Source organism: Candidatus Spongiihabitans sp. (assembly GCF_965237845.1).
Taxonomy (GTDB): domain Bacteria; phylum Pseudomonadota; class Gammaproteobacteria; order Arenicellales; family Poriferihabitantaceae; genus Spongiihabitans.
This window is the reverse complement of record NZ_OZ250154.1, coordinates 2418608-2532965: the sequence shown is the minus strand read 5'-3', so window position 1 is coordinate 2532965 and position 114358 is coordinate 2418608. Positions and strand designations below refer to the sequence as shown.

118 protein-coding genes, 2 tRNA genes and 3 pseudogenes (2 of these 123 cut by a window edge) are annotated in these 114358 nt (G+C 48.0%); 70 read left to right on the top strand and 53 right to left on the bottom strand.

The features are described from left to right. Nucleotides 1-583 carry the 3' portion of a peptidoglycan DD-metalloendopeptidase family protein gene (locus ACPXXB_RS12140; protein WP_423907758.1) on the top strand. Its footprint begins 200 nt before the window's first position, so only the last 583 of its 783 coding nucleotides appear in the window; its start codon lies beyond the left edge, outside the window; it ends in the stop codon at nt 581-583. 72 nt (nt 584-655) lie between these two features. Then, the gene (gene trpD / locus ACPXXB_RS12135; protein ID WP_423911174.1) at nt 656-1687 is read left to right on the top strand and encodes an anthranilate phosphoribosyltransferase; all 1032 of its coding nucleotides are present in this window, start codon (nt 656-658) and stop codon (nt 1685-1687) included. 45 nt (nt 1688-1732) lie between these two features. Here the strand turns inward: trpD and ACPXXB_RS12130 are convergent, their stop codons facing one another. Continuing rightward, nucleotides 1733-2629, bottom strand: coding sequence for a DMT family transporter (locus ACPXXB_RS12130; protein ID WP_423907756.1), 897 nt, complete (start codon nt 2627-2629; stop codon nt 1733-1735). An 88-nt stretch (nt 2630-2717) separates the two neighbouring features. Between ACPXXB_RS12130 and ACPXXB_RS12125 the strand changes: the two genes are divergently transcribed. Together ACPXXB_RS12125 and aroC are read left to right on the top strand one after the other, a co-directional pair. Continuing rightward, nucleotides 2718-3461: an N-formylglutamate amidohydrolase gene (locus tag ACPXXB_RS12125; protein WP_423907755.1), complete on the top strand. Its 744-nt coding sequence runs from the start codon at nt 2718-2720 to the stop codon at nt 3459-3461. Nucleotides 3462-3518: 57 nt separating this feature from the next. Next, entirely contained in the window at nt 3519-4622 is a 1104-nt protein-coding gene (gene aroC, locus ACPXXB_RS12120; protein ID WP_423907753.1) for a chorismate synthase, read from the top strand. A gap of 50 nt (nt 4623-4672) precedes the next feature. Here the strand turns inward: aroC and ACPXXB_RS12115 are convergent, their stop codons facing one another. The 7 genes from ACPXXB_RS12115 to rpe all read right to left on the bottom strand — a co-directional run bounded on the left by ACPXXB_RS12115 (nt 4673) and on the right by rpe (nt 10388). Then, on the bottom strand, nt 4673-4990 hold the full coding sequence (locus tag ACPXXB_RS12115; RefSeq protein WP_423907752.1) for a putative signal transducing protein: 318 nt from the start codon (nt 4988-4990) through the stop codon (nt 4673-4675). A 33-nt stretch (nt 4991-5023) separates the two neighbouring features. After that, nucleotides 5024-6103, bottom strand: a complete 1080-nt coding sequence (locus ACPXXB_RS12110) for an AI-2E family transporter (protein ID WP_423907750.1) — start codon at nt 6101-6103, stop codon at nt 5024-5026. A gap of 53 nt (nt 6104-6156) precedes the next feature. Further along, on the bottom strand, nt 6157-6573 hold the full coding sequence (locus tag ACPXXB_RS12105; RefSeq protein WP_423907748.1) for an OsmC family protein: 417 nt from the start codon (nt 6571-6573) through the stop codon (nt 6157-6159). Between the two features lie 4 nt (nt 6574-6577). Then, nucleotides 6578-7366, bottom strand: coding sequence for an indole-3-glycerol phosphate synthase TrpC (gene trpC / locus ACPXXB_RS12100; protein WP_423907746.1), 789 nt, complete (start codon nt 7364-7366; stop codon nt 6578-6580). Between the two features lie 14 nt (nt 7367-7380). Beyond that, a complete protein-coding gene (locus ACPXXB_RS12095) occupies nt 7381-7947 on the bottom strand; it encodes an aminodeoxychorismate/anthranilate synthase component II (RefSeq protein WP_423907744.1) in 567 nt (188 codons plus the stop codon). Nucleotides 7948-7950: 3 nt separating this feature from the next. Further along, nucleotides 7951-9465: an anthranilate synthase component I gene (gene trpE / locus ACPXXB_RS12090; protein ID WP_423907742.1), complete on the bottom strand. Its 1515-nt coding sequence runs from the start codon at nt 9463-9465 to the stop codon at nt 7951-7953. A gap of 224 nt (nt 9466-9689) precedes the next feature. Further along, nucleotides 9690-10388, bottom strand: coding sequence for a ribulose-phosphate 3-epimerase (rpe, locus tag ACPXXB_RS12085; protein ID WP_423907741.1), 699 nt, complete (start codon nt 10386-10388; stop codon nt 9690-9692). 471 nt (nt 10389-10859) lie between these two features. On the opposite strand from rpe, the gene ACPXXB_RS12080 reads away from it, so the two are divergent. From ACPXXB_RS12080 to ACPXXB_RS12045, 8 genes are all read left to right on the top strand, one after another. Continuing rightward, nucleotides 10860-10934 (top strand) — tRNA-Glu (locus ACPXXB_RS12080). Between the two features lie 158 nt (nt 10935-11092). Beyond that, nucleotides 11093-12496 (top strand): Si-specific NAD(P)(+) transhydrogenase, encoded by a 1404-nt coding sequence (sthA, locus tag ACPXXB_RS12075; protein WP_423907739.1) that lies wholly within the window; start codon nt 11093-11095, stop codon nt 12494-12496. Then, entirely contained in the window at nt 12493-12798 is a 306-nt protein-coding gene (locus ACPXXB_RS12070; protein WP_423907737.1) for an HlyU family transcriptional regulator, read from the top strand. Before sthA ends, ACPXXB_RS12070 begins: the two co-directional genes overlap by 4 nt. Before the next feature lie 86 nt (nt 12799-12884). Then, on the top strand, nt 12885-14075 hold the full coding sequence (locus tag ACPXXB_RS12065) for a mandelate racemase/muconate lactonizing enzyme family protein (protein WP_423907735.1): 1191 nt from the start codon (nt 12885-12887) through the stop codon (nt 14073-14075). Further along, nucleotides 14072-14998, top strand: a complete 927-nt coding sequence (locus ACPXXB_RS12060) for an MlaA family lipoprotein (protein WP_423907733.1) — start codon at nt 14072-14074, stop codon at nt 14996-14998. The genes ACPXXB_RS12065 and ACPXXB_RS12060 overlap by 4 nt, the downstream gene beginning before the upstream one ends. Before the next feature lie 6 nt (nt 14999-15004). Then, entirely contained in the window at nt 15005-15346 is a 342-nt protein-coding gene (locus ACPXXB_RS12055; RefSeq protein WP_423907731.1) for a metallophosphoesterase, read from the top strand. Beyond that, on the top strand, nt 15325-15819 hold the full coding sequence (locus ACPXXB_RS12050) for a symmetrical bis(5'-nucleosyl)-tetraphosphatase (RefSeq protein WP_423911171.1): 495 nt from the start codon (nt 15325-15327) through the stop codon (nt 15817-15819). Before ACPXXB_RS12055 ends, ACPXXB_RS12050 begins: the two co-directional genes overlap by 22 nt. A 49-nt stretch (nt 15820-15868) precedes the next feature. After that, nucleotides 15869-17227, top strand: coding sequence for a M18 family aminopeptidase (locus ACPXXB_RS12045; protein ID WP_423907730.1), 1359 nt, complete (start codon nt 15869-15871; stop codon nt 17225-17227). Between the two features lie 75 nt (nt 17228-17302). Here the strand turns inward: ACPXXB_RS12045 and ACPXXB_RS12040 are convergent, their stop codons facing one another. The 8 genes from ACPXXB_RS12040 to ACPXXB_RS12005 form a co-directional block, all read right to left on the bottom strand. Continuing rightward, nucleotides 17303-17635 (bottom strand): c-type cytochrome, encoded by a 333-nt coding sequence (locus ACPXXB_RS12040; protein WP_423907728.1) that lies wholly within the window; start codon nt 17633-17635, stop codon nt 17303-17305. Between the two features lie 64 nt (nt 17636-17699). Then, on the bottom strand, nt 17700-18050 hold the full coding sequence (locus ACPXXB_RS12035; protein WP_423907727.1) for a hypothetical protein: 351 nt from the start codon (nt 18048-18050) through the stop codon (nt 17700-17702). 30 nt (nt 18051-18080) lie between these two features. Further along, entirely contained in the window at nt 18081-18152 is a 72-nt protein-coding gene (locus ACPXXB_RS12030; RefSeq protein WP_423911168.1) for a 23S rRNA (pseudouridine(1915)-N(3))-methyltransferase RlmH, read from the bottom strand. Nucleotides 18153-18199: 47 nt separating this feature from the next. Beyond that, nucleotides 18200-18529, bottom strand: a complete 330-nt coding sequence (locus tag ACPXXB_RS12025) for a 23S rRNA (pseudouridine(1915)-N(3))-methyltransferase RlmH (RefSeq protein WP_423907725.1) — start codon at nt 18527-18529, stop codon at nt 18200-18202. A gap of 28 nt (nt 18530-18557) precedes the next feature. After that, entirely contained in the window at nt 18558-18944 is a 387-nt protein-coding gene (gene rsfS / locus ACPXXB_RS12020) for a ribosome silencing factor (RefSeq protein WP_423907723.1), read from the bottom strand. 90 nt (nt 18945-19034) lie between these two features. Then, nucleotides 19035-19670, bottom strand: coding sequence for a nicotinate-nucleotide adenylyltransferase (gene nadD / locus ACPXXB_RS12015; RefSeq protein ID WP_423907721.1), 636 nt, complete (start codon nt 19668-19670; stop codon nt 19035-19037). A gap of 717 nt (nt 19671-20387) precedes the next feature. Beyond that, on the bottom strand, nt 20388-20855 hold the full coding sequence (locus ACPXXB_RS12010) for a CopD family protein (RefSeq protein WP_423907719.1): 468 nt from the start codon (nt 20853-20855) through the stop codon (nt 20388-20390). Between the two features lie 38 nt (nt 20856-20893). Beyond that, a complete protein-coding gene (locus tag ACPXXB_RS12005) occupies nt 20894-21373 on the bottom strand; it encodes a hypothetical protein (RefSeq protein ID WP_423907717.1) in 480 nt (159 codons plus the stop codon). 519 nt (nt 21374-21892) lie between these two features. On the opposite strand from ACPXXB_RS12005, the gene ACPXXB_RS12000 reads away from it, so the two are divergent. The 6 genes from ACPXXB_RS12000 to ACPXXB_RS11975 all read left to right on the top strand — a co-directional run bounded on the left by ACPXXB_RS12000 (nt 21893) and on the right by ACPXXB_RS11975 (nt 28415). Continuing rightward, on the top strand, nt 21893-22825 hold the full coding sequence (locus ACPXXB_RS12000; protein WP_423907716.1) for a flavin reductase: 933 nt from the start codon (nt 21893-21895) through the stop codon (nt 22823-22825). A 95-nt stretch (nt 22826-22920) separates the two neighbouring features. Next, nucleotides 22921-23958: an LLM class flavin-dependent oxidoreductase gene (locus tag ACPXXB_RS11995; RefSeq protein ID WP_423907714.1), complete on the top strand. Its 1038-nt coding sequence runs from the start codon at nt 22921-22923 to the stop codon at nt 23956-23958. A 27-nt stretch (nt 23959-23985) separates the two neighbouring features. After that, nucleotides 23986-24786, top strand: coding sequence for an alpha/beta fold hydrolase (locus ACPXXB_RS11990; RefSeq protein ID WP_423907713.1), 801 nt, complete (start codon nt 23986-23988; stop codon nt 24784-24786). A gap of 21 nt (nt 24787-24807) precedes the next feature. Continuing rightward, nucleotides 24808-26295, top strand: a complete 1488-nt coding sequence (locus ACPXXB_RS11985; RefSeq protein ID WP_423907711.1) for an aldehyde dehydrogenase — start codon at nt 24808-24810, stop codon at nt 26293-26295. A 110-nt stretch (nt 26296-26405) separates the two neighbouring features. Next, a complete protein-coding gene (locus tag ACPXXB_RS11980) occupies nt 26406-26837 on the top strand; it encodes an MmcQ/YjbR family DNA-binding protein (RefSeq protein WP_423907709.1) in 432 nt (143 codons plus the stop codon). Between the two features lie 63 nt (nt 26838-26900). Further along, on the top strand, nt 26901-28415 hold the full coding sequence (locus ACPXXB_RS11975) for a trimethylamine methyltransferase family protein (protein ID WP_423907707.1): 1515 nt from the start codon (nt 26901-26903) through the stop codon (nt 28413-28415). Nucleotides 28416-28718: 303 nt separating this feature from the next. On the opposite strand, the gene metG is transcribed toward ACPXXB_RS11975, so the two are convergent. From metG to ACPXXB_RS11960, 3 genes are all read right to left on the bottom strand, one after another. After that, entirely contained in the window at nt 28719-30779 is a 2061-nt protein-coding gene (metG, locus tag ACPXXB_RS11970; RefSeq protein ID WP_423907705.1) for a methionine--tRNA ligase, read from the bottom strand. A 94-nt stretch (nt 30780-30873) separates the two neighbouring features. Next, on the bottom strand, nt 30874-31296 hold the full coding sequence (locus tag ACPXXB_RS11965; protein WP_423907703.1) for a hypothetical protein: 423 nt from the start codon (nt 31294-31296) through the stop codon (nt 30874-30876). Between the two features lie 452 nt (nt 31297-31748). After that, nucleotides 31749-32099: a hypothetical protein gene (locus ACPXXB_RS11960; protein ID WP_423907702.1), complete on the bottom strand. Its 351-nt coding sequence runs from the start codon at nt 32097-32099 to the stop codon at nt 31749-31751. 186 nt (nt 32100-32285) lie between these two features. Between ACPXXB_RS11960 and ACPXXB_RS11955 the strand changes: the two genes are divergently transcribed. The 7 genes from ACPXXB_RS11955 (at nt 32286) to ACPXXB_RS11925 (ending at nt 38214) form a co-directional block, all read left to right on the top strand. Then, the gene (locus ACPXXB_RS11955) at nt 32286-33431 is read left to right on the top strand and encodes a DNA adenine methylase (RefSeq protein WP_423907700.1); all 1146 of its coding nucleotides are present in this window, start codon (nt 32286-32288) and stop codon (nt 33429-33431) included. 54 nt (nt 33432-33485) lie between these two features. Next, nucleotides 33486-34574, top strand: coding sequence for an iron-sulfur cluster carrier protein ApbC (apbC, locus tag ACPXXB_RS11950; protein WP_423907698.1), 1089 nt, complete (start codon nt 33486-33488; stop codon nt 34572-34574). Nucleotides 34575-34608: 34 nt separating this feature from the next. After that, nucleotides 34609-35175 (top strand): dCTP deaminase, encoded by a 567-nt coding sequence (dcd, locus tag ACPXXB_RS11945; protein ID WP_423907696.1) that lies wholly within the window; start codon nt 34609-34611, stop codon nt 35173-35175. Nucleotides 35176-35228: 53 nt separating this feature from the next. Then, complete coding sequence (locus ACPXXB_RS11940) at nt 35229-35543, top strand: hypothetical protein (RefSeq protein ID WP_423907694.1); 315 nt, start codon at nt 35229-35231, stop codon at nt 35541-35543. 70 nt (nt 35544-35613) lie between these two features. Then, nucleotides 35614-36495 (top strand): HalD/BesD family halogenase, encoded by an 882-nt coding sequence (locus ACPXXB_RS11935; RefSeq protein ID WP_423907692.1) that lies wholly within the window; start codon nt 35614-35616, stop codon nt 36493-36495. 277 nt (nt 36496-36772) lie between these two features. Further along, nucleotides 36773-37957, top strand: coding sequence for an ectoine hydrolase DoeA (doeA, locus tag ACPXXB_RS11930; RefSeq protein ID WP_423907691.1), 1185 nt, complete (start codon nt 36773-36775; stop codon nt 37955-37957). Then, nucleotides 37954-38214, top strand: coding sequence for a GIY-YIG nuclease family protein (locus tag ACPXXB_RS11925; protein WP_423907689.1), 261 nt, complete (start codon nt 37954-37956; stop codon nt 38212-38214). Before doeA ends, ACPXXB_RS11925 begins: the two co-directional genes overlap by 4 nt. Nucleotides 38215-38375: 161 nt before the next feature. On the opposite strand, the gene ACPXXB_RS11920 is transcribed toward ACPXXB_RS11925, so the two are convergent. Then, entirely contained in the window at nt 38376-38882 is a 507-nt protein-coding gene (locus ACPXXB_RS11920; protein ID WP_423907688.1) for a universal stress protein, read from the bottom strand. A gap of 438 nt (nt 38883-39320) precedes the next feature. On the opposite strand from ACPXXB_RS11920, the gene ACPXXB_RS11915 reads away from it, so the two are divergent. Both ACPXXB_RS11915 and ACPXXB_RS11910 read left to right on the top strand, forming a co-directional pair. Then, complete coding sequence (locus tag ACPXXB_RS11915) at nt 39321-40190, top strand: sterol desaturase family protein (RefSeq protein WP_423907687.1); 870 nt, start codon at nt 39321-39323, stop codon at nt 40188-40190. A gap of 101 nt (nt 40191-40291) precedes the next feature. Continuing rightward, entirely contained in the window at nt 40292-43285 is a 2994-nt protein-coding gene (locus ACPXXB_RS11910; RefSeq protein WP_423907685.1) for a type ISP restriction/modification enzyme, read from the top strand. A gap of 15 nt (nt 43286-43300) precedes the next feature. Here ACPXXB_RS11910 and ACPXXB_RS11905 read toward each other — a convergent pair whose 3' ends face one another. From ACPXXB_RS11905 to ACPXXB_RS11890, 4 genes are all read right to left on the bottom strand, one after another. Next, on the bottom strand, nt 43301-43453 hold the full coding sequence (locus ACPXXB_RS11905) for a hypothetical protein (RefSeq protein ID WP_423907683.1): 153 nt from the start codon (nt 43451-43453) through the stop codon (nt 43301-43303). 97 nt (nt 43454-43550) lie between these two features. Beyond that, nucleotides 43551-43925, bottom strand: a complete 375-nt coding sequence (locus tag ACPXXB_RS11900; RefSeq protein WP_423907681.1) for a type II toxin-antitoxin system HicB family antitoxin — start codon at nt 43923-43925, stop codon at nt 43551-43553. A 66-nt stretch (nt 43926-43991) separates the two neighbouring features. Further along, the gene (locus ACPXXB_RS11895) at nt 43992-44414 is read right to left on the bottom strand and encodes a SufE family protein (protein WP_423907679.1); all 423 of its coding nucleotides are present in this window, start codon (nt 44412-44414) and stop codon (nt 43992-43994) included. Nucleotides 44415-44453: 39 nt separating this feature from the next. Then, nucleotides 44454-45695: an aminotransferase class V-fold PLP-dependent enzyme gene (locus ACPXXB_RS11890; RefSeq protein ID WP_423907678.1), complete on the bottom strand. Its 1242-nt coding sequence runs from the start codon at nt 45693-45695 to the stop codon at nt 44454-44456. Nucleotides 45696-46089: 394 nt separating this feature from the next. On the opposite strand from ACPXXB_RS11890, the pseudogene ACPXXB_RS11885 reads away from it, so the two are divergent. From ACPXXB_RS11885 to ACPXXB_RS11865, 5 genes and pseudogenes are all read left to right on the top strand, one after another. Continuing rightward, nucleotides 46090-47745: pseudogene (locus ACPXXB_RS11885) on the top strand (thiamine pyrophosphate-dependent enzyme); the annotation flags it as partial. Between the two features lie 30 nt (nt 47746-47775). After that, nucleotides 47776-48618 carry an SDR family NAD(P)-dependent oxidoreductase gene (locus ACPXXB_RS11880; RefSeq protein WP_423907676.1) on the top strand — a complete coding sequence of 281 codons (843 nt, stop codon included), beginning with the start codon at nt 47776-47778 and terminating at the stop codon, nt 48616-48618. Nucleotides 48619-48635: 17 nt separating this feature from the next. Then, entirely contained in the window at nt 48636-49796 is a 1161-nt protein-coding gene (locus ACPXXB_RS11875; RefSeq protein ID WP_423907675.1) for an acyl-CoA dehydrogenase family protein, read from the top strand. Continuing rightward, on the top strand, nt 49796-50947 hold the full coding sequence (locus tag ACPXXB_RS11870; RefSeq protein WP_423907673.1) for a CaiB/BaiF CoA transferase family protein: 1152 nt from the start codon (nt 49796-49798) through the stop codon (nt 50945-50947). The genes ACPXXB_RS11875 and ACPXXB_RS11870 overlap by 1 nt, the downstream gene beginning before the upstream one ends. A 14-nt stretch (nt 50948-50961) precedes the next feature. After that, nucleotides 50962-51891 (top strand): FAS1-like dehydratase domain-containing protein, encoded by a 930-nt coding sequence (locus tag ACPXXB_RS11865; protein WP_423907671.1) that lies wholly within the window; start codon nt 50962-50964, stop codon nt 51889-51891. Between the two features lie 47 nt (nt 51892-51938). Here ACPXXB_RS11865 and ACPXXB_RS11860 read toward each other — a convergent pair whose 3' ends face one another. The 3 genes from ACPXXB_RS11860 to ybgF all read right to left on the bottom strand — a co-directional run bounded on the left by ACPXXB_RS11860 (nt 51939) and on the right by ybgF (nt 53859). After that, entirely contained in the window at nt 51939-52652 is a 714-nt protein-coding gene (locus ACPXXB_RS11860) for a type 1 glutamine amidotransferase (RefSeq protein WP_423907669.1), read from the bottom strand. A gap of 148 nt (nt 52653-52800) precedes the next feature. Continuing rightward, nucleotides 52801-52876: transfer RNA gene (locus tag ACPXXB_RS11855), tRNA-Lys, on the bottom strand. 164 nt (nt 52877-53040) lie between these two features. Further along, nucleotides 53041-53859, bottom strand: a complete 819-nt coding sequence (ybgF, locus tag ACPXXB_RS11850; protein WP_423907667.1) for a tol-pal system protein YbgF — start codon at nt 53857-53859, stop codon at nt 53041-53043. Between ybgF and ACPXXB_RS11845 the strand changes: the two genes are divergently transcribed. Beyond that, a complete protein-coding gene (locus tag ACPXXB_RS11845) occupies nt 53850-53990 on the top strand; it encodes a hypothetical protein (protein WP_423907666.1) in 141 nt (46 codons plus the stop codon). The genes ybgF and ACPXXB_RS11845 overlap by 10 nt on opposite strands. A gap of 159 nt (nt 53991-54149) precedes the next feature. On the opposite strand, the gene pal is transcribed toward ACPXXB_RS11845, so the two are convergent. From pal to ACPXXB_RS11780, 13 genes are all read right to left on the bottom strand, one after another. Beyond that, complete coding sequence (gene pal / locus ACPXXB_RS11840; protein WP_423907664.1) at nt 54150-54713, bottom strand: peptidoglycan-associated lipoprotein Pal; 564 nt, start codon at nt 54711-54713, stop codon at nt 54150-54152. An 11-nt stretch (nt 54714-54724) separates the two neighbouring features. Beyond that, nucleotides 54725-56038, bottom strand: a complete 1314-nt coding sequence (tolB, locus tag ACPXXB_RS11835; protein ID WP_423907663.1) for a Tol-Pal system beta propeller repeat protein TolB — start codon at nt 56036-56038, stop codon at nt 54725-54727. A 1-nt stretch (nt 56039) separates the two neighbouring features. Next, the gene (gene tolA, locus ACPXXB_RS11830; protein ID WP_423907662.1) at nt 56040-56972 is read right to left on the bottom strand and encodes a cell envelope integrity protein TolA; all 933 of its coding nucleotides are present in this window, start codon (nt 56970-56972) and stop codon (nt 56040-56042) included. A 20-nt stretch (nt 56973-56992) separates the two neighbouring features. Further along, nucleotides 56993-57418: a protein TolR gene (tolR, locus tag ACPXXB_RS11825; RefSeq protein ID WP_423907660.1), complete on the bottom strand. Its 426-nt coding sequence runs from the start codon at nt 57416-57418 to the stop codon at nt 56993-56995. Next, entirely contained in the window at nt 57415-58116 is a 702-nt protein-coding gene (gene tolQ / locus ACPXXB_RS11820) for a protein TolQ (protein ID WP_423907658.1), read from the bottom strand. Before tolQ ends, tolR begins: the two co-directional genes overlap by 4 nt. 185 nt (nt 58117-58301) lie before the next feature. Then, the gene (gene ruvB / locus ACPXXB_RS11815; protein ID WP_423911166.1) at nt 58302-59369 is read right to left on the bottom strand and encodes a Holliday junction branch migration DNA helicase RuvB; all 1068 of its coding nucleotides are present in this window, start codon (nt 59367-59369) and stop codon (nt 58302-58304) included. Between the two features lie 10 nt (nt 59370-59379). Then, nucleotides 59380-59994, bottom strand: coding sequence for a Holliday junction branch migration protein RuvA (gene ruvA / locus ACPXXB_RS11810; RefSeq protein ID WP_423907656.1), 615 nt, complete (start codon nt 59992-59994; stop codon nt 59380-59382). Between the two features lie 73 nt (nt 59995-60067). Next, nucleotides 60068-60559: a crossover junction endodeoxyribonuclease RuvC gene (gene ruvC / locus ACPXXB_RS11805; RefSeq protein WP_423907654.1), complete on the bottom strand. Its 492-nt coding sequence runs from the start codon at nt 60557-60559 to the stop codon at nt 60068-60070. Further along, the gene (locus ACPXXB_RS11800; RefSeq protein ID WP_423907652.1) at nt 60559-61287 is read right to left on the bottom strand and encodes a YebC/PmpR family DNA-binding transcriptional regulator; all 729 of its coding nucleotides are present in this window, start codon (nt 61285-61287) and stop codon (nt 60559-60561) included. The genes ruvC and ACPXXB_RS11800 overlap by 1 nt, the downstream gene beginning before the upstream one ends. Before the next feature lie 174 nt (nt 61288-61461). Beyond that, nucleotides 61462-63240 carry an aspartate--tRNA ligase gene (gene aspS / locus ACPXXB_RS11795; protein ID WP_423907650.1) on the bottom strand — a complete coding sequence of 593 codons (1779 nt, stop codon included), beginning with the start codon at nt 63238-63240 and terminating at the stop codon, nt 61462-61464. A 51-nt stretch (nt 63241-63291) separates the two neighbouring features. Beyond that, nucleotides 63292-63657, bottom strand: coding sequence for an FmdB family zinc ribbon protein (locus tag ACPXXB_RS11790; protein WP_423907649.1), 366 nt, complete (start codon nt 63655-63657; stop codon nt 63292-63294). A 75-nt stretch (nt 63658-63732) separates the two neighbouring features. Further along, entirely contained in the window at nt 63733-64851 is a 1119-nt protein-coding gene (locus ACPXXB_RS11785) for a sugar phosphate nucleotidyltransferase (protein ID WP_423907647.1), read from the bottom strand. Nucleotides 64852-65083: 232 nt separating this feature from the next. Further along, nucleotides 65084-65755, bottom strand: a complete 672-nt coding sequence (locus ACPXXB_RS11780) for a Bax inhibitor-1/YccA family protein (RefSeq protein ID WP_423907646.1) — start codon at nt 65753-65755, stop codon at nt 65084-65086. A 431-nt stretch (nt 65756-66186) separates the two neighbouring features. Between ACPXXB_RS11780 and ACPXXB_RS11775 the strand changes: the two genes are divergently transcribed. The 6 genes from ACPXXB_RS11775 to ACPXXB_RS11750 all read left to right on the top strand — a co-directional run bounded on the left by ACPXXB_RS11775 (nt 66187) and on the right by ACPXXB_RS11750 (nt 69580). After that, a complete protein-coding gene (locus tag ACPXXB_RS11775; RefSeq protein ID WP_423911163.1) occupies nt 66187-67104 on the top strand; it encodes a LysR family transcriptional regulator in 918 nt (305 codons plus the stop codon). A 122-nt stretch (nt 67105-67226) separates the two neighbouring features. Continuing rightward, nucleotides 67227-67736, top strand: a complete 510-nt coding sequence (locus ACPXXB_RS11770; protein WP_423907644.1) for an RNA pyrophosphohydrolase — start codon at nt 67227-67229, stop codon at nt 67734-67736. Between the two features lie 108 nt (nt 67737-67844). Further along, entirely contained in the window at nt 67845-68225 is a 381-nt protein-coding gene (locus ACPXXB_RS11765) for a DNA methyltransferase (RefSeq protein WP_423907642.1), read from the top strand. Beyond that, a complete protein-coding gene (locus ACPXXB_RS11760) occupies nt 68150-68737 on the top strand; it encodes a DNA methyltransferase (protein WP_423907640.1) in 588 nt (195 codons plus the stop codon). The genes ACPXXB_RS11765 and ACPXXB_RS11760 overlap by 76 nt, the downstream gene beginning before the upstream one ends. Further along, entirely contained in the window at nt 68709-69314 is a 606-nt protein-coding gene (locus ACPXXB_RS11755; protein WP_423907638.1) for a hypothetical protein, read from the top strand. The genes ACPXXB_RS11760 and ACPXXB_RS11755 overlap by 29 nt, the downstream gene beginning before the upstream one ends. A 44-nt stretch (nt 69315-69358) precedes the next feature. Next, nucleotides 69359-69580: a hypothetical protein gene (locus ACPXXB_RS11750; RefSeq protein ID WP_423907636.1), complete on the top strand. Its 222-nt coding sequence runs from the start codon at nt 69359-69361 to the stop codon at nt 69578-69580. Between the two features lie 166 nt (nt 69581-69746). Here ACPXXB_RS11750 and pmbA read toward each other — a convergent pair whose 3' ends face one another. The 9 genes and pseudogenes from pmbA to ACPXXB_RS11705 form a co-directional block, all read right to left on the bottom strand. Continuing rightward, a complete protein-coding gene (gene pmbA, locus ACPXXB_RS11745) occupies nt 69747-71126 on the bottom strand; it encodes a metalloprotease PmbA (protein ID WP_423907635.1) in 1380 nt (459 codons plus the stop codon). Continuing rightward, nucleotides 71113-72585, bottom strand: a complete 1473-nt coding sequence (gene tldD, locus ACPXXB_RS11740) for a metalloprotease TldD (protein ID WP_423907633.1) — start codon at nt 72583-72585, stop codon at nt 71113-71115. The genes pmbA and tldD overlap by 14 nt, the downstream gene beginning before the upstream one ends. 33 nt (nt 72586-72618) lie before the next feature. After that, on the bottom strand, nt 72619-73434 hold the full coding sequence (locus ACPXXB_RS11735) for a carbon-nitrogen hydrolase family protein (RefSeq protein ID WP_423907631.1): 816 nt from the start codon (nt 73432-73434) through the stop codon (nt 72619-72621). Between the two features lie 184 nt (nt 73435-73618). Continuing rightward, nucleotides 73619-74122, bottom strand: a complete 504-nt coding sequence (locus tag ACPXXB_RS11730) for a cell wall hydrolase (protein ID WP_423907629.1) — start codon at nt 74120-74122, stop codon at nt 73619-73621. 293 nt (nt 74123-74415) lie between these two features. Continuing rightward, a complete protein-coding gene (locus ACPXXB_RS11725) occupies nt 74416-75093 on the bottom strand; it encodes a TetR/AcrR family transcriptional regulator (protein ID WP_423907627.1) in 678 nt (225 codons plus the stop codon). A 28-nt stretch (nt 75094-75121) separates the two neighbouring features. Beyond that, a pseudogene (gene preA / locus ACPXXB_RS11720) lies at nt 75122-76252 on the bottom strand (NAD-dependent dihydropyrimidine dehydrogenase subunit PreA); the annotation flags it as partial. Between the two features lie 107 nt (nt 76253-76359). Then, nucleotides 76360-76936: pseudogene (locus tag ACPXXB_RS11715) on the bottom strand (IS1595 family transposase). Between the two features lie 34 nt (nt 76937-76970). Continuing rightward, nucleotides 76971-77222: a transposase gene (locus ACPXXB_RS11710; RefSeq protein WP_423911160.1), complete on the bottom strand. Its 252-nt coding sequence runs from the start codon at nt 77220-77222 to the stop codon at nt 76971-76973. Nucleotides 77223-77492: 270 nt separating this feature from the next. Continuing rightward, nucleotides 77493-77678: a hypothetical protein gene (locus ACPXXB_RS11705; RefSeq protein WP_423907625.1), complete on the bottom strand. Its 186-nt coding sequence runs from the start codon at nt 77676-77678 to the stop codon at nt 77493-77495. Between ACPXXB_RS11705 and ACPXXB_RS11700 the strand changes: the two genes are divergently transcribed. The 6 genes from ACPXXB_RS11700 to ACPXXB_RS11675 all read left to right on the top strand — a co-directional run bounded on the left by ACPXXB_RS11700 (nt 77677) and on the right by ACPXXB_RS11675 (nt 83294). Then, on the top strand, nt 77677-78450 hold the full coding sequence (locus ACPXXB_RS11700; RefSeq protein WP_423907623.1) for a ferredoxin--NADP reductase: 774 nt from the start codon (nt 77677-77679) through the stop codon (nt 78448-78450). The two genes, ACPXXB_RS11705 and ACPXXB_RS11700, sit on opposite strands and share 2 nt — an antisense overlap. A 418-nt stretch (nt 78451-78868) precedes the next feature. Further along, a complete protein-coding gene (locus ACPXXB_RS11695) occupies nt 78869-79867 on the top strand; it encodes a PQQ-dependent catabolism-associated beta-propeller protein (protein WP_423907621.1) in 999 nt (332 codons plus the stop codon). Beyond that, nucleotides 79831-80718, top strand: coding sequence for an ATP-binding cassette domain-containing protein (locus tag ACPXXB_RS11690; RefSeq protein ID WP_423907620.1), 888 nt, complete (start codon nt 79831-79833; stop codon nt 80716-80718). The genes ACPXXB_RS11695 and ACPXXB_RS11690 overlap by 37 nt, the downstream gene beginning before the upstream one ends. Continuing rightward, nucleotides 80715-81518: an ABC transporter permease gene (locus ACPXXB_RS11685; RefSeq protein WP_423907618.1), complete on the top strand. Its 804-nt coding sequence runs from the start codon at nt 80715-80717 to the stop codon at nt 81516-81518. Before ACPXXB_RS11690 ends, ACPXXB_RS11685 begins: the two co-directional genes overlap by 4 nt. Nucleotides 81519-81651: 133 nt before the next feature. Next, nucleotides 81652-82272: a hypothetical protein gene (locus tag ACPXXB_RS11680; RefSeq protein WP_423907617.1), complete on the top strand. Its 621-nt coding sequence runs from the start codon at nt 81652-81654 to the stop codon at nt 82270-82272. A gap of 182 nt (nt 82273-82454) precedes the next feature. Beyond that, nucleotides 82455-83294 carry a quinoprotein dehydrogenase-associated SoxYZ-like carrier gene (locus ACPXXB_RS11675; protein WP_423907615.1) on the top strand — a complete coding sequence of 280 codons (840 nt, stop codon included), beginning with the start codon at nt 82455-82457 and terminating at the stop codon, nt 83292-83294. A 219-nt stretch (nt 83295-83513) separates the two neighbouring features. On the opposite strand, the gene ACPXXB_RS11670 is transcribed toward ACPXXB_RS11675, so the two are convergent. Continuing rightward, nucleotides 83514-83972, bottom strand: a complete 459-nt coding sequence (locus ACPXXB_RS11670) for a hypothetical protein (protein WP_423907613.1) — start codon at nt 83970-83972, stop codon at nt 83514-83516. Nucleotides 83973-84691: 719 nt separating this feature from the next. Between ACPXXB_RS11670 and ACPXXB_RS11665 the strand changes: the two genes are divergently transcribed. The 5 genes from ACPXXB_RS11665 to ACPXXB_RS11645 all read left to right on the top strand — a co-directional run bounded on the left by ACPXXB_RS11665 (nt 84692) and on the right by ACPXXB_RS11645 (nt 87587). Continuing rightward, a complete protein-coding gene (locus ACPXXB_RS11665; protein ID WP_423907611.1) occupies nt 84692-85549 on the top strand; it encodes an MBL fold metallo-hydrolase in 858 nt (285 codons plus the stop codon). Between the two features lie 201 nt (nt 85550-85750). Continuing rightward, nucleotides 85751-86008: a transporter substrate-binding domain-containing protein gene (locus ACPXXB_RS11660; protein WP_423907609.1), complete on the top strand. Its 258-nt coding sequence runs from the start codon at nt 85751-85753 to the stop codon at nt 86006-86008. Further along, nucleotides 85974-86384 carry a hypothetical protein gene (locus tag ACPXXB_RS11655; RefSeq protein WP_423907608.1) on the top strand — a complete coding sequence of 137 codons (411 nt, stop codon included), beginning with the start codon at nt 85974-85976 and terminating at the stop codon, nt 86382-86384. The genes ACPXXB_RS11660 and ACPXXB_RS11655 overlap by 35 nt, the downstream gene beginning before the upstream one ends. A gap of 88 nt (nt 86385-86472) precedes the next feature. Beyond that, complete coding sequence (locus ACPXXB_RS11650) at nt 86473-86640, top strand: hypothetical protein (RefSeq protein ID WP_423907606.1); 168 nt, start codon at nt 86473-86475, stop codon at nt 86638-86640. Between the two features lie 5 nt (nt 86641-86645). Next, nucleotides 86646-87587, top strand: coding sequence for an alcohol dehydrogenase catalytic domain-containing protein (locus ACPXXB_RS11645; RefSeq protein ID WP_423907605.1), 942 nt, complete (start codon nt 86646-86648; stop codon nt 87585-87587). A gap of 64 nt (nt 87588-87651) precedes the next feature. Here ACPXXB_RS11645 and hemW read toward each other — a convergent pair whose 3' ends face one another. Next, nucleotides 87652-88824: a radical SAM family heme chaperone HemW gene (gene hemW, locus ACPXXB_RS11640; RefSeq protein WP_423907603.1), complete on the bottom strand. Its 1173-nt coding sequence runs from the start codon at nt 88822-88824 to the stop codon at nt 87652-87654. Then, nucleotides 88824-89792 (bottom strand): D-2-hydroxyacid dehydrogenase, encoded by a 969-nt coding sequence (locus ACPXXB_RS11635; RefSeq protein ID WP_423907601.1) that lies wholly within the window; start codon nt 89790-89792, stop codon nt 88824-88826. Before ACPXXB_RS11635 ends, hemW begins: the two co-directional genes overlap by 1 nt. Before the next feature lie 184 nt (nt 89793-89976). Between ACPXXB_RS11635 and ACPXXB_RS11630 the strand changes: the two genes are divergently transcribed. From ACPXXB_RS11630 to lpxC, 18 genes are all read left to right on the top strand, one after another. Continuing rightward, the gene (locus tag ACPXXB_RS11630; protein WP_423907599.1) at nt 89977-90669 is read left to right on the top strand and encodes a Crp/Fnr family transcriptional regulator; all 693 of its coding nucleotides are present in this window, start codon (nt 89977-89979) and stop codon (nt 90667-90669) included. 45 nt (nt 90670-90714) lie between these two features. After that, nucleotides 90715-91275 carry an NUDIX hydrolase gene (locus tag ACPXXB_RS11625; protein ID WP_423907597.1) on the top strand — a complete coding sequence of 187 codons (561 nt, stop codon included), beginning with the start codon at nt 90715-90717 and terminating at the stop codon, nt 91273-91275. Between the two features lie 417 nt (nt 91276-91692). After that, the gene (gene mraZ / locus ACPXXB_RS11620; protein ID WP_423907595.1) at nt 91693-92151 is read left to right on the top strand and encodes a division/cell wall cluster transcriptional repressor MraZ; all 459 of its coding nucleotides are present in this window, start codon (nt 91693-91695) and stop codon (nt 92149-92151) included. Nucleotides 92152-92168: 17 nt separating this feature from the next. Beyond that, complete coding sequence (gene rsmH, locus ACPXXB_RS11615; protein WP_423907594.1) at nt 92169-93125, top strand: 16S rRNA (cytosine(1402)-N(4))-methyltransferase RsmH; 957 nt, start codon at nt 92169-92171, stop codon at nt 93123-93125. Nucleotides 93126-93149: 24 nt separating this feature from the next. Continuing rightward, on the top strand, nt 93150-93497 hold the full coding sequence (gene ftsL, locus ACPXXB_RS11610) for a cell division protein FtsL (protein WP_423907592.1): 348 nt from the start codon (nt 93150-93152) through the stop codon (nt 93495-93497). A 151-nt stretch (nt 93498-93648) separates the two neighbouring features. After that, nucleotides 93649-95337, top strand: a complete 1689-nt coding sequence (locus tag ACPXXB_RS11605; protein WP_423907590.1) for a peptidoglycan D,D-transpeptidase FtsI family protein — start codon at nt 93649-93651, stop codon at nt 95335-95337. A 22-nt stretch (nt 95338-95359) separates the two neighbouring features. Next, nucleotides 95360-96952, top strand: a complete 1593-nt coding sequence (locus ACPXXB_RS11600; protein WP_423907588.1) for a UDP-N-acetylmuramoyl-L-alanyl-D-glutamate--2,6-diaminopimelate ligase — start codon at nt 95360-95362, stop codon at nt 96950-96952. Further along, nucleotides 96949-98547: a UDP-N-acetylmuramoyl-tripeptide--D-alanyl-D-alanine ligase gene (locus ACPXXB_RS11595; protein WP_423907586.1), complete on the top strand. Its 1599-nt coding sequence runs from the start codon at nt 96949-96951 to the stop codon at nt 98545-98547. The genes ACPXXB_RS11600 and ACPXXB_RS11595 overlap by 4 nt, the downstream gene beginning before the upstream one ends. Next, on the top strand, nt 98541-99623 hold the full coding sequence (gene mraY / locus ACPXXB_RS11590; protein ID WP_423907584.1) for a phospho-N-acetylmuramoyl-pentapeptide-transferase: 1083 nt from the start codon (nt 98541-98543) through the stop codon (nt 99621-99623). The genes ACPXXB_RS11595 and mraY overlap by 7 nt, the downstream gene beginning before the upstream one ends. Nucleotides 99624-99641: 18 nt before the next feature. Next, nucleotides 99642-101009, top strand: a complete 1368-nt coding sequence (gene murD, locus ACPXXB_RS11585) for a UDP-N-acetylmuramoyl-L-alanine--D-glutamate ligase (RefSeq protein WP_423907582.1) — start codon at nt 99642-99644, stop codon at nt 101007-101009. A 126-nt stretch (nt 101010-101135) separates the two neighbouring features. Beyond that, nucleotides 101136-102368 carry a putative lipid II flippase FtsW gene (ftsW, locus tag ACPXXB_RS11580; protein WP_423907581.1) on the top strand — a complete coding sequence of 411 codons (1233 nt, stop codon included), beginning with the start codon at nt 101136-101138 and terminating at the stop codon, nt 102366-102368. A 17-nt stretch (nt 102369-102385) separates the two neighbouring features. Continuing rightward, nucleotides 102386-103471, top strand: coding sequence for an undecaprenyldiphospho-muramoylpentapeptide beta-N-acetylglucosaminyltransferase (gene murG / locus ACPXXB_RS11575; protein WP_423907579.1), 1086 nt, complete (start codon nt 102386-102388; stop codon nt 103469-103471). Continuing rightward, a complete protein-coding gene (gene murC, locus ACPXXB_RS11570) occupies nt 103464-104897 on the top strand; it encodes a UDP-N-acetylmuramate--L-alanine ligase (RefSeq protein ID WP_423907577.1) in 1434 nt (477 codons plus the stop codon). Before murG ends, murC begins: the two co-directional genes overlap by 8 nt. 49 nt (nt 104898-104946) lie before the next feature. Next, on the top strand, nt 104947-105831 hold the full coding sequence (murB, locus tag ACPXXB_RS11565) for a UDP-N-acetylmuramate dehydrogenase (protein ID WP_423911157.1): 885 nt from the start codon (nt 104947-104949) through the stop codon (nt 105829-105831). Beyond that, entirely contained in the window at nt 105828-106721 is an 894-nt protein-coding gene (locus ACPXXB_RS11560) for a cell division protein FtsQ/DivIB (protein ID WP_423907575.1), read from the top strand. The genes murB and ACPXXB_RS11560 overlap by 4 nt, the downstream gene beginning before the upstream one ends. An 85-nt stretch (nt 106722-106806) precedes the next feature. Next, nucleotides 106807-108042, top strand: a complete 1236-nt coding sequence (gene ftsA, locus ACPXXB_RS11555; protein WP_423907573.1) for a cell division protein FtsA — start codon at nt 106807-106809, stop codon at nt 108040-108042. Between the two features lie 207 nt (nt 108043-108249). Next, complete coding sequence (gene ftsZ / locus ACPXXB_RS11550; RefSeq protein WP_423907571.1) at nt 108250-109398, top strand: cell division protein FtsZ; 1149 nt, start codon at nt 108250-108252, stop codon at nt 109396-109398. Between the two features lie 205 nt (nt 109399-109603). Continuing rightward, entirely contained in the window at nt 109604-110515 is a 912-nt protein-coding gene (gene lpxC / locus ACPXXB_RS11545) for a UDP-3-O-acyl-N-acetylglucosamine deacetylase (protein ID WP_423907570.1), read from the top strand. A 43-nt stretch (nt 110516-110558) separates the two neighbouring features. Here lpxC and ACPXXB_RS11540 read toward each other — a convergent pair whose 3' ends face one another. Next, nucleotides 110559-111023, bottom strand: coding sequence for a DciA family protein (locus ACPXXB_RS11540; protein WP_423907568.1), 465 nt, complete (start codon nt 111021-111023; stop codon nt 110559-110561). Nucleotides 111024-111129: 106 nt separating this feature from the next. On the opposite strand from ACPXXB_RS11540, the gene secA reads away from it, so the two are divergent. Together secA and ACPXXB_RS11530 are read left to right on the top strand one after the other, a co-directional pair. Then, nucleotides 111130-113874 (top strand): preprotein translocase subunit SecA, encoded by a 2745-nt coding sequence (gene secA, locus ACPXXB_RS11535; protein WP_423907567.1) that lies wholly within the window; start codon nt 111130-111132, stop codon nt 113872-113874. A gap of 113 nt (nt 113875-113987) precedes the next feature. Next, nucleotides 113988-114358, top strand: the 5' end (the start) of a protein-coding gene (locus tag ACPXXB_RS11530; protein ID WP_423907565.1) for a dienelactone hydrolase family protein. 502 nt of this gene lie beyond the right edge of the window; only the first 371 of its 873 coding nucleotides appear in the window; the start codon lies at nt 113988-113990; the stop codon falls past the right edge of the window.

The window sequence follows — 114358 nt, the reverse complement described above, 5'->3', positions numbered from 1 at the left end:
TCTAAAGCCGCCATATGCCATCAAGCTCGGACAGGTCATCAGATTACGCCAGCAAACGGTTAAAACAGCTTCGTCTAACTCGGCGTCGAGCCCGGCTTCCCCCCAGGTTAAGCAATTAGTTGTTGCGACCATATTACCGGCTAAACAACCGACTCCGACGGTGACCGATACCGCTGTCGGCGATACTTCAGCTGCACCGGCAGTCGCCTTTTCCAAAGCGCCCGGCAAGTGGAATTGGCCCGCGCAAGGAAAGTTGACCGGCAAGTATTCGCCAGCAAAAGGCAGTAATGGCATACAAATCACCGGCGCCGCGGGAAGTGCCATAAAAGCCACCGCAGCAGGGGATGTGGTTTATGTGGGCGAGGGTTTACGGGGCTATGGCAAGTTAATTATTGTCAAGCATTCCCCCCGATTTTTGAGCGCCTATGCGCACAACCGCGATATCCTGGTTAAGGAAGGGCAAACCATAGAGTCCGGTCAACAAATTGCGCGCATGGGAAACAGCGGCACGCAAACCACTATGCTGCATTTTGAAATTCGTGAAGACGGCAAGCCAGTCGATCCCTTGAAGTATTTAAAGTGACAAATACTATGTCCATAAACCACAGAATAATTGGAGAATAATATGGGCCTGCATAATATAGACCAGCATAATATAAATCTGCAATCGGCAAATCGTCGGCTTGTTGCTGGCAAGGATCTAAGCCGAGAAGAAATGCAATCGGTGATGACTTTGATTATGTCCGGGCAGGCCACCGATGCGCAGATTGGTGCATTCCTGACTGCGCTAATGGTCAAAGGCGAGTCGGTGGATGAAATTGTCGGTGCGGCCACGATAATGCGCGAGTTGTCGGCGAAAGTGACTACGCGCTCGGACAAAATTGTGGACAGCGTGGGCACCGGCGGCGATGCCGCCAAACTGTTCAATGTTTCAACCGCCAGCGCGTTAGTCGCGGCCGCGGCCGGAGCGAGCGTGGGCAAACATGGCAACCGCGCGGCAACGGGCAACTCGGGAAGCGCGGATGTGCTGGAAGCCGCGGGCGTGAACATCGCCATCACCCCGCAACAAGTGGGCCAGTGTATCGATCAATGCGGGGTCGGTTTTATGTTTGCGCCGGCCCATCATTCGGCAATGCGTCACGCCATCGGCCCAAGAAAAGAAATCGGCATACGCACGATATTCAATCTGCTCGGGCCATTAACCAATCCTGCTGAAGCCAAATTCCAGTTGGTCGGCGTGTTTAGCCAGCATTGGGTTCGACCTATCGCCGAAGTTTTTGCCGAGCTCGGCAGTGAGCATACTGTGGTGGTGTGTTCCGATGATGGGCTGGATGAAATTTCCATCGCTGCTGATACCAGAGTTGCAGAATACAATAACGGCACATTCTCTGAATACCGGATTAGTCCTGAGCAATTTGGGATGGCGAAATCGAATCTCGAATCCATTGTTGTTGCCGATGCCAACCAGAGTTTAGGTGTGATTAAAAAAGCCCTGGCAGGTGAAGCCGGTCAGGCCCATGATATGATCGCATTCAATGCGGGAGCGACCATCTATGCCGGCGATTTGGCCGACTCCATTGAACAAGGCGTGCAACTTGCCCATGAAATCTTAAATAGCGGCAAAGGTCTGGAGAAGCTGGATCACCTGAAGGAGGTTTCAAACTCATTTCAGGACGCATTTTCGTAAGGCGCAGATTCGAGCGTTTGCAACTCGCCTGATACATCAAAAAAGTCAGCCTCCGGATTTTGATTGGGCGCCAGATTTTGATTGAATAAAATAAATACCGCACAGCACCAGGAACATTGCAATGAATGTGTTCCAGTCAAGTATTTCACCGAGCGCTAATACGCCCCAAATGCTGCCCAATACTGGAATCACATAGTTAATTTGGGAAAATGTGGTTGCCCCGAGGTTTTTGATCACGCGGAAATATATTAGAGACGCGATTGCTGTCGGGAGGATGGCTAAAACGAGGATCGCCCACAAACTTTCCGAAGAAGGGGTTGCCTCAAAAGGAGATTCAAACAGGAAAGCCAATGGTATGCTTACCATTGCTGCAACGATATTTACACCGGCAGCCATTTTATAACCCGTGAAGGTCGGTTGCAGGCGTACAAATATGGTGGCGAATGAATAACCTAGCGCGCCCCCGAGAACCGAAATCTGCCCCAGGATATGGTCGCCCAGGCCCAATAATGCAGGCAGCCCAACCAGCGTTATCAATCCACAAAACCCAAAGAAAACACCCGCGGCCTTTCGCCGAGTCATTGATTCTGTTGAGACAAAGTAGTGTGCCAGCACGAAAGTGCTGATCGGCATTATCCCCATCAATATAGCAGTAAGCGAACTGCTGATATAAATTTCGCCCCAACTTATCAGCACAAATGGCAGGCTGTTGCCGACTACGCCGGATACAAAATAGAGCAGCAAGGCTCGTGGATGCATAGGAATCCATTGCCCTTTGATTGCCAGATAGATACAGAATATTAACGCAGCGATGGTGAGTCTGCTGGCGGTCAGGATAAATGGCGGAACTGTTTCGACCCCGACCTTGATGAGCAGGAATGAAGTGCTCCAGATTACCGCCAGCAATAGCAAAAGTGCGTAGTCTGTAATACTATTCCGCATTGGTTTTTTGGTGCCTTAAATTCTGAATCAACAACAAAGAAAAAACAAAAAACAACTTTCCACTCTAATAAAATTAGCGGTATAAAACGTGATTAACAATCAAATTCACCCTTTTGAGGTGATTAACGCCAAGGGTTCATCTGCTTTGTTAATTGCTTGCGATCATGCGGAGAATCTAATCCCCGATTCTCTGTCGGGTCTTGGATTGAATCCAGATTATCTGAGGCGGCATATTGCCTATGATATTGGCGCTAAGCAAGTGGCAATCAGGCTGGCAGAATTTTTTGATGCGCCTTTGCTATTGGCCAAGTACTCCCGTTTAGTCATCGATTTAAATCGTCATCTCCATGATCCATCGCTGATTGCCGAATACTCCGATGGCGTTGAAATCCCCGGCAATTTAAATCTGACCGATGAGATGCGAACCCACCGCATCAATAACTATTTCCATCCTTACCACAATCAGTATCAGGATATGGTAAATAACCTTATTTCAAAACACAACAGGCCGATTATTTTAGCGGTGCATAGTTTTACGCCAACTATGAATGGCATGGTTCGCCCGTGGGAAATGGGCGTTCTCTGGGATCAGGATGAAGTTTTGGCGAAACAACTGATCGGAAACCTGTCAAAAGTGACTGGTTTTAACATCGGCGATAACAAACCGTACCACGCCACAGACCCGCATGGGTATGCCCAGGCAATACACTCGCATGAGCGCGGTGTGGAATTAGCGCTGCTGGAGATCCGACAGGACTTGATTAGCGATAGTGCCGGTCAAGTCAAAATCACTGAATTGGTTTGCCATGCGGTCTCTCCAATCCTGAACTAACCCATTTATTTGCCCATAAGTTACAATTAGGCACTTTAATTCTTACCGTTTTTAAAAGTGTCTGGAAACAGTTTCGGAAAATTATTTACCCTGACTACTTTCGGTGAAAGTCACGGTGCCGCCCTCGGCGGTATTGTTGATGGATGCCCACCGGGATTGACGCTGTGCGAAGAGGATTTGCAGGTTGATCTGGATCGTAGAAAGCCGGGCAAATCAAAATATACCAGCCAGCGAAAGGAAGGCGACCAAATCGAAATTCTCTCTGGTGTTTTTGAAGGCAAGACCACCGGCACACCGATCGGATTATTGATTCGAAACCAGGATCAACGAGCGCGCGATTACGACAGAATCAAGGATAGATTTCGTCCCGGTCACGCGGATTTCACCTATACCAAAAAATATGGATTTCGTGACTACCGTGGTGGAGGGCGTTCTTCTGCGCGCGAGACGACTATGCGGGTTGCGGCCGGCGGAATTGCAAAAAAGTATTTGAGCGTTCACTATGGTGTGGAGATTCGAGGTTGTGTTTACCAAATCGGTGGCATAAAAATTGATCTTAAAAACTGGGATGAGGTAAACCAAAACCCATTTTTTGTGGCCGACAACGGGGTGGTTGGTCAACTGGAGACGTTAATCATGCAAACCCGAAAAGCAGGGGATTCTATTGGTGCGGGTATATTGGTCGAAGCGTCGGGATTACCGGTTGGCTGGGGAGAGCCGGTGTTTGATCGACTGGATGCTGATATCGCTAAAGCGATGATCAGTATTAACGCGGCCAAGGGTGTGGAAATTGGAGCGGGATTTGATGCCATCGCCCAGCGCGGATCTGAACATCGAGACGAAATCACCACGCATGGATTTAAGTCCAATAATGCTGGTGGCGTGCTCGGTGGAATTTCCAGTGGACAGGATATTCAGGTCAAAGTTGCTTTTAAGCCGACCTCGAGTATTCAGGTGCCTGGAGACACGGTCAACCTGAACAATGAACCTGTTGATGTGGTAACCAGCGGACGGCACGACCCCTGTGTCGGCATTCGTGCTGTACCGATCGCTGAGGCGATGCTGGCATTGGTGTTGATGGACCACGCTTTGAGGGATCGCGCTCAGAATCTGCGCGGCCTCAAAAATACGCCAAGCGATTTCCCGCTACCCCGAAATTAGTGGTGCATACCGGTCATTGCTGTTTGTGGTGGCTTTCGTTTTCCAGTTAATTAATCAGCAGCACGCACTACCAGCGGGGTAAGGCACTGCCAACAAATTTCAAAAGTAGCGGGATTGGATTCACCGCATTGACGGCAAAGTTGATCGCTTGCCGGAAGGGGCATGCTTACAAACCGGTTAATAACGTGAAGGGCTTTTTCTAAATCCATATCTCGCTTTATCCAAACCTCGGGATAGGTTACAGGTAAATCACCCAGCCCACCCGAGGCATTTTGGTGAAACAACGCTGAGGGGATGCCCGCTTCACTTAAGTGGTCGATTATCAGCTGACCGTCGACCAAAGATTCAGCGATATAGACTCTTTGCATCTGACACCAACCAGCAAGCAGAAAAAATCCTGATTAAGCGCCTTGTTTTTCCTTGGCCTGATCCTCACCGGGTGGTTTCGGCCAGGCAAGAAGTATCGCCTGCACCAGCGTAGCCAGAGGAATCGCGAAAAACACACCCCAAATCCCCCACAGACCCCCAAACAACAATACCGCGACGATGATTGCAACAGGATGAATATTGACGACCTCGGAAAATAACAGCGGCACAAGCAAATTCCCATCTAAGGCTTGGATAACCAGATATGCGATCACCAGAGTTATAAAGTCACTGTTCCAGCCCCATTGAAACCAGGCAATAAGAACCACAGGAATGGTAACCATAGCGGCACCCACATAGGGTATCAATACCGATACGCCAACCAAAACCGACAGCAACATCGAATACTGTATTCCAAGATATGAAAATGTCGCGAAGGTTACAAACCAAACTATCAAGATTTCCCAGAACTTACCCCGTATATAATTTCCTATTTGAAAATCTACATCGCCCCAGACACGAATCGCCAATTCATTGTCTCTGGGCAAAAAACGCACAAGCCATTTCAATAAGGTGGTTTTATCTTTCAAGAAAAAGAAAATCAGAATCGGCAACAAAACAACGTAAATCACTACCGTTATAATGCTTGCCGCACCCGAGATCGAACTGGTAACTAAATTTTGCCCAAAATCAGTAAGTTGGGTGCGTAAACTGGCGATAATTTCTTGCACCTGAGCAATTGAAAACAGTTCTGGGTAGCGTTCCGGCAAGGTCATTAATGCCGCCTGACCTTTGGTCAACATGCTTGGAATTTGTTGTACAACCTCGGTGAACTGGTTATACAAAACTGGCAATAATCCAAAAATAATACTGGCCAGAAAAAGTACAAACACCAGAAAAACCAGCCAAACGGACAAAATTCGAGGCACTTTTACCTGGGTTAGTCGGCCAATTACGCCTTCGAGCAAATAAGCTAAAACAATACCCGCTATGACCGGCGCCAGCATGTCACCGGTGAAAGAAAGCACCAGCAGGATGCCCAGCAGCACGATTGTCAGGTTGACAACCTGAGGATTTGACAGGTGTTGTTTAAACCATTGGACGATTCTATCCATAAATTATATATATCAGTTTTGCGATTAAACCACTACTTTAATTTTGAATCATTTCAGGCTTGAATAATTTCAAAGGCAAAAGACATCGCTGCGGTCTTCTCCAGCATTTTAGTGACCGAACAATATTTTTCCATTGACAGCGAAATCGCCCGCGCAACTTTCTTGCGGTCGAGTTGTTTTCCGCTTACCCGATAAAACAAATGAATTTTGGTAAACACCTTTGGGAGGGTATCGGCGCGCTCAGCGGTAATTACAATTTCACAATTACTCACGTCCTGGCGCGATTTATTCAGGATCAGCATAACGTCTATGGCGCTGCATCCTCCCAGGCCGGCAAGCACTACTTCCATTGGACGGGCGCCTTTGTTTCGGCCGCCAACTTCAGCGGCGCCATCCATGGCAATTTCGTGTCCGCTTTCGGTTAGCGCGGTAAAATTTACGCCGTTATTTTGGTTGACCTGTATTTTCACGATATTAAGCAAATAGTTGTTGAAGTTTTTCACCGGGCTGAGGTGCGCGCATAAATGCTTCGCCTACCAAAAACGCATTGACGTTGTGTTCGCGCATTAACACAACATCCTCCGCAGTATGGATACCGCTTTCCGTAACCACAATGCGGTCATCAGGAATCTGAGCCAACAAATCAATAGTCGTATTTAACGTTGTTTCAAAGGTGCGAAGATTTCGATTATTAATACCAATCAGTTTATACGGCAACCTCAACGCCCGCTCAAGCTCTTGTTGATCGTGTACCTCGAGCAAAACATCCAGGCCCAAATCCCGGGCCAGTGCTGCGAGCTCCAATATCGTGGCATCACCCAAAGCCGCGACGATAAGTAGAATCGCATCTGCGCCAATAACGCTGGATTCATAAACCTGATAGGGGTCGATGATGAATTCCTTGCGAAGAACAGGCAGGGTACAGACCGATCTTGCCTGCCCAAGATAATCGTCGTGGCCTTGAAAATATTTTTCATCGGTTAAAACCGACAAGCAAGTGGCGCCGTATTTGGCATAGCTTTTGGCAATTTCAACAGGATCGAAATTAGTGCGAATGATGCCTTTGCTCGGCGACGCCTTTTTCATCTCGCTGATAATCGCCGGGTTGCCTCGAGCAATTTGACTGGCAATAGCATCGACAAATCCACGTCTGGGCGCGACCGCTTCGCATTGTTGCCGAAGTGCCGACAATGGCAGCCGTTGCGCTCGCCGGGTAACTTCCTCAGCTTTGCTGGCCAAAATTTCAGAGAATATATCGGACATCGCTGAATCTTGGTCTATCCCAAATTCAGGAAATTTTGAAGCAGGGCATGACCATACTCGGTGACGATGGATTCAGGATGAAACTGAACGCCATCAACCGCATACTGTTTGTGCTTAACCGCCATGATTTCGCCATCCTCGGTCCATGCGGTAATGTCAAAACAAGCCGGCATTGAAGAATTTTCGATGACCAGTGAATGGTATCGGGTTGCCTGAAACGGATTGGCAAGCCCTGAAAAAATACCCGCGCCAGTATGCGCTATCATGGAGGTCTTGCCATGCATAATTTTTTGTGCATGAACAATCTTCCCGCCAAACGCCTGACCAATGCTTTGGTGGCCGAGGCATACACCCAACACCGGAACCTTGTCAGCGAAATGCGATATAGCGGCAACTGAAATTCCGGCCTGGTCGGGGGTGCGGGGCCCTGGAGACACGACCAGATATTGCGGCGCAAGTTGCTCAAGTTCGGTTATCGAAACCTCATCGTTTCTGAACACCGAAACTTCCTGACCGAGCTCGCCAAAATACTGCACTAGGTTATAAGTAAAGGAATCGTAATTATCAATCATTGCTAACACGATCTAATCCTCGCTGTCCAGCGGGTTGTGCAAACCCGCATTGACCATCTCCACGGCCTTGAAAATCGCCCGCCCTTTATTCATGGTTTCTTCCCATTCGGTTTTGGGCACCGAGTCTGCAACAATGCCGGCGCCCACTTGAATATAGATCGTCTGCTCCTTTATCAATGCGGTTCGAATAGCGATTGCGGTATCCATATTCCCGTTCCAACCGATATAGCCAATCGCGCCGGAGTAAATCCCGCGTTTATCGGGTTCAAGCTGTTCAATGATTTCCATAGCCCGAACTTTGGGTGCGCCGGATAGCGTTCCCGCCGGAAACGTGGCTTTTAGAACGTCGATAGCATCAAGATCGCGGTTAATTTGCCCGGTAATGTTGGACACGATATGCATGACATGGGAATATTTTTCGATGGTCATCTTATCGGTTACGGCGACTGTCCCGATCTTGGAAACTCGACCGACATCATTGCGTCCCAAATCAATCAGCATTAAATGCTCGGCAAGCTCTTTCTGGTCCGACAAAAGATCTTCAGCAAGCGCAGCGTCCCGCTCGTCGTTTTCTCCGCGCAAGCGCGTTCCGGCAATTGGCCGCAAGGTGATCTCGCCGTTCTCCACCCGCACCAGGATTTCCGGCGACGCCCCGGCGATATGAAAATCGCCTAAATTCAGGTAATACATGTAGGGCGATGGATTCAACGTTCGCAAGGCCCGATACAAATCCAGCGGTTGCGCCGAATAGGGCAGGGATAGGCGCTGGGATATAATGATCTGAAACGCATCGCCGTCGTAAATATACTGTTTGCATTTGGCGACAGCCGCCTCATACTCTTTTTGCGGGAAAGAAGACAAAAACCTCGATTCGTCCGTCGCCGACTCGACAGACGTGGAATTATTATTCGAAGCCGATTGATTCCGCGGTGCAGAATTGATCTGAGCGATCAAGGCTTGCAATCGCTGTTTGCCTGTTTCCCAAGCCTGGTTGGTTTTGGGATCGACGTGAATAATCACATACAGCCGACCGGCCAAATTATCGAACACCACTAACTCTTCGGATACCATCAACAGAATATCGGGTGCGTCAACCGGGTCTTTAACCGGATTGGCGCCCAGATGTGGTTCGATATAACCAACCGTATCGTATCCAAAATACCCGACCAGGCCACCGTTGAATCGGGGCAACTCAGGCATCTCGGGAACGGAATACCGGTTATGGAATTGCCGCACTTCATCCAATGGATCATCGCATTGGCGTTTTTCAGCGAGGCGGCCATCTTCAAACAGACTCAGGGTTTTTCCCCTGACCTCAAGGCGGTTGCGGCAAGGTACGCCGATGATAGAATATCGCCCCCATTTTTCGCCGCCCTGCACCGATTCCAATATATAACTAAACGGCTGATGGGCAAGTTTGAGATAGATGCTCAGGGGCGTTTCGAGATCAGCCAATATTTCCCGCACCATGGGAATCCGGTTAAAACCGGCAGCGGCGAATTGATTGAATTGTTGTTTGTTGAGCATAGCGATATCACAAGTAAAAAATAAAAAACAAAATCTGCGGAACAGATACTGGCGCGGATCTAGATACGCCAGCTTCGCCAACGCAGTGCCAGCGCATTAACGGTTTTCGTATTTTTAGTGATGAGGGTGTTCATCGCATGTCAAATAGGGTAGCAATTAAAAAGGGTTAGATGGTTTGTCTGACCCGCGCGGGATTCTACCTCTCTGTTCGATAAAATACAGGGTTAAATGTCGGCAAGCGCCTGCGCAAGTTCCTGGCGCATTTTTGCAATCACGCTGTCGTATTTATTCGCGTCCTCAGCGTTTGCCGCACCAAATACAGCACTGCCGGCGACAAAGGTATCCGCGCCGGCACGGGCAATATCGGCAATGTTATCGACTGTTACCCCGCCATCGACTTCAAGACGAATATCGCCGCCGTTGTTGGCGATAATTTGACGTGCGGATTTAAGTTTATCCAGGGTTTTGGCAATAAAGCGCTGCCCGCCAAATCCGGGGTTTACCGACATCAGCAAAATCATATCCACCTTGTCGATGACATATTCCAGAACATCAAGCGGCGTTGAAGGGTTGAACACCAAGCCTGACTTGCAGCCGCACTGCTGAATCAGCTGCAAACTGCGGTCAACATGCTCGGAGCCTTCGGGATGAAATGTAATGTAGGACGCACCGGCTTCGGCAAAATCCGGAATAATGCGGTCCACCGGCTTGACCATAAGATGGACATCTATGGGCGCCGTGACCCCGTGCTTTCGTAATGCCGCGCACACCAGCGGGCCGATAGTCAAATTGGGGACGTAGTGATTGTCCATGACATCAAAATGAACCACATCCGCACCGGCGGCCAAAACATTATCAACTTCTTCGCCAAGGCGAGCGAAATCAGCGGACAAAATAGAAGGGGCAATCAGAAAATCGGTCATGACATTATTAGTTTGATTGATTGGAGTGGTTCGGCGCCCTCTATGGATAACGGCTATGTCGCATCGCTAAGCGATACAAAAACTAGCAGCAGCGAAGTGACTAAAAGAACACAAAGGCGAATCATAATTATTTTCCGAAAATCATAGCTTGTGTGTTATTTTAATCCCATTCGCTATCTCAGGGTAGACTAATCCTGATTTACAGACACTCGTTTATAGACATGGTTTGAGGCTCGCTAGAAGTCACCACCGATGCGGCAGCCGTCAACCCCGACCGCCGGTAACCGGTGTCACTGATCCAGCTGCGAGCAAACGCGAGATCGTCGGTGTGACAGGTAGCCTGAGTCAAAACAAACGAATGCCCTGTTTACACGGATTTGGTCTGCTATGGATTTGCTGAATGACTCGCAGGCAATGCGGTAAATGGGTTCCTGTGATACCATTCGCCAAATACCATTGCCTGGGCCGATTGCTCCCTTCGTCTAGCGGTCAGGACGCTGGCCTCTCACGCCGGAAACAGGGGTTCGATTCCCCTAGGGAGCGCCACCCGAGCACCAAAGGCGGCGCGCCAATACACGAACCAATACACGGGCAGCTCTCTAATCACCCTGTTAGTCTGTTAAGATTGAGGTTGCTGTCTATAAGCCAACTGAAAAACTACTGTTCAGGGATATTGAATAGACTGAGCATAAATAAAGCAAGCGATGCAAAAATTTGACGTGATTATAATTGGTAGCGGGCCAGCGGGTAAAACCGCAGCAATTCAGGCTGCCAAGCTCGGTAAAAATACGGCTATTGTCGATGGTATGAACCAGGTCGGCGGTGTATGCGTACACACTGGCACCATCCCAAGCAAGACCCTGCGCGAAACCGTATTAAATCTTACCGGTTGGCGGGAACGCGGGTTTTATGGCCGGGCGTATCGGGTCAAGGCCGACATTCAGGCTTCGGATTTAATGCAACGCCTGAACCTGACCTTGCAAAGCGAGGTGGATATCCAGCAGGATCATCTGGTGCGAAATGGGGTTAACATTATTCTCGGTCATGCACGATTTGTCAGCGAAAAAGTGGTGGATGTCGCCACCGCCAATGGCGATACAGTTTCGTTAACCGCCAAAAAGTTCATTTTAGCCGTTGGCACCAAAACCTATCGCCCGGACTATGTTCCCTTTAATGGAGAAACCGTGATTGACAGCGATGAAGTAACTTGCATGAAAAAACTGCCTCGTTCCCTCACCATCATCGGCGCCGGCGTGGTTGGGGTTGAGTATGCGACCATCTTCAAGACACTGGACATTAACGTAACCTTGATCGAGCCTAGGACAACCATGCTGGATTTTATGGATCAGGAAATACTCATGCATTTTCGTCATGACATAATTAATGACGGCTTGCGCTTGCAGTTTGGCCAAAAAGTCACCAGCATCGAGTGCCGCAAAAATGGCTCATGCATCGTTCGTCTGGACAGCAATCGCGCCATCGCGTCGGATATGGTTTTATTTGCGGCCGGACGAATGGGTGCAACCGACAAACTCGGATTGGACAAATTGGCGATAGAAGTCGATCACCGAGGTCGAATAGCCGTCAACCCGCAATTTCAAACCAGTTGCCCGCATGTCTATGCGGTCGGAGACGTTATCGGATTCCCGAGCTTGGCCTCCACTTCGTTGGAGCAGGGGCGAATCGCGGTGCTGGATGCGCTTGGTGAAAAGGCGCACAAACAACCGGAATTTTTCCCATATGGCATCTATGCGGTGCCGGAAATGTCCACCGTCGGCATGTCGGAAGAAGAGGTGATAAGAAGAAAAATTCCCTATGAAATCGGCATTATGCAACTGCGGGAAACGTCCCGCGGAAAAGTGATGGGGTTGCAATCCGGCTTAATGAAAATGATTTTTTCAATAAAATCCAGACGCTTGCTCGGCGTGCACATCGTTGGTGAGGGCGCCACGGAGTTGATTCATATCGGTCAGGCGGTGCTCACATTAAAAGGCACGCTGGATTATTTCCTGGAAAACGCTTTCAACTACCCGACGCTCGCAGAGGCCTATAAAGTCGCCGCGTTGCATGCGCATAACCGAATGATGGCATTGCAAGAGTCGGCATGATGAAATTCATGAATAAATTTTTGGCGCGTCTTAATGCTCATGGCGGCGGCAAAGAAAAGCGGGGACGGCACTCCGAAGCCGCAGTTGAATACCAGGGATTTGATATACAACCTACGCCAAACAAGGTCAGCGGCGGCTGGTCTACCGAAGCGGTCATCAGCAAAGTGATAGACGGCGAAACAAAAACCCATCATTTCATTCGTGCGGACACGACCGCAAGCCAAAAGGGCGCGGTTGAACTGACAATATCCAAGGCAAGAACCATGATCGATCAGGCCGGGGAACAGATATTTTCCAAGTGATTAAAGGGACAATGACCAGTCCATAGTCAATCAATCCGGCGGATTTTGATTAGCCCTGCGCCTGGTCTTAATCAGCCGATACCATTATGAAAGTCGTGAACCTTAAAACCTGGGTGGTGGGTAATCCGCCGCCGCATTTTGGCGGGCGGTATTTTATTGTCCTTAAACTCACCACGGACAGCGGTGTCGAAGGCGTTGGCGAAGTTTATGCCGCAACCTTCGGGCCGCATATCATCGCCAAAATGATTGAAGATGTGGCGCAGCGCTTCGTCATTGACGCCGACCCGTTTGAAATCGAAAAACTCTGGCGGCGGGTGTACGGCAGCGGTTACAACTTACGCCCGGATGTATCGCTGATGGGGGTGTTGAGCGGGCTGGAAATGGCCTGCTGGGACATTATCGGCAAAGATTTGAACCAGCCCGTTTATCAACTGCTCGGCGGCAAGGTCCATGATAAATTACGCAGTTACACTTACATTTATCCCAGAGAAGGCGATAAAACCAATGTTTATCAGAATCCTGACCTGGCAGCAGAACGCGCCCTGGAATATGTCGAGCAAGGGTTCACCGCATTAAAGTTTGATCCGGCTGGGCCATACACAATTTATGATGGTCGCCAGCCCGGTCTCGAAGACCTGGAGCGCAGCGAATTATTTGTGAAACGCATCCGCGAAGCGGTGGGAAACCGGGCCGACTTGCTGTTTGGCGCTCACGGACAATTTACTGCGGCCGGTGCAATTCGGTTGGCACGGCGGTTAGAATCTTATGATCCGCTGTGGTTTGAAGAGCCGACGCCGCCGGAAAACCCGGCGGAAATGGCCAGGGTGGCGCGGCAAACCTCTATTCCTATCGCGACCGGAGAAAGATTAACCACGAAATATGAGTTTGCCCGGGTGCTTGAAGCTCAGGCCGCCGCCATTTTGCAGCCGGCGCTCGGCCGAGTGGGTGGAATCCTCGAAGCCAAAAAAATCGCCGGAATGGCAGAAACCTATTATGCCCAAATCGCTCCGCATTTATATTGCGGCCCTATAGAGGGTGCGGCAAATGTGCAGCTCAGCACCTGTACGCCGAACTTTTTGATTCTGGAGAGCATTCAAACCTGGGGTGGATTTCATGCGGATATTCTCAAAAACCCGATGCAGTGGCACAATGGCTACGTCATTCCCCCGACCGAACCCGGTCTCGGGGTGGAATTAAACGAGGCGATAGCTGAGGCGAATCCCTATACTGGAACGCAATTACACCTCGAAATGACAGAACAGAGTGTATTTTATTGAATAGACACAGCGCGTTGTGTCATAATTTCAGGGCAACATTGCCTGAAAGCAATGCCCGTCAAAAATTCAAAAATAGCCATATTCTTATGCTAAACAAGCCAGCAATCATCCACAAGTATTCAGGAGTGCGCCTGAAAAACTTCAATAATGGGTCCAACAAATGGCCCAATAAAGGGCCCAATAACGGGATTGCCGCAATTTTGCTGGTTTTTTCCCTCAGCCTGATAACGGGTTGTGCGACAACGTCTTCGGCACCGGGCACAAAGGATTCTTTCGAAAAAGCCAACCGCGCAATTTTAGACTTCAACCTGGCCTCTGATCGCTTGGTATTGAAGCCCATCGCCAAGGCATATGTCCGGGTTGTGCCTGATCCGGTGCGTAAAGGCGTGAATAACTTTTTCTCAAACCTGTGGCAGCCGATGACCGTGGCCAACGACGTGTTGCAAGGCAAATTGGGCTATGCTGCCCGGGATACTTCCCGGTTTTTGATTAACACTACGGCAGGAATATTAGGGATATTTGATGTTGCCAGTGAACTCGGCCTGCCCAGGCATCGGGAAGATTTTGGGCAAACGCTTGCGGTTTGGGGCGTTCCTTCGGGGCCGTATCTGGTATTGCCTTTTCTCGGGCCGAGTAATTTACGGGATGCTGCTGGACTGATTCCCCAGTTTGTCTATGCCGATGCGGTGGAGCATATTGATTCCCCGGAGATATATTATGCAAAGACGCTACGCATCGTCGATGCAAGGATGCAATTACTGGGCGCCGATGACATTCTGGATTTACAACCAGACAAATACCTCTTTATTCGTGAAAACTATCGTCAACAACGCCTGGACTTGATTCATGATGGCAATCCGCCGGCGGCGCAAGCAGAAGATTCGGATGACCCGTTGATCGATCAACTCCTACAAGATGATTAGTCGCCCATGGCGGTTTATGCGATTGGAGATATTCAAGGATGTGTACTGCCGTTCGAAGAGCTTCTGGAAAAACTGGATTTCGACCCGCATAAAGATAAACTTTGGTTGACCGGTGATTTAGTCAATCGTGGCCCCGACTCTTTGCAAACGCTCAGATTGGTTAAAAAACTGGGCGAAAGTGTCGTCGCTGTTCTCGGAAACCATGATCTTCATTTCCTCGCTGTCGCTGAAAGAATACGGCGTAATCGCCCGGGTGATACATTAAAGCAATTTCGAAAAGCCCCCGACCTGGAAGAGCTATTGCCTGGTTGCGACAACGGCCACTGGTGCATTGCGACAAGAAATTAAAAGTGATTTTAGTCCATGCCGGGGTTTACCCAGGGTGGAACCGAAAACAGCTAATCCAATATGCCCGGAAAGTAGAAATCAAAATTCAAGGAAAAAAGTACCCGAAATTTTTGAAAAAAATGTATGGCAGACAACCTATTGGGTGGAACGGCAAGCTAAAAGGGTGGAACCGAATTCGATTTATTACCAATACTTTGACGCGAATGCGATATTGCGATGCTAGGGGAAATTTAAATTTCACGCAAAAAGGCGCGCCCGGAAGCCAACCCAAAAGGTTAATGCCTTGGTATGAGCACCCGGACATGAAATGTAAAAAATGGCGCATCGTTTTTGGTCATTGGTCTTCGTTGGGGTATACTCAAAACAACAATATAATCAGTTTGGATAGCGGATGTGTTTGGGGTGGCAAGCTCACCGCGGTGCGACTGGATTCCAACTTTGTTGCGCCAGTCTGGCAGTTAAACTGCCAGTGATTTCCTGCGATTTCCTTATCACTCACTCATACCGCATTCGATAAATGATATGTCTGAATCTATCGACCATTTCCTGAACTACCTGAGAGACTCACCAACACCCTACCACGCGGTGGCCAATATTGCCGAAACTCTTGAAACTTCGGGTTATTCGCGTTTGCACGAGAGCGATTCGTGGCCGAAATTAACCACTGGAAAATACTACCTGACCCGCAATGACTCATCGTTAATTGCATTTAATCTGTCGCAATCCCCGGCGGCAGAGGGTTTCAGGCTGATTGGAGCGCATACGGATAGCCCGTGCTTAAAAATCAAGCCCAATGCGATTGCCATCAACAATGGCTACGCCAAGTTCGGTGTAGAGGTTTATGGCGGGGTGCTGTTGAATCCCTGGTTTGATCGAGATCTGGCTTTGGCCGGGCGGGTTACGGTGCAAACTAAAGCGGGCGCAATCGACAATTTTCTGATTAATATAGACCAACCCATTGCGTTTATACCCAGTTTGGCCATTCATCTTGATCGGGAAGCTAACGAAAATCGAAGCATCAACAAACAAAAGCACTTACCCGCGGTTATTTGTCGAACACCTAAGCCAACAGATAAGGATGGCCAGAATTTCGAAACGCTGCTTAAAAAATGGTTGAAACAACAATATCCTGAACTATCGCCAGTAAAGATTTTGGCGTTCGAATTGTCATTATACGACCATCAGCCTCCTCGACTGGTGGGGCTTAACCGCGAGTTTATCGCTTCAGCGCGATTGGACAACCTGTTAAGTTGTTACGCTGCTGTGGCGGCGCTACTGAATTCTAATAATCGGAGCAATCAGGTTATTGCATTGAACGATCACGAAGAGGTGGGAAGCGCATCCACCAGTGGCGCTCATGGTTCTTTGTTATATTCAGTGCTTTCGAGAATATGTGCCGGCAACGAAAGTTTGCAACGCGCCATCAGCCGTTCCATGTTGATTTCTGCGGATAATGCCCACGGCGTTCACCCCAATTACCCGGAAGTGCATGAACCCGCTCACCAACCGTTAATCAACAATGGGCCGGTAATAAAAATAAATAATAATCAACGCTACGCGACCAACAGCGAAACAGCATCGGTATTCAAAGCAGTATGCGATGACAACAAGATACCGTATCAAGTGATAGTCGTGCGCTCGGATATGGGCTGCGGCTCAACCATAGGCCCGATTACCGCAACCAGGCTGGGTGTGCGAACGGTGGATGTTGGTGTGCCACAGCTCGGCATGCATTCCATTCGTGAACTCGCTGGCGCCAAAGACGTTGAATATTTGGCAACAGCGCTAAAAGGATTCTTTGAAATGAAAAGGTGGCCTTTTCATGGCGCTTCGACAGCCGTCTCCAGGTCGAGCATGGAGGGTATGAAGCCGAGCCAGTAATGCCGTGCGTGGATTGCCTGGATCAAGCTTTCCAGTTGGGCTAGCGGCGTATCGGCTACACCCTATGCGGTTCTGTTACTGCCCTTCGGTCACCATATAATCGACGATGGCCCTGAGCTGATCGTCACTCAGGTCAGAAAACCCACCTTTGGGCGGCATGACCCCGGTTTCTCCGGTGAATCCGTCTATGGCATGTTTGTATAAGGTCTCAATCCCCCGGTCAATCCGGGGTGCCCAGGATTGCTTGTCGCCGAGCTTAGGCGCGCCTGCCACGCCAAATCCATGGCAGGCCGTGCAGTTGGTTTCAAAATCAAATTTTGCATCCCCGTGCCCGGCGGATGAAAGTAATGACAGATTTGCAGCAATGACAAACATCAGTGCAGGTGATGTAAGCGTTTTGAATTTCATGCTTTAAAAAGTAATGGAGAAAAAGTTAGCCTGACAGTATGGCCCGGAGTATGACTAGAGTATGTTATCGACGGTCAACCAGAGAGATCACTATTTGATCGGCAGCGCCGGAATCGGCAAACAATTTTACATAATGAATGGGTATCCCAAAGGTTACAAGCCAGTATCCAAGAGATTCCGCCCACTGCTTACCCAGGTCATTGTTGGGGTAATGAATTTCAAGGGTGATATTTTCGTCTTCTACGAATAACCTGAGTATTTGACTTACCTGCGGTATTGCGGAGATGTTTGTGCCATTAACCTCTTCCGGCCATTGCGCTCGACTCAATGTTTCGGAGTATTCTGTAACCGCGAAAATAACCGGGGCTGCCAATGCCAATAAAAAAAACAGAAGCAAGCGAGAGAGTGGTTTCATTGCTTTAGTCAATTGCGCCAGTTCATTATTTTAGCGATGATAAGGGGTGCCTTCCAGTATCGAAAAGCAACGGTACAATTGTTCCGCTAAAACTACCCGCACCAGCGGATGCGTCAAGGTGAGCACTGAGAGAGACCATGATTCATCGCTCAAACCCTCTGGCCCCCGACCACCAGAGCCACTTGCTCCCCTTGATCCAGCCAGCACTTCATTTTTTCCGAAAGCGCCTCAGTGGAGTATGATTTTCCACCCCGATCCAAGGCGATAATTCGAGTCTTTTTCTGGAGGGCATCGAGGATTTTCCTCTCCTCCCGCTGAACAATTCTGTTAATGTCCGCATTCTTGTCACGCCTGATTGCGGGCACTTCAATTAAGTTTAATTGCGCGCGCCCCCGAATTCGCTTGGCGTACTCCTGATAACCCTGCACAACCCATTGCGGCATTTTCTCGCCAACCACGATGAGAGAAATTTTAAGCATAAGTTCCACCCTTATATCAATGAACCGGTCAACTGGCTGTGTGGGCGGTCTTTTCCGCGACGGTCTTTCCTCCGGGGGCCAGGTTGCTCGATGGGGTCAGCTCAACAAACGTTTGGTCCCATAAGCTTTCAAGGTCATAATGTTTGCGAGATTTGTCGCGCATGATATGCACCACCACATCGACGAAATCCACCAGCACCCAATCCTTTGATTCCTCGCCTTCCATGCCAAAGGGCTTCCATTGTTTTTCAAGCATAAATTCCAACACGCGCTCGGCAATGGTTTTGACATGACGATCAGAAGCGCCTGTGGCAATGATCATATAGTCGGTAATATCGGTCAGCTTACGGACATCCAGGACTTTGATGCACAACCCTTTAGCATCTTCCAAAGATGCCACAACGGTATCACGCATTGATATTGAATCGGAAGAGGATATTGAATCCGCAGGAGTTTTCTTTAATCGCTTAGTCACAAATCCAGGTCATATTCAGGTCATAAAAATTTAAGCGCCATACAATTTGTTAGTGCAAATATAATCCCACACCGAATGTGGCACCATCGTACTGACATCGATGCCCTGGGCGATGCCATATCTTATTTCCGTTGCCGACACCGGGTTGGGTTCGACTTCGACCAGGCAAATTTTCCCGCACTCAAATTGTTTTAGATCTTCAATAAATTCAGCACGACCCTGTTGCCACCAATCCGGCAATGGTTCTGGAATTTCCCAGCCCGGACGCCGCACAATAATAAAATGAATCGAATCCAGTAATTCTCGCCACCGATACCAACTATCGAGTCCCGACAATGCGTCAATACCCAAAATAAGACAATATCGTCTGGAGGAATCCTCCGTTTGCAGGGATTTTACCGTATCGTAAGTATAGGAAGGCGTTGCGCGTTTAAGTTCACGGTCATCAACATCGAACCGCGGATAATTTGCAATCGCCAGCGACACCATCTCCAGTCGCTGTTGGGCGCTGGCATCAGGTTGATCACGATGGGGCGGGACTGCGGCCGGGATAAAGTAAACCCGCTCAAGGGCGCATTTTTCAAAAACGGTGGTGACGGTTTCAAGGTGACCATTATGCACCGGATCAAAAGTACCGCCGAATATACCGTAAAGAGGGTTAGCCATTAATAATCAATATAATACTTCGCATCCCTTATATTTTAAAGGAACGAGCACGAGCATGAATTCAAGAGCCAACTTAAATACAGCCTATACTCGATGCCACGTTCAAAGAATAACTAAACGAGGTGTACTTCGCATCCCTTATATTTTAAAGGAACGAGCACGAGCATGAATTCAAGAGCCAACTTAAATACAGCCTATACTCGATGCCACGTTCAAAGAATAACTAAACGAGGTGTACTTCGCATCCCTTATATTTTAAAGGAACGAGCACGAGCATGAATTCAAGAGCCAACTTAAATACAGCCTATACTCGATGCCACGTTCAAAGAATAACTAAACGAGGTGTACTTCGCATCCCTTATATTTTAAAGGAACGAGCACGAGCATGAATTCAAGAGCCAACTTAAATACAGCCTATACTCGGTGCCACGTTCAAAGAATAACTAAACGAGGTGTACTTCGCATCCCTTATATTTTAAAGGAACGAGCACGAGCATGAATTCAAGAGCCAACTTAAATACAGCCTATACTCGATGCCACGTTCAAAGAATAACTAAACGAGGTGTACTGGCGGCTCTCAATATCATCCGTTAAATTACCGCGGATTAAAATCACTGACAAGATAAGGTCAGCCTATTCTTCAATTAACGGCATAATCTCGCTTTATCATTATTTTCATTGGCGCCCCTCCGTTAATCAGGATTAGCCCTAAAAGATTTAGATACGGTCAGCAAGAGCGGTAGCGGCGACTATAGTCAGAATTCCCAAACCCAAGTTGACTGCAACCAGTTTTCGAATCGTTCCAAGAGCGTAAGCGGCAACTTCCCATTTTTCTTGTTCGACGCCACGACAAAGATGTCGAAATGGCGCGACGCATACGAACTTAAAAATCACTATCATTATTACCGCCAGCCCAAGCATCGCATAAATATGATTGCCGATATCAGAAAAACCGCCCATTAAATAAATCATATAAAAACCGGTGGCCAATAAAACGATAATACAAAACCAGACCCAGGGGAAAAACTTTTTAAATATCTTGGCCCAAATAGTAAGGCGCTGGGGAGCGTCGATGGTTACGAGCACAGGCCGAAGCAGAACATACGCAAAAAACATGCCTCCGACCCAGATAACCGCAGCTAGAACATGAAACATGAGGGCCAGAGAATGCATAAGGGAAAGCATAAACGATTTTAGGATTGAGCCAATAAATTAACTGTAAATTAACTGCGTGTTTCAGTGATTTCAGTTCGCCAGCGTACATTACCGCGGGGTTTCACCGAACCAAACGACAGTGTCCGGGAAACATCCCGGGTCTGGCTTGGAGGGATTTTCACAATGATACGCTGGTCTTCCTGGCCGATAACCTGGCACCCGTCTTCAGAATCCCCCGAATCTTGCGGACAATCCCACAGGGTGATACTGACCGTTGTTTCTTTCAATGTTACAAACTCATGGGTATTAATCAACCGCGCATTAAATCGAAAGCCGTCACCATAAGCTGGCGTGAAGACCTGGTTTTCAATTGTAATGTATTCAACGGGTAGTTTGGAACGATTCAGTTGGGCGACCTCATTGGTGGTAAAAACAATGACCAGCGCGCCAATAACCAACACACCTAACACACCAAACGCAACTTTCGGATAGAACCGAGACATATAGAGAAGAGCGGCCACAATCACCACCAATAAAACCCATTGCATAGCTGTTACCGATAAAATAATTTAATCAACTAAACAAGATAGCGGTTTAGACACAAATTCTCAACAAAAATTTTAAACACCGCAGACATTTGATCTGCCTACCGACGGCTCTTGCGAGGTGGGTTGTAGCCACCATGTTAAGATTACAAGCGGTGAGTACAACCCTGCATTGCTGGATTCCCGCCTGCGTGATGTAATGCGGGCACCCGCTTAGCCCGTTCGTCATTATCGGGCTTGACCGATAGTCCAGTCAAACACCGGCGGCGCAAGCCGTGCCAACAATCCCTGGTCAGAGAAAAATCCCTTCGCGCCCTGCGTTTTACCCATAAATTCCGTAAGGGCGGGTTATAAGTATTCCCCTATGAAAGCCGAACGGGTTGCAGGCCCTCCTACGCAACCTTCCCATCACCACCTCCGACCAGAATGGGGGTTGGAATAAGTTTTCGCCAATCCAATTAACTGGTATTATCTCCAGCATTAAACACGCATAACGTGGGCAGAACTATTTCGATACAAATTTTGAGTAAATTCGACCGGAAATTCGACCTGAGGCAACTACGCAATGCCTTTGGGACATTTCTTACCGGTGTCACTGTGGTGACTTGCCGGGAAGAAAGCGGGATTCCACGCGGTTTTACCGCTAATTCATTTACATCGGTTTCACTGCGCCCACCGATGTTGTTAATTTGTGTCGATAAGACGGCGGAAAGTTTCGATGTATTTACTCAATCGGAAGGGTTCGCAGTCAATATTTTGGCAGAAACCCAGGTTGAAACTTCGGGGCTATTTGCTTCAAAGTGCGCGGATAAATTTGACATTGCAGATTGGTCAGAAAGTGAAAATGGCAATCCCATATTGGAGGGCGTGTGCGCCTGGTTTGATTGCAAACGTGACCAGGTGATCGATGCTGGCGATCATATTATCTTGATTGGACGGGTCGAGTCCTATGACTATAACGGAAACATGGGCCTTGGTTATGTTCGGGGCGGTTATTTAAGCCTTGGGCTGGAACAATCCGCGCTTGAGGCCGTTAGCGGCGATGCTGAGGTAATTGTCGGCGCGATTGTCGAGTACGATGGAAAAGTTTTACTGATCGAAAATGCCGTTACCGGGAAATTGCAGGTGCCCGCCAGTGGATTGGATGGCGCCTCCGGTTCGCTTGGCAAATTACAAAACTACTTGGCTCAGTTGGGAATTGGTATATCACTGAGCGTTCTGTTTGCTGTTTTTGAGAACGAGAAAACCGGGCAGCAGTCAATTTATTATCGCGCGAAAGCCGATTCCGATTTGGCTGGCAATAAATTTTGGTCATTCGATGAAATTCCGTGGCTGCGTATTGAGTCGGATGCGATTAAAATAATGCTGCAAAGATATATTGATGAATCCAAACGCCAACGCTACGGAATATATTTCGGTAGCGACCGTGACGGCGCAATTGAAACATTGCGGTAACTATTGCTCAGGACAAAGCCCAAATAACAACCTGCCCATAACAACCTGAACACCGAATATCCCGACCAGACATCATATCCAGACGAGACATCGGCATGAAAATATCCCTGTTTGCTCATATGGAGCGCAATGACCCGAATCAGTCCTATGTGGAACTATATGCTCAGTTTTTGGAATTGTGCGAAATGGCCGATCGGGGCGGTTTTAGCGGGATATGGGTGGGCGAGCACCATGGGATGGATTTCACCATTGCGCCGAACCCGTTTGCACAACTATGCGACCTGGCCAACCGAACATCAAACCTCAGGCTAGGGACTGCTACCATAGTCGCACCATTTTGGCATCCCATCAAATTGGCTGGAGAAATAGCGATGGTGGATATCATCACCGGCGGGCGGCTTGAAGTAAGTATTTCAAGAGGCGCTTATGAATTTGAATACGAGCGCCTGTCACCGGGCTTGGATGCCTGGACAGCGGGAGAAATGTTGAGAGAAATTGTCCCGGCAATCAAGGAAATCTGGAAAGGTGATTATGCCCACGACGGCAAACACTGGAAGTTTCCTGCGGTAACTTCAGTTCCTGCGCCAATGCAGGATCCTCATCCGCCGTTATGGATTGCCGCCCGAAATCCCGACAGTCACGATTTTGCAGTGGCCAGTCAATGCAATGTCCAGGTGACGCCGCTATGGCAAAATGATGGTGAAGTGGCAGATCTGATGGACAAATTTAATACCGCCGTAACAAACAATCCCAATGTGCCGCGCCCAAAAATTATGGTGCTTCGTCATACATTTGTGGGCGCGAATGAGGCTGACCTAAGCCGTGCCGCAGAAAAACTCAGCGAATATTACTGCGTCTTTGGTGCCTGGTTCAAGAATAGCCGACCGGTACACAACGGCAGAATTGATCCATTGTCCGCCGAAGAGCGCGCGCAGATCGAAATGTTTTCACCCGATAATATGCGCGCCAATAATATCGTGGGCAGCCCGGATAGGGTTATCGAAAGACTGAAACACTATGAATCTCTGGGCTACGATGAATACGCTTTTTGGATTGATACGGGAATGAGTCACGATACAAAAAAGAAATCGCTACAGTTATTCATTGATGAAGTGCTGCCGGAATTTTCCTGAGCGGCCAGGGGATGAATAAAATACGGCATGAATAAAAAAGTGCATCAGGGCAGCCGTTATCGGTTAGTGGGCGATCCATCAGCCAAGCCGGTATTGGCGCTTATTCATGGCGTTGGTCTGAACCAGGATATGTGGTTGCCCTGGATACCAATTCTGCAACCGGACTTTTGTGTCTTGACCTTTGACCTTTTAGGTCATGGGCAGTCGCACAACCCTGCCGGCCACAGAACCGCCATTGATTTTGCCAACCAACTGCATGAATTGCTGGCGCATTTAGAGGTCGATCGATTGGCGCTGGCCGGGTTTTCGTTGGGTGCGCTGGTCAGCCAAACATTTGCTTCGCTGCATAGCGTCCGTTTAACGCATTTAGTATTGCTGCACAGCGTCTATCAACGCACAGAAGAGCAGTGTCATTCAGTACGAGAACGTTACCAAATTACCCAAGATCAAGGCCCTATGGCGACAGTGGAACTGGCCATTGCCCGTTGGTTTACAGAACCCTATCGACTCGCGCATGAGGAAGAAATGGATCAATTACGAGAAATATTTTCCAAGCATACTGATGATGGTTACCTGAAAGCATACTATCTTTTTGGCCACGCCGAAGCGGAAATGCAAAACTACCCCCTTGAGCAGGTTAATTGCCCGGCGTTGGTGGTTACCGGCTCTGATGATGTGGGCTCCACACCGCCGATGGCTGAGGCGTTGGCTCGGGATCTACCCAATGCCGAATTAATCATTAACCCGGGCCACCGTCATATGGGCCCGTCGGAATTTGCTGAAAAGATGGCCAATCAAGTGCTATCATTTCTAACCACTCATGGTTAAAACCAAGACGAGCAAGCCAAAATGAGTAAAAAAATAGCACAATACCAACATTATATTAATGGCCAGTGGGATAATGCCTCTGACGGCGCCACGCTTACCACCATCAATCCATCCAACGAAGAAGTTTGGGCGGAAGTGCCGGCGGCCAGTGAAGCAGACGTTAACCGCGCCGTCGCGGCCGCTAAAGCCGCGTTGCACGAAGGCCCATGGGCAACCATGACGGCCACGGCCAGGGGTAAGCTGCTGCGTCGATTAGGCGACCTCATTATCGATAAAGCAAACCACCTCGGCGATATCGAAACCATCGATAGCGGAAAATTACTGAAAGAAACCCGCGGTCAAACCGGTTATGTGTCGGACTACTATTATTATTTTGCTGGCATGGCCGACAAAATCGAGGGCGCGACCCTGCCTATCGATAAACCGGACATGCAGGTGTTTACCACACGGGGGCCGATCGGCGTGGTTGCGGCAGTCGTCCCGTGGAATGCCCAAATGTTTTTGACTGCCACAAAACTGGGGCCGGCACTGGCTGCGGGTAATGCGGTGGTGCTGAAAGCATCTGAAGATGCACCGGCGCCGATGTTTGAATTTGCAAAAATTGTTGACCAGGCGGGTTTCCCGCCCGGTGTGATAAATGTGATCACTGGTTATGGCGAGCCTTGTGGTCGTGCATTAACCGGGCATCGGGATGTTGCGCGGGTGGCCTTTACCGGCGGACCAGAAACCGCTTCCAGAGTCATTCAAAACACCAGTAATAATTACGCCGTGGTATCTCTGGAACTCGGTGGCAAGTCGCCAATTCTGGTGTTCGATGATGCGGACCTTGAGGGCGCGGTAAATGGCATCATCGCCGGAAATTTTGGGGCCGCGGGTCAAAGTTGTGTAGCCGGGTCTCGGGTTTTTATCCAGCAAGGCATTTACGACCGGATTGTCGCTGCTCTGGTGGAGCGTGCACAGAAAATTCGCATTGGCGACCCGCTCAAAGAGGATACCGAGATGGGCCCGCTGGCGACAAAAGCACAAGTTGATCGCATTGTTGCCGCAATTGGGAAATCCCAGACTCAGGGCGCGGAGTTGCACCACGGCGGCAAACAACCCGAGCAATTTGATAAAGGTTATTACTTTGAACCGACGATTCTCGGCTGTCCAAGCCAGGAAATCGAGACCATGCAAAACGAAATGTTTGGCCCGGTTCTGAGCGCGATGAAGTTCAGCGACGAAGACCAAGGCATTGCCATGGCCAACCATACCCGCTTTGGGCTCGGGGCCGGGATATTCACGGAAAACCTGGCCAGAGCCCATCGGGTAAGCTCAAAAATTCGCTCAGGCATTATATGGATCAATACCTATCGGGCAGTGTCTCCAATCGCCCCCTTTGGCGGATTTGGTCACAGCGGTTTTGGGCGCGAAGCGGGAATTGAATCTGTGCTGGACTACACCCGGACTAAAACCGTCTGGATTAGCACCTCCAGCACACCCATGGCAAACCCTTTTGTCATGCGGTAATCGAACAGCGTCCTGAGCGACGGCGCTCCTGTTCGACCGGAGTCCCTGAAAACGCTCGTATTTGTACAACATGTTCAGGGTGCTTTTTTTAGTCTATGCGAGGATAGGGTTTGGGCGGAAATAAACAGCGTTACCGACAACTGGCATTAAAAAAACCGGAAGCATATGAGGATTTTCCATTCAAACTGGATGTGGCGGTCTATAAAGTGCGCGGGAAAATGTTTGCCACATTATCCCGAGTGAACGGCATTTGGAATATGAATCTAAAATGTGACCCCAACCAGGCGCAATTATTCAGGGAAATTTATGATTCGGTCATTCCAGGCTGGCATATGAACAAAAAACATTGGAATACGCTTTTGCTGGACGGGTCGATACCGGAAAATGAAATCCAATACATGATTGATCACTCTTATATGCTGGTAGTGAACGGGCTAATGAAAACTGATCGGCAATACTTGGCGTTAAGATATAGTGAACTGGAACTTTATGGGCTATCCACTGATCGAATGTGGCACGAAAGTGGACCGAGTTTGAAGTAATCATGTTTGCGGTAACTGGATAATAACGGTAAACTGGGCAGACTCAGTTTAAGGCAGACCGCGATGCAATTTTTTAGTTTCATTGATGACTCCCAGGCGAAAACTGTTCACCATGCGTCCTTAGAGATACTGGAGGAGGTAGGGCTGCTGGTGCGAAACGAAAAAGCCCGGCATCGATTTGCCGAGTTTGGCGCTCAGGTCGACCCTGGTACCGAGATCGTGAAAATCCCGTCTACGGTGGTTGAGCATTTCCGCTCAATGGTGCCGCCGATAATTACGTTTCATGCGCGCGATCCTGATTACGACATTACTTTTCCGAGAGAGCTGCCAGTCATCGCTACCGCGAGCTCGGCGCCGGATATTGTCGATCCGGTAAGCGGGGTTGCTCGTCGAGCCACTTCGCACGATATTGCGAATATCGGGCATCTGGTTAATCACTTGCCTGGATTTGATGTGTTTTCCATATCCGTATTGGCAGATGATGCCCCGAAAGATCAATTCAGCCTGTCGCGCTTCTACCCGGCTTTGAAGAATTGTATAAAACCGGTGCGCACCTCAGTCATTGATGTGCGTGAAGCACGGCAGGTGCTGAAACTGGGGGAGCTGATTGCCGGATCGAAAGAAGCATTTTGGCAACGCCCGTTCATTAACTTCGGTTACTGCTCCATCGTCTCGCCCTTGACCATGGACTACGACAGTACCGAAATGCTGATGTTTTACGCAGAGAAGGGTATCACTGCATATGGCACCATCGCGCCGATGGGCGGACTCAGCACGCCGTTGACCTTGTCCGGGATGTTGACATTAATGAATGCAGAATGGTTGGCAGCGGCGACCTTGGCACAAATGTCCAGGCCCGGGACCTCGCTGATCTACAATTTCCTGCCGGTTTTTGCAGATATGCGAGATGGCGCCTATGCGCCGGGGGCAATCGAGATTGGGATGATGAATGCCGCAGTGTGTCAAATGGGGAGGTATTATAATGTCCCTTCGGGGGGGTATCTGGGGCTGACCAACTCGAAGATCAGCGATGCCCAAACCGGGTTTGAAAAAGGCATGTCACCGCTGTTGGGCGCGGTATCCGGGGTCGGATTCATCGTTATGGGCGGGTTATTGGATGCCTTGATGTCGTTTGATTTTGGGCAGGTTGTGATTGACAACGAAATTGCGCTGATGATTAAGCGGGTCCGGCAGGGATTCGATTTTCCCACAGAAAACATGGCGCTGGACGAAATCAAGAAGACCGGGCCGGCGGGGGTGTTTGCCGCCAACCCTGAAACTCTGGAGCGGATGACCACCGCTACCTTTATGCCGGAAATAGCGGATCGAAAGTTGCGTGAAACATGGCTTGAAGAAGGGGCTTCCACTACCCACCAACGGGCTATGAATAAGGCGCTTGATATCCTGTCGACGACCAATACTGCCGCGTTGGATGAACCGGTGGATGCACAGATACGCGCCGAATTCGATGATCTGGTTAAGGGTGATTCAGCTCTGCCTGAGGGCTGGGTGCGAACCTTGGCGGTAAAAGAGACAACCCGGAAACGGCGCGTTAATCGACGTCGCCTAGCGAGCTGAATTTCCCAAGCAGCATGAACAAACAATGCCTTCCCTCTCACGCATAGTCGTTATTGGCGATGGCAATTCGCGCAAGTATGGCCGGCCGCTTAGGCGATGTGGATTGGCGCCGACCAGGCGAGCAAACTCCTAATGAGTTTGTGTCGTTAACAAGCCGTGGCGATTGGAATAGCGATTGAAGCCGAACCAACACAATCACCGACCTTTCATAGGTGAGCAACCTTGGTTCGGATACACCTTGGGTTAGGCGGCGTGTTCCAGACGCCGCCTAACCGCCGCCATCCGTGGCGGCGACCCACATTGTCAGGTTACCCGCATTCCAGGCACGGCCCCCTCATCCGGGTTAAGCAGATACAGATCCTCTCCGCCGGGCCCGGCACACAGAACCATCCCTTCGGACACGCCAAACTTCATCTTCCTCGGCGCCAGGTTGGCGACCATCACAGTCAGTCTGCCGTCTAATTCTTCAGGGCGGTAAGCCGACTTAATTCCGGCGAATACATTGCGGGTTTCGCCGCCAAGATCGAGGGTTAATTGCAACAATTTATCCGCGCCGTCAACCTTTTGCGCTTTCAGGATTTTTGCAATGCGTAAATCCAGTTTGGAAAAATCGTCAATATTGATTTGGCTGGCAATAGGTTGGTCAGACAGTGGCAATTTAACTTTATCTGACACTTTCTCCGCGTTTTGATCTTTTCCCTGCTCCGTCTTGGTTTCATCTACCATCTTTTGGATTGCCTTGTTTTCGATTCTGGTCAATAAAGGCTTGAAACGATTGATTTCGTGGTCCAGCAACGGAGTCAGGCTGTCGCCCCAGGCCAATGGCGAGACCTTCAAAAATCGTTCAACGTTTTCCGCGGTGCGCGGCAAAACCGGTTTCAAATAGATTATCAACAAGCGAAATAAATTGAGACCCTGGGTACAGACAGGCTGCACTTGCGCCCTGGTTTCATCCTCCCTGACCAGAACCCAGGGCTTTTGGCGGTCGATATACTGGTTCGCCTTATCGGCTAAAGCCATAATCTCTCGCACTGCTTTGCCATATCGTCTCGCCTCGAAAGATTCCGCAATACTATTTCCTGCAGCAACAAATTGATCGAACATCTTTTGATCGGGCAGGGAATCGCTTAACTTGCCGTCGAAGTTTTTCGAAATAAAGCCGGCGCAGCGGCTGGCGATATTGACCAGTTTGCCAACCAAATCGGAATTCACCCGGGTTTGAAAATCGTCCAGATTGAGGTCTAAATCGTCGATAGAATTATCCAATTTACCGGCAAAGTAATAGCGCAGATATTCAGGATTGAGGTGATGTAAATAAGTGCTGGCCATAATGAAAGTGCCTCGGGATTTGGACATTTTCTGGCCGTTGACCGTTAAAAATCCATGCGCCCATACCCCATCCGGGGTGCGAAAATCCGCGCCATACATCTGTGCCGGCCAGAACAGGGTATGGAATCGGGCGATATCCTTGCCAATGAAGTGATATAGCTCGCAATCGCTTCCCACTTGAAAGTATTCATCGAAATCCAGGTTTTTTCGGTCGCACAGGTTTTTGAAGCTGGCCAGATAGCCGATCGGGGCATCCATCCATACGTAAAAGTATTTGCCCTTTTCGCCCGGAATTTCAAAGCCCCAATAGGGGGCATTGCGGGAGATATCCCATTCGAACATTTCTTCGTCGAACAATTCTTTTTGCTTGTTGGCGATTTCTTTTTGGGTATGGCCATTGAGCCAATTCAGGATAAAATCCTTGAAATCACCGAGTTTGAAGAACAGTTGTTCCGATTCACGCTGCACCGGCGTGGCCCCCGAGACCACAGATTTTGGATCAATCAAGTCGGTTGGCGCGTAAGTGCTGCCGCAAACTTCGCAATTATCGCCATATTGATCCGCGGAGTTGCATTTGGGGCAGGCGCCAATGACAAAGCGATCGGGTAAAAACATTTGTTTTTCCGGATCGAAAAGCTGTTTTATGGTTCGTCGGGTAATATGCCCTTTGTCATTGAGTCGCTGATAAAACAACTCGGAAAAATATTTATTCTCCGCAGAATGAGTGCTGTAATAGTTATCAAAAGAAACCAGGAATTTATCAAAATCACGTTTATGCTCTATGCCGACTCGATCGATTAGTTGCTGGGGAGTGATGCCTTCTTGCTCCGCTTTCAGCATTATCGGCGTTCCATGAGCATCATCGGCGCACACCAGATAACATTCGTGTCCGCGCAACCTTTGAAAACGAGCCCAGATGTCGGTTTGAATATATTCCAATAAGTGGCCCAGATGGATTTGGCCGTTGGCATAGGGCAAGGCGCTGGTGACCAGGATTTTTCTTGTGGCTGGGGGGGGGGTAATTGGTTGTGTCATGGAAGCAGAAACATGTAACTAGCAATAATGTAAAAAACATATTCCTCCTCATAAATAGTAACGTTTTGCATCGTAGCGGGTATCGCAATATTCTTTATAAGTCATCTCTGTTTGTTGACAGTTCTGCTCGAAATATACCTCTATCTCTCCAACCTCTTAGATAACCACCTCGCAAATTGTTTAATATATCGGATGATTCAGTAAATTTATTGGCGTTCCATTCTTTAATTTCGCTATCACCGTTCATTTTGGAAAGTTTAATATATGCCCTTTTATTTTTAATAAGCTTTTTTTTGAACTTACTTGCTTTATTAATTGGGTAATAAATAATTTCAAGATTAGCAGCCCTTTCTATAGACTCTTCTTTTATATAGTTCATTGGTTTTGGTTTTATATTGCTTTCATTTTCGTAAAAATCTAATATCCTTTCAATAACTTGTGATGGCGTTTCAAAGCCTTCAACGTATGCAGCAAGACGTTGGTATAAATGTTCTGTAATTCTAATTACTTGGCTCATGTTTGTAATCTCCAATTTGGTAATTATTGTACAGCGCAAACACGACAACTAGCATGAACATTGAAATGAGTCCAAAAAAGCAAGACGTAAAGATAGGTCCAAGGGAAATGAACATATTGGAAATAGCTTTAATCAAACGTGAAAATGCTCCACCCCCACTATATCGAACTGGGTCAGGCCATTCTAATATTGAGTAGTAAAAAAATATTGTTCCCGATATTAATAAAGTGCACAAAAACAAAATGTAAGTATGGACAATACGTAATAATGCACAATATTTATTATTACCAACACTTAGAGTTATACCAAGTCTGTACCTTTTTCCAGTTCATTATTTAGGAGAGATAAAAGCTTACTTAGAGAGTCTTCTTGAGTCATTGAATTACCTATATAACGTTTGAATTCAGACACCGCTTTGACGGTCGTCTGGAACGAATTGTTTGAGGCTTAAATTAAAATTCATGCTTAACATGTATTTTAAAATCATACTTGGCTCCGCCACTTTTGACATCTTTCATATAATTACGCTTATTTGATGATATTTCAAAATCTACCCACTTCCCCTGCTTTATTCTAAACACATTACTAATCTCTTCAAATGTATTTGCTGATATTTTTAAACAAATACATCCATTCACTTTATTCAATAATAAATACAAGTCGTTATCAAATTTTGTCAATGGTATGGTAAACCACCAAACATCTTTTTTATTATTTATATTTGCAAAGTGTGTATTTTTCATCGTTAAAATTTGTGATTTTGAGTGTTTATTTATCACGTTTATTGTTTCGTTCTTTGTCATGTTACTATCATCCAGTTTTTATGTTCGCGTTAAAAAATTATATGTACTAAGTGAAACTATGTAACTATGCTGTGTCTTTGCCTTTATGTCAAGAATTTCTAAATTTATCTGATTACTAAATTCGGCATAATTTAAGCTGGTATTCTGCAAAAATCTTGATAGATCAATAAGATATGAGAAAAACCAATGCTGACACTTAATTATGCACCTTCTCTTTTCCCAGGCATTAACATAACAACACCCAAAACCCAAGGAATAAAATATGCAGGGTCAAAACTGAAATTATTACCACACATAATTTCGCTCCTTGATGGACTGGAAGTTCAAACGATTTTTGATGGCTTCGCTGGGACAACTCGTGTTTCACAGGCTTTCGCACAACTCGGATACAAAATAACGTTATCTGATATTTCAGATTGGTCATATGTTCTGGGCGTGTGTTATTTACAAAACCAGAATTCACCATCCTACTATAATGAGCTTATTGAACATCTGAATTCCATCAAGGGCCGTGATGGGTGGTTTACAAAACACTATGGGGGCATGGTTGGTGATGATGACAGTGCAATACAAAAGGATGGAAGTAAAAAACCTTGGCAAATTCATAATACAAGAAAGTTAGATGCAATTCGTGATGCGATAGACGATCTTGAACTTTCTGAAGTAGAAAGAGCGGTGGCACTAACTTCATTGTTACTTGCGATGGATGTGGTGGACAGCACATTAGGGCATTTTACTTCATACCTGAAAAAATGGTCCTTTCGTTCATTCAAGGATATGCGATTGCAAGTGCCAAACTTATTTGTTAATGACAAAGATAATATCGTTATAAAGGATGATATTTTCAACGCAAATAAAATTGTTGAAGCAGATTTTGCATATTTTGATCCGCCATATGGCTCAAATAATGAGAAAATGCCGCCGTCAAGGATCAGGTATGCATCTTATTACCATCTTTGGACAACAATTATTAAAAATGATAAGCCTGAATTGTTTGGGAGGGCGATGCGTAGAAAGGATAGCTCTGATCGGGTTGCAGCCTCGGTATTTGAGGAGTTTAGGAAGGACGAGTCTGGGAATTATATTGCGGTCAATTCCATAGATAAACTGATTGAAAATGCCAATGTCCGTTATGTTGCTTTGTCTTATAGTTCAGGGGGGCGGGCGATTTCGGAACAATTAAATACGGTGTTAACAAAGCATGGAAAACTAATCAAAACAATTGAACTTGATTACAGAAAGAACGTAATGGCAGATATGAAATGGACAAATGAGTGGCTAAAAGACACTCAAGAACCCAACCGTGAATTCATTTTTCTAATTGAGAAATAGCTCTAACAAGGTGCTACACTTGATTGCCTCCAGTGAGTTAACTCAGTCATTAAAATGAAAAATTTGAATCAAGAGACGGTTGAAGAAATTTTAAGCGGTGTTATCGACCCCCATACTAGCCAGGATCTGGTGTCGAGTAAGGAGGTAAATGAAATTACGGTTGACGGCGATAAAGTGAGCATCGATATCGTATTGGGTTATCCGGCAAAGAGCTGGGAGCCCGAGTTGATCAAGATGATTGAAGCAGCTATGATTGAAGCGGCGGTCGAAGGGGCGACGGTCACGGTTTCGTCCAATACCGTCTCCCACGAAGTGCAGGAGGGGGTAAAACCGATGAAGGAGGTCAAAAATATTATCGCCGTGGCATCGGGCAAAGGCGGCGTCGGCAAATCAACGCTGTCGGTGAACTTTGCATTGGCGCTCTCAGCAGAAGGAGCCAGAGTCGGCATTTTGGATGCGGATATTTACGGGCCAAGCCAACCTCGGATGCTGGGCATAAGCGGCCAACCTCAATCCAAAGACGGCAAGAGCCTGCAGCCGATGAACAGTTATCATATCCAGGCCATGTCGATCGGGTTTTTGGTGGATGAGGAATCGCCGATGATTTGGCGCGGCCCGATGGTTACCCAGGCGCTGGAGCAGCTATTGAATGATACCCGATGGGATGATCTGGATTATTTGATTGTGGATATGCCGCCTGGCACCGGTGATACACAATTGACTCTGGCGCAAAAAGTGCCGGTGTCCGGTTCAGTTATCGTCACTACGCCCCAGGATATTGCCCTGATCGATGCGCGCAAGGCTTACAAGATGTTTGAGAAAGTTGATATTCCGGTGCTGGGCGTGGTGGAAAATATGAGCACACACATTTGTTCTAACTGCGGCCACGAGGAGCATATTTTTGGAGCCGGCGGCGGCAAAAGCATGGCACAGCAGTATGGGACAGATTTCCTCGGCGAGGTTCCCCTGGACCGATCAATCCGGGAAAATGTTGATGGTGGTCGCCCGACACTGGTGGCTGACCCGGATGGTGTGATTTCTGATAACTACAAATTGATTGCCCGCAATGCCACGGCAAAACTGGCTATGCGTAAAAAAGATTTCAGTTCAAAATTTCCTAATATCGTAATCCAGCAGAACTAGTCATGTCCATTAAAAGCAATGCCCATTAAAAACAATGGCCATAAAACCTGATCGGTGGATTCGGCAAATGGCTGAAACCGAAGGCATGATAGAGCCATTTGAGCCTGAGCAGATTCGCGAGTCCGAAAACGGCCGGGTGATCTCATATGGGACATCGAGCTACGGATACGATATTCGGTGTTCCACCGAGTTCAAAATTTTTACCAATATCAATTCGGCAATCGTTGACCCAAAGCAATTCGATGCAAGCAGTTTTGTGGATTTTGTTGGCGATGTTTGTATTATCCCGCCGAACTCATTTGCCTTGGCGAGAACGGTTGAGTATTTTCGTATTCCACGAAATGTTTTAACGATATGTTTGGGGAAAAGCACTTATGCGCGCTGTGGAATCATCGTCAACGTCACCCCATTTGAACCTGAATGGGAAGGGTATGTTACGCTGGAATTTTCCAACACCACGCCGTTGCCGGCCAAAATTTATGCAAACGAGGGTATCGCCCAGGTGCTGTTTTTCGAATCCGATGAGCCCTGCGAAACCTCATACCGGGATCGAGACGGTAAGTATCAGGGACAAACTGGCGTCACCCTGCCAAAGGCCTAAACTAAAGATGCCCCCAAGGATTTAGATCCTGGACCCCCAAGAAAGATCAATCTATGTATAGCGCAACGACCATTTCTGAATATCTTGCGCTGTTGGATGAGGCTATCTTCGAACTTGAAGAAATGGCGTATTGTGTAGGCGAAGAGCCTGATGATGAATTGGTGGATCTGGCGCCCCACTGTCAGCAAATTGCGGATTACATCAAGTCATTGAAACAGAATATCAGACGGGGCGATCACAAATTTGGTGATAAGGAATTAGAGTACGTTCCATTGGTTCGTCGCCTAAAGAATGTGTTGCCTTTTTATGGATTGCTAAACGATATCAATCGAATTCATCTATGCAGTGACTTATGCAACTCCGATTAATTCAAAATTTCCTTAGAAACTCAGGGACAAGCAAAAGAATGCTGGACCACTATACTGAAGGTTGTTTAAATTGACAATAATCGCTAACTTGCAAACCACTGCGGCTGGCTTCGACGGCAAGAACTTAATCAATTACGGTCGCTATCCGATCGCGAATGCGGGACATTCTGTGCGACAAAAGATTATTGAAAAAGTAAAATCTGACCTGGCTGATGATGGCTGCGCGTTGCTGGATGGGTTTTTAAACGAATTTGGTCTTGGAATAATTCTAAACGAAGCACTGGAGAGGCGAAGCACAGCATATTTTTCCAACAATAATCGAACCAACGCCTATTTCTCGACGCCTGATCCATCCCTGCCGAACACCCATCCGGTTAATATTATGATGGACCGCACCAACGGCTTTATTACCAGCGATCAATTTGAACCGACCACTAACGCCTGTCAGTTTTATCATTGGCATCCATTGCTCAGGTTTTTGGCGGATTGCCTCGACAAAGACCAGTTGTACATTTATGCCGACCCGATCTCAAATATGATCATAAACGTCTGCTCCCCCGGAACACAATTTAACTGGCACTTTGATACCAATGAATTCACCATAACCATGTTATTGAAACCCGCATCCAGCGGTGGTTATTTTGAATACGCGCCGGCAATACGCACTGCGGATGATGAAAATTACACGGGTGTCGCTGAGGTTTTGAAGGGTAAAAGTGATCGGGTCAAGCGACTGCAATTGAAACCCGGCGACTTGCAATTTTTCCTTGGCCGATATGCCCTGCATCAGGTTACGAAAAACACCGGAGACGACGACCGCCTGCTGATAATCATGTCATTCACAGAGCAACCCGATGTAGTAGGCAGCAAGCAACGTGTTAAACAACTGTATGGGAGGCTGGCAAAAGCCCATCACCAGGACCGATCACGCAATGACAATCTTATGGATTGACCGCTATTGGTTGCACACATTCGTTGTCATCTCGACCATAGCGAGAAATAACCTGGTGTTTCCGTGCTTGACTGCGAAGCCCGCTACAGATGACATGTAGCCACTTTTTCAACTGCCACGAAAACAGGGTCTGGTTGTGAGCGAGTCTGGCGCGCATAAAAACGTATTGCAAATATGCCCGTCTTTATGTATATCAGTGGAACACATCGTGTTTTTTGAACACACCATATCGAACAGTTTTGCAGCGTTATAAATCAACCTCGCCTGAGACCTGAAAATGACCGCCAAAAACCTGCCATTCGAAAGATCTGAATATGACATGCGGTTGGATCGCGTGCGCAACAGCATGGCTGAAAAATTCATGGACACCCTCATCGTAAGCGACCCATCGAATATGTCCTGGCTAACCGGGTACGATGGCTGGTCATTCTACGTTCATCAGTGCGTGATTCTATCTATGGACGGAAATCCACTTTGTTTTGTGCGCTCCCAGGATGCCAATGGCGCCTATCGAACTGTTTGGATGTCCGATGACGATGTGCATGGCTACGACGAAAAACTGGTGCAGAATTTACCCCTCCACCCGATGCAGGAACTGGTCGACGTACTAAACGACCGCGGTCTTGCCGCCGGACGTATTGGCGTGGAAATGGACAATTATTGGTATTCCGCCCAGGCCCATGTTGAATTGGTTAATGGACTGACTGAGGCAACGCTGGTTGATGCCACCGGATTAGTCAACTGGCAACGCGCCATAAAAAGCGAACAGGAAATCCACTACATGAAAATTGCCGGGCAAATTGTCACTAAAATGCACCACCGCATTTTAGAGCGCATCGAGCCCGGTCTGCCTAAGAACGAAATAGTGGCTGAAATTTATCATGCCGGCTGTACTGGCATTGATGGGCATGGCGGCGATTATCCAGCTATTGTGCCATTGGCGGCATCCGGCGTGGATGCGTCAGCAGCCCATTTAACCTGGAACGACCAGCCATTTAAGTCCGACGAGGGCACTTCCTTCGAAATCGCCGGTTGCCACAAACGTTATCACTGCCCAACCGCGCGCACCATTTTTCTCGGCAGCCCGCCTCAACGGTTTCTTGATGTAGAAAAAGCCGTCGTGGAAGGCATTAACGCCGGACTCGAAAAAGCCAAACCGGGCAATCAGTGTCAGGATATTGCCAATACCTTCTGTTCGATACTCGAAAAACGCACCGGCATTAAAAAACAAAGTCGCTGCGGTTACCCCATTGGCATATCCTATCCACCGGACTGGGGCGAACGCACCATGAGCTTGCGTCCTGGCGATCAGACTCTTTTACAACCGGGCATGACCTTTCATTTCATTCCTGCGGTTTGGCGGGATGACTGGGGCATGGAAATTACCGAAAGTTTTGTGGTCACTGAAAACGGCGCTGAAACGCTGTCGGATGTGCCGCGGGAATTGTTTATAAAAAAATGACGGCATGGTCGATTTATATTATCGAAGCAAACGATAATTCGTATTACACCGGCATTGCCACCGATGTGGAACGGCGGTTTGAGGAGCACGCCGGCGGCGAGCATGGCGCCAAGTATTTTAACGGCAGAACGCCAATCAGAGTGGTCTATCAGGAAGATGGGCATACACGCAGTAGTGCCGGTAAGCGAGAAATCGAAATAAAAAAACTAACCCGCTGCCAAAAAGAAACGCTGATTGTAAGCCACCCACGAGTATGAAAAGGTGGGGGTGAAGCAGGCTTCACGGCTATACCGTGCTGTACGGCCGTGACATGACGTGATATGCGGCACCTTCACCGTTTTATCGAGTGGGATAACCCCGTCATTTATCCAACTTTTGCGAATGGCCGATTTGAAGTAGCCTGGCCGGCGGTTCAGCGTTATTGTTCGGGAGGGTGTATGAGTAATACGGGAATTTTTGCTTTTTGGGCTAACAGATCGGCTATATTCCTGAAAAAGAAGCGAGTTACACCGACACGGGCACGGGTGGACATCGCCACGAGATTGATTTTACGCTTGGTGATTACACGCAAAATTGCTGCAACCGGATCTTTGCCAAAATCCACCACAATTGAGATCTTATAGCCCGCTTCCTTGAGACGGTTAGTTACCGACATCAGTTCGGCCTCGACATGGGCTTTTATGCTGTCTTGCTGCTGGGAAGCATAAATGGGGTGGAGTGTTGGTTTTACCGGTTTATCGCCAGGCATCGGTACATAACCAGCCCCTAAGTCGGGTTCACCAAAGCCACTGCCACCGGGTGGCTTGGTCACAAAAAATAAAATTAACTCATTCTCGTTAGCAGAAATAAATTTTTCCACATGAGGTAATATTTTTTGGCTAAGCGTGGATTGATTCAGAGGAATCAGGACTTTATTCTTGGACATGACCAAATCCTCCTGATAACAATCGTAAAATTAGTATGTGCCATGAACGGAATTATAAAACATTTGTTTTCAGTAGGCAAAGCGTAAATTCGGCATTGAGTGGCTGAGAAAATACGCCATTGCATACATAACTTCGATCGATGCACCGTCATTCAACTCAGTGCTGTGAATGCCGATTGTGCTACCATTATCAGCAACCGGAAGGGGCCGCCCGGAGAGTCCCGGCTAGAAATACAAACAACTGGACACAATGATGAAAATGCAAAAACACTGGTATCTTGGTTTTTTAGGCTTGATCGGAGTTTATAAATTTCCCTCTGCACTTGATTTTTTCCAGGGGTTCGGCCAATGGTGGGAGTTACTCAATTTACTATGGTTGATATGGTTTCTATACTTTATTCCTGAAGGAAAAAAGACGAGAATTAAAAGCGGCTAAAAATGAACGCTATTGACGCACAATTTGCGGCTTTTGCAGATACGTTTGAAGCGCTCGAGTTAATAGGCTTGATTTTTCTATTGGCCATCGTGTCGGAAACGCTTTGGGATATCTTTACCGGTCAACGTAAAAAACTCGGTGAGACGTTTGCAAATTTTGCAATCGCGCTCGGCAATCATTTTCTTGAACGGACGCTATATGGCTTGGTCTTTATTTTAGGCTTGTTCCTGATTGCGCCATTTGCACCTTTTTCGATTCCAATAACCTGGTGGAGTTGGATATTGGCGCTGATTGCGGCTGATCTGACTTACTATTGGATGCATCGATGGGAACACGAGATTCGTATTCTATGGGCCTATCACAGTGTTCATCACTCGTCATCCGAGTTCAATCTGACCACCGGGCTTCGTCTAGCCTGGGTTGAAGGCTTAATCGAATGGGTGTTTTTTGTTCCGATGATCCTGCTTGGGGTTGACGTTGTTCAGACGATAATTGCCCTAGTCATTGTGGTCGCCTATCAGACCTGGATACACACCGAAAAAATAGGAAAATTAGGATGGGCCGACCGTATCTTTAATACGCCTTCCGTGCATCGCGTCCACCACGGGTCTAACAAGAAATACATTGATAGAAATTATGGCGGAATATTGATTGTTTGGGACAGGCTTTTCGGAACCTATCAAGCAGAAGAAGAAAAGGTTGTCTATGGATTAGCTTATCGGCTTGGCACCTCAAATCCGATAATGATTAACTTGCATGAGTATTGGCAAATCATCAAGGATGCGCGTCGTTCAAGGAATATTCACGAGCTTTTTGGATATGTTTTTCGACCGCCAGGATGGAAACCAAAGAACCACTTGCAAAATGTATGATTGGCAAAACAAATAATTCGCGCTGATTTTTTCGCTGCGCGCACATTCCTAACGCGACAACGATCGTCCCGGCAAATCAATCCTATAAACAGTCCCAAAAAATGACCGCCCCGATTAACGAGTATCTAAAAGCGATTGGCGCGCTTGCCGATAGCGAAGCCACCGAATTCAGTTTTCGCACGCCCGTGGAAAATATGCTGGAAACGTTGGCGCCGCTGGGTTTCAAAATCCTGCAAGAACCGTCGCGCATCCGCGACATTGGCGCGCCGGATTTTTTGATTACCAATCGGGCCGCGGCGACCGTCGGTTATGTGGAATGCAAGAAGCCCGGCGAAAATCTGCAAGTCCTTGCAAAAAGCGCGCAAATGGAGCGATACCGCAGCTTGTCGCCCAATATCATCTTGACCGATTATTCTCGGTTTATGTTGTTGCATGACGGCAAGGTGATACGCGAGGAAATGTTATCAAAGCAAGCGGATGCGAAGCAAAAAGTCGTCGAGTTAATCACTCAGTTTTTCACCGCCGACGCGCAAAAAATCGGCACTGCCAAAGATCTGGCAAATGCGCTAGCGGTGCGTTGCGGATGGTTGCGGCATCGCCTGGAGCAAAGTTTGCGCCACGAGCAAACCAGATTGCATGGGCTGATGAGTGCGTTCAAGGAGGTGATTTACACTGATATTGACAGCGACCAATTTGCCGACGCGCTGGCGCAGACACTGGTTTATGGGTTGCTCATGGCGAAACTCAAAGCGCCGGACGATGCGGCGGTGGATTTATACAATGTGGAAAAATTCATCCCGCAAAACTTTGCGTTAATCCGCGAAATCACCGGCTTCCTGAAAACTATGGAAGAATCCGACCACGCCGAAATCAATTATCTGGTGCAGGATATTCTGGCCACCGTGAACGCCATGGACCGCGCCGCGGTAACCGAGTCGATGTCGTATCGAAACCGCCGCGGGCTTGGCGATGAAGACGATCCATATATTTATTTTTATGAAAATTTTTTGGCCGCCTACGATACCAAATTGCGCGAGCAGCGCGGCGTTTATTATACGCCGCCGCCAGTGGTGCGGTTTATCGTGCGCGCCGTGGACAAGACTTTACGAACTTGCTTCAAACTTCCCGCCGGGCTTGCCAATGAGCAAGTAACAGCGTTGGATTTTGCGGCCGGCACCGGCACCTTTTTGCTGGAGATGATGCGCCATGCTCTGGAAGGAAAGGACAAATCCAAGCGCAACCAAATCGTACGCTGGCATCTGCTGAAAAATTTCCACGGTTTTGAATATCTGATAGCGCCATATGTGATCGCCCACCTTAAATTGTCGCAGTATTTGACCGATGTCGACGCAACGCCGCAACGCGATGAGCGCATCAATGTATTTTTAACCAATACGCTGGAGCAAATACCGCAACAGGTCAGCATTCCGTTTATGCCGGCGCTTACGCGAGAAACCGAGCAAGCGCAGAAGATCAAGGAGAAAGAAATACTGGTGATTGTCGGCAACCCGCCGTATTCGGGACATTCGCAAAATAACAGCGACTGGATTACAAACCTGATTGAAGAGTATAAAAAAGTGGACGGGCAGCCTCTGGGCGAGAGAAATCCCAAGATGTTGCAGGACGACTATGTGAAGTTCATTCGTTTCGCCCAATGGAAAATGGAGCAAGCGGGGCAAGGCATGGTCGCCATCATCACCAATCACGGCTTTCTCGACAATCCGACTTTTCGCGGAATGCGCCAAAGTCTGCAAACCACTTTTGATCGCCTCTACTTTTTAGATTTGCACGGCAACGCCAGGAAAAAAGAAACCGCCCCCGACGGCGGTCAGGACCAAAATGTTTTTGATATTCAACAAGGCGTGGCAATCAGCATATTGATTAAAAAGCCCGGCTTGGATAAAGGCGTCTTCCACGGGGATTTATGGGGCGAGCGCGCCGCCAAATATCAGCAATGCGCCGAGCAGTCCATTGAAAGCATTCAATGGAAAGAGATCAAGCCGGTCGCGCCATTTTATCTTTTTATTCCGCGCGATAACAAATTAGCCGGGCAATACGAAAAACTGCCATCCATCATCGATATTTTTCAGAGCAACAGCACCGGCATAAAATCCCATCGAGATCATTTCGCTTTCGCTTTCTGTGCCGAAGAAATAAAAGCGCGGATTAACAAAATGATCGACGCAAACATCGGCACCGAAGACCTGCGGGAAATTTATAATGTTAAGGACACGCGCGATTGGAAACTGGACTGCGCGCGCCAGTCGCTTATCAACGCGCATTCGTTTGACGATTTTCTTAGGCCGTGCCTGTATCGCCCGTTCGATATTCGCTGGTGCTACTACGGCAAGGAAACGATGGATCGCCATCGCCCCGGCGTTATGCGCCATATACTGGCGGGAGAAAATTTAGGGCTTGCAACCGTGCGGCAAGTCAAGGCGGGTAAAACTTGGCAGCATTGCCTTGTTTCAACTCATTTAATTGAGTCAACTTTTGTTTCAAATAAAACCGGAGAGATAACTTATCTATTCCCCCTCTACCGCTACGACGATGAAATGGGCGAAACTATCCGCCACGAAAACTTAAAACCGAAATTCCGCCAATGGATTGATGCGCGTTATGGCGAAAAATTTCCGCCTGAACAAATCCTCGGCTGTATCTACGCCGTGCTTCATTCGCCCGACTATCGTCAGCGTTATGCGGACTTCCTGCGTATGGATTACCCGCGCATCCCGTTCCCGTCGGCGCAATCCGAATTCATCCGCCTCGCCGCCATCGGCAACAGCCTCATCGCCGCCCATCTCCTCAAGGCCAACTGCTACGGCGAAATAGAACTGCGTGGCGAAGGCACTGCCCACAGGGTAGAAAGAATCCACCACGACCCAACCACCAACCGCCTACACTTCAACAAAACCGAATACCTCGCGCCGCTCGCAGCGGCAGTATTCAACTTCCAAATCGGCGGCTACCGCCCGCTGGAGAAATTCCTCAAGTCCCGCAAAAACCGCGTCATAACCAAAGACATCGACACTCTGGAAAAAGCCGCCAACGTCATCGCCTTCACCATTGAAAAAATAAAGGAGATTGACGGCTAACCAGAGGATGCGCCTTTAGGATGCCCCTTTCTTTGGTTTCCGCATTGCGGCGATAAAATCCGCTTCGGCGATTCCGGCATTTCCCAAATTATTTTTGAGAACTTTAATCGACAATTCCTTGCGGTCAGGAATCACCAGCGGATGCGTGACACCATCCTTTCCCATCATGATATGGCTCCCTTTTCCTCTTTTTGGTTTTTATGGAATCCCTTGCTTTCAAAGAATTTCACCAGTTGCCTTGCGCCGACAAGCGGTAGCCTTGGCATTATCCGTAAGCCAACATGGGCAGCTCAGTCGGGATGCTGATTTGCCGAACCATGGCATCAGCCGCCGCAGGCTCTTTTTTAATTTTCCTGCGCCGTGATTTTTGATGGGTCGGATGAAATCCGCGATTTTTCAATACCTCGTCCAACACATTTCGCTCCAAGCAGTCTTCGATGAACAACTCGGTCGCTTCAATGATGTTTTTCTCGGCTTCTTTTGATGTTTCACCCTGGCTACACAAATTCAGTGCCGGGCAATACGAGACATACATGCCCGGTTTTTCCTTGGAAATTGTTGCGGTAAGCGACGCTTTTAGCGAGATGGTATTTTTGGCGTCGCTAACATTTGTATATTGGTTAGAAATAGCGTTAGACATGGTATTCTCCTCGGTGGTTTGGGTAGCAATTTTACTAGTCAAACGACTGGTGTCACGCGGCTTGCTTTAATGATACCGCTTCAGGGTGTCCGCGGTGGACTTTATCTTGGCCACCATGTTCACCAGGCCATTGGAGCGCGTCGGCGAAAGATGTTCCTTGAGTCCGATCTTGTCGATGAAATAAAGATCCGCCTGGCTAATCTGCTCTACAGGTTGGTCGGACAATACTCGAATCAATAACGCGATGATTCCTTTGGTGATAATGGCGTCGCTGTCGGCGGTCAGGCTCACTTTGTCTCCAGCCATGGTAGCGTGAAGCCATACCCGGCTTTGGCATCCGGGCACAAGATATCTATCGTGTTTATACTGCTCATCGATCAGCGGCATTTTTTTGCCGAGGTCGATGATGTACTCATACTTCTCGGTCCATTGATCAAAAATACCGAACTCCTCGATGATTTGGTCCTGGATTTCGTTGATGCTAAACATCTGCTGCAAAGCCATTTGTTATAAAAGCTAGGGGTAAGACTACAAAAGCATAGCTGCCGCACGCCGCACGCCCGCGACCAACGCATCGACATCGGCGCGATTGTTATACAGTGCGAATGATGCTCTGGCGGTTCCCGGAATGCCATAAAAGTCCATCAGCGGCTGCGTGCAGTGATGGCCGGTGCGAACCGCAATGCCTAACTGATCGAGGATGGTGCCGACATCGAAAGGATGGGTGCCGTCCAGCAAAAATGATATGACGCTGGCTTTATTGGCCGCCGTGCCGACGATTTTTACGCCATCAATATCAGTCAGTTTTTTGGTGGCATATGCGAGAATATTCTGCTCATGGGCGACAATCTCCTGTTCATCGTACTGGGATACAAAATCAACCGCGGCGCCGAGCCCGATGCCGCCGACAATGTTGGGGGTGCCGGCTTCGAACTTGTGGGGCAGGGTGTTGTACGTAGTCTTCTCAAAGGTTACCCTTTCGATCATATCGCCGCCGCCCTGATACGGCGGCATGTCATTTAACAGCGCTTGTTTGCCGTACAAGATTCCCACCCCGGTAGGCCCAAATAATTTATGCCCGGAAAAGGCGAAGAAATCCACGTTCAGCGCCTGAACATCGACGCGCTTGTGCGGCACTGCCTGAGCGCCATCCAGCAGCACCGGTATATCCCGTTGATGGGCCAGTTTGATTATGTCCTCAACCGGATTGATGGTGCCGAGGGAATTTGACACATGCGCCACCGCGATCAATTTAGTTCGGTCGTTGAGCATGGACTCATATTCATCCATCAGCAATTCGCCGCGCTTATTGATCGGAATAATTTTAAGCATGGCGCCGGTCTGCTCGCATATCATTTGCCACGGCACGATGTTGGAGTGATGCTCCATGGTGGAGATGATGATCTGGTCGCCGGCGGCCAGGAACTTTCTGCCAAAGGCGGCGGCGACAAGATTGATGCCATCGGTCGTGCCCTTGGTGAATAACACTTCATGGGCGTGTTCGGCGTTGATAAATTGCCGGATTTTTTCCCTGGCATCCTCATAGGCTTGGGTCGCCTGTTGACTTAGGTGATGCACGCCGCGGTGAATATTGGCATGTTGCTCGCGGTAATATCGAGCGATGCAATCAATCACCGATTGCGGCTTTTGCGCCGAAGCGCCGCTATCCAGATAAATCAATGGATGGCCATTGACCGTGCGCTCCAGAATGGGAAATTCCTTGCGCGCTTGCGCGACATCAAAGACTTTTTTGGCGGTGGTTTTGGACACTTGGGTTTTGCTTAATGGTGGCTTGCCGCACGATGACTTGCGGTGGGATGACTTTAACGACTGCTTCCATTTATTTCAACCATATTGTTGACAAGGTTGCTTGATTCATCAATCCAACCCGGCGGCTGTGGATTATGGGGTAAAATGCTGGGCGCGTGCAATAATATGCCTGACGGCGGGAGAGTTGAAATGAAAACTTACAGAACATGCGTTTATATTGATGGGTTTAATTTATACAATGCTGCTATTGTGCACAAAATTGGGCTTCGTCCTCATTACCCAAGTTTGAAGAATTTGTGTGAAAACACACTCCTCCTGGAAAAAACGATAATCTAAAAACTCGCTCTCAAAAACATGATCTAAAAATCATAATTTAATGATGACTTCCAAAATCTCCAGCCGCAGCGGCGGTGAAATACTTATTGATGGCTTAATCAAATATGGCGCGGAAAAAATATTCTGCGTGCCCGGAGAAAGTTATCTTGCGGTTTTGGATGCCTGCTACGATCGACAAGGGCAGATTCAAATAATCACTTGCCGACAAGAAGGCGGCGCCGCCTACATGGCCGAAGCCTATGCCAAACTAACCGACAAACCCGGCATTTGTTTCGTCTCCCGCGGGCCGGGCGCATCCAACGCCATGATCGGTATTCATACCGCCTTTCAGGATTCCACGCCAGTGCTGCTGTTTATCGGGCAGGTCGGGCGCGGCGAGGTGGGCCGGGAAGCTTTCCAGGAACTGGATTTCAAACAAGTCTATGGCGGCGTCGCTAAAAAAGTCATTACCTTCAACGACGCCAGCCGAATCCCGGAACAACTCGGACAGGCTTGGCGAATCGCTGTCAGCGGCCGACCGGGGCCGGTGGTGGTCGAGTTGCCGGAAGATATGCTCACCGACCTGGTCAAGGTGGCCGATCTTGAACCCGGCGAGGTAATCCCGGCAGCGCCGTCCGCGCAATCCATAGCGCGATTGGCGCATTGCCTTGAGCAAGCCGAAACCGCCATCGTGCTTTGCGGCGGCGCGGGTTGGACGCCGCAAGCCAGCGCCTACTTGCAGCAATTCGCGGAAAAACAAAATCTCGCGGTTGCCACAGTATTTCGTCGCACCGATTGTTTCGACAACACCCACCCCAACTATATCGGCGAAATGGGCAGCGCGCCGAACCCCAAATTAGTCGAGCAGGTGCAAGCGGCGGATTTATTGATTGTGGTCGGCCCCCGTTTAGGCGACATAACCACATCGGGATACCGCGTTTTTAATGTGCCGGATCGAAAAAGTCAAAACCAGCCGCAAAAAAACCAGCCGCAAAGGTTGATTCATATTCATATCGGCGCCGAGGAGATCAATTCGGTGTACCGCGCCGAGCTGGGTATCGTTAGCCACCCCGAACACTTTCTCAAAGCCGCTTGTGCCATTCCAGAATACAGGCCCAAACCCGGGCCCAAATCCAAAATTGACAGAAGCAAGATGATCAAAAAGGGCAACAAAATTTATCTTGAATTCCTCAACCAACCGAGAAACTGCGATGCGGCATTACGCATGGATAAAGTCACGGAGATATTGCGCGCTCGGTTGTCCGCCGATGCCATCATCACCAATGGCGCCGGCAATTACGCCATCTGGGCGCAGCGCCATTACCAATTTCACCAGCCTAAAACACAATTGGCATCGACCAACGGCTCAATGGGATATGGCGTGCCATCGGCCATTGCCGCAAAGTTAGCGCGCCCGCAATCCACGGTGGTTTCGTTTTCCGGCGATGGTTGCTTCCTGATGAATGGGCAGGAATTGGCGACCGCGGTTCAATACCAACTCAATATTATATTTTTAATCATAAACAATAAAAGTTACGGTACCATACGAAGCCATCAGCAACTTCATTATCCTGGACGACCTATCGCCACGGCGCTGGAAAACCCGGATTTTGCCGCGCTGGCCGAAGCATATGGCGCATTCGGCGCGGTGGTGACCAGAACCAATCAATTTGCATCGGTATTCGAAAAAGCGCTCCATGCCGGGCGGCCGGCGGTGATTGAATTACGCATGGATTATTAAGTCCGGATTATTAAGTCCGGATTATTGATTAACGATAAAGTCAGCGATGCGAAAATGAACGGTGCAAAAATGCTCGAACACAAAACCGCGATCATTACCGGCGCGGCGCGAGGCATCGGCTACGCTTGTGCGCGACGATTTATAAAAGAAGGGGCACGAGTGGTGCTTGCGGATGTCGTTGATGATAGAGGACAGCAGTTAGCGCAGCGATTACGCGACCAGGGTGGCGGTGCCTGCGATATTATTTACGCCCATTGCGATGTCAGCGTCAAAGCCGAAGTGGAGGCGTTGTTCGATTTAACCCTTGATAAATATAATCGGGTGGACACGGTGATCGCTAACGCCGGCATTGTGCACACAGCGGACATTCTCGAATTAGAAGAGTCGGATTTCGATCGCGTTATCGCCGTCAACTTGAAAGGCGTTTTCCTGACCGGCCAAATCGCGGCGCAACGCATGATTAAACAGCAACCCGACGCCGACGGTTCGCGCGGCACTATCATTAATATGTCGTCGTTGAATGGGGTGCTGGCGATTCCCGCCATCGCACCTTATGTGATCGCCAAGGGCGGCGTTAATCAGTGGACAAAATGCCTGGGCATTCGCATGGCAAGCGAAGGGGTGCGGGTGAACGGCATCGGCCCCGGATCGATCAATACCGAAATGTTTCGGAGCATTGCGGACAATCCGCAAAAAATGAAAGAGGTCATGTCGCGCACGCCCATGCAGCGTCCCGGTGAACCCGATGAAGTTGCCAAAGTTGCGGTGTTTCTGGCCAGCGACTATTCGAGTTATGTTACCGGCGAAACCGTGTACATTGATGGCGGACGGCAAGGGTTGAACTATGTCGTGCCGGTGGAAATGTAATTGCGGAAAATTAATGCATGACCGCAGAATTTGAGCACATTCAGGCTATCAGAGACGGGGTTCGCGCCTTATGCAAGGATTTTAATGAACAATATTGGTTAGAGCTTGATACACAACGTGGCTACCCGGCCGAGTTTGTTCGAGTGTTGACCGAGGCCGGTTATTTATCGGTATTGATACCAGAGCAATACGGCGGTTCCGGGTTGGGGCTACGAGAGGCCTGTGTCATATTGGAAGAAATCAGTTTCTCCGGTGGCCATCCGGGCGCATGCCACGCACAAATGTACATTATGGGCTCGGTACTGCGCCATGGTTCGGCACAACAAAAACAGAAGTACTTGCCTGAAGTTGCAAAGGGCGCCCTGCGTTTGCAAAGTTTCGGCGTAACCGAACCCAATACCGGAACCGACACCACCAGTCTTCAAACGGTTGCCAAAAAGCAAGGCGACCGCTATGTGGTGAATGGCCAGAAAGTCTGGATAAGTCGAGTGCAGCATTCCGATTTGATGCTGTTGCTGGCGCGCACCACGCCCATGGACAAAGTGAACAAGAAAACCGACGGGCTATCCACTTTTATCGTTGACTTAAATCAAGCTATCGGCAATGGCCTGACGGTCAAGCCCATCGATTCGATGATCAATCACCATAGTTGCGAATTATTCTTTGATAATCTGGAGATTCCAGAGGAGAACTTGCTGGGCGAAGAGAACAGCGGTTTCAGAATAATTCTCGACAGCATGAATGCAGAAAGAATCCTGATTGCCGCCGAATGCATTGGCGATGGCCGCTTCTTCATCGACAAAGCCTGTCGCTATGCCAAACATCGAAAAATTTTCAACCGCCCCATCGGACAAAATCAGGGCGTACAATTTCCCATCGCCCGATGTCATATTGATATCGAAGCGGCCACGCTAATGGTCAAAAAAGCGGCGCGCTTGTTTGACCAAAATGCAGAGTGCGGCGCGCAAGCCAATATGTCAAAAATGCTGGCCTCGGAAGCAAGCTGGCAGGCCGCGGATATGTGTATGGAGGCGCATGGCGGTTTTGCCTTTGCCCGGGAATATCATATCGAACGAAAATTCCGGGAAACCCGCCTATATCGTACCGCGCCCATCTCCACCAATTTTATTCTCAGCTATGTCGCGGAGCATGTACTGGGGCTGCCACGGAGCTATTGATGAAACCCCTTGAGGGCATTTTGGTAGTTGCCATCGAGCAAGCTGTGGCCGCGCCGGTTTGCAGCGCGAGGCTTTGCGAAGCGGGTGCCCGGGTAATAAAGATTGAACGGGAAACCGGTGATTTTGCCCGCGGTTATGACGATGTTGCTGGCGGAGACAGCTCTTATTTTCTCTGGAACAATTGCGGGAAAGAGTCTTTGGTTCTGGATTTTAAAAACCAGGACGATGCGGCATTGCTACATAGAATTTTAGAACAAGCCGATGTGCTGATTCAGAACCTTGCGCCGGGCGCGTTGAGGCGCTCAGGGTTTGGCAGCGAAACCCTGCGAGAAAAATATCCGCAACTCATTACCTGCGATATCAGCGGTTATGGCAGCAATGAATCGGTTGCCAAAATGAAAGCCTACGACTTTCTTGTGCAGGCGGAAAGCGGGTTGGTCAGCATCAGCGGCGGGGTCAATGAATTGGGGCGGGTGGGGGTATCAATCTGCGATATTAGCGCCGGAATGAATGCCCACGCCGGCGTTCTTGAAGCATTGCTGAGCCGACAGAAAACCGGCAACGGCCTAGGTATAGAGGTATCGTTATTCGGTAGCGCTGCGGACTGGATGACCGTGCCATTACTGCACAACGATTATGGCGCAAAAGCCCCCGGCCGTGCAGGCTTGCATCACCCGTCCATCGCGCCATATGGCGGGTATGCCACTGCGGATGATGAAATCGTGATTGTTGCCGTTCAAAATGAAAAGGAATGGGCGCGGTTCTGCGCACAGGTTCTTGAGCAGCCCGAGGTCGCACAAGACCCTCGATTCAACAGCAACAAAAACCGGGTTAACAACAGGCAGGCTATGGATGAAATCATACTTGCCGTGATCAACTCGCTGATTCGTAGCGACGCTGTCGATAGATTGGAAATTGCGGATATCGCTTTCGGTTCGGTAAACAGCATAATGGATTTATCCAATCATCCGGCGTTGCAAAGAAGAACCGGCCTATCTTCCACAGGAAAACCGATTAAATTTCCTGCCCGCCCGATTCAAAAAAATCCGGATGCCAGCGATGATTCCAGTGGGGATGATTCATCCACGCACGCTGTACCGCGACTTGGCCAACATTCACAAAGTATTCGTGCGGAATTTTGCAGACAATAATCCAACATCAGCCAATGAACCCGCATACCGAACTTACGCTGGACGAAGAAATCCTGAGCCAATGGATTGGCAGACGCGCGCAGAGAAAAGACCGGATAGATGTAAAGCCGGCGAATTTTTTAAGGGCAACGCTGCATCAACAGACAAGCAGGCAAGATACAAGCAAACCGGACACAAGGCATTACCGGGACGGAGATTTTCTGCCGCCGGGTTGGCATTGGCTGTATTTTCTTGAGGCGCCACCGATGGGTCAATTAGGCCGAGATGGTCATGCGGCGCTCGGCGACTTCCTGCCGCCTGTGGCTTTGCCAAAAAGAATGTGGGCCGGCGCTCGATTAGAATTTCATCAGCCTATCGTCATCGGCGAGGATTTGATTAAAACCTCCGTGATTAAAAATGTCATTCGAAAATCCGGGCGAAGCGGTGAGTTATGTTTTGTTACGGTGAACCATCAATTTTTTTCGGGTTCGGTTTTGAAATTGGAAGAAGACCACGATATTGTCTATCGGGGAGAATCAGGCGCAAGTAATCAAGCCGACAATCAAACCGATACACCCCATCCAACACCGCTCGACGATGATACCGCCGTTGTTATCACACCCACCACAACGCTGCTTTTTCGCTATTCAGCACTCACTTTCAACGGTCACCGTATTCACTACGATCTCGATTTTTGCAAGCATGTTGAAGGCTACCCCGGGCTGGTGGTGCATGCGCCGTTGACGGCCGCTCTCATGCTTGAGCTGGCCGGGAATTATTATTTCGAGCGCATCGCGCAGCATAATTTTTGCGCGTTTAATTTAACAGCGGTTAGTCCATTGTTCCACGACAAACCTTTTACGCTTCACTTAAAAGAGCCGTCAGAACAAAGTCGGGCGTGTGTGCTTTGGGCTGCGAATCCTGACGGCAACCTGGCAATGAGCGCAACCCTGAAGCTACCTTAGTATGCTGGCTGGCAGAGCACTGGTATAGATACTACGCCGTGATTGCGCTATTTCATCTGGGTCATAAAGTTATTGTAAAGCTGTCGAGCATTGACCAGGATTTGGTCCATACTCGCATCAGTATCTGCTTTGATATCGGCTAATCCAGTCGGCCCAAGCGTATTTTCCAGCGCCCGCTTGTAAGCCGGAATTTCTCCCCAGTTATCGACTGTATCCGGTTCCAGTTCAACATGATATTGCATCGACCATGCCTGGTCACCAACCCGCATTGCTTGCACACGACAATCATCCGAAGATGCCAACACCGTGGTATTTTCCGGGAGTTGGGTAACGCACACCGAATGCCACTGCAAACATTTTTGGACTCGATGCATATTCTTGAAAATCGGGTCCGCCATCCCGGCATCGGTTAGTTGTACGTTCATCACGCCAATTTCCGCTGGATTTTGTGGCCCACAGGTACCGCCGAATGCGTCTGCCAACAATTGGTGACCTAAGCACACGCCAAGAAAGGGTCTGCCGATTTGGTTTATCCAACGTCGAATGGCCTGTTTTTCTGCAACCAGCCAGGGATGTTCTTCGACCTCCCACACATCCATCGGGCCGCCCATGACCCATAGCGCATCATAGTCATCAAAAACCGGAATCGGTTCACCCTGATCAAGCTCAACGGCATCCCACTGAATGTCATCTTCTTTAAGAAATTTTCGAAATATCCCTGGATGTTCACATTCAATATGTTTGAAAACAAGTATTCGCATAGCTAATTGCAGACAAGGTTAACTGATATGTGCAAAGCAACCACCGAGCGCAAGGCCATACTGAAATATTGCTCTAATCAGATAGTCATGAAAATAATCCGGGATTGAATTATTCACAAAATTTTCACATGATAGCCGACCGGGAAAATGGTGGGGCGTACAGGATTCGAACCTGTGACCACCTGATTAAAAGTCAGATGCTCTACCAACTGAGCTAACGCCCCAACAGGCACCCATCAAATCATATGCCATGAAATTACAATTGGCGAGGAAAACGGAGCGGGATTATCCTGTTATCACTGATTCGTGTCAAACACTGTCTCATCGCAGTATTTGAAATTAGTTCAAAAAACCAACGCGATTGTGAAAACTTTAGCATGCTATGGCGTTACTGTATCGTTTGTTCGATACGCCTCAACCGGGTTTGGGCCGAGATAGCAACCTGATGCCCTGGGAAACGGACCAGAATATCTCGAAAAGTATCCGCCGCTTTTTCATAAGCGCCAATGTCATACTGGATATAACCTATTTTTAGCAACGCTTCCGGAACACGTTGGCTATCTGGATATTTGCTTACCACGGTCTTAAAACCATTTAGAGCATGTTCAAACTCGCGGCTCACATATCGGGCCTCAGACATCCAATAGTAGGCATCATCCGCTAACTGGCTGTGCGGCCAGGTATCGGCCATTTGCTGAAACTGGATAATCGCGTCTTCATATCGGCTTTGTTTTAGTAACTCAAATGCCTGCTCATATGCCTGATGCTGTTGTTCCTGCAACTCGACTGTGAGCGATTCGGCTTCGGCGAGCGTATTCTCGGAGGCTATGGCGATTTGGTTGGCGGCATTTGTGGTGGCGCTCGAAGCATTGTCATTACTGCCATCGACCACCACTACTTGGCTTGCCACATCGCCATTGGTGCCTGCTCCGCTGATTCCTTCCCCACCGATTCTTTCCCTGGCGCCTTGCTGATTGTTTTGCGGGCTGATTTGATTAACGCTGTCGTCACTCAGCGCACCCGCTAATTGCGGATTCAGCACTTGCTGATTTCTCTCAATGCTAACCATTCGACGTTCCAGATTCTGGAATAAATCTTGCTGGCGACGCTTTGCGTTTTCGGTTTCAAATTGAATTTCTTCAACAGAATTTCTTAACTGCTTGAGCTCTTCCCTAATGCCAGCCAAATCGAAAAGTGTTGTCAACATCGCTTGATTCAGCGGTTCGGGCTGCTGAACGGGTTGCACAGGCTGATCAGGAGTCTGAACCTGAACCGGTTGCGCGGGTGCTGGAACAGGTGCAAAGGGACCCGTTGGGATGCACCCTGCCAAGAGTGTAATAGTCGCCGTTACAACGGTTAGCCGAGCGGTTATAGTCATTGTCTAAGTCGAATATTTAAAATACAAATACTGTTTTTCCAGGTACATTGTCCATCTCCCCGCAACCGAATATCGGCGCACTATCAAGCAAGGCACTATCAACTATACGCCTGGCGTGACTAATAAAGAATCTCTACTCGTCTGTTCAAATTCCAGGCGCTTTCATCGCTGCCGAGAGATACCGGCCTTTCTTCTCCATAAGATACTATCTGGATACGGTCTGAACCAAGACCGACTGCCTGCATCACGGTAAATACCGCCTTGGCCCGGTTTTCGCCCAATGCCAAATTATATTCCCGAGTGCCTCGCTCATCGGCATGGCCCTCAAGTATGACCCCAACTCCTGACACGGTGTTCAGGTATTGTGCATGAGCTTGGATAATCGCTTCACTTTCCGACGTTAAACTGCTGCTATCGAATTCAAAATAAATCACCCGGTGATTTAGAAGGCTGGCATCGCCGTCTATACTGTCTGAACCGTCCAGCCCGGAAGCGCTCAATGAACTACCGCCATCCAACCCTGAGGCGCTGGTGTCACCGGTGTCACCGGCATCCAGTTCACTGCCGGCCAGCCCGCCAACGGATTCAACCACGACATCCTCATCCACCGCCTTGTACCCGCCACAGGCGGCGATGGCGAAACTGGCAACTAAAATAATAAAATATGATGAAACATTACGCATAATAAAAACCTCTATAATTTAAGATTGAATGGGGACCAGGCTGGCTCCCTGACGGCACCACCTTGGAATTTCAGGGTTTGTTGGACTTGGCCATCTATCGAAACGGTCGCAAGCACATTGTGCCCGCCTTGTTGAGTCGCATACATTATCATGTCCCCATTGGGGGCAAAAGAGGGCGACTCGTCTTGACGGGATCGAGTCAGTTCCCGAACCATTCGATCTTTGGTCGAGTATACCCCAACTTTATAGCCATTACCTTGATTGGTAATCAAGACAATTGTACGACCATCCGGCGAGAAAGACGCACCGGCGTTGTAACTGCCAGAGAAAGTCAATCTTTTGGCGGGCCCGCCAGTTACGGAAATTTGATAGATCTGCGCCTTTCCCGACCTGCCAGAGGTAAAAATAAGGGAGCCGCCATCCGGTGACCATGATGGTTCGGTATCAATAGCGGTATGATGGGTCAATCGGCGCAAGTTTGAGGTGGCAAGATCGAATATGTAAATTTCCGGGTTGCCGTCTTTAGACAAGGTTAAAGCGAGCTTTTTGCCGTCTGGAGACCATGATGGTGCGCTGTTCAATCCTTTAAATTCGGCCAGGCGGACACGCTTTCCGGTTCTGAGATTTTGGATAAACACCATCGAGCGTTTTTTCTCAAACGACACATAAGCCATGCGGCGGCCATCGGGAGACCATGATGGGGACAATATCGGTTGGTGTGATTCAAGAATCGTTTTCGGATGCCAGCCATCGGAGTCGGCAACGCGCAATAAATATTGCTGATCAGGCTCCACTCCTTGCACCGTGATGTACGCAATCTTGGTATCAAAAGCGCCTGCTGTTCCAGTCAGCTTTTGGTAAATAATATCGCTAATGACATGCGCCGCTTTTCGCAATTTATTCGCCGGAACGACAAACTTCTGTCCGGCCAGTTGTTTTTCCCGATACACATCAATTAGGCGAAATCGAATTTCGTATTGTGAATTTCCAATATTAATGACTTTGCCGACCACCAGCGCTTCAGATTTAATCAACCGCCAGTCTTTAAATTGCACCGAATCAAGATCATGAGGAGCGCTTAGAAAATTTGAACGCTGGATGGTTTCGAACCGGCCGCTCAAACCCAGATCCGCATCAATGACATCTGCGGGTTGTTGCTCGTTGGGACTGACTCCTTCCATGGCGAACGGGACAATCGAGATGGGTATTCCAGCAACCTTGCCCTCGTTAATTATGATAGTCAGTACGGCATAACTTGGCGTTGTGTAGGCCAGCAAAGCGGCGCAAAGGCTTGAAAATAATAATTGCTTTAACTTGGTCAACATTTCAATAATCGTCGGGATTAAATTCCAGATCGAGAACTTTTATATGCCTATGAAACTCAGGTTGCGGTGGAAACGGTAACGGAGAAGCTTTTTTGACGGCAATTTCCGCAGACCGATCAAAAAATGAATTCCCACTGCTTTTTACCACACTTGCCGATAACACGTCACCACCTGGTGAAAGATTCACTCTAATTATCGCTATCAGTCCGACGATACTGTTTGAGGGTCTTACCCAATTACTTTTAAATTTTGCGTTAATCCTGTCTGCTAACGCACTCATTGCAGTCTTTGCATCCGCTTTGGTGTTCGCTTCCAATTCCGCAGCCATTCGCTTTTGCAATGCGTCTTCTGCAATTTTTCTTTCCGCATCTTCACGTTTCTTTTGTTCTGCCAGTTGCTTCTTTCTTTCCGCCTCCTTGCGTTTCTCCTCTTCTGCCAACAGTTTCTTCTTTCTTTCCGCCTCCTTGCGTTTCTCCTCTTCTGCCAGCAGTTTCTTCTTTCTTTCCGCCTCCTTGCGTTTCTCCTCTTCTGCCAGCAGTTTTTTCTTTCTTTCCGCCTCCTTGCGTTTCTCCTCTTCCGCTCGCCTCTTTTGCGCTTTCAATTCTTGTTGTTTTTTCTCTTCTTCCTTGTTCCTGGCTGCTAATGCCTCGAGTTTATTTTTTTCTTGTTGTTGTTTAATTTTCAAATCTTCCAGAGTTTTTGCGATTTGCTGTTGCTCTTCAATTCTCTTTTTCTGCACCTCAACCTGCTGTTGAATTTCTTTGGCGCTTATCGCTTGAGCCTGAATGGGTGTTACAGAACCGCGTTCAATTTTATTTTCCGAAAATGGCCACCACCATCCTGCAAAAAGCGCTGCAAGTAATATGCCGTGGATGACAAGGGTAAGCAGCGCTGATTTTGTAAATAACGCAATTCGCCTTAATCTCTCTTTCATTCCTGTAATCTAATAAACTTTCAAGATTCTGGCGGATCAGTCACTAATCCAACAGATTTCACTCCGGCACGCTGCAACAACACCATAGCCCGCACCACAAAGGCGTAATCTGCCTCACCATCGCCTCTGACTAAAAATGGCAGCCGTGGGTTACGTTGCAATACTGCTCTGGCTTTAAGTTCAATTTCTCTGTCGGATGCAATTTCATTTTCTGCATCATTGAGATAGTAATTGCCATTCGCATCGACGGTAACCACAAACGGCTCTTCATTGGCATCTTCCATCGGCTCAGCCACGGCTTTTGGTAAATCAACTTTCACGCCGGTACTGAGTAGCGGTGCAGTAATCATAAAAATAATTAACAACACCAGCATCACGTCGATGTAGGGCACCACATTAATTTCGGCCATTAATTTCTTCTTGCGACCATATCGGCTTTGACTCATTTCGGCCGGTCTCCCAACTCCTGACGACTAACAATACTTAAGAATTCTTCCATGAAAATTTCGTATCGGCTGTTTAATTTATCGGCGGTATTAGCGAATTTGTTGTAGGCAATAACTGCGGGAATTGCCGCAAACAAGCCCATCGCTGTTGCAATCAGCGCCTCGGCGATGCCTGGGGCCACAGTCGCGATTGTGACTTGCTGCATACTGCCCAGTGATTGAAACGAATTCATGATTCCCCAAACTGTTCCGAGCAATCCCACATAAGGGCTGGTCGATCCGACGGTTGCCAGAAAAGACAAATTGGCTTCCAGATCAGAAGTCTCCCGGCTGAGGGCTACCCGCATGGATCGATGCACACCATCCACCATATGCGAACGATCCACATTTTGTTTTTGTGCCAGCCGGTTGAATTCCCGGAACCCCGCCAAAAATATATTTACGATTCCTTCGGCTTCCCGTTCACCGCTCCACTCGTGGTAAATTGCCTTCATTTCGCCACCCGACCAAAATTGGCTTTCGAACTCATCGGCGATATTAGACCAGCGTTTGTAGCCAGCTTGCTTGCTGCCGATCATGTACCAGGAAATGATCGATGCCAACAACAAAAGCACCATGACCAGCTGAACTGGAATACTGGCATTGAGCAACAAATGAAGAATTGACTGATTTGCAGGAATTGCGCTTTCTATAAGCATGTTTCTATGGGCATTGAACGAATGGATGAGGTAAAAGTATCAATGTTGTTTATTTTCTTGTTGTTTATTTTCCAGTTTGGTTATCGGACAAACCGGGAATATTCCTGATTCATATTCCCGCGAACTCTGGTGATTACGCATGAACTTACGCTGAATAATATAACAACACATCGACCAGTATAAAGCTATTGATCATCAGGCAATAATTGCCGCTGACGAGTGGTCACATCTGTTGGCATGACTAGCCCCAAATGCCGCCATGCCGACTTAGTGGCGACTCGTCCTCGGGGGGTTCTCATCAAATATCCTTGTTGGATCAAGTAAGGCTCCACGACATCTTCGATGGTGCCTCTTTCTTCCCCAATAGCCGCCGCAATACTGTCAATTCCCACCGGGCCGCCATCAAATTTTTCCATGATTGCCAACAACAAGTTTCGGTCAAGCAAATCCAGACCCAATTTATCCACTTCCAGCATATCGAGTGCGGCATTGGCGATCTCTTCGGTTAATTTTCCATCACTTTTAACCTGAGTGTAATCCCGAACCCGGCGTAATAATCGATTGGCGATTCGCGGTGTCCCCCGTGCTCTCGTTGCGATAACGCGCACCCCGGCATCGTCAAAGGGGACATCGAGTAAATTAGCCGAGCGCTCGACAATCCGGGATAGTTCTTCAATAGAATAAAACTGAAGCCGTTGCACTATGCCAAACCGGTCACGCAACGGCGAAGTCAGCAGCCCGGCCCGGGTAGTCGCTCCAACCAGAGTAAAAGGCGGTAAATTTAATTTTATTGATCGCGCCGCCGGGCCCTCGCCGATCATAATATCAAGGTGATAGTCTTCCAGCGCAGGATACAGAATCTCCTCGATGGCTGGATTTAACCGATGAATCTCATCTATAAACAGAACATCGCCCGATTCAAGGTTGGTCAGCATTGCGGCAAGATCTCCGGCCTTTTCAAGCACCGGCCCCGAAGTTTGACGCAATTTGGCGCCCATTTCCGTAGCAAGAATATAAGCCAAAGTCGTTTTGCCTAACCCCGGGGGGCCAAACACCAAAACATGATCAAGGGCCTCGTTGCGCTGTCGAGCTGCCTGAATAAATATATTCAGTTGATTTTTGGTGTTGGTTTGTCCAATAAATTCGTCCATCCGACCAGGTCGTAAACTGCGATCAAATATCTGCTCCTGAGAGGAGTCTTGTTGATCGTCCGGCGCCAATAATGGATTTGTCGATGGATGGGTTTCGTTCATCATGTCTCGTTCATCGTCTGGTCAAATATTGCAGCGCATTTCGTATTAGATCATCTCGTTGCTGGTTTTGCTCTTTCACGGCGTTGACCGCGCGATTGGCTTCGGCAGATTTATAGCCCAGTGCTATCAATGCGCCAATGGCATCTTGCGCTGGATTATCCGGCACTTCCAGATGCTCGGTCTCTGCGCCTGATACGGCATCATACTCCTGAGCATATTCCTGAGCGTCGATTCGACCACGCATATCGATAATCATTCGCTCCGCTGTTTTATTACCAATTCCAGGTACCCGGGTCAAGGTAACCGCATCCTCAAGATGAATACAATTGATGAATTCCAGGGGACTAAAAGTTGATAAAATCGCTAACGCCACCCGCGCACCCACGCCATTAACTTTCAGCAAACTGCGGAACAACTGTCGTTGTCCCTGATCAGAAAACCCATACAGAAGCTGTGCATCTTCGCGAACAATCAGATGAACGTATAAAGCAATCTCGTTATGCTCGTCGGGCAGCGTATAAAATGTTGACATCGGCGCTTCCAACTCATAACCCACGCCATTGACATCCACCAATAAAATCGGCGGCTGTTTTTGTAACAACAGGCCTCGCAAAAAACCGATCACTGGATACCTCTGTCTATCATGGAGAAAGTCGTCATGGAGAAGGATATGTCGAATGAAAAATTGTCAGCGCCAGTCATAATGCTTTTGCTAACGTTTGTTGCCCCTGAGCGGTGTGAATATGACATATTGCACAGGCCAAGGCATCTGCCTCATCCTCAGAAGGTGTTGCAGTGAGTCCTAACAGTGCGCGAACCATATGTTGAACCTGCTGTTTTTTTGCATTTCCAGAGCCCACAACTGCGCGTTTGATCTGTAACGCACTATATTCATACACCGGGCGTTGGGCGTTAACCGCAGAACAGATTGCGCTGCCTCGAGCTTGGCCGAGGACCAGGGCCGATTTTGCATTTTTAGCAATAAAGACCTGTTCCACCGCCACCATATCAGGATTAAATTCGGTAATAATGGATTGCACGCTCTGGTATATGATTGCGAGGCGTTGCGGCAGCGGTTTATTGCCCATGCGAATGCGTTGATAGGCGATGGAACGGAGACCGTCTGCGGTTGCTTCAACCACACCCAGCCCGGTGTTTCGGGAACCCGGATCGATTCCCAGCGCCCGCATTATTGCGCCCCTGAAAAACTGGCGTTGGTAAATACGTCCAGGACATCGTCCAACTCTTCCAGAGCATCGATTAGCTTGATTACCATTTCGGCATCGTCTCCCGATACTTCTGTGGCTGTTGACGGCCGTTGAATCAATTCCGAAATTTCCGGCTCTAAACCCGCGTCCTTGATTGCCTGGTGTATGGTGTGGAAACTTTCCGGCGCGGTGACTACTTCCATCATACCGCCCTCAGATTCAACGTCTTGTGCACCCGCTGCCAAAGCGATGTCCATAACCTGCTCCTCGTCTTCATCGTTAGCAAACACAATTGAGCCAATTTTTTCAAACAGATAAGCCACACAGCCATCGGTGCCAAGATTGCCGCCATGTTTTGCAAAGGCATGGCGAACTTCGCTCACCGCCCGGTTCTTGTTGTCCGTGGCACACTCAACCAAAACCGCCACGCCTTTTGGGCCATACCCTTCATATCGAATCTCAATAATATCATCGCCTGCCAGCGCGCCCGCTGCACGTTTGACTGCGCGATCAATCGTATCCCTGGTCATGTTCGCGCCAAGCGCTTTATCAATGGCGCTACGCAGGCGCGGGTTGGCGTCCGCTTCGCTGCCGCCAATTCGTGTTGAGACGGTGATTTCCTTGATTAGTTTAGTGAATGCTTTGCCCCGTTTGGCATCCTGGGCGGCTTTGCGGAATTTTATGTTGGCCCACTTGCTATGACCGGCCATTTGCGCCTCCGATTAATTTTTGATATTGCATGAGTTAAGAGAAAATTCGGTGGTCGAATCATACCATTTGCGGCGGCGATTGCGGTGGCATTTGCAAGGGATTAACCAGACAAAACCGACCAAACAGCGGGTGTTTGGCAGGGGCAACCCTTGTGGCGCCCTGCAATCCGTTTGTTAGTCTGTGCTTCTTGGTCTGTTAATCTGCAGCCCTAAATCCCGAAGTTGTGCCGAATCAACCTGGTTTGGCGCCTCGGTTAACAGGCAGGACGCTTTTTGGGTTTTTGGAAAGGCGATGACATCGCGTATGGAATCGACCTCGCACATCAGCGCCGCCAATCGATCAATGCCGAATGCGATGCCGCCATGAGGAGGCGCACCGAACTTTAAAGCCTCCAGCAAAAAGCCGAATTTGGCTTCCGCCTGTTCGGTATCGATGCCTAAAAGCTGCAATATTTGTTGCTGAAGATCGGCCTGATGAATGCGGATCGACCCGCCGCCTAATTCGCTTCCATTCAATACTAAATCATAAGCTCGGGACAATATCTTGCCCGGATCGGTTTTAAGCAATGCGATATGTTCGGTTCGCGGTGCGGTGAAAGGATGATGCAGTGACTGCCAATGTTGATCTTGTTCGCTCCATTCCACCAATGGAAAATCCACCACCCAAATCGGTTTCCAACCCGGCTCAACCAGATCCAGATCGCGGGCAACCTTGACCCTCAACGCCGCCAATGCATCATTTACCACGCTGGCTTTGTCAGCACCGAAAAAAATCAAATCGTTGGTTGCCGCAGCGGTTCGCCCCAGAATTTTTGATAACACGTCATCGGGCAAGAATTTCAAAATTGGCGATTGCAGGCCCTCCCGGCCGGCTGATGCGTCATTGACCTTGATATAAGCGAGGCCGCGGCCACCATATTGGGCAACAAACGCCGTGTATTGGTCAATCTGCGCTCGAGATAATTTGTTTCCGCCGGGCACATTCAGCGCAGCGACGCGCCCCTTTGCATCATTTGCCGGGCCGGAAAATACCTTGAATTCCACGCTCTTCATTAAATCCGTGATTTCGGTCAGCTCAAGCGGGACTCGCAGATCCGGCCGATCGACTCCATATCGAGACATGGCATCGGCATAGGTTATACGAGGAACCGGATTTGGCAGCTGCACACCCAGAATGGTTTTAAAGCATTGTCGAATCATCTGTTCCATCAAGCCGATGATTTCATCTTCATCCATAAATGAGATTTCGATATCCAGCTGAGTAAATTCCGGCTGCCGATCGGCCCTTAAATCTTCGTCGCGAAAACATCGCGCAATTTGATAATAGCGTTCAAAACCAGACACCATTAGCAGTTGTTTAAACAACTGTGGTGACTGTGGCAGCGCGAAAAACTTGCCGGGATGTGTGCGACTGGGCACCAGATAATCCCTGGCGCCTTCGGGGGTGGAACGGGTCAAAATTGGCGTTTCGATATCCACAAACTCGCGTTGATCAAGAAAGCTTCGCAAGGCGGATATGATCTTGTGACGCATTCGCAATGTGGATTGCATGCCGGGCCGGCGCAAATCCAAAAACCGATATTTCAATCGAGTCGACTCACCAATTTCATCTTCATCAATCTGAAAAGGCAATGGTTCTGAACGACTCAACAATGTAATGTGGTCGGCGACCACCTCGATTTTTCCGGTTACCAGATCATCATTGGCGGTGCCTTCTGGCCGGGCTCGAACCCGGCCGGTCACCGAAAGCACATATTCATTTCTTGATTCATCGGCAATCGCAAAGGGCGCTGGATAATCCGGGTCGGCAACCACCTGGATTCTGCCGGAGCGATCGCGCAGATCGATAAAAATGACCCCGCCATGGTCTCGACGATTCAACACCCATCCCGCTAATTTAACGGTTTGGTCGATATGGGATTGATTCAGTTGTTCGCAAAGATGAGTTCGCACCGGATGTTCCTGATCAGATTCGAAATAACCGGGTGAATTCACTCAGCCAACTCAAGTGGCCGCGGATGAGGCGCTTTCCTTACTCTGGGCAGACGATGTTGGCACGCCCTTATCCGCCCCGCTCTTGTTTGGCTGGTTCGTATCGGCCTTCTTGTCAGATGGTTCAGATGCGCCTGGTTCAGATGAGCCGGAGGATGCCGACTTAACCTTAGCCGCTTTCTCTTTTTTCTGGTCGCTATTCTTAAAGTCAGTTTCATACCACCCGCTACCCTTCAATCGAAATGCGGCGGCTGAAATCAATTTTTTAAGCGATGCTGCATTGCATTGAGGGCAAAAAATCAGCGGCTCATCAGATATTTTCTGTAACACTTCAAGACGATGATCACAATCACCGCATTGGTACTCGTAAAAAGGCATGACTTACACTATCGCAAAAATTTCGAGGCGCGAATTATAAGGCATAAATCTGCTTGCATAATAGAATGAGCAGCCTTATTTCCTGGATTTCAGCGCCTTATCTCGAGCGTCACCAACCCAATCCAGACCGGATTCCTTGCTTTCAACCGGGTGACCTTCCTTGTCCACACAATGTCGTCCAAATACAACGGCCTCAAATACTGCACCGTGGCTACGCATCAATGTATGCTCGAATAGCATACTTTTGTGGACTTTAGCGCCGCCTTCCAGGTAACAACCATGAGAAATCCAGGTCGGGCCTTGAATCTCGCAGCCAGCTTCGATTCTTGAATTCGAGCCGATATAGACCGGGCCTTCAATCAGCACATCATCCCAGTCGATGTCCACGTTTAAACCGGTCCATATCTGCGGCATAACTTCAGTCCCCGGCATATTCATACCTCGGATCGTGCCACGCATTAATTGTTGGTTGGCTTGCCAATAGTCGCTCAACCGCCCGATATCGACCCATTTGAACGGTAGCTTTATCGCGCCAAATGGCAGTCCTCTGGTCAATAAATCCGGTAGTAAATCAGTGCCGATATCATATACGACTTCGCTGGGGATCAAATCGATGATGTTCGGTTCAAAAATGTAAATTCCGGTGTTAACCAATGTGGACTTAGCATCTTCCACGGTTGGCTTTTCCTGGAACGACGTTATCGCCCCGGTTTCATCAGCGACCACAACCCCATAATTAACAACCCGTGCTTTTTCTACCCGCTTGACTACAACGCTGGCTTTTGCGCCAGACTGCCAGTGTTTTCGAATCGCATCGGTTAAATCCAGGTCGATAATGATATCGCCGCAGATTACTATAAAGGTATCGTCGAAAAACCCCCCGAATTCCTGAATGCGTTTTATTCCCCCAGCCGATCCTAAAGGCTCGCCAAACAACTGTCCCTTTTCTACATGCCCCTCAAAGGAGTACCCAATATTGATGCCCCAACGCCGACCGTCTCCAAAATAAGTTTCAATGGGTTCGGGCAAATGGCTGACATTGACCATGACATCGCGGAATTCATGACTCGCCAACTGCTCAATTAGATACTCCATAACCGGTTTTCCGAGAACCGGAATCATCGGTTTGGGCATCTCATAGGTAAGCGGTTGTACGCGGGTGCCTTTCCCCGCAGCCAGAATCATCGCTTTCATTATTCTTTATCCCGCTACTGAAAAATTTTGTCCTGGATAGTAAAGGCCCTGATAGTAAAAGATTGCTTAATGACAAAAACCCCGCTCCAAAGAAATAAAATTCGGGCAGGGTTATTCGCTCAGGTCCATTCACTCAGACCTAAGGCGTATTCTAAATTTATCTTGCTTCTTTATTAAATTCGCGCTTCAGAGCAATGTGCTTTGGCATAAATGCGCTGTTTGGAATAGTGAATCAATCGTCGCCGCCAAATAGCCCGAAAATGCTCAACAAACTGAGGAACAGATTATATATCGCAACATACAGGGTTACTGTTGCGGAGATATAGTTTGTTTCACCACCATGCAGGATTTGGCTGGTCTGAAACAAAATCAAGCCCGACATTAGCAGGATAAACATCACGGACACCGCCAAACTCAATGCCGGCAGGGGGAAAAACAGCGTCGTCAGTCCAGCGAGAAAAGCGACCAGGATTCCAGCCATCAGCATCCCGCCCATAAAACTGAAATCTTTTCTTGTGACCAATACATAAACGGAAAGGGACGCAAAAATCGCGCCGGTGCCGCCCAGAGCGGTCATCACAATTTGACTGCCGTTGGATAGCGTGGTCATGTAGAAATTCAGTATGGGACCGAGGGTTAGCCCCAAAAACCCGGTCAATGCAAAGACAAATAATATGCCGAGCACGGAATTTTGAAATTTGCTGGTTAAAAACAACAACCCGAAATACCCCACCATGGTAATAATCAGACCCATTGGCGGGAAATTCATCGCTATGGACAGGCCTGCTGTTACGGCGCTAAATAGCAGTGTCAGCGAGAGCAATAAGTAGGTATTTCTCAATACCCGGTTGAGTTCTATACCACGGGAAACCGGTCTTGTGACCGCAGCTTCAAATCTAGCCATTTCAATACCTCTTATAAGGATTAGCACATCAGGTTCACGCTACACAATTTATTGCACACATTTAATGGCGCGCATCTTATGATTGAGCAACGATATCACATCGTATTGTATATTAGATATTGGCAAATACACAAATTTCAAGCGGTTTTTGTCCTGTAGATTATCAAATAAGGCGAGATACTGACATTTTTAGCCCCACTAAGTTAAACTTATGGCCAACTTGCCGCCAAATTCAGCACAGGAAGAATATTAGCCTGTGAATATATAATGATGTCTGCGCCGATTAAAAAATTGCCAGCAAAAATTGCCAGCAAAAATTGCCAGAAAAAATTGATGGCGACATGCGATTTTTTATAAACTTAACCCTTCGAAAGCGGAGTGACTTGAATTCAAGTGATTTTTTACCCTAATATTTTCTCATGAATCTGAGCTTGGCTGACCGAAGACTTCAGGTATTTACCACCGTTGCCAGGCTGCTTAGTTTTACCAAAGCGGCTGAAACGCTGTATATGACCCAGCCTGCGGTCACCTTCCAGATACGGCAATTGGAAGAACACTTTAACACCCGATTATTTGATCGCACTCACAACCGCATTACGCTCACCGAAGTGGGTCAGCGAGTAAAGGAATACGCAGACAAAATTATTATACTGTATAAAGAAATGGACAATGAGGTTCGCGCCCTGACCGGCGATGTTCAAGGCCCGTTGATCGTGGGCGCCAGTACGACAATTGGGGAATATTTTATTCCTGGGATTGTGGGCGCATATCAATCAACTTTTCGCGATGTCAAAGTACGGCTGCATGTTGCCAATACTAATGGCATCATCCATATGGTGGAAAATAATCAAATCGATATTGGCATTGTGGAGGGGCCGGTAAACAACAAAAACCTGGTCACAGATGTCATTTGGGATGATGAACTGGTTGTGGTTTGTTCGGTGGATCACCCGTTAACCAGGCAGCACTGCGTCAGTGCGGCCGATTTACTTGATCACCCATTCATAGGACGTGAGGAGGGTTCAGGCACTCGTGAGGTTATGAAAAACTATCTCGTCAGTCAGGACCTGAATAGCGAACAACTGAACATCATTATGGAATTTGGCAGTCCCGAATCGATTAAAAACGTGGTGTCCGCAGGACTTGGCATATCCATTCTCTCAATTGCCACTATGGAAAAAGAATTAGCCCTGAAGTCTCTTTGCGCCATATCCTTGGAAAAACCCATGCGCAGACCTTTTTCCATTGTTTATCAACGGCAAAAGTTTCGCCTGCGTGCCATGGACGAATTTCTTGAATTCACCCAGGCCCACTGCGCCACCAAACAGAAATTGTTACAACTAACGTAAGATCAGAACCTCAATGAGTGTCCCGGCACAGAAATTGCATGAAGATATGGCATTACGGATCAATGCCGCAGGATCAATGACACGGGGTTGAAATTATTGTTGCCGGCCAATAGGATACAGTGATGCAATACAATGGCCAAAAACAACAAATAGACGAACAGGGTTACAGAAAGAATGTCGGTATTATTGTCTGCAACAATCAGCATCAGGTGTTATGGGCGCGGCGCATCAGACGCGATGGCTGGCAATTCCCCCAAGGCGGTGTTGAGCCCATGGAATCGGCGCTCAAGGCGGCGTTTCGAGAATTACATGAAGAAATCGGCCTCGCAACCGGGGACGTAAAACTTTTGGGAAGCACGGAAAACTGGTTGCGTTACGATGTGCCCTACTCGACAAAAAGCCGACATTATCTAACAACCAAACAATTTCGTGGCCAAAAACAACGGTGGTTTTTATTCCATCTGCTGGCCCAGGAATCCTGCGTTAAACTGGATACTGCAAAGGACCCGGAGTTTGACCGCTGGCGATGGGTGGATTATTGGCAGCCATTGGAGCAAATTGTGGAATTTAAGCGGGGGGTTTACAAAAAAGCGCTCCCGGAGTTGGAGCCCTTGCTGCAGACCGCTATCTAACCGTGTTATAAAAATTTGCAGACATAACCCTCGCATAAACTACCGAATAGAGGCGCTGAATATCAAAAACCTGGGAATTATACTTATTGCCCCAAACACGAGTCTAAAATGAATCAACAAACGAAAATTGTTAGAGATGATTGTCTGCGGTGGTTGCACAACACCGATGAACAGATAAATCTGACTTTTTTTGACCCGCCTTTTAATCAGGGACGTTTTTATCGGCACTATGACGATAATCAAGAAGAGGATTCTTATTGGGAATGGATTACCAATGTCTTGTCAGCATTGCGAGCGAAAACACAAAAAGGCGGCGCGGTTTATTTTATGCACCGTGAAAAAATTCGGAGTTTGTTTTGGCTGCGTTGCGACGCGGCGGTTGGACATTCCAAAACCTTATCGTTTGGAAAAAGATGGCATCAGCAGTGCCGTGTAAAAATAGATTTGGAAAACATTATCAAATCATTGTGCAAGCCACAAACGGAGTGAAAACGAGCGTGTTTCACAAGTTGCGAATAGACCCGCCGCTTATGCCGCACCATAAACACGCGCGTAAAACCGGCATTTATGTCACCGATGTATGGGATGACATTCGTGAATTAACCTCAGGTTATTTTGCCGGCAAGGAGCCGATGAGAACAACCGACGGAGGGCGTTTTCATAAACAACAGTCGCCAATTGCATTGCTGCTGAGAATAATTTTATCGTCATCAAAAAAAGGCGATATGGTGTTTGATCCATTTGCTGGCACTGGCACAACGCTTGTTGTCGCTAATCAACTTCAACGAAAATCCATCGGCGTGGAAATTGACCCGCAAAACATCAGCCGCATCGAAGAAAGAATAAACAAATTGCGCGTGCCCGACTGCGTCGAAAAATTTTTTCACTACTACCGCCATACCGAAAATATCGATGCCGTTTGGGGTAAATCCGGTGAAAACATATCCACACTATTCACAGAAAACAGAGCCGATGACAGCATCCGCATACCATCTGTTTAGCGATATTTATCAGCGTCGACAGAATTTGAAGTCAACGCAACTTGCAGCGGAAAATTTCATGCTGCGAGATGACCTTATTGCGTGTCGTGGCAGCCGGGGGATATTCCCCGATATGGTGTTGCGAACAAATCAAAATGATCCGATGTTTCAGGGCGGCGAATTCATTGAAATAAAAGATGCAAGAATGGGATATTCAATCGCGTCCTTTAACTCGACCATTCCGAGTGCGTATAAAAACATTCGAGAATATATTACGCCCAATAGCAATTTATATACACAAATACGAAAAAGCGACGGCAATGACCCTTATCTGCTTGAAACTCGAGAGGTTTATTATCTTGTTCGGGGCTACAAAAAAACGAACTGTAAAGTATGCTTGGTGCACGGCGGATTTTTTGAAACGCTAAGCGCGACAAAAAACATTAAGTCGGCGTTGAAAGACGCTTTGTATGACGCAATGCAAGACAGCAATCTTGAAAATGACTCGGATGCCATGCGTTCAGCCGATAACGTGCTTGGTTTTGATTGGAAACGGGAGCATCTTGCCAAAGCAAAAAGAATAAATACGCCTCGGTAAGCATCCGAATGCGAGTTATGTCCGAAGTCATTAACGAGGCGAACGTGCTTAATGCAAAACAATATCCCGCAATCAAGGATAATACTTTGAATATGATTGTACCCGGACACCCGCAGCAGGATTATCAAAAGCTGGAGCAAGATGCCATTAAAAAGATGGCGGTTGCTTGCGGTGGCAAACAGGGTTGCTTACCTGATAATTTGACTGTCAAAAAACTGAAGCATTTGAGAAACGGACCGTTTGTTTTGTTCCAAACTGATATATAAACAAACTACTAGGGGTGCAAAGCCGTTGGTCTGATTGACCAGTATAGAACGGAACAATCACCCAAAAACCCGCAAAGGAAATGGAAGATAAATGCACCATAATGTAGCGTCCATACCATTTGTTCTTATTTTTGGGCAATAAGCATAATTTCCAAAAACTTAATACTCATTCACCCGCCACGGTCATTTTTTCAATCAATATGGAGCCTGCTCTAATATTTCCGCGTTCATCGACATCGCTTCCAACCGCTACGAATCCATTGAATATTTCTTTTAGATTACCGGCGATAGTGAACTCCTGAATCGGGTGCTGAATTTCACCATTTTCAACCCAAAACCCAAACGCGCCCCTGGAATAATCGCCGGTAACGGTATTTACCCCGAACCCAATCAATTCACTTATCACTAATCCCTTGCCCATATCTTTTATCATTTTTTCGAGGCCATCATCGACGGTGCTTTCGATAGTCAGGTTATGCACTCCGCCAGCGTTACCGGTAGTCTTCAAACCCAACTTTCGTGCCGCGTAACAATTCAAGACATAACTTTCCAAAACGCCGTCTCTGACAATTTTATTTTCACTCGTGGCTACCCCTTCGCTATCGAATACCGCGCTTCCCGCCGCTTTCGACAACAGCGGTTGTTCATAAATTTGCACCGTTTGCGGGAAAATTTGCTGACCCCTCTTATCCAGCAAGAAACTTGCTTTTCGATACAAGCTTGAACCGCTAATAGCCGAAATCAAATGAGACAGCAGACTCGCTGCTACTACGGGTTCGAAAATCACCGGATGCTCACCGGTTTTGATTTTTCTGGCATCCAGTCTGCGAATTGTTCTGCGCGCCGCTTCTCGACCGATTTCGTCTGCGGGCATCAAGTCCCCCGAATACCGTTTGCTGTCATACCAATAATCCCGCTGCATCTCATCGCCTTGTCCAGCGATCACTGAACAGCTTGCACTATGTCGGCTGCCTCGAGCAAACCCTTTGAAGCCATTTGAATTGACATATAAATCAACGCCATCATGGCTGGACAGCGTCGCCCCTTCTGTATTAGATATTCTCGAATCGCCGGTCAGTGCGGCATCTTCGCATAGAGTCGCAATCTCGATAGCCTGGTGCATATTTATCGCCCAAGGATGGCTAAGATCGAGATCCGGAAATTCTGTAGCCAATAACTCAATATCCGCCAGACCATTAAACTCATCTTGCTCGGTAAATTTTGCAATGTTGCATGCAGAATTGACGCTGGATTTAATCGCATCAGGGGAAAAATCCGTAGTCGATGCGCTACCGCTTTTGTGTCCAAAATAAACAGTGACACCCAAATTTTTGTCGCGGTTGTATTCCACCGTTTCCACTTCACCCTGTCGCACAGTGACTGACATCCCCTGCCCCTGATCAATGGATAGTTCGGACATCCCGGCGCCCTGCCTTTTCGCTTCATCCAATGCAACATCGGCGACCTCCATTAATTTTTGCTCCAGCTCGGACTGAGGCTGGGGATTCCATGCGCTCATCATGATGCCGTCATTAAACCGCTGCACCGCCAACGGTCAGCCGATCAATCCGCATAGTCGGCTGACCCACGCCCACCGGCACACTTTGGCCTTCCTTGCCGCATACGCCGACACCGCTATCTAATTTCAAATCATTGCCCAGCATCGAGACCCGGTTAAGCACCTCCGGGCCATTACCAATCAGGGTTGCCCCTTTCACCGGATAAGTCACCTTGCCCTGTTCAATCATATACGCTTCGGAAGCGCTAAAAACGAATTTCCCCGAAGTAATGTCCACTTGCCCACCACCAAAATTTACCGCATACACTCCCTTGTCCACCGAGCTGATAATTTCTTCAGGGTCATGTTCGCCGGCGTGCATATAGGTATTGGTCATTCTTGGCATGGGCAAATGGGCATAGGACTCTCGCCGCCCATTGCCGGTAGGTTGCATATTCATCAGCCGGGCGTTGAGTTGATCCTGCATATAACCTTTGAGAATTCCTTTTTCAATTAGCACCGAATTTTGACTGGGCTGCCCTTCATCATCAATGGACAGCGAACCCCGACGATTTTCAATCGTGCCATCATCCACAACGGTACATAACGCTGACGCCACTTTCTCGCCGATTCGGCCGCTGAATGCTGAGGTGCCCTTGCGATTAAAGTCGCCCTCCAATCCATGACCAATCGCTTCGTGCAGCAAAATTCCCGGCCACCCTGGACCGAGCACCACAATCATTTCTCCGGCCGGCGCTTGCCTGGATTGCAGATTCACCAAGGCTTGCCTTACCGCTTCTTCGGCATATTCGCGGGCGCGGCAGATTCCACCATGTTGCTCGGTGAAATATTGATAGGTATAACGCCCGCCACCGCCTGAAGAACCTTGCTCTCGTCGCCCATTGCCCTCGACAATAACGCTGACATTCATTCTTACCAGTGGCCTGATGTCCGCCGCCATTTCGCCATCAGAGCGCGCCACTAAAATGACATCATGGGAACCAGTCAGACTCACCATAACTTGAGACACTCGTGAGTCCATGCTGCGGGCGATTTGTTCGACTTCCTTAAGTAAATCCACTTTATCGCGGTTTGCCATTGAGCCGAGAGGATCATGGGGTTGATACCATCTTTTGATATTCTGATCATTGCTGTGAATCCTGCCATGAATCTTGATTGGCTTATTGTCATTACCGCTGCGCGCAATAGATTTTGCCGCTTCTGCCGCATCAGTGAGTGCCGGCAGCAAAATTTCGTCGGAATAGGCGAAACCGGTTTTCTCGCCGCTCAGCGTCCGAATCCCGACCCCTTGATTGATGCCGTAACTTCCCGATTTAACCGTGCCTTCATCCATGCACCAGGATTCATGTCGAGAATATTGAAAATACAAATCGGCATAGTCGATCTGTGGCCCCATAACCCGATTCAGGGTTTGAATAAGCTCATTGTCGCCTAAACCGGTGGGGCTTAATAAGAGTTCGGTGGCGGTTTGCAGTTGGTCAGGCATAAAATCCTAATATTTTACAAGTGGTGCGGTTTTTCAAAACAAGTCAGCTCGACAGTGCTTTAACGATGGAAGTTGCTCACGGATACGCTGTAGTAAATCTAAATCAATGTTAGCGATGGCAACGCCACATTCAGATTGCAACTCGCTTATCACTTTCCCCCAAGGGTCAATAATAACAGTATGTCCCCAGGTTTTGCGCGCGCGATTATGAACGCCGGTTTGCGCCGGAGCAACCACAAAACAACCATTCTCAATGGCTCTGGCTTTTAGCAGCGGCAACCAGTGACTTTGACCCGTGGTATGGGAAAACGCCGAGGGCACCACTAATATCCGGGCGCCCAACTGGGTGAGTTTACGGTACATTTCGGGAAATCGCAGATCGTAACAGATGCTCAATCCGATTTTCCCCAGCGGCGAGTCCATGACCTTGACTGAATTTCCCGGTTCAGTGTAATCTGATTCGCGATAACATTCACCACTGGATAGAGTCACGTCAAACAAAAATATTTTGTCATAGCGTGCGACACGATTGCCGTTGTTGTCGCAGGCCAACAAGGTATTGGTTACTTTGTTCGGGTTGTTGGATTTAAGCGGCACACTGCCGCCGATGATCCAAACATTTCGGCTATTGGAGCTTGCCGACAAAAAATCCTGTATCTTTCCATGGCCATCCTCTTCGGCGCATTGCAATAGCTGCTGCCGACTACTTTGCATGAACCCAAAACACTCGGGCAACACAATTAATTCGGCGCCGTGCTCTTTTGCAAGGTCAATTTGCTCCAGAACATCGCCAAGATTTTGCTCAATATCATCACTAGCGTTGGTTTGAATCGCTGCAATCTTCGACATATCTATAGTTAATAACGGTTTTTGCTCAAGTTGGAAAGTATATCAAACCGACCATCATCGGCATGGCAATTACTTTAAATCGAAGTGACGAATGTGGATGCGCCTCATCAACTATCCTCTTGAACGAATCGAGAGAGCACAAATTATAAGGCGGGCTTAGATGTGTTTTGAATATTCCCGCAGATTAAAGGATATAAAAATAATGATTCCCAACCTTTCCAACCAACTTGTTGTCGACAATCCAATACGGCTTAACCGTATCTGCATGGTAATGGGTGGCGGCACCGACCTGAGTAATCTGGGCTCCATCGAGAAACAACCGGGCGATAACCAACGCCTGACTCCATGCGGCAAAGTCAGTTACGGCATGATATCTTGCCGCAATATGCGTCCAGCTAAATTGCTTACGTTGCCAAACCACTTCGCATATGGTCTCCGGATAATATTTACTGCGTACCCGGTTCATGGTCACTGCCGCAATCGCAGACTGCCCGGTTAATGATTCGCCACGTCCTTCGTGGTAAATATTTAAGGCCAGGCAGCCCAATTCATGCCCGGGGGTAATCACGGAAAAATCGAAATCACGGGCATGGTCGAAGTAGTAAGCATAACTATTGGCGTTAAATAGTGTACACAGTGCGAATATCCACACCATCGAAAAGATCTTTAAACAAGTTTTAACTCGCATAGTTCATTAAAATAATTTGTTAAAAAGCACTTCGGCATCATTATTACGGGTAAATTTATTTTATTACCAGAAGTTTTGCATAATTATACACAACTTTACCATTTATTTTAACGATAAACTGCTAACACGAAAACCAACGGAAACTTTTCTGGCAGTTTCTTGAGAAACGTGTCATATACTGTTGCAGGAAACCAGGGAAATAACTGAATACAAATATAATTTCATTGTAATACAATTAGTTATCGTATTTATTGTGGTGTTGTTGGCGCAATTATCGAGCAGCCTGCGAGCAATTATTCGATAATTGTGTCAGGATGCAACACGATGCCCGCCAAAATCAACTTGATCACTTGCCGTTTTTTCTCCTTGAATGCTGGGTCTGATAGCGCTTTACCATCATTAAGCACGACGATTTGCCGATCAAAATCCGCATAATGCTGCGTGGTTGCCCAGATCATATAAAGCAGGGCTTTGGCATCCACTGGCACAATCTTTTTCTCTGCGACCCATTGATTTATGGTGGTTACACACTCATCAACCCACTGTTTCAAGGTGGTTGCCAGCTCCTTTTCCATTACCGGTGCGCCACTCATGATTTCCTTCGCCCATATGCGCGAACCATAAGGACGCTGCCGCGCTAAATCCATCTTCGCGCTGATATAGTTTGTGAGGGTGATGCTCGGATTATCTTGCGCCTTAAACATCCTCGCCGCGCTCATCCAATCCCGCAGCATATTTTTCAGCACGCACTCATATAGATTGGATTTTGTTTCAAAATAGTAGTGAATATTCGCCTTTGGCAGCCTCGCTTCTTTCGCGATTAGCCGGGTGCGTGCACCTTCAAAACCATAGATGGAAAACACCTTTTCAGCAGACTCTAAAATGAGCCGCTCGTTTTGCTCACGGATTTGATCCTTGCCTGATGGCACAGCGCCTATTTTGGCGAGATTGGTTTGCATAGCCAGGTTCATCGCATTCAGTCGATGGTGTTGGTCGCCATCAATTTGCTGAGGCAGTGGTCGCGTCGCGGATTGGATTGCTGGGGTGAGTCGTCCAGTTCGCCGCTTCTTTGTGGATCGCTATACCGGTTCTGAGGTCAATGCCCGAGGTCATTGGCACCATCGAAATGCAGCCTTCTATCGGACAGACGCTGACGCACAGATGGCAGCCGACACACTCCTCATCCTTCACCTCAAATCTCCGCACACCATTCACGCTATCGGTGATCGCCTGATGAGCGGTATCCTCGCAGACAATGTGGCAACGACCGCATTGAATACACTTTTCCTGATCGATGCGCGTCTTATTAATATGATTCAGATTCAGATACTGCCAATCGGTCACCGAAGGAATCGCCTTGCCAACCGAATCATGCACCGAATCCATGCCTTTCTCATCCAGAAATTGGCTCAATCCGTCGATCATATCTTCGACGATCCTGAATCCGTAAACCATCGCAGCGGTGCACACCTGAACGGTCGTTGCGCCGAGCGCGATGAAATCAACCGCATCTTGCCAGTTAGTGACACCGCCCATGCCTGAGATCGGCAAGTTTTGGGTTTCGGGATTGCGCGCAATTTCAGCAACCATGTTGAGCGCGATCGGCTTCACTGTTTCGCCACAGTAACCGCCATGTGTTCCCATGCCATCGGTAGTGGGATACATGGTCAAGTTGTCGCGGTCCACCTGCATAATGGAGTTAATCGTATTAATCAGCGAGACCGCGTCGGCGCCGCCTTTTTTCGCGGCTTGTGCGGGGTGAACAATATTGGTGATATTGGGTGTTAGTTTAACGATCACCGGAACATTGGCATATTTCTTGCACCACTCAGCCGCCAACTGCACATACTCCGGTACCTGCCCGACTGCCGCCCCCATGCCGCGTTCCGACATGCCGTGCGGGCAACCAAAATTAAGCTCAAAGCCATCGGTGCCGATCTCTTCAATCACAAGGGTATGCTTGGCCCATGATTGTTCATTCATCGGCAGCATCACTGAGGCGATGAGCGCTCTATCCGGCTAATCCTTTTTTATCTGGCGCATTTCGTCTATATTGGTTTGGAAGGGCAGATTAGTGATGAGCTCGATATTGTTAAAGCCGATCACGCGCCAGTCATTGCTATGGATGGCGGCATCGCCCTGCGCAAGACAGCGGGATATTTTCAATTCGGCATTGGTCGGGCGATATGCCATGACCCGCCCAAGCCCCAAATTCAACTGATTGATTGCGAGGTCATTCAGTTAATTGACTCCGCGCAAGCGATGCGCTTACCGATTGCGCCGCGAATAAGGCTGTCAAGCCGACCCAACGCATGCCGTTGACGACTTCCCTCTTTCAGCCGAAAGGCGAACTCATTGATATGCCTCTGCATATGCTTGTCGCTCCAATTGTGATGCGCGTCATTGCAGCCGCGCTTCAACGCCGCCCAGACGCTTTCAATGCCGTTGGCGCGCCAGGCCGTTGACATACGCCTTTGCGCTGTGATTGACTGTGCCGTGTTGACAGGCAGTGTGCAGGCGATTATATGCGGGATGGTCGTCTGTATGGATGGTTGCGCCAAATTCCGCCGCTTCGCCGCTTGCCCGGTTCATGGCGGCGATGTCGGTTTTGGCGATGGATTCGGCTTTGGCGCGCCCGCCGCGCTCCCTCATGCCGACCACCGTTTGCTTGCCGCGACCGCCTTGTGTTCCTGGGGTCTGCTTGTTTTTACGCTTGTTGGCTTCCTTGCCGCCGATGCAGGTCTCGTCCATCCCTGCAATGCCACGCAGTTGCTCCGTATTCCCGCCACAAGCCAAACGCAGGCGGCGGGGCATGAACCAGGCGGTCTTTTGAGTAACGCCAATCTCCTTATGATAATTGCAAGCTTGCCGCGCCCTTGCGGGAAACCGTCAGCAAGCGGACAGCATAAATCCGCTTGTGCAGTTTGACGTGTGATTTCTCAAATACAGTGGCAGTGCGGACGCTGAAATGCGCCTTGCAGTCGCGGCAGTCGTGAAATCCCGCCCTTGTCTTCCGGGCATGGATATTGCCGCCGTTGCAGTGCGGACAGACAACCCCAGCGGTCCAGCATATGCTTTCAAGGCGTCGCCTTGCTGTTATCTCATCAGGGAATAATTGAAATAACTCACTATGCGCTAAGTGCGGGTTTCATTTGTAATCTCCCGGTTGGCGTCAGTATGGCGTAACGATTTCACGGAGATTTCTCCGGATTATTTCTCCGGTGTCAAGTGTATAATTCCCTAAAATAACATCACTCTTTTACGCCATTCACTATAAATAAATCTGGCAATATTGACATTATTACTACCAAAACCATCTAAAATTCTCAATGCCTATTTTATCTTAAAAACCCGTCAAGACAAATTTTAGTTATCTAGGCAAACAAAAAAATGTTTTCGATACACACGCTTGTTCACCCCGCATAAAATAATTTTTCCAATGAATCCACACAAAAACGCCTGCCCCAAGCATAATCCCTGCAGATAAATTTAAATTTGCGCCTTTTGAAGAATTTCCACAATCTGCCTGATATCCACCAAACAATTTAACACTCATGGCCCAAACACATACCGAAACAGTACTTGAGGTGCACCACTGGTCGGACACGTTATTTACCATCAAAACCACCCGCGACCCTTCGTTACGTTTCCGCAACGGCGATTTTGCCATGATGGGCATGGAAGTTGACGGCAAGCCGTTATTACGCGCCTACAGCATGGCCAGCTCAAACTATGAAGATTATCTTGAGTTCTACAGCATCAAGGTCCAGGATGGCCCGCTGACCTCAAAGCTGCAACACGTCAAAGTGGGCGACAAACTGTTGGTCAGCAAAAAGCCAACGGGAACATTGCTTTGGGATCATCTGCGCCCAGGCAAGCATTTATATATGCTTAGCACCGGCACCGGGCTGGCACCATTTCTGTCCATTATCAAGGACCCTGAGGTTTACGAAAATTTTGAAAAAGTAATCCTGGTTCATGGTTGCCGTTTTATCAATGAACTGACCTACCAGCAATTGATTGACCATGAACTGCACGACAACGAATATTTTGGTGATACCGTCAGAGATAAACTAATCTACTACCCCGCTGTCACCCGCGAGCCTTATAAAAATTATGGTCGCATCACCACTTTGTTGGAAACCGGAAAATTGATCGAAGACATCGGAATGCCGCCACTAAACGTCGAGGATGATCGGTTCATGCTGTGCGGCAGCCCCAGTATGTTGAACAGCCTGAGTAGAATATTAGATGACCTGGGATTCACCGAAACCCGTAAAAGCGATTTCCACGAATATGTCGTTGAACGAGCTTTTGTGGAGAAATAATGTACCGATTTTTAACCACTAAACTAACCACCCTTCGCCTGTAAGGCGAGGGTTTCAACTTACGGTATTTTGGAATCCGCACCAAATGCACCTTCAAATCCGTTTCATATGGGCACCCTGTCTGTAATGTCGCATAGCAACATTCCACTCTCTTCCCTCCGCCTAAAAGCGAGGGATTTCAACCATCCCCGTAGGAGACATTAATGCGGAACCTGTACTATACCGACGGTTCATTCATAAACATGGGGTCTCTGCAAAGCATTACGAGCGCAGACAAGACAAGACAAAAACAAGCGAGAAAGCGCAGTTTTATGTTTATAAATGAGAAATTTGAGTTTGTTTTTAACACCGTATTGTCAAACGCGGTGGCTTTGCAGGGTTTTTAGCATTTGATATAACCAATAAAGACAAAAGACTAATGCCTAAAACAATATTTAGAAAAGCTGTGTCGGGCGTACTGTTCTCCAGTATGCTGTTATTGATTCCAACAGTAGCGGAACCTTTCGAGGTTTATGTTTCGAGTGAAAAAGACAACACCATTGAAGTGATTGATGGTGAAACTTTTAAGGTGACCGATAAAATAGCAGTCGGTGAGCGTCCAAGAGGTTTGACGCTCAGCCAGGATAAAACCAAATTGTATATTGCTGCAGGCGAGGACGACATCATTCAGATACTCGACCTGAAAACGCGTAAATTAGTGGGCACACTACCCTCCGGGCCCGACCCCGAACTTATGGCCCTCAGCCCGAATGGTCAGCGGCTTTATATCGCTAATGAAGATGATAATATGGTCACGGTTGTCAATGTCCAAAGTGCGCAAAAGATTAAAGAAATCCCGGTGGGTATTGAGCCAGAAGGGGTGGGAATAAGCCCTGATGGCAAGTGGTTGGTGAGTACTTCGGAAACGACGAATATGGCGCATTTTATCGACCTGGAAAATCTGGATATTGTCAGTAACGTATTGGTTGATAGTCGTCCACGTGTTGCTCAGTTTACACCTGACGGCAGGCAAGTGTGGGTGTCTTCAGAAATTGGGGGTACTGTGAGTGTCATCGACAGTGAACTACGCAAAATTGTTCATGTCATTCGCTTTGAGATTCCAGGCATCGATAAGTCTGCTATACAACCCGTTGGTGTTGCAATTAACCGGGCCGGAGATAAAGCTTTCGTTGCGCTGGGACCAGCCGCCAGAATTGCGGTGGTCGATGCTCTAACCTTTAAGGTAGAAAAATATCTATTGGTCGGACAACGAGTTTGGAACTTGGATTTCTCGCCCGATGAACGCTTACTTTTCACGACTAATGGCGTGAGTAGCGATGTATCAGTTGTGGATGTTGATAAACTCAAAGTCATTAAAACCATCAAAGTTGGCCGCTCGCCTTGGGCGGTGGTTACCAATTCCCGCTCGTACCATTAAATAACCAGAGAAAACAGTTGAAGCATTCGAATGAGCAAAGCCCAGTGGCAATTTCTATTCGTGATGTTTGTTTTTCCTATGGTGATGGGACGGCACAAAAACGGGCGCTGGATAATGTTAGCTTAACGGTTGAAGTGGGCAGTTTCAAAGTGTTAATGGGCATCAACGGCGCGGGTAAATCCACACTATTCTCGCTGCTAAGTTATTTATTTGCGTGTAACCTGGGGCAAATCCGTATTTTTGGTGAAGATATCAACAAACGGCCTATGTCGGCCTTGCAACATTTGGGAATTGTGTTTCAACAACAAACGCTGGAACCCGGTTTGAGCGTATTGCAAAATCTACAATACTATGCCGCCTTGCAAGGCTTATCTAAAGTTCACACTAAAAGGCGAATTGAAGAACTGCTGGCTTTAGTTTCTCTTTCGGAGCATGCCAGACAGACGGTGGTAAAACTGAGTGGAGGCCAAAAACGACGCGTAGAATTAGCGCGAGCCCTGCTCCATTCACCCAAGTTATTGTTGATGGACGAAGCCACAACAGGTTTGGATGTTAAAAGCCGATACAACTTTATTGCAACTATCCGCCAGCTTTGCAGCCAGCACAATGTCAGTGTCCTATGGGCAACACACCTGGTTGATGAAGTGCTTGATGATGACCCCGTGGCAATCCTGCACCAAGGGCGAATATTGGCCGATAATAGAGCAAATACAGTCATTAAGACGCAGGATTGTAATTCCATTCAAGCCGCTTTTTTAAAAATCACCGGACAGCCTGATCAAGCAAAAGCGCGCATGAGTTTGTCCCAGACATTAGAACGGCATGGTTTGAAAGAGGAGATAACCAGATGAGCTTTATTCACGTTTGGCGCTGTTTCAATGGAGTAATAAAACGCGAGTTTTTACGTTTTCTGAATCAGAAAGGGCGCTTTTTCGGTGCATTGGTTCGCCCACTGGTATGGTTATTTATTTTCGCAGCGGGTTTCCGCTCGATATTGGGTGTATCAATTATCCCACCTTATGAAACGTATATACTTTACGAGGAGTACATCACACCGGGATTGCTGGGGATGATTCTGCTATTTAACGGCATGCAAAGTTCCTTATCGATGGTCTATGACCGCGAATTGGGAAGTATGAGAATATTGCTCACCACACCATTACCACGTTGGATTTTGCTGTGCTGTCGCCTGTTTGCCAGCGTGGTTATCGCGCTGTTTCAATGCGCTGTTTTTCTAATTATTGCTTATTTATGGAATATCCAGCCCCCCGCTATCGGCTATTTATCGGTGCTGCCAGCGATCTTTATTGGTGGAATAATGCTCGGTGCATTGGGTTTGTTGCTCTCCTCATTTATCAAGCAGTTGGAAAATTTTGCAGGAATCATGAACTTTGTTATTTTCCCCATGTACTTTGCTTCATCTGCATTGTATCCATTGTGGAAAATTGAGGACGTTTCCCCCTGGCTATTCAAACTGTGTAGCTGGAACCCTTTTACCTACGTCGTTGAATTGATTCGGTTTTCCCTATACGGGCAATTCAGCGCAAAGGCGCTTATTATCGTAACAGTCTGTGCCATGATTTTCATGTTTTTAGCGTTTATGGGTTATGACCCCAAACGAAACGGCAACACAAAGATGGAACGAGCCTAAGGTGCGTCGGATTATGGAATAATTTGACAGACGCCTTACTGTGATTAAGTCATAACCTAAGACTAGAGCGCAACTATCGCTATTGAACGAATGTATCTTCAGTAAGCCCGTCATAAATAGAGTTGTAAAAGATTTGAACCTTGAACAGAAACAAATTCCATCACTAAAAGCCGGCACATTATTGCTGGGGATGATGATTGCTGCGCAAGCGAATGTGCAAGCGCAGGAAAATGATTGGCCCTGTGCACAAATATTAGTGGCTACAGTTACTGCTGCCGTGGTCTGGCCCTATCCGCTTGATGAGAAACTCGCTGACCGATGGTTATCAAATGCGAAAATTAAAACCCTTGCCACTAAAGTGGCTGGTCAGTTTTCTGCTGGTGACAATGAGATCGCGCTGATTGAGCAATTTCTGGGTGACACGAGTTTGGCTAATCGACCAGAAGCAGCAACAGGTTTGTTTATGGCAACACTTAACGAGTTTAATCTAATGCGACAAAAATATATAAAGGGCATCCAGAAATTCACGAAAAAACAAAAAGGCCTGGCGCATCATTTGACCTTTTTACTGGAACAACGAGATAATTTGTTAGCGACAGAAACATCCCTTGATCAGCTGACTGAAGAGATAGCAGTGGTTGAGCAAATCTTCCGCAATCGAGAAAATATTCTGATAGACTTATGCGAACAACCTGTTCGGATAGAAGAGAATCTGGGGGTTGTGGCGCGCGCGATTGCAGAGTACGTAAAGTGATTAATAAGCTTCGGTGTAAGTAATTTGATCTATTTTTCACAATTGTTTGAGTTATAAATTTGATTAACGCAGCAGAAATTATTCGGAGGCAGCCGATGACAGCAATCCAGGTATTTAAACAAAGCATTTGTCTGTTTACAGTGTATCGTATCTGGTGCGGCGTATTCGTATTGTTGCTGAGCTTGACAGGCAGTGAATTAGTGTTGGCGGTCAGCGTGACGCCATTGAACAGCCCATTGAGTGGCCATAGTGACTCATCAGGTGTTAATGAAGGTGTGAATGTCAATCAGCGTTGGCTGACGGTTAAGCGTGCAGTGCTGGGAGATCGTGAAATACAGGATGGTAGCGCGCTGATTAGCCTGGAGGCGCCCGAGCGAGCCTATGATGCGGCGCTCGTGCCTATTTCAATCAAGGCATTGCAAACACAGACCACCGGGCAATATATTAAAACGTTGTATCTTTTCGCCGATAACAACCCGGCGCCCTTGGCAGGTAAATTTACGTTTCCACCCAATACTGGCTGGCAAAACCTCGAAACGCGCATCCGAATTAATGAATATACCTATGTAAGGGTCGTAGCGATTACCAATGAAGACCAGGCTTATGTGGTAACTCGATATGTCAAGGCTTCTGGCGGTTGTTCAGCACCGGCCTCAGGTGATGCTGAAGCAGCATTGGCAAATGTGGGCAAATTTAAACTTAAACTCGAATCCAGTCCGGTAACGGGTGAAAATCGCGAACGTATACAGCTTAATTTCCAGATCAAGCACCCCAATAATTCTGGTATGCAGTTTGATCAGATTAATCGGCTTTATATTCCCGCCTATTTTATTCACACAATCGGTGTGAAATATGATGAAGAGGAGATACTCAAGCTTGAAACCAACTTCTCTCTCAGCGAAAACCCGACCTTGCGCTTTGATTTCATTCCAAAAAAAACGGGTGGCGCGATTGATATCTATGCAGTTGATTCAAAGCTCAAACTTTTTGAACGACAATGGTCATCAGTGTACCAAATGTAAACACCTGAGCACCCCACAGGAGTTGATGTCCGCATGCTTTTGGGTTAAACCTAAAAAGAGTAGTTGGGCGCACCTGAGAAAACCAGTAAATTGCCTGATCACCAATGGTGACCTCAAATTTTACTGAGGTCCTGCATACACAACCTAAAATCACATTTTTCCAGATTAGTTAAGGAATGCCAATGGGTAAGTGCTGGTATATAAGAGGATATTGGCACTTTAGAAGCATTCTAATGATGATGCCGATTGTATCTCTTGCAATTCATTCACCATGTCTTTAGCCCACCCGGATTCCCGGAATACTGCGCCTTTGGTGCCTTGATCAAGCTGCGCCCTTAACACCGTGTCTGCCTGTGTGTATTTTTCAAATGAAAGTTGTGCGGCTATATAATCGATACTACAAGAGCACTTTACCAAATTTCCAAGATCCATTCCGTTAGCGGCTAAGCAACCCATTACATATTCTACTTTAACCGCTGTCGGATAACCATCACCATTGGGGTTGACGTATTCGCCGGGGTATTTAAATGCTTCACTAACAGCGTTGTTTTTTTCCGCCGCTGAGGTCTCTTGGGCAGTGACTTTAAATACCCAAACTATTGCCATAAGGAAAATCATAACAATCACAATGTACTGACGAGAGAGGTCCGAGGCAAGGGGTGTTATTTTAGTATGCATGTTTTCTCTCTGCATGGATGCAGGCGGCTCTAATGGTTACCAACTGTTTTGTTAATGACACATTTGATATAGTGGTTTATAATGCCGCACGAGCAGCCGACATACTGCTTCGGTATTAAACCAAAATGCATACAGTATCAGATTACTATGTGGTATCTTGTGTTTAAGCATTTGTAACGAAATGATTAAACAGTTACGTAATGCTTAATTAATTTCACCATGCCTACAGATAATCCCCACCAGAAATTCTACTAGGGAACAGCATACCATAATCAATCGGTTGAAAGGCGTGTGATTTTTTGTCTGGTAGAGAATGAGCAGGATCTTCCTTGGAATATGCATTGCACAGATGTCGTTGAGCCCCTGTAAACGCAGATGTTTCAGCAAATATCGAATAACCCCCCCCCAAATTAAAGTTAGCGGGAAATACTGCATATCCATAGTCGTGTGACGTGTATTAACCCATTCAATATAGAGCCGATGATTCAGTAAATACAGTGATAGCCAAGATTTATCCAGATATTCATACTCGTTGTAGCGTAAATTTCCTCCTTGTTCACATACGAAAGCTACACAGGGCCGGGTTAATAATGGGTTTATTCTGTTTGCCCGGATTGGTTCAAGCAGGCTCTTTCTTACAACCGCTCCAACAAATAAATAATGTTGTAGAAGCATCTCCTGAGTCGAGCGCTAGCTATATTCACTATGGAGAGGTGGCCTTGCTTAATGCGAGTAATCAAGGAGATATAGCAAACATAGGAGTATTAATTGGCCAGCATTCCATTGCGATTATTGACTCAGGAGGCTCATCGTTCGTTGCTGAACAGCTGTTGAGCGAAATCCAACACATTTCTGAATTACCCATCAGCCACATTATCATCACCCATGCCCATCCAGACCATTGGATGGGTTTGCCGACCCTGCTTGAGAAAACCGACGCACAACTGCTCGTAAATCATGCTTTAGTGCCCGCGCTTGCTCAGCGGATGGTCAAGGATATTGCGGGGCTAAATGACGCGCTTGGAGGGGAAACAACGCAGGCAAACAATCTTTCCACATTCTCGCTTGAGAATTATGCTAATCGCATACAAGCCGTTGATGAGACGGTGATGGTCAGTATTGGTGGGCGCGATTTACGCATTAGTACATTGCCAGTCTCCCACACTAATAATGATTTGGTACTCTGGGATGAAATAAACCAAACACTATGGGCGGGTGATATGTTTTTTGTGGACCATGTGCCAACCTTTGAGGCGAGTCTGAAAGGGGTTCTAAACAGCCGCAATGTGATCGAGGAGTATTCGGCAAATTTGATTGTACCCGGACATGGGCGACCAGAGCCTGACTGGCAAGGGAAATGGCAAAAGCAATGGCAGTATTTTGCCACCTTGATGAACAGTATTCGGCAGCAAATTTCCGATGGAATCTCTTTGCAATCCGCCCTAGTGGACGCTGAACAGACAATTAAAAACAAAGACGCCTCAAACAACGCGACATCGTTTGGCGATTGGCGGTTGATGGAGATTTTTCACCCACGCAATATCTTGCGCGCTTACCAGGAGTTAGAGTGGGAATAGTCGCAATGAAGCAGATAAAATTAGTAGATGAAACGCTTTTTGTGCCAAACATTAAATCACTCAAACATGCCAATGATTGGAGGATAAAGAATGATGGGCGCACATTACATTCGAGTAAAGCCTGGCGTGAACGCTTCGCCACCAACAACCGCCCCCAGAGCTGCTTGTATCCCGGATGCGGTGTATCGATGAATATGGTACATGTATGTAACTCAGTACTGTCCAGGCTCAGGCAATTGCTATTCGAGACTACCTGCTTGCTTTCTTTGTATTGGCTTTGGCACCGTATCCGCGGAAACTCTGCGTGTTGGGATGGTGTGCGCCTATGCGCCGTTTAACTATAAAACGGCGGAAGGCGAACTCGCCGGTTACGGTGTTGACGTAGCAAAAGATATGGCCGAACTGGTTGGCGCAGATCTTGCATATGTTTTCCAGTGCAGGCATGGCAATAGCGGTTAATTTCAAGGACCTTAAAGTTGGAGTTGAGCGCGCTTCCGTCTATGCCAGCTTGTTTGAAGCCAAGTTGCCCGAAGCCGAAGTTGTTTTTTACGATACAAGTGAAGCCTTGTATATCGATCTGCAGAATGGTCGCACAGATATGCTTATGACCAATCCTGATGAAGGCGCATCTCAGATTTATCAGACAGGAAAATGGCGAGGGCGGCGGCCCGGCCGAACATGCCATCCTGATCAAGGGCGAGATGCGGTTTTAACCTTCGGCGTCAGCAGGCGGTCGCCGACCGGCCGCAGGGTGGGCTGCGCCCGCCAATTCAATGGGAACATCAAACGGCAAGGAGTTCGGCGCATAGGCGTTGCTGGTGTTTTACAACACTGAGCGGCCTCGCCAAGCCCTGGCCCTGCGCTCCCCTGTACAATCCCTGTTTATCAGCCACCCGGAGTGCCAGATGTTATGAACCTATACAATGGATAGAAAATATCAATTTGGAATGTTAAAGTTGGCTTTTGATAATGTAGAATCGGTGGAGAATGAAATGGGATTATTTGACTTTGATGCCGATCACGTAATTAAACATCCCGATAAATTATCGGGACAAAAAATTAGAATTCCTGTAGGGCGGACTAGAGGGTAGTTTAGATGAAATCACGAGCGGCGGTTGCCTACGAAGCGGGGAAACCGCTGGTAATTGAAACGGTTCAACTCGACGGCCCCAAAGCCGGCGAGGTGCTGATAGAGATTAAGGCTACGGGAATTTGTCATACCGATGAATTCACCCGCTCTGGCGCCGACCCCGAGGGCTTGTTCCCAGCCATCCTCGGGCATGAGGGCGCGGGTATTGTTGTCGAGGTTGGCGAGGGCGTTACCAGTGTAAAAAAAGGCGATCACGTCATCCCGCTATATACGCCGGAATGTCGCCAGTGCGACTATTGCACTAGCGGTAAGACTAACCTTTGCCAAGCAATCCGCGTTACTCAGGGGCAGGGGCTGATGCCCGATGGCAGCAGCAGATTTTCCATGGGCAAACAAAGGATTTTCCATTATATGGGTACCTCGACGTTTTCTAATTACACGGTATTGCCGGAAATTGCCGTAGCAAAAATTCGCGAAGATGCCCCGTTCGATAAAGTTTGTTACATTGGTTGTGGTGTAACTACTGGAATCGGTGCGGTCATCAATACCGCAAAAGTGCAGCCGGGCGACAATGTGGTTGTCTTTGGTCTCGGCGGCATTGGGTTGAATGTTGTGCAAGGCGCGCGGCTTGCTGGCGCGGATAAGATTGTTGGCGTTGACATCAATCCCAAACGTCAACCGCTTGCAGAAAAATTTGGTATGACACACTTTGTCAATCCGAAGCAGGTCGAAGGTGATTTGGTCGCTAATATTGTTGACATTACCAATGGCGGCGCGCGCGGACGAACCGATGTGCCAAAAATTGTTGATTGGTATATGGACGGAAAAATTAATATTGATGATTTGATTACCCATACCATGCCGCTGGATAAGATTAATCACGCCTTTGACTTGATGCACTCCGGTGAATCTATCCGCAGCGTCGTGTTATTCGACTCGTGCGCCTAGCGCGTCGATGCGGTCTGCGGTATTCCGGATTGTTGGCATTAAAGAGAAAATGATTTATCTGGACTCACGACGCCGGCAACAGGTCTTGCAATATTTCATCGATAAATAAATAGCCCGGCTCAGTGCATCGAATAGTTTCATCGGTTATTTCCACCCATTTTTGGTTAATTGCGCGTTGCAATGCGGTGATAGCCAAATTGCCGGGAAGCCCGGTGCGTTGTTGCAATGCCGTTAATTTGATGCCGTCTTTGAGGCGCAGGGCGTTCATCATGAATTCGAACAGGAGCTCTTTTTGCGGCACTGGGTTTTCCATTTTATACGGCGTATTGTTTTCAATATGCGCCATGTAGGTTTCAGGATGTTTTTGTTTCCAGCTGCGCACAACGCTGCCATCGCCGGTTAATTTAGAGTGGGCGCCAGCGCCGATGCCGAGATAGTCGCCAAACTGCCAGTAGTTTAAATTATGTTTGCATTCGCGGCCGGGTTGGGCATATGCCGAGACTTCGTATTGTCGGTAGTCGTGTTGGTGTAATGTATTTTGCAATGCAGTTTGTATTTCGATTTGCTGATCGTGGTCAGGGAGTCGGGGCGGGAATTGATAAAAATAGGTATTAGGTTCGATGGTCAGTTGATAAAAAGATAAATGCGTTGGTGAGTAGCTGATGGCGCGCAGACAATCCTGTACCGCCATTTGCGCGGATTGATCAGGTAAGCCATACATCAAATCCAGGTTAAAGTTTTTAAACCCCGCGGTCTTGGCCGCTTGTATCGCGTTTTCGGCAGCGCTGGAATCATGAATCCGGCCGAGGGTTTTTAATTGTCGGTCATCAAAGCTTTGTACGCCGAGGGAAAGCCGATTAATGCCAGATTCCAGATAAGCCTCAAATTGATCGTGTTCAAGCGTCCCAGGATTGGCTTCCAGCGTGATTTCAATATTGGCATCCAATGCTATGCGCTGCTTGATTTGATCCAAAAGCATTGAAAACGATTTTGCCGAAAACAAACTCGGCGTGCCGCCGCCTATAAAAATGGAAATCAATTTTCGGTCTTTGGTTGCAGCCGCAACATCGACATCAAGATCGGCATCAAGGTCACTTAGCAATGCCTTGATATATTTTTCCTCATGTTTTTTCGCATTGAGCGCGCCCTTCAGTGCGTGGGAGTTGAAATCGCAATACGGGCATTTTTTAATGCACCACGGAAAATGAATGTACAGGGACAGGGGAGGAGCGAGCATTAGCTGACAACATTTATCGGGTGACCGCTTAACCATTTACCTAAAATTTCCGTAATTTGATCGACCAGACGCTGTCGGGATTCTCTGGTTGCCCAGGCATTGTGTGGTGTAACGATCAGGTTTGGGGCATCTTGTTGCAATAAGGCCGGTTGTAATAATGGCTCAGAACTTGGAGGCGGTTCCTCGCTTAAAACATCGATTCCCGCGCCTGCAATTTGCCCTTTTTTCAGCGCATTTACCAACGCCTCCGAGTCTATGATTGCCCCGCGCGCGGTGTTAATAATAATGGCATTGGATTTCATGCGATTAAATTCATTTTCCCCAAGCAAATTCAGCGTATCCGGCGTGAGCGGGCAATGGATCGTCAGCACATCGGAATCAGCGAGTATTTGCTTAAATGAAATCCTGCCGGACTCCTTTTTACCTCCTGGCCTTTGACATATTTGGACAAACATTCCAAACGCTTTAGCGATCTCAGCGACTTTTTTGCCCAAAGCGCCATAACCAATTATTCCCAAAGTTTTATTCTGGATTTCGACGATCGGATAGTCGAGCAAACAAAATACATTGCTGTTGCACCATGCGCCCGCTGCTACAGCTTGATGATATCGAAATTGATTGGTCAATAAATTGAGCATCAGCGCAAAGGTGTGCTGAACGACAGCAGGGGTCGCATAATGTCTGGCATTGCAAACGGTGATGCCTGTTGCGCGACATTCGTCGAGATCAACATTATCGGTGCCGGTTGCGGCGATCATAATTAGTTTCAAACAATTTGTTGATTCGAGCAAATCCTTATTCAGTTCAACTTTGTTTGTAATTATTATTTCACGCCCCTTTATCCGGTGTTTAATTTGGGCGGGCGATGTGCTGGCATAATCGGTCCATTCAACTGGATGTTGCAGAAGTTTTTTCAAGTCGATATCCCCTCGGTCGAATGAGTCTTTATCGAGAATCACGCCTTTCATTATGGTTTTTTCACAGCCGAGCGTCCAAACGCTGTTGAAGTAATGGTTTATTTTCGGTAGTGTGTTGTTTCGATATCATTATTTTGGCTAAACGATAAAATCGTTTAGCCCAGCACCTCAAAACAATACCATGATTAAGTTGATGCAATGATAATTTTTGAACACGAATCGAATAAAAATAACCATGGTTGAATACAATAAAAAACAGTGCAAATTATTTCTTAGACTACTCACCAAGGAAGACCGCGAACGGCTATTGAAAAAATCTGTCAGTAAGAAGTTCAAGAAAGGCAAGTACATCGTTCGGGTCATGGATCGCGATACCAATTTATATCTAATCAATGCTGGACGTGTAAGAGTTACCCTTTTTTCCAATGAAGGCAAGGAAGTCAGTTTCATTGACATTGCGGCTGGCGGCAACTTCGGGGGGTTTTCAGCGATCGATGGAAAACCGCGATCGGCTAACGTGATTGCGTTGTCCGACACAACAATAACCATTGTGTCGCCGAGCGACTTTCTCAAGATATTGCAAAAATATCCGGCTGTTTGTATTGAAATGCTCCAGCAACTGACCGGGATAGTGCGACAATTGTGCGATCGAATTTTTGAGTATGCCACTTTGGATGTAAGCAAGCGGATTCACGCACAACTGCTGCGTATTTCAAAAGAAAATTTGGACTTTGATGGTGTCGCTCGAATCAATAATCCTCCCACTCATGCAGAACTCGCCAGTCGAGTAAGTTGCACCAGAGAGGCGGTAAGCCGCGAGCTAAAAAAACTGGAAAAAGCGGGGTTAATTAAGCGTCATCGAAAACGGCTTATTATTGAGGATTGTAAACGATTGCATGAATTGGTTGAAGGCGTTCCTGAAAGTTAGCTTGTTGTGAACCATTCGCCAAAGTTGAGAGCGCCAAGGCGTATAGTGCCAAGGATTAGGGAATACCGCCCCAAATTAATCAAAATCGGCGACAACAAATCAGCTTCGGTGGCACTCATATTACGTAATCTGGATACCGATCCTGAAATGTTCTTCATACAAAGAGCGGAAAATAAAAATGACCCATGGTCAGGGCAAATCGCTTTCCCAGGTGGCAACTGCGACCGTTGGGACGAAGATATCGCCGCAACCGCACGGCGGGAAACCGATGAGGAGGTTGGGATAAGGTTACCGGCTAATGCGCTGCTGGGGCGTCTGGATGACCAACCGGGCAGGAATAATAATCGGGATATTTCATTGATTATCAGTTGTTTCGTTTTTAATCTCGACTCGCCCCAAGTGGTCAGTCATAGCCCGGAGGTGGGCGATAGTTTCTGGATCAAGGTTGATGACCTGTTACACCCGCCAGCATTATCCGCCCAAATCCAATACCAAACCGTCTGCGCGGAAAAACCATATCCCGGCATTCAGTTTCGGTCAGGAAAAGTATTATGGGGACTCACCTATCGTTTCGTAAAAATGTTTCTCGATGCCATTGATTCGTGATCTGCCTTATTCAGCCCGGTTGGTTATTTAGCCGAATGCGCTGCGGAACTAACATTTTTAAGATCCTGGCTCGCCTGAATCAATTGGATGATGCTGATGACATTGACTATTTCCGCATAAAATTTGAAAAATTATAATTTTTACTCAACGACTTAATGGGGGAGGATTCAAGCGCATAATTCAAGGATACTTTTGAATTTTGGTGTCAGTTTATTCAAGCATAACGAATTGTTATACACTAAATCAAGAATTTACATTAACTTATAAGGGCGCGAAAACCTTCATTTCCCTTAAAAATAGACGATTTTTACCCTCTAAACCCCCTATTTCTTTCTTGACAGAGTATGCACTCGCCCATATAGTGTTGAAAAGTGGGAAATTGTGGGGAATTTTTCACATCATCCAGGGTTGATAACTATGATTCGCGGCGCAAATACACTCAATCTCGACGATAAAGGCAGACTGGCAATTCCAAGTAGATTCCGCAATGCCCTTATGGATCGTTGCGGCGGCAAAATGATTGTTACAGTGAATAATACCAAAGAGCATTGCTTATGGTTATACCCTTTGGACGAATGGGAATTGGTTGAACAAAAAATTGTGGCATTGCCCAGTTTCGATGCAAATCACCAACGGCTAAAACGATTTTTACTGGGTTATGCCAGTGATGTGGAAATGGATGGCAGCGGCAGAATATTATTGCCAGCTCCATTGCGGGAATTCGCAATGATGACAAAAGCGGTGCTGCTTGTTGGTCAGGGAAACAAATTTGAGATTTGGAGCGAACAGCTGTGGAATGCTCGTCGGAGTCAGTGGTTGCAAGAAGAAATGGATCTGGAAAATTTATCGGTGGAGATGGAGCAACTTTCCCTATAGTCAGCATGATAGCCAACATGAACGCATCAGCCCACATCCCGGTGTTGTTAAAAGAGGTCGTGCAGGCGCTCAATATTCCCGACAGTAAAATAGTTGTGGATGCCACCTATGGTCGTGGCGGTCATGCCCGGGCGATCTTCGGCGCGCTTGCCAGCCACGCCCGATTAATTGTTATCGATCGTGATCAAGACGCGATTGACCAGGCATTGTCAAAATGGCAAAACCAAGATCGCATTGAAATTATTCATGCTCCATTTTCGAAGCTTTCCCAAATTCTGGGAGAACGTAATTTGATCGGAAAAGTGGATGCGCTCCTGTTTGATTTCGGTGTTTCCTCGCCTCAATTTGATGTGGCCGAGCGAGGATTTAGTTTCAATCATGATGGGCCGCTTGATATGCGAATGGATCGTAGTGTCGGGATGACTGCGGCTGCCTGGATAAAACAGGTCGAAGAGAGTGAGCTAATTCGAGTATTAAAAGTGTTTGGCGAAGAAAGATTTGCCCGAAGAATCGCCAGAAGAATTAAACAAACTTTGTTGAAAAACCAAATTAGCTCTACTGGACAATTGTCGAAACTTGTGTGCGAAGCTGTTCCTGCAAGGGAAAAAGGCAAGTACCCATACCACAAAGGGCATAAACACCCTGCAACCCGAACCTTTCAGGCTATTCGTATTGCGATAAATCAGGAGTTGCAGGAAATTGAATCTGTATTGCCCGATGCGCTGGAGGCGTTGGCTTCGGGAGGGCGTTTGGTTGTGATCAGTTTTCATTCCCTGGAAGACAGACTGGTGAAACGGTTTTTTCGCAACCAGTCCAAAGGCGACCCCTATCCCCATGATTTGCCGGTTACCCATGACATGCTAAAACCGCGATTAAGATTGGTCGGCAAACCGATAAAGCCGGGGATGAGCGAATTAAAACAAAATCCCAGAGCAAGAAGCGCGGTTATGCGCACCGCTCAAAAGGTTGCATAGGGCGGGGATTAACTAGAAGCCACTATGAGCAAACCATCTGTTTTTATGCTGATTGTGGTGCTGGCCAGTGCGTTGTTCGTGGTCACCGTCCGCCACGAAAATCGGTTGTCATTTATTGACCTGCAAGAAATGGAGAATCAGCGCAATCAGTTACAATCCGAGTGGGGCAGGCTGATGCTGGAAAAAGCAACCTGGGCCATGGAGAATAACATCGCTGATGACGCTGGCACTAGATTGGGGATGCTGCCGCCACCGCCGGAGCAAATTATTACTGTGCAGATGGCGGGGGACCAATTGAACAGCGCCTTCAATAAAGGCATGTTCAATAAAGGCACGCGCTCAATAAAGGCAATGGGGGCGAAGGGTGGCTAGGAATACAACCACAAAGGCTCCATCGGTTTTACCCTTCTGTTGTTTATTTTTTGGATATACCCAAACCATAAGGGCATAAAGGGCATAAACCGACATGAATAAAAAAAATAAACATTACAGAGGGTTATGCGTAGCACCAAGAGAGTCATGCATGCGAAGCTGGCGTCGGCATGTGGTGCTTGCGTTGATGATTTCTGCTTTTACTGTTCTGGCGCTGCGGGTAGTGCAGTTGCATACCGAGGAAAATGAAAGTTTACGGGTTCAGGGCGATAAACGATATATGAGGACAGTAAAAATCTCCCCGCAACGAGGGCGAATTCTGGATCGTAACCGGCGGGTGTTGTCGGTAAGCACGCCAGTAGATTCTCTTGCGGCGGAACCCGGTATATTTTGCACGGATCAATCATTGTGGCAACCGATGTTGGAAACCATCAATCTTGCCAAAAAGAATTTACAGCAAAATTGCGAAAAATTTGCTGATGCCAGCTTTATGTACGTCAAAAGACAGCTGCCGCCTGCTGTAGTGGAACAGGTTATGGCTATGAAAATTCCGGGCGTGGAAGTACGCAGGGAATACAAGCGTTACTATCCCGGAGGGCCAGTAAGCGCACATTTAATCGGGTTCACCGATATCGATGACAATGGGCAGGAAGGTTTGGAGCTTGCTTTCGATACTGAATTGAAAGGCAGGGCAGGCCGTAAACGGGTGCTTAAGGATTTAGCCGGACACTATGTTGAAATCGAGGAAAGTATTCAGCAGGTTCGGCATGGCAAGGATCTGGTAATTACTATCGACCAACGAGTGCAGTCTCAGGCAAGTCGTTACCTTGAATCTGCAATCAAGAAACACGATGCCGTCGGCGGCAGCGTTGTTGTGCTTGGGATTCCGAGCGGGGAAATAATTGCAATGGTCAATTCACCCCAGTTCAATCCCAATGACCGCAGTTCAATGACCCCGGGCGTGTTTCGAAACAGCACCGTTACTAATGTTCTGGAGCCGGGTTCCACTGTCAAACCATTTACCATTGCCATGGCATTGGAAAGCGGCGAAGTTGGCCCGGATACCATGGTGGACACTTCGCCGGGGCGCTATCAGGTTTCCGATCATACCATACGCGATGTGCATGATTACGGCGAGATATCGGTGTTTGATGTTGTGGTCCATTCCAGCAACGTCGGCTCTGCCAAATTGGCATTGGCGTTTCCGTTTGATGATTTATACAACACCTTTGAGGATGTCGGGTTTGGCAGTCGAACCGGAAGTTTGCCAGGGGAAATTTCCGGGGTGTTGAAAAAACGCACGCGAAAAATTGAGCATGCAACGTTGGCTTATGGCTATGGATTTTCCTCGACATTATTGCAGTTAGCCAGAGCCTACACGGTGTTCGCAACGGACGGCGTGTTGCTGCCGGTAACGCTGCAACCGAGAAAACCAGGCTATCGCGCAATCGGCAAGCGGGTTTTTCATACGCAAACTGTAGCCAGTATCCGCGCAATGCTGGAGCAGGCTGCGACGCCGAATGGCACTGCGCGAAAAGCACAAATCCCGCGTTATCGTATCGGCGGAAAAACCGGAACCACCCTTAAAATAATAGACGGCAGCTACAAAAATAAACGCTATGTTTCTCTGTTCGCAGGCTTGGCGCCGATAACCGACCCTAAATTTGTGATGGTGGTTGCTATCAATGATCCCAGAGGAAAATTTTACTACGGAGGAGATGTTGCCGCGCCGGTGTTTTCAAGTTTGATGGCGGATTTGATGCGTTTGTATAACGTTAAGCCGGATGATATTGACGCATCCAAAATTACTTCCATACCCAAAAAAGAGAATAAGGTTTGAGGAAACGAATAGCGCAATGCCGATGATTAATCATCAAAAAGCCAGTCTGCATGAAACTGGTCTGCATAAAGCGGGCCTGCATAAAGCGGGCCTGCATAAAGCGGGCCTGGCAAATCCGTCGGCAACAATTTGGTTAAGTGAATTGTTGGCGGGATATGCTGAAGTGGAGCAAGGCCATGATTGTCTGATTGCGGCGCTTCAACTCAGCAGTCAAAGGGTCGGGTCTGGCGATATGTTTATTGCGCTGCCGGGAATGATAACCGACGGGCGGGCGTATATCGATCAGGCATTGGCTAATGGCGCGGCGGCTGTGTTGTTCGAAAAGATCGGTGCCAGCCGTAGTGCCTTGCTAAAGGACTCGGTCAAGCAGGACGCGCTGGTGATTGGCATAGAAAACCTGCAACAAAAACTCGGGATAATTGCGGCGCGGTATTTCGGTAATCCGTCCAAGAATCTGAAAATGATTGGAATTACCGGTACCAATGGCAAAACCACGACCGCTTATTTGATCGCCCAGGCATTGGAATTGCTCGGCATACGGTGTGGTTATTCTGGAACCATCGGCAGTGGATTCGTTAGCGATCTGCAACATTCGGAATTGACGACTATGGATGCGATATCCATTCATGAACAGTTGTTCGAATTTTTAGCCAACCAGGCTGGCGCGGTCAGTATGGAAGTCTCTTCTCATGGACTGGAGCAGGGCCGAGCCAATGGCATCGATTTCGATATTGCCATATTCACAAATTTAACCCAGGACCATCTCGACTATCACCAATCCATGACCCGCTATGGCGACGCCAAACAAAAGTTGTTTGAATTCGCCTCGCTCAACGCCGTGGTAATAAATAGTGACGATAATTTTGGCCGTGAGCTGCTGCAATTATGCAATTGGCGGGGTCAAGGACTAACCTGCGTTAGCTACGGCATGAAGTCTGGAGAGTTGCAACCGGTTGAATTGGAAACGGATGACCAGGGAATACGGTTTAAATTGGCGTTTCAGGGCCAGCGGAGCCGCCAACAGATTCATTCAAGGCTGTTAGGAGAAGTTAATGTACCGAATATTCTTGCCGCTATCGGTTGTCTGTTCGCAATGGGTTATGCAATGGGTGCAATAGCAGAAGTTGTTGCCCACATCGCTGCGCCGCCAGGGCGAATGGAAGTGTTTAGCAATCGTCCGGCCCAGCCTGCGGTGGTGGTGGATTATGCGCATACACCGGACGCACTGGAGCGTGCGCTTAAATCCCTCAAATCACTGTGTCGCGGAAATCTGGTCGTGGTATTTGGCTGCGGCGGTGACCGCGATCAAGACAAACGAGCGCAAATGGGCCGGATTGCACAATCAATCGCTGACCGAATCATCGTAACCGATGACAACCCGCGTACCGAACCGTCCGCACAAATTATTGAACAAATAAAACAAGGATTGAGCCAACCCATTACGGTCATTCATGATCGTAGACAAGCAATGGCGGAAGCGATTAAATCTTCCAATCAAGATGATTTAATTTTGCTGGCGGGAAAAGGTCATGAACACACTCAGACAATCGGCAATGCTGTTAACCCATTGAGCGACCGGGCAATGGTTCCAGAACTTCTTGAGGAGCTGACATGATGGCGCTATCGGAAGCCGCCAATATCGTTCAGGGAAAACTATACGGTGCGGATGCGCTGTTCACGACGGTTGCCACGGATTCCAGAACTGTCGATCGGGGAGACTTATTTGTTGCCATCCCGGGAGAAAAATTCGATGGTCACGATTTCGTCGCCCAGGCGAAAAAGAAAGGGGCGGTAGGGGCCATGGTTTCCGCTGCCGTGAATACCGATTTCGCTCAAATTGATATGCCCAAAATCAAAGTCTCGGATACCACGCAAGCACTCGGGCAACTGGCAAGCCACTGGCGTTTGCGCTTCGATATTCCGGTGCTGGCGATTACCGGCAGCAATGGAAAAACCACAGTCACCGCTATGGCCGCATCGATATTGAATCAATGCGGAAATTGCTTGTTCCCGGAGCGAAGTTTTAACAATCAATGGGGCGTACCGTTGACATTGCTTAAATTAAATGAGAGCCATGATTTTGCGGTCATCGAAATGGGCGCCAACCACATTGGGGAAATCGCCACCCTCAGTCGCTTAACCCGGCCGACGATTGCGTTAATTAATAATGTTGCCCCAGCCCATCTTGAGGGACTGGGTAACCTGCAACAAATTGCTCAGGCAAAAGCAGAAATTTTTTCCGGATTAAAGGAAAACGGGACTGCGGTGATTAACGCAGACGACCAATTCAGCGATCAATGGTTGGCTCAGGTCAAGCCTCAGTTAAAAACCGGTCGAGTGATTTCTTTTGCGATGGAAAAACCCGCAGACCTGACCGTAACTAATTTGCGCCTCGGGAGTTATAAAAGTTTAGACCGGGCGCCAAGCCGTAGGCACCAAACAGGGTCCAAACAAATAAAGACTCGGCGCTCGACCCAAAAAATATTATCCGAAGCGAAATCTGAATGGCTGACAAGCCGTTTCGATTTGCACATTGTTGATGAACAGCATGATGAACAACACATCGCCATCAATCTAACCTTGCCGGGTCGCCACAATGTAATGAATGCCCTGGCCGCCGCCGCAATCTGTTACGCCGCCGGCGCCACGATACAGTCCATAAAAACCGGGCTTGAAAACATGCAGGCAGTGAGTGGTCGGCTGAATCCGAAGCAGGGGCTTATGGGGTGCATGGTGATCGACGATAGTTATAACGCCAATCCCCAGTCGATTAAGGCCGGCATTGATGTGCTTGCAAATTTCGACGGGGTAAGGATTTTGGTTTTGGGTGCTATGGCAGAACTCGGAAAAATGAGCAAGCAACGACACAATGAAGTGGGTCGCTATGCCAATAAAAAGCGCATGGATATTCTCATGTGTCTGGTCTCCCAAGATAATAATGGGAGTGATAACAATGCCAGGGATTACGCGCATGGTTTCGGCAAGGGCGCTCAGGTTTTTGAAAGTTTGGACGATTTAGTGGCTGAATTGAAGGGCAATTTAAGTGACGGCGTGGCGGTTTTGGTCAAAGGGTCGAGGTCGTCGATGATGGAGCGAGTGGTTGCCGAAATTATCGAAGCCGAAGATTTTGAATATGGACAGGATTATGGACAGGATTATGGACAGGACCATGGGCAATTGGATCATCGAGAAGGGACTAAACCATGCTGACCTGGCTGTTCAACAATCTTTCTCAGGACTATAGTTTCTTCAATGTATTTCGATATCTGACATTTCGCGGCATCTGCGGCGTACTCACTGCCATTGGGATATTTTTTATTTTTGGGGCGACGATGATTCGAAAACTGAGTGACCACAAAATTGGCCAAACTGTCCGGGCAGACGGGCCGCCCATGCATTTCAGCAAAGTCGGCACCCCGACAATGGGCGGCGCTATGATATTAATTGCCGTAGTCGTTGCCACGTTGTTATGGGCGGATTTGACCAACCGATATATATGGGTGATTTTATTTACCACCATTGCTTTTGGTTTGATCGGTTGGGTTGACGATTATCAAAAACTAATCAACAAAGATCCCAAGGGGATGGGAGCGCGCAATAAATTTCTGCTGCAAAGCGTTTCTGGATTGATAACCGCCTTTTTTCTATTTTATACCGCGCGGTCTCCAGCGGAAACCGCGTTGCTGGTTCCGCTGTTTAAAGACGTGGCAATTCCACTGGGTTGGGGATTCATAGTACTTACTTACCTGGTTGTGGTTGGAACCAGTAACGCCGTGAATTTGACCGATGGATTAGATGGCTTGGCGATTATGCCGGCCGTCATGGTGGCCGGGGCCTTAGGGGTATTTGCATACACCACCGGAAACGCCAATTTTTCGGGATACCTTGGAATTCCTTATATTGCTGGCGCAGGAGAGGTGCTCATATTTTGTTCGGCGCTGGTCGGAGCAGGTCTCGGGTTTCTATGGTTCAACACCTATCCGGCTCAGGTATTTATGGGAGACATCGGCGCGCTTTCCCTCGGTGCTGCGATTGGTATTGTCGCGGTAATTGTGCGCCAGGAAATTGTGCTGATGGTGATGGGCGGGATATTTGTCATGGAAACCGTGTCGGTCATTTTGCAGGTCGTCTCTTTTAAATTGATAGGTCGCCGACTGTTTCGCATGGCGCCGATCCATCATCATTTTGAATTGAAAGGGTGGCCTGAGCCAAAGATTATTGTGCGTTTTTGGATTATAAGCCTGATCCTGGTATTGATCGGATTAGCCACATTGAAGGTGCGCTGAGGAGTTGGGGTATTGAACATGGCAAATTCCATTCAACCGAACAATGATCGGATTCTGGTGATAGGACTTGGGTCAACCGGTTACTCGGTGGTCAAATATCTGGTGAAATCAGGGATGCAGGTTACTGTGGCGGATTCGCGGGAGTTGCCGCCGTATCTGAAACAGGTCAAAGATGAATTTCCGAGTGTGGAAATTATCACCGGACAGATACCATATGCGTGGTTTGGGAGTTTCAATCAAATAGTCACTAGTCCCGGCATTGAAATAGAGCGGCAAAATTTCAGCAATGGGGGAGCGCTAATCGGTGATATTGAATTGTTTGTCAAACAGGCCGAAGCCCCGATCATTGCGATAACCGGCTCCAATGGCAAATCCACCGTGACCATGCTGGTTGCCGAAATGATGTTAGCCGCGGGGCTGAAAGTAAAAACCGGCGGCAATATTGGAACCCCGGTTCTGGATTTACTCGACCATGCATTACCCGATTATTATGTCCCTGATTATTATGTCCTGGAGTTGTCCAGTTTCCAGTTGGAAACGACTTATTCGTTGAACGCCTGTTCAGCTACGGTGCTGAATATTAGCGCAGACCATATGGATCGATACCCCACTCTGGATGATTATATTAATGCCAAGAAAAGAATATTTGAAAACGCCAACAAGGTAGTGGTTAATCGGGATGATGTACTCACAAATCCCCGGCCATGCCAGAATACTTCGCAGAATACTTCAATGACCAGCTTTGGTTTGGATGCTCCCCAGGCGGCCAATCAATTCGGTGTGGCGGAGTCAGGCAATTCACGATCGCTGTTGCACGGTGAAACCCTGCTTGCGCGGGTAGAACAAATTACTCTCCAGGGCGAGCAAAACATTGCCAATATTCTGGCCGCGATGGCGCTGGTGGAAACTGCCGGGGTTGAGTTGAATCCGGTGGTGATTAATGCCGCGCTTAATTATGGCGGGCTGCCCCATCGTTGTGAAATTGTTGCTGAAGTCAATGGGGTAAAGTGGATTAATGATTCCAAAGGCACCAATGCCGGTGCAACCATAGCGGCGATTACAGGCTTTTCGCAGGACCTCATTTTAATCGCCGGGGGCAAAGGCAAGGGGGCTGATTTCTCGCAATTGGCCCAGGTCATCAAAGAGCGTGTAAAGCACACCATTTTGTTTGGCGAGGACGCAGGAATAATTTTCGAAAGCCTTGATCAATCAGTGCCCAGCACCCGGGTTGATTTATTGGAACAAGCGGTAGTTCATGCGAGAAAATTAGCGCAATCAGGCTCGGTGGTTTTGTTTTCTCCGGCTTGTGCAAGTTTCGACATGTTCGACAACTACGAACATCGCGGCAATGTTTACAAACAACTGGTTTGGGAGCTGGTGCATTGAATCGCCCCGTTTATAAATTCTTTGAACGTGACACCGAGTATAGGTTTATTAAAAGTTCGTTGTTTAATTCATGCTCGTGCTCGTTCCCCAAAATATCAGGGTTGCGAAGTGAGTCCAGGAAACAACATGTTAGCTAACCAGGCCGCAATAAACCGCACCGCAATGAACCGCACCGCAATGAACACCAGGGCAACCGCGTTTCAAGCGAATCGTGTAAGCGAAGTTTCATCCTATGACCAATGGTTAATGTTTACGGTGATTGCCTTGCTGTCCCTGAGCGTGGTCATGGTTTATTCCGCAACCATAACGGTTGACAGCCGCACTTTGGATATCAACTTCAACCCTCTTATTAAACATCTATTGCATATTGGCCTGGGGAGCGTACTACTTTTCATGGCCGCCTCGATTCGAATGAATTGGCTTGCCGCAGCGAGCAAGGCATTGTTGCTGATTGGATTGCTGTTATTGGTTGTAGTGCTTTTCCCTGGCGTGGGCGTGGAGGTCAACGGCAGTATTCGATGGATCGATTTAGGGGGTATCCGATTTCAACCGTCTGAGTTTATGAAGATCGCCGGGATTATTTATTTCGCCGACTACCTAGCGAGGAAGCGCGAAGATTTGCATCTATTCAAAGTCGGCATTATCAATACTGGTTTGGTAGTAGGGGCAATCGGAGTATTGCTTCTTCTTGAACCTGACTTTGGCACCGCTGTGGTGATAACCACTGCCATTGCAGGAATGATGTTTTTAGCAGGGGTTCGTTTCTGGCATTTCCTGATCGGTCTCAGTATGGTTGTCATGCTACTGGCTTCCATTATGTGGATGGAGCCCTATCGGGTAGCACGATTGTTAAGTTACCGGGATCCCTGGGCCGACCCATATGGTAATGGGTTTCAATTGATTCAGGCGCTAATCGCAATTGGTCGGGGTGAATGGTTTGGCGTCGGCCTCGGCAGCAGCATTCAAAAATTGTTCTATCTTCCACACGCAAGCAATGATTTCCTGATTGCCATCATCGGTGAAGAATTGGGGGCGGTAGGTATCTTCGGCGTATTAACGCTTTTCACGTTGTTATTGTTTCGTGCGTTTGCTATCTCCCATAGAGCACTGCAGTTGGGGCAGCGGTTTTCAGGCTTTCTGGCACAGGGTATCGGCCTGCTGTTCGCTTTGCAAGCGGGTGTGCATATCGGCGTGAATACCGGATTACTGCCGACCAAAGGAATAACCTTGCCGATGATGAGTCACGGCGGCAGCAGTATGTTAATCAGCATGGCTGCTGTGGGATTGTTGTTTGCAGTTGATCGACAAAGCAGGCCACAGCCCGGAGGTCGAAGATGCGAAGCGCCCGATCAAAAATAAGGACCGAGGCAAGTCGAATGATGATTATGGCAGGCGGAACCGGAGGCCATGTCATCCCGGCATTGGCAGTCGCTAAAGAACTGATGCATCAAGGGGTGGAAGTGAGTTGGATTGGAACTCGGCAGGGCCTCGAAGCCAGGTTGGTTACAGAAGCCAGCATCACCTTCGATCCCATCAATATAAAAGGGCTGCGCAAAAGCGGTGTGATGCGAAAAATATTGATGCCGTTTATGCTGGTAAAGGCCATCGTACAAACGCTGTACGTCATATTAAAGCGCAGGCCAAAAGCAATTTTAGCGATGGGGGGATTTGTTTCCGGTCCGGGTGGCTTAGTGGCTGCGGCGTTGAGACTGCCGATTGTCCTGCATGAACAAAATTCAGTGGCCGGGCTAACCAATCGTTGGTTGTCCCGATTTAGCCATCGAATATTAACCGGGTTTCCTTCTGCCGACGGGTTTAGGCAGTTTCAATGGACCGGCAATCCGGTGCGGCCGGAGATTTCAAATATTCCGGCCCCTGAAATCAGACTGGCCAATCGCAAACAGCCGTTGCGGTTATTGATCGTTGGCGGTAGTCAGGGCGCCGATGTATTTAACCAGCAGCTTCCAAAACTATTTGCCACTCACCCGATGCCCGATGTTGATATTTGGCATCAAAGCGGTAAAAAAGATCAAAATGGAATTGGCGCGGCTTATTTGGAAGCAGGAATAGGCTGTCAGGTTTCCCGCAAGGGGATACTTAAAATAAATGAATTTATTGATGATATGAAGGCCGCTTACGAATGGTGCGATATCGTCATTTGTAGAAGTGGTGCAATGACCGTTTCTGAAGTCTGTTGCGCAGGAGCCGCGGCCGTTTTTGTTCCTTATCCTTATGCCGTAAATGACCATCAAGCCAGGAATGCTTCCTATTTGGTTGGCAATAATGCAGCCTATATGGTGCTTGAGGAGCAGTTTGTTCAGGGTCATTGGCTAAAAATTTTGACTCGATTTGATAGCGATCGAAAACTGCTGATTGCCATGGCCAAAGCCGCGCGAAAACTGGCAAAACCCCGGGCAACCGATGATGTGGCGACAATATGCTTGGAGGCGATGCATGCGTGACTTTGTCCAACATATACATTTTGTCGGCATCGGTGGCATCGGCATGAGTGGCATTGCCGAAGTATTGCTTGATCTGGATTTTCAGGTTTCCGGGTCTGATTTATCAGACACCGCAATCCTGGAGCGACTTCGCCAGGCCGGCGCTACCATATATATCGGTCACGATGGAATGAATATCAAAGGCGCTGATGCGGTCGTCGTTTCCAGCGCGATTGACGACAACAATAGCGAAGCTGTCGCGGCCAGAGACAACAGAATCCCGTTGGTTCCACGGGCGGAAATGCTGGGTGAATTGATGCGTTTTCGAAAGGGGATTGCCATTGCCGGCACGCATGGAAAAACCACTGCCACAAGTTTGGTTGCAACGGTGCTTGCCAGCGCCGGCCTTGATCCGACTTTCATCGTCGGCGGTGTGGTCAATAGTGTTAACAGCAATGTGTGTCTGGGTCGGGGCGAGTATTTGGTTGCTGAAGCGGATGAAAGCGATGCGTCATTTTTACATTTGCAACCGCAGATAGCAGTGGTGACCAATATCGACCATGACCATATGCAAACCTATGACGGAGATTTCAATCGCCTGAAACAGGCCTATCTCGATTTCCTGCATAATTTACCGTTCTACGGCCTGGCAATCCTGTGTTTCGACGACCCTAATATCAGAGAGATCGCAACCGCGATACGAAGACCCATTGTGAGTTATGGCACCTCGGAGGGGGTTGACTATCGTGCAACCAACATTGTTCACAACGGTAGGGAAAGCGCCTTTGAAGTGATTCGTTTCGGCCAATCAATCGGCCAATTCAATTTGGCTCTGCCAGGCAGGCACAATGTGTTGAACGCTTTAGCGGCAATTTCAATCGCATACAAGTTGGGTTTATCGGCTCAGTCCATCGGCACAGCGTTGTCTGGTTTTCAGGGCATCGGCAGACGTTTTCAACCACTGGGCGAGGTTCGGATTGGCAGTCATAGAGTGGAAGTCATTGACGACTATGCGCATCACCCGACCGAATTGGCCGCAACCCTGCAAGCGAGCAAGGATTGCTGGCCTGAGCGGCGGATTCTAGTGGTGTTTCAACCCCATAGATTTTCCCGTACCCGAGATTTATTCGACGATTTTGTTCAGTTGCTGGCAGGGGTTGACCATTTAATCATCACCGAAGTTTACCCCGCCGGTGAGCAGGCCATTAGCGGAAGTGATGGTCGTTCTCTTTGTCGAGCAATCCGCAAGCGAGGCAACGATCCGGTTTTTGTGGAAACATTGGAAGAGTTGAACGCGGTGTTGCCGAATATGGTTCAAAGCGGTGATTTGTTGTTGACTTTAGGCGCTGGGGACATCGGCCGATTTGCCCAATCGTTGGCAGACCGATCACCGCCGCCGATTCCAATTACAAAGGAGGCAGCCAATGATGCCGCCAATGAAAAATAGGCAAGTCAGCAATCTGCCAGATTTCTCCCGCAAGGGGATACTTAAAATAATGCGCGGGTTGAAGGGTCGGTTATTGATCGACGAGCCCATGTCGCGGCATACCAGTTGGCGCATTGGCGGCATCGCTGACTATTTTTATACCCCGGAGAATAAAGCGGATTTAATACAGTTGCTTAAACAATTACCGCCACAGATTCCGCTGCACTGGATTGGCTTGGGCAGTAATTTATTGGTGCGTAACGAGGGTGTGCAAGGGATGGTGATTCGAACCTCCAAGGGTCTGAGTGAGTACGAATTAATTGCGCCTGATCGGTTGTGCCTTGAGTCAGGTGTATCTTGCGCCAAAGTCGCCAGGGTCGCAGCGCGCAATAATTTAACCGGCGTGGAATTTTTAGCCGGGGTGCCTGGCTCGTTTGGCGGCGCACTGGCTATGAATGCCGGTGCGTTTGGCACAGAGACCTGGCAATGGGTTGAGCAGGTGGAATGTGTGGACCGGCACGGGCAGTGCAAAAAGATTCAAACTAAAGACCTGAGTTACGGTTATCGCCAAGTTGCGTTACCGGAAGACTGCTGGATCCTGAGCGGCACACTCGCATTAGGGTTAGCGGATAGCGGGTACAGTGGCAAGGATAAAATTCGCAGTCTGCTGGAAAAACGCAGTGCATCGCAGCCGATACAAAGTGCAAACGCCGGTTCAGTGTTTAAAAATCCGCCCGCGGACTTCGCGGCAAGATTAATTGAAGATGCCGGGCTCAAAGGGCACACAGTAGGCGATGCGGCAATCTCAGAAATACACGCTAACTTTATTGTGAACCAGGGCAATGCAACATCCGCGGACATCGAACAATTAATCAACATTGCTCGAGACCGGGTGAACCAACACAGCGGTATAGAACTGGACCTTGAAGTCCGAATTATCGGGGGAGAAAAATGAATTCATTATCTTCCCGCAATCTTTCGGATAGGGCTTCCGAGTTGCAACAGACCCCTGCCGACCTGGTTGTGAACACACGGCCACGCTGGATAATGCTAATGGCAGTCATATTACTGACCTCGCTCGTGGTGCTGTTTGTCGCTGATCGATTGTTTGATCCGCAAAAATTTCAGATTAAAGAAATCGAAGTGCATGGGCGCTTTAACCATGTCGATGGCGCACAAGTGAAACAGATTGCTGAAGCAACACTCGAAGGCAATTATTTTTCCGTTAATTTGCGTCGGCTCGAAAACGAAATAAAGCAAATTCCCTGGGTATTTTCCGCATCGCTGCGGCGACAATGGCCATCCACCATTATGGTTGATGTGGTGGAAGTTCAACCCGTGGCCAGGTGGGGAGAGGGCAAGTGGCTTAATTTTACCGGAGACCTGGTTGATCGTCAGCACGGGGGCGGGAACAAAAGCAACCATGATTTGCCTTTGCTGTATGGTTCCGCCGACCAAAAACAGATCGTTTGGAAAGCGTTTCAGCAATGGTCAGAACAATTTTCTTCCAACGGCTTAGCCCTCGAACAACTGAGTTTGGATTCAAGAGATTTATGGCGGCTGAAACTTTCTATGGGAGCGCTGGCGTTGAGTGGGGGGCAATCTACTCAAGGTTCGGGGCAAATAATCGACCGGCCCGCTAAAGTGACTATGGTGGTGGACAAAGCCAATGCATTTCCCCGCATTGAACGGTTTATTGAAGCGTTGAATCAGGAACTTATCGTTCAATTTCCGCAAATGAAAACCATTGACCTGCGCTATCCCAATGGCTTTGCGATTAGCTGGCAGGGCTCTCAATCCGTTGCACAAAATATTACCGAATCGGGGTTTACCTCGCACCCTTAATATTTTTTAAGAACAAACTTAAACATAGCCAATACTCGATGCCACGTTCAAAAAATAACTAAACGAGGCGCGACTAGTCAATATTATGCCGAAGAAATCAAATAATAATCTGGTGGTAGGATTGGATATTGGGACCTCCAAGGTTCTGGTTGTCGTGGTTGAAGTAGGACCGACCCGGACAATGGAAGTCATTGGTGTCGGCCATCATCCGGCAACAGGCTTACGAAAAGGCGTGGTCGCCAATATTGAATCCACCGTGCAGTCAATCAAACGGGCTGTGGAGGAAGCAGAATTAATGGCGGGTTGCCAAATCTATTCTGTTTACGCAGGCATTGCAGGAGCGCATATCCGCAGTATCAATTCACACGGCGTTGTTGCGATTAAGGACAACGAAGTCACACAAAGCGATAAAGAGCGAGTGATCGATGCTGCAAAAGCGATGGCTATCCCTAATGATCAGCGTATTTTGCATGTATTGCCCCAGGATTTTGTGATCGATGGGCAGGACGGGATTCGTGAGCCGATAGGGATGTGCGGCGTGCGCATGGAAGCTAAAGTGCATATGATTACCGGTGCGGTCAGTGCGGCGCAAAATATTGTGAAATGTATCCGTCGTTGCGGGTTGGAAGTTGATGACATTATTCTCGAACAAATTGCTTCCAGTGAAGCGGTGCTCACCGAAGATGAGCGTGAACTTGGTGTTTGCATGATCGACATCGGTGGTGGCACAACCGACATAGCGATTTTTACCGAAGGCGCCATCCGTCATACCGCGGTCATTCCGGTTGCCGGCGATCAAGTGACCAACGACATCGCCGTTGCTTTTCATACGCCGACTCAGGCGGCAGAAGATATCAAGAAAAAATTTGGTTGCACACTGGTGCAACTGGTTGATGAAGGGCAAACCATCGAAACACCGAGCATAGGCGGACGTCCACCACGAACACTATCCCGACGAAACCTTGCAGAGATTATTGAGCCGAGAATTGAAGAATTACTGTTGTTGATCCAGGTCGAAATACGCAAAAGCGGGTTTGAAGAAGTCATTGGATCGGGCATTGTGCTTACCGGGGGCAGTTCACGTATTGAAGGGATGATAGATCTGGCCGAAGAAATTTTTCACTTGCCGGTGCGCCAGGGATTGCCAAATTATGAAGGGGGTCTCAGTGAAGTGGTGTGCAATCCAATTTACTCCACCGGCATAGGGCTTGCACAATTTGGATATGCAAACCGCAATCAGATGCAACAACAATCACATAAGCCTGGCGTTGTGACATCTATGGTGGAGCGGATGAAAGGCTGGTTTAAGGGCAGTTTTTGATGATTGCAGATTTTATTGGCAAATTCTATTTCGGAGATTAAGTGTCTCAAACGACTTAATTTTTTAATGTTTACTCTTACGCCTCGAGTGGTTATTTTTGGTTCGGGCGCGAGCATGCCTTGTAAGAAGAATAGTACCAAGCGCTCTAAGGCTCGGTGCTCGAATCCTTACAAATATTAATCGAAGTACACACGAGGAGGAAATAAAATGTTTGAACTAGTAGATACAGTTAGTCAACAAGCGGTGATCAAAGTCATCGGGGTGGGCGGCGGCGGCGGCAATGCCGTAGAACATATGCTCACCGCTGATCTTGAAGGCGTTGATTTCATAAATGCTAATACCGATGCCCAAATGCTGTCGCGATCAAAGGCTGACACTGTTTTGCAGTTAGGCGAGAATTTGACCAAGGGGCTGGGGGCGGGTGCAGATCCAGAGATCGGACGCCAGGCGGCGGCGGAAGATAGCGATCGCATCGCTTCGGCGATTGATGGTGCAGATATGCTTTTCATCACCGCAGGGATGGGGGGTGGAACCGGCACCGGCGCTGCTCCTGTGATTGCCGAGCTGGCCCGGGAAAAAGGCGCGCTTACGGTAGCTGTGGTCACCAGACCGTTTCCGTTTGAAGGCAGTAAACGCCAAACCATTGCTGACCGGGGTATTGAAGAGTTACAAGAATACGTTGATTCTTTAATCACCATTCCCAATGAAAAAGTTTTAGCGGTCATGGGACAGGAAGCCTCTATGGTAGATGCATTCAACAAAGCCAATGAAGTTTTGTTCAATGCGGTTCAAGGAATTGCAGAACTGATCACCCGACCGGGATTGATTAATGTCGATTTTGCCGATGTCAGAACTGTGATGTCCGAGATGGGTATGGCGATGATGGGTTCAGCGACCGTGAGCGGTGAAAACCGGGCCATTGAAGCGACCCAAAAAGCAATATCCAGCCCGCTTCTCGAAGACATCAACTTACATGGCGCCAAAGGCCTGTTGGTTAATATAACCGCAGGCCCAGATATGACTATCGGTGAATTCGAAGCGGTGGGTAATGCAATCCATGAATACGCTGCGGAAGATGCCAACGTGGTAATTGGCACCGCTTTCGATTCGGCCATGCAGGGAGATCTTCGGGTTACCATGGTGGCGACAGGTTTGATTGATCCAAAGGCAAAAATCGCGCCACTTGAGAATGGGGAGAACTCGGCGAAACCGGTTCAGGCAGTCGAAGGCGTAGAGCGTAAAATGGAGCGAGTCCTGCCGCAAAAGCGATTTGCAAGAATGGGCGAGAGAACCGCAGAAGCGACCCAATTAGATATGTATGATATTCCTGCCTATTTAAGGAGGCAGGCGGACTAATGCAAAGGATTGTAAAAAGTTGTAATAAGTCATTTCAATCGTGTGCAAGACAGCAGGGGGTATGAAGTGGGGGGAATATTAAAAAAATTTAATAAAGCCATTTATCAAATAGTTTTGGTGTAGTATTCGCCCCTTTGCCACAAGAGCGACTTCGCCTTCCCCCGTTGACCAGTTGAATCGATATTTAAACCGGAATGAACTCTAAATGATTCGGCAACGAACCCTGAAGAACATTATTCGTGCCACGGGAGTTGGTCTTCATACCGGTGAAAAAGTATATCTAACCCTCCGCCCGGCCGCGGTCGATACCGGGATTATTTTCCAACGTGTTGATCTTGACCCAGTGGTCACCGTTTCGGCCCGCCCGGAAAACGTCAGCGACACTCGGCTATCCACAACATTGGAAGTGGATGGCGTAAAAATTTCCACAGTCGAGCATTTGATGTCTGCTTTTGCGGGTTTGGGTATCGATAATGCCTACGTCAAGGTGAGTGCGCCGGAAGTGCCAATAATGGATGGCAGTGCCGGGCCATTTGTTTTCTTGCTACAGTCCGCAGGCATTCTTGAACAGGAAAAACTCAAGCAATTTATACGAATCACAAAACCACTTTTGGTGAAAGAGGACGACAAGTGGGTTAAGTTTGAGCCGTTTAACGGATTTAAAGTTTCATTTATAATTGATTTTGATCATCCTATTTTGAAAAGCTCCACCCAGATTGCGTCGGTGGATTTTTCGACCACTTCATTCGTGAAGGAAGTCAGTCGCGCCAGGACATTTGGTTTTATGGATGACTTGGAAGCGTTGCGTAATGCCGGGCTGGCACAAGGCGGAAGTGTCGACAATGCGATTGTGATGGATTCGTTCCATATTTTGAATGACGATGGTTTACGTTATGAAGATGAATTTGTTAAACACAAAGTGCTCGATGCGATCGGCGACCTTTATTTGCTTGGGCATCCTTTGATTGGTGAGTTTAGTGCGCATAAATCCGGACACGCATTAAATAATAAATTACTGCGTCAACTGCTTGCCAACGAATCGGCCTGGGAATTGGTGTCTTACGAGGACGAAACGCAAGTGCCAATCGCCTTTGCCAGCACTGTAGCAACCGTATAGCCCGGATATTTTCAATCTGGGGCAACCCGTCAATTCGCTCTTTTCAGGATGGCCGCCCATTGGTTTTCGTGCGGCATCTTTTTGAAAGTTGCAACAGGGATTTCCTTAATTCACTATGCCCGATCTTTGTGGCAAGGTCGCAAATGGCATTTGCATTGTCTTTTGATATTGGATTGATCTTTTTCCTGGAATGATTAGCTAGCGGTCGAAACGAGGATGCAGGACGTATTTTTATGTTTATATCAGAAATTTTGAAATTATTATCATTCAATTGCCGTGACAGAGAAGGCTTCTGGTGACGGATTTGGGTGGCCCACGCTGCGGAATCACAAAATACCACCAATCGACCGGATTGAAATAACAAAGGGCGGGTATGAGGAGCTGCAATGCCGACTTGCTCTCGCCAATAGTCGATAAGAGATTGTTGCAAGTGTTCCACGACAGGCGGGTCTTTACTAATGGGTAAACTGTTTTTAATCATCCCGGCGATGGATTTAAACTCTTTCATTATTTGATAACGGTCTTATAGCAAGTTAACGACTCTGGCATAATCCTGCCACAACTGGCACGCAACAGACCCAAAGCAACCCGAACTAGATAATAGCACTTTTTATATGTTTCAGGATGTACTGAAAATTTTTTTTGGCGACCGAAACCAGCGTCTTCTCAAAAAACTGGGCAAAACGGTCAACCAGATCAATGCCCTTGAAAGCGGTTTGCAAGATCTCAGTAACGATGAACTGGCAGCCAAGACGATTGAATTCAAGGCGCGTTTTGCTAAGGGTGCTGATAAAGACGAATTGTTAGCAGAAACATTTGCGGTGGTACGGGAAGCCTCGGTGCGCACCTTGGGATTACGTCATTTCGACGTTCAAATGATTGGCGGCATCGTATTGAATGAAGGAAAAATTACTGAGATGAAAACCGGTGAAGGCAAGACCCTGGTAGCCACTCTCCCCGCATATCTCAATGCCGTTTCCGGCAGCCCGGTCCATATCGTCACTGTCAATGACTATTTGGCGCAACGTGATGCCGAGTGGATGGGGGAAATTTATTCGTTTCTTGGTTTAACCGTGGGTGTAATTCTGTCAGGCCAGGATCGAGAGGCAAAGAAAACAGCCTATCAAAGCGATATTGTCTATGGCACCAACAATGAGTTTGGATTCGATTATTTAAGGGATAACATGGCATTTTCCGGGCAAGACCGATTTCAGAACGGCTTAGGATTTGGCATTATCGATGAAGTGGATTCCATCTTAATTGATGAAGCTCGAACGCCGCTAATAATTTCCGGGCCAGCGGAAGAAAGCACGGATTTGTATAACAAGATCAATATAATCGTCCCCAATCTGGTTAAACAAGAACAACCTGAAGGCTCAGAATATTTACCTGGGGATTTCTCGGTTGATGAAAAATCAAGGCAAGTTACGTTAACTGAAGAAGGGCATGAACATGCCGAGAAACTACTGACCCGAGCAGGTTTGCTCGAATCGGGCAGTAGTTTATACGAGGTCGCGAATATCAGCCTGATGCATCATCTCAATTCAGCGTTGCGCGCCATCAATTTATTTAACAAGGATGTGGATTACATTGTAAGAGACAATGCCATCGTCATTATTGATGAGTTCACCGGGCGTATGATGCCGGGTCGCAGGTGGTCGGAAGGATTGCATCAAGCGATTGAAGCCAAGGAAGGGGTGGCTATTCAACAGGAGAGCCAAACATTAGCCTCGATTACTTTTCAAAATTATTTTCGTTTGTACGACAAATTAGCCGGAATGACCGGCACGGCGGATACCGAGGCGCCGGAGTTTTTACAAATTTACGACCTTGAAGTGGTTATTATCCCGACTAATAAAGAGATGTGGCGAGACGATTCCGCGGATCTGGTGTATCGCACAGCGAATGAAAAATATGCCGCCATTTGTGAGGGTATAGAAGAGTGCCGTGCCCGTAGTCAACCGGTTCTGGTCGGAACCGCTTCCATTGAAACTTCAGAGCATTTGTCACAAATCCTGGGAAAGAAAGGTATTGAACACCAGGTTTTAAATGCCAAACATCACGGTAGCGAAGCTAAAATCATTGCTGAAGCTGGGCGCCCGGGCAACATTACCATTGCAACCAATATGGCAGGCCGTGGAACGGATATCGTGCTCGGCGGAAATTTGGAAATTGAACTGAATGCAATTCCACATGACGATAAAAAGCGGGAGGCGCGCGAGCAGTGGGACAAAAGGCATCAGCAAGTGATTGATGCGGGAGGTTTGCACGTACTGGGCACTGAGCGAAACGAATCCAGGCGGGTGGATAATCAGTTGCGAGGAAGATGCGGCCGCCAGGGCGACCCCGGATCCAGCCGATTCTTTTTGTCACTCGAAGATAGTTTAATGCGAATTTTCGGTTCGCAAAAAATTGCCGGGCTGATGGAAAAACTGGGCATGGAGGAGGGTGAAGCCATTGAACATTCGTGGGTTACTCGTGCGATCGAAAATGCCCAGAAAAAAGTGGAAGGCCATAACTTTGATATGCGAAAGCAACTATTGGAATATGATGATGTCGCCAATGAGCAACGCAAGATAATTTACGAACAGCGCAACCTGTTGATGGAAACCGAGGATATTTCAGAGTACGTAGTGGATAACCGGGAAGAAGTTGTCAACACGGTTATAGATCGGTCTATTTCCCCGCAAACGCTGGAGGAGCAATGGGAGGTTGAGCAGTTGGAGAAGGAAATTGAAAGCGAATTCGGGATCGCTTTGGAAATTCGCAAATGGCTCGATGAAGACGATTCGCTTCATCAGGAAACGCTTCGAAAGAAAATTTTGCACAGCATAGTGGATATGACTCAGGCTAAGGAGGAGCGGGTTGGCAGCGATAGTATGCGTCATTTCGAGAAACAGGTCATGCTCAAGGTTCTGGATGGTCAGTGGAAAGAGCATCTCGCAAATATGGATTATTTGCGCCAGGGAATTGGTTTGCGCGGATATGCGCAGAAAAACCCGAAACAGGAATACAAACGCGAAGCGTTTGAAATGTTCACCGCATTACTTGAGTCGATGAAATTCGAGGTTATTTCTGTTCTCGCCAAGGTGCACGTGCCGTCACAGGATGAAATGCTGGAAATGGAACAAAGGTTGCGCGCACAACAAGCGCGCGAGCAGTCTGTGAAATACATTCACAATGAGGCAACCGCGGGGGGCGAGCAACCCGGAAGGCAATCCGCTAGGCAATCCGCGCATCAACCGGTTAATGAATCAGTAGAACAGCCGTTTGTCAGAGACGGCAAAAAGATTGGAAGGAATGAGCCCTGTCCCTGTGGTTCCGGGAAAAAGTTCAAGCAATGCCACGGCAAACTCTGATGTGTGGTCTCATTACTTCCTTCTGCGCCGAGCAGGGATAATTGAAAAATGAATGGGCTAGAATGCAAGTCCCCGAAAACAACCTGCATTAAGAAAGACACAGGAGATAAGATATGAATAAAATCATCATGCGTTATATTTTTATCGTAATGGTTGCGTTGGCAACAGGTTGCGGTACAGGTATAAGCGGATTAGGCAACAGCACCAGAAGTTTTACGCACTGGCTTAAAATGCACCCAAGAGACTGGGCTGATTCTTTGGAAATGGATAGAACATGGCAGGCAGCATTGGTAAGAATTCCGAAAACAGGATCGACTAGATTTATCAGGACAACAATAAGTAAATTAACATCCAGTAATACCGCCATTAAAGGAACTTACCCGACAGTGATTTATATGCACGGTTGCACAGGCATTTGGGAGGGCACACTTCACACGATCAATTTTTTAGCGAAAAATGGGTATGCAGTAATCGCTCCGGCGAG

What these genes read in the sequence shown, in the direction of transcription:
- sthA (WP_423907739.1), top strand. Translation starts at nt 11,093, where the DNA reads ATGCAAAAATTTGACGTGATTATAATTGGTAGCGGGCCAGCGGGTAAA.
- ACPXXB_RS11895 (WP_423907679.1), bottom strand. Translation starts at nt 44,414, where the DNA reads ATGTTTAGCATCAACGAAATCCAGGACCAAATCATCGAGGAGTTCGGT.
- ACPXXB_RS12065 (WP_423907735.1), top strand. Translation starts at nt 12,885, where the DNA reads ATGAAAGTCGTGAACCTTAAAACCTGGGTGGTGGGTAATCCGCCGCCG.
- ACPXXB_RS11975 (WP_423907707.1), top strand. Translation starts at nt 26,901, where the DNA reads ATGCAATTTTTTAGTTTCATTGATGACTCCCAGGCGAAAACTGTTCAC.
- ACPXXB_RS11940 (WP_423907694.1), top strand. Translation starts at nt 35,229, where the DNA reads ATGTATAGCGCAACGACCATTTCTGAATATCTTGCGCTGTTGGATGAG.
- ACPXXB_RS11965 (WP_423907703.1), bottom strand. Translation starts at nt 31,296, where the DNA reads ATGAGCCAAGTAATTAGAATTACAGAACATTTATACCAACGTCTTGCT.
- ACPXXB_RS11905 (WP_423907683.1), bottom strand. Translation starts at nt 43,453, where the DNA reads ATGATGGGAAAGGATGGTGTCACGCATCCGCTGGTGATTCCTGACCGC.
- doeA (WP_423907691.1), top strand. Translation starts at nt 36,773, where the DNA reads ATGACCGCCAAAAACCTGCCATTCGAAAGATCTGAATATGACATGCGG.
- ACPXXB_RS12070 (WP_423907737.1), top strand. Translation starts at nt 12,493, where the DNA reads ATGATGAAATTCATGAATAAATTTTTGGCGCGTCTTAATGCTCATGGC.
- rpe (WP_423907741.1), bottom strand. Translation starts at nt 10,388, where the DNA reads ATGACCGATTTTCTGATTGCCCCTTCTATTTTGTCCGCTGATTTCGCT.
- ftsZ (WP_423907571.1), top strand. Translation starts at nt 108,250, where the DNA reads ATGTTTGAACTAGTAGATACAGTTAGTCAACAAGCGGTGATCAAAGTC.
- ACPXXB_RS12115 (WP_423907752.1), bottom strand. Translation starts at nt 4,990, where the DNA reads ATGCAAAGAGTCTATATCGCTGAATCTTTGGTCGACGGTCAGCTGATA.
- ACPXXB_RS11995 (WP_423907714.1), top strand. Translation starts at nt 22,921, where the DNA reads ATGAAAATATCCCTGTTTGCTCATATGGAGCGCAATGACCCGAATCAG.
- ACPXXB_RS11560 (WP_423907575.1), top strand. Translation starts at nt 105,828, where the DNA reads ATGAATTCATTATCTTCCCGCAATCTTTCGGATAGGGCTTCCGAGTTG.
- ACPXXB_RS11770 (WP_423907644.1), top strand. Translation starts at nt 67,227, where the DNA reads ATGCAATACAATGGCCAAAAACAACAAATAGACGAACAGGGTTACAGA.
- mraY (WP_423907584.1), top strand. Translation starts at nt 98,541, where the DNA reads ATGCTGACCTGGCTGTTCAACAATCTTTCTCAGGACTATAGTTTCTTC.
- ACPXXB_RS11670 (WP_423907613.1), bottom strand. Translation starts at nt 83,972, where the DNA reads ATGCATACTAAAATAACACCCCTTGCCTCGGACCTCTCTCGTCAGTAC.
- ybgF (WP_423907667.1), bottom strand. Translation starts at nt 53,859, where the DNA reads ATGTTGACAACACTTTTCGATTTGGCTGGCATTAGGGAAGAGCTCAAG.
- ACPXXB_RS11985 (WP_423907711.1), top strand. Translation starts at nt 24,808, where the DNA reads ATGAGTAAAAAAATAGCACAATACCAACATTATATTAATGGCCAGTGG.
- ftsL (WP_423907592.1), top strand. Translation starts at nt 93,150, where the DNA reads ATGAGCAAACCATCTGTTTTTATGCTGATTGTGGTGCTGGCCAGTGCG.
- ACPXXB_RS11800 (WP_423907652.1), bottom strand. Translation starts at nt 61,287, where the DNA reads ATGGCCGGTCATAGCAAGTGGGCCAACATAAAATTCCGCAAAGCCGCC.
- murC (WP_423907577.1), top strand. Translation starts at nt 103,464, where the DNA reads ATGCGTGACTTTGTCCAACATATACATTTTGTCGGCATCGGTGGCATC.
- ruvC (WP_423907654.1), bottom strand. Translation starts at nt 60,559, where the DNA reads ATGCGGGCGCTGGGAATCGATCCGGGTTCCCGAAACACCGGGCTGGGT.
- nadD (WP_423907721.1), bottom strand. Translation starts at nt 19,670, where the DNA reads ATGGCTAACCCTCTTTACGGTATATTCGGCGGTACTTTTGATCCGGTG.
- pal (WP_423907664.1), bottom strand. Translation starts at nt 54,713, where the DNA reads ATGCGTAATGTTTCATCATATTTTATTATTTTAGTTGCCAGTTTCGCC.
- ACPXXB_RS11865 (WP_423907671.1), top strand. Translation starts at nt 50,962, where the DNA reads ATGAACCCGCATACCGAACTTACGCTGGACGAAGAAATCCTGAGCCAA.
- hemW (WP_423907603.1), bottom strand. Translation starts at nt 88,824, where the DNA reads ATGCTCGCTCCTCCCCTGTCCCTGTACATTCATTTTCCGTGGTGCATT.
- lpxC (WP_423907570.1), top strand. Translation starts at nt 109,604, where the DNA reads ATGATTCGGCAACGAACCCTGAAGAACATTATTCGTGCCACGGGAGTT.
- ACPXXB_RS11760 (WP_423907640.1), top strand. Translation starts at nt 68,150, where the DNA reads ATGGCATCAGCAGTGCCGTGTAAAAATAGATTTGGAAAACATTATCAA.
- ACPXXB_RS12130 (WP_423907756.1), bottom strand. Translation starts at nt 2,629, where the DNA reads ATGCGGAATAGTATTACAGACTACGCACTTTTGCTATTGCTGGCGGTA.
- ACPXXB_RS12045 (WP_423907730.1), top strand. Translation starts at nt 15,869, where the DNA reads ATGTCTGAATCTATCGACCATTTCCTGAACTACCTGAGAGACTCACCA.
- dcd (WP_423907696.1), top strand. Translation starts at nt 34,609, where the DNA reads ATGGCCATAAAACCTGATCGGTGGATTCGGCAAATGGCTGAAACCGAA.
- ACPXXB_RS11705 (WP_423907625.1), bottom strand. Translation starts at nt 77,678, where the DNA reads ATGAGTGTTAAATTGTTTGGTGGATATCAGGCAGATTGTGGAAATTCT.
- ACPXXB_RS11655 (WP_423907608.1), top strand. Translation starts at nt 85,974, where the DNA reads ATGTTTTCCAGTGCAGGCATGGCAATAGCGGTTAATTTCAAGGACCTT.
- trpC (WP_423907746.1), bottom strand. Translation starts at nt 7,366, where the DNA reads ATGTCCGATATATTCTCTGAAATTTTGGCCAGCAAAGCTGAGGAAGTT.
- ACPXXB_RS11785 (WP_423907647.1), bottom strand. Translation starts at nt 64,851, where the DNA reads ATGAAAGCGATGATTCTGGCTGCGGGGAAAGGCACCCGCGTACAACCG.
- rsmH (WP_423907594.1), top strand. Translation starts at nt 92,169, where the DNA reads ATGAACGCATCAGCCCACATCCCGGTGTTGTTAAAAGAGGTCGTGCAG.
- tldD (WP_423907633.1), bottom strand. Translation starts at nt 72,585, where the DNA reads ATGCCTGACCAACTGCAAACCGCCACCGAACTCTTATTAAGCCCCACC.
- ACPXXB_RS11765 (WP_423907642.1), top strand. Translation starts at nt 67,845, where the DNA reads ATGAATCAACAAACGAAAATTGTTAGAGATGATTGTCTGCGGTGGTTG.
- ACPXXB_RS11780 (WP_423907646.1), bottom strand. Translation starts at nt 65,755, where the DNA reads ATGGCTAGATTTGAAGCTGCGGTCACAAGACCGGTTTCCCGTGGTATA.
- ACPXXB_RS12005 (WP_423907717.1), bottom strand. Translation starts at nt 21,373, where the DNA reads ATGCAATGGGTTTTATTGGTGGTGATTGTGGCCGCTCTTCTCTATATG.
- ACPXXB_RS11645 (WP_423907605.1), top strand. Translation starts at nt 86,646, where the DNA reads ATGAAATCACGAGCGGCGGTTGCCTACGAAGCGGGGAAACCGCTGGTA.
- tolQ (WP_423907658.1), bottom strand. Translation starts at nt 58,116, where the DNA reads ATGCTTATAGAAAGCGCAATTCCTGCAAATCAGTCAATTCTTCATTTG.
- ACPXXB_RS11700 (WP_423907623.1), top strand. Translation starts at nt 77,677, where the DNA reads ATGGCCCAAACACATACCGAAACAGTACTTGAGGTGCACCACTGGTCG.
- ACPXXB_RS11600 (WP_423907588.1), top strand. Translation starts at nt 95,360, where the DNA reads ATGATTAATCATCAAAAAGCCAGTCTGCATGAAACTGGTCTGCATAAA.
- ftsA (WP_423907573.1), top strand. Translation starts at nt 106,807, where the DNA reads ATGCCGAAGAAATCAAATAATAATCTGGTGGTAGGATTGGATATTGGG.
- ACPXXB_RS12040 (WP_423907728.1), bottom strand. Translation starts at nt 17,635, where the DNA reads ATGAAATTCAAAACGCTTACATCACCTGCACTGATGTTTGTCATTGCT.
- ACPXXB_RS11735 (WP_423907631.1), bottom strand. Translation starts at nt 73,434, where the DNA reads ATGTCGAAGATTGCAGCGATTCAAACCAACGCTAGTGATGATATTGAG.
- ACPXXB_RS11650 (WP_423907606.1), top strand. Translation starts at nt 86,473, where the DNA reads ATGGATAGAAAATATCAATTTGGAATGTTAAAGTTGGCTTTTGATAAT.
- ACPXXB_RS11540 (WP_423907568.1), bottom strand. Translation starts at nt 111,023, where the DNA reads ATGAAAGAGTTTAAATCCATCGCCGGGATGATTAAAAACAGTTTACCC.
- ACPXXB_RS11960 (WP_423907702.1), bottom strand. Translation starts at nt 32,099, where the DNA reads ATGACAAAGAACGAAACAATAAACGTGATAAATAAACACTCAAAATCA.
- ftsW (WP_423907581.1), top strand. Translation starts at nt 101,136, where the DNA reads ATGTTAGCTAACCAGGCCGCAATAAACCGCACCGCAATGAACCGCACC.
- murD (WP_423907582.1), top strand. Translation starts at nt 99,642, where the DNA reads ATGGCAAATTCCATTCAACCGAACAATGATCGGATTCTGGTGATAGGA.
- ACPXXB_RS11635 (WP_423907601.1), bottom strand. Translation starts at nt 89,792, where the DNA reads ATGAAAGGCGTGATTCTCGATAAAGACTCATTCGACCGAGGGGATATC.
- mraZ (WP_423907595.1), top strand. Translation starts at nt 91,693, where the DNA reads ATGATTCGCGGCGCAAATACACTCAATCTCGACGATAAAGGCAGACTG.
- ACPXXB_RS11920 (WP_423907688.1), bottom strand. Translation starts at nt 38,882, where the DNA reads ATGTCCAAGAATAAAGTCCTGATTCCTCTGAATCAATCCACGCTTAGC.
- ACPXXB_RS11990 (WP_423907713.1), top strand. Translation starts at nt 23,986, where the DNA reads ATGAATAAAAAAGTGCATCAGGGCAGCCGTTATCGGTTAGTGGGCGAT.
- ACPXXB_RS12025 (WP_423907725.1), bottom strand. Translation starts at nt 18,529, where the DNA reads ATGCTTAAAATTTCTCTCATCGTGGTTGGCGAGAAAATGCCGCAATGG.
- ACPXXB_RS12055 (WP_423907731.1), top strand. Translation starts at nt 15,005, where the DNA reads ATGGCGGTTTATGCGATTGGAGATATTCAAGGATGTGTACTGCCGTTC.
- ACPXXB_RS11900 (WP_423907681.1), bottom strand. Translation starts at nt 43,925, where the DNA reads ATGTCTAACGCTATTTCTAACCAATATACAAATGTTAGCGACGCCAAA.
- ACPXXB_RS11685 (WP_423907618.1), top strand. Translation starts at nt 80,715, where the DNA reads ATGAGCTTTATTCACGTTTGGCGCTGTTTCAATGGAGTAATAAAACGC.
- ACPXXB_RS12110 (WP_423907750.1), bottom strand. Translation starts at nt 6,103, where the DNA reads ATGGATAGAATCGTCCAATGGTTTAAACAACACCTGTCAAATCCTCAG.
- ruvB (WP_423911166.1), bottom strand. Translation starts at nt 59,369, where the DNA reads ATGAACGAAACCCATCCATCGACAAATCCATTATTGGCGCCGGACGAT.
- ACPXXB_RS11915 (WP_423907687.1), top strand. Translation starts at nt 39,321, where the DNA reads ATGAACGCTATTGACGCACAATTTGCGGCTTTTGCAGATACGTTTGAA.
- ACPXXB_RS11870 (WP_423907673.1), top strand. Translation starts at nt 49,796, where the DNA reads ATGAAACCCCTTGAGGGCATTTTGGTAGTTGCCATCGAGCAAGCTGTG.
- murB (WP_423911157.1), top strand. Translation starts at nt 104,947, where the DNA reads ATGCGCGGGTTGAAGGGTCGGTTATTGATCGACGAGCCCATGTCGCGG.
- ACPXXB_RS11875 (WP_423907675.1), top strand. Translation starts at nt 48,636, where the DNA reads ATGACCGCAGAATTTGAGCACATTCAGGCTATCAGAGACGGGGTTCGC.
- secA (WP_423907567.1), top strand. Translation starts at nt 111,130, where the DNA reads ATGTTTCAGGATGTACTGAAAATTTTTTTTGGCGACCGAAACCAGCGT.
- ACPXXB_RS11695 (WP_423907621.1), top strand. Translation starts at nt 78,869, where the DNA reads ATGCCTAAAACAATATTTAGAAAAGCTGTGTCGGGCGTACTGTTCTCC.
- ACPXXB_RS11660 (WP_423907609.1), top strand. Translation starts at nt 85,751, where the DNA reads ATGTATGTAACTCAGTACTGTCCAGGCTCAGGCAATTGCTATTCGAGA.
- tolB (WP_423907663.1), bottom strand. Translation starts at nt 56,038, where the DNA reads ATGTTGACCAAGTTAAAGCAATTATTATTTTCAAGCCTTTGCGCCGCT.
- ACPXXB_RS11925 (WP_423907689.1), top strand. Translation starts at nt 37,954, where the DNA reads ATGACGGCATGGTCGATTTATATTATCGAAGCAAACGATAATTCGTAT.
- ACPXXB_RS11955 (WP_423907700.1), top strand. Translation starts at nt 32,286, where the DNA reads ATGCTGACACTTAATTATGCACCTTCTCTTTTCCCAGGCATTAACATA.
- murG (WP_423907579.1), top strand. Translation starts at nt 102,386, where the DNA reads ATGATGATTATGGCAGGCGGAACCGGAGGCCATGTCATCCCGGCATTG.
- ACPXXB_RS11725 (WP_423907627.1), bottom strand. Translation starts at nt 75,093, where the DNA reads ATGAACCTGGCTATGCAAACCAATCTCGCCAAAATAGGCGCTGTGCCA.
- ACPXXB_RS11730 (WP_423907629.1), bottom strand. Translation starts at nt 74,122, where the DNA reads ATGCGAGTTAAAACTTGTTTAAAGATCTTTTCGATGGTGTGGATATTC.
- metG (WP_423907705.1), bottom strand. Translation starts at nt 30,779, where the DNA reads ATGACACAACCAATTACCCCCCCCCCAGCCACAAGAAAAATCCTGGTC.
- ACPXXB_RS11755 (WP_423907638.1), top strand. Translation starts at nt 68,709, where the DNA reads ATGACAGCATCCGCATACCATCTGTTTAGCGATATTTATCAGCGTCGA.
- ACPXXB_RS11595 (WP_423907586.1), top strand. Translation starts at nt 96,949, where the DNA reads ATGATGGCGCTATCGGAAGCCGCCAATATCGTTCAGGGAAAACTATAC.
- ACPXXB_RS12035 (WP_423907727.1), bottom strand. Translation starts at nt 18,050, where the DNA reads ATGAAACCACTCTCTCGCTTGCTTCTGTTTTTTTTATTGGCATTGGCA.
- tolA (WP_423907662.1), bottom strand. Translation starts at nt 56,972, where the DNA reads ATGAAAGAGAGATTAAGGCGAATTGCGTTATTTACAAAATCAGCGCTG.
- trpE (WP_423907742.1), bottom strand. Translation starts at nt 9,465, where the DNA reads ATGCTCAACAAACAACAATTCAATCAATTCGCCGCTGCCGGTTTTAAC.
- apbC (WP_423907698.1), top strand. Translation starts at nt 33,486, where the DNA reads ATGAAAAATTTGAATCAAGAGACGGTTGAAGAAATTTTAAGCGGTGTT.
- ACPXXB_RS11605 (WP_423907590.1), top strand. Translation starts at nt 93,649, where the DNA reads ATGCGAAGCTGGCGTCGGCATGTGGTGCTTGCGTTGATGATTTCTGCT.
- tolR (WP_423907660.1), bottom strand. Translation starts at nt 57,418, where the DNA reads ATGAGTCAAAGCCGATATGGTCGCAAGAAGAAATTAATGGCCGAAATT.
- rsfS (WP_423907723.1), bottom strand. Translation starts at nt 18,944, where the DNA reads ATGCGTGATACCGTTGTGGCATCTTTGGAAGATGCTAAAGGGTTGTGC.
- ACPXXB_RS11860 (WP_423907669.1), bottom strand. Translation starts at nt 52,652, where the DNA reads ATGCGAATACTTGTTTTCAAACATATTGAATGTGAACATCCAGGGATA.
- ACPXXB_RS11790 (WP_423907649.1), bottom strand. Translation starts at nt 63,657, where the DNA reads ATGCCTTTTTACGAGTACCAATGCGGTGATTGTGATCATCGTCTTGAA.
- ACPXXB_RS11630 (WP_423907599.1), top strand. Translation starts at nt 89,977, where the DNA reads ATGGTTGAATACAATAAAAAACAGTGCAAATTATTTCTTAGACTACTC.
- ACPXXB_RS11910 (WP_423907685.1), top strand. Translation starts at nt 40,292, where the DNA reads ATGACCGCCCCGATTAACGAGTATCTAAAAGCGATTGGCGCGCTTGCC.
- ACPXXB_RS12010 (WP_423907719.1), bottom strand. Translation starts at nt 20,855, where the DNA reads ATGCTTTCCCTTATGCATTCTCTGGCCCTCATGTTTCATGTTCTAGCT.